The organism is Variovorax sp. efr-133-TYG-130, from assembly GCF_030208835.1.
Taxonomy (GTDB): domain Bacteria; phylum Pseudomonadota; class Gammaproteobacteria; order Burkholderiales; family Burkholderiaceae_C; genus Variovorax.
The window spans coordinates 1-113901 of sequence record NZ_JARVTD010000010.1; the positions used below are offsets into that span (position 1 = coordinate 1).

At 68.5% G+C, this 113901-nt stretch carries 98 protein-coding genes (1 of these 98 only partly in view); 63 read left to right on the forward strand and 35 right to left on the reverse strand.

The window, feature by feature from the left end; translation table 11 throughout:
• Positions 1-75: 75 nt before the first annotated feature.
• A complete protein-coding gene (egtD, locus tag QRN67_RS11445) occupies positions 76-1080 on the reverse strand; it encodes an L-histidine N(alpha)-methyltransferase (RefSeq protein WP_106935094.1) in 1005 nt (334 codons plus the stop codon).
• Positions 1081-1082: 2 nt separating this feature from the next.
• Positions 1083-2339: an ergothioneine biosynthesis protein EgtB gene (egtB, locus tag QRN67_RS11450; protein WP_285411870.1), complete on the reverse strand. Its 1257-nt coding sequence runs from the start codon at positions 2337-2339 to the stop codon at positions 1083-1085.
• A gap of 156 nt (positions 2340-2495) precedes the next feature.
• On the opposite strand from egtB, the gene QRN67_RS11455 reads away from it, so the two are divergent.
• The gene (locus tag QRN67_RS11455; protein ID WP_285411871.1) at positions 2496-3851 is read left to right on the forward strand and encodes an NAD(P)/FAD-dependent oxidoreductase; all 1356 of its coding nucleotides are present in this window, start codon (positions 2496-2498) and stop codon (positions 3849-3851) included.
• 61 nt (positions 3852-3912) lie between these two features.
• Here the strand turns inward: QRN67_RS11455 and QRN67_RS11460 are convergent, their stop codons facing one another.
• Entirely contained in the window at positions 3913-4437 is a 525-nt protein-coding gene (locus QRN67_RS11460) for a thermonuclease family protein (RefSeq protein WP_285411872.1), read from the reverse strand.
• Between the two features lie 118 nt (positions 4438-4555).
• Between QRN67_RS11460 and QRN67_RS11465 the strand changes: the two genes are divergently transcribed.
• Complete coding sequence (locus QRN67_RS11465; protein ID WP_081271492.1) at positions 4556-5038, forward strand: tetratricopeptide repeat protein; 483 nt, start codon at positions 4556-4558, stop codon at positions 5036-5038.
• A gap of 12 nt (positions 5039-5050) precedes the next feature.
• Here QRN67_RS11465 and QRN67_RS11470 read toward each other — a convergent pair whose 3' ends face one another.
• A complete protein-coding gene (locus tag QRN67_RS11470) occupies positions 5051-6748 on the reverse strand; it encodes a long-chain fatty acid--CoA ligase (RefSeq protein WP_285411874.1) in 1698 nt (565 codons plus the stop codon).
• Positions 6749-6976: 228 nt separating this feature from the next.
• Here QRN67_RS11470 and QRN67_RS11475 point away from each other — a divergent pair, with 228 nt between their 5' ends.
• The 19 genes from QRN67_RS11475 to QRN67_RS11565 all read left to right on the forward strand — a co-directional run bounded on the left by QRN67_RS11475 (position 6977) and on the right by QRN67_RS11565 (position 23014).
• The gene (locus QRN67_RS11475) at positions 6977-7417 is read left to right on the forward strand and encodes an OsmC family protein (protein WP_081271490.1); all 441 of its coding nucleotides are present in this window, start codon (positions 6977-6979) and stop codon (positions 7415-7417) included.
• Between the two features lie 41 nt (positions 7418-7458).
• Positions 7459-8424 carry a Bug family tripartite tricarboxylate transporter substrate binding protein gene (locus QRN67_RS11480; RefSeq protein WP_285411875.1) on the forward strand — a complete coding sequence of 322 codons (966 nt, stop codon included), beginning with the start codon at positions 7459-7461 and terminating at the stop codon, positions 8422-8424.
• 96 nt (positions 8425-8520) lie between these two features.
• The gene (locus QRN67_RS11485) at positions 8521-9312 is read left to right on the forward strand and encodes a GntR family transcriptional regulator (protein ID WP_285411876.1); all 792 of its coding nucleotides are present in this window, start codon (positions 8521-8523) and stop codon (positions 9310-9312) included.
• The gene (locus tag QRN67_RS11490; RefSeq protein WP_081271488.1) at positions 9309-10112 is read left to right on the forward strand and encodes a transporter substrate-binding domain-containing protein; all 804 of its coding nucleotides are present in this window, start codon (positions 9309-9311) and stop codon (positions 10110-10112) included. The genes QRN67_RS11485 and QRN67_RS11490 overlap by 4 nt, the downstream gene beginning before the upstream one ends.
• A gap of 116 nt (positions 10113-10228) precedes the next feature.
• On the forward strand, positions 10229-10891 hold the full coding sequence (locus QRN67_RS11495; RefSeq protein WP_081271487.1) for an amino acid ABC transporter permease: 663 nt from the start codon (positions 10229-10231) through the stop codon (positions 10889-10891).
• A gap of 21 nt (positions 10892-10912) precedes the next feature.
• Entirely contained in the window at positions 10913-11566 is a 654-nt protein-coding gene (locus QRN67_RS11500; RefSeq protein ID WP_285411877.1) for an amino acid ABC transporter permease, read from the forward strand.
• Positions 11550-12335 carry an amino acid ABC transporter ATP-binding protein gene (locus QRN67_RS11505; RefSeq protein ID WP_285411878.1) on the forward strand — a complete coding sequence of 262 codons (786 nt, stop codon included), beginning with the start codon at positions 11550-11552 and terminating at the stop codon, positions 12333-12335. Before QRN67_RS11500 ends, QRN67_RS11505 begins: the two co-directional genes overlap by 17 nt.
• Positions 12336-12534: 199 nt before the next feature.
• Positions 12535-13041, forward strand: a complete 507-nt coding sequence (locus tag QRN67_RS11510) for a P-loop nucleotide/nucleoside kinase family protein (protein WP_285411879.1) — start codon at positions 12535-12537, stop codon at positions 13039-13041.
• The gene (locus QRN67_RS11515) at positions 13034-13558 is read left to right on the forward strand and encodes a GNAT family N-acetyltransferase (RefSeq protein ID WP_285411880.1); all 525 of its coding nucleotides are present in this window, start codon (positions 13034-13036) and stop codon (positions 13556-13558) included. The genes QRN67_RS11510 and QRN67_RS11515 overlap by 8 nt, the downstream gene beginning before the upstream one ends.
• Before the next feature lie 161 nt (positions 13559-13719).
• Positions 13720-16320: a PAS domain-containing protein gene (locus tag QRN67_RS11520; RefSeq protein WP_081271482.1), complete on the forward strand. Its 2601-nt coding sequence runs from the start codon at positions 13720-13722 to the stop codon at positions 16318-16320.
• A gap of 67 nt (positions 16321-16387) precedes the next feature.
• Complete coding sequence (locus tag QRN67_RS11525; RefSeq protein WP_285411881.1) at positions 16388-16987, forward strand: DUF1439 domain-containing protein; 600 nt, start codon at positions 16388-16390, stop codon at positions 16985-16987.
• Between the two features lie 2 nt (positions 16988-16989).
• Positions 16990-17985 carry a glycerophosphodiester phosphodiesterase gene (locus QRN67_RS11530; RefSeq protein WP_285411882.1) on the forward strand — a complete coding sequence of 332 codons (996 nt, stop codon included), beginning with the start codon at positions 16990-16992 and terminating at the stop codon, positions 17983-17985.
• Positions 17982-18269, forward strand: a complete 288-nt coding sequence (locus tag QRN67_RS11535) for a hypothetical protein (RefSeq protein ID WP_106935103.1) — start codon at positions 17982-17984, stop codon at positions 18267-18269. The genes QRN67_RS11530 and QRN67_RS11535 overlap by 4 nt, the downstream gene beginning before the upstream one ends.
• Before the next feature lie 24 nt (positions 18270-18293).
• Positions 18294-18716 carry a hypothetical protein gene (locus tag QRN67_RS11540; RefSeq protein WP_106935104.1) on the forward strand — a complete coding sequence of 141 codons (423 nt, stop codon included), beginning with the start codon at positions 18294-18296 and terminating at the stop codon, positions 18714-18716.
• Positions 18717-18793: 77 nt separating this feature from the next.
• Positions 18794-20266 (forward strand): TolC family protein, encoded by a 1473-nt coding sequence (locus QRN67_RS11545; protein WP_503010892.1) that lies wholly within the window; start codon positions 18794-18796, stop codon positions 20264-20266.
• Position 20267: 1 nt separating this feature from the next.
• Positions 20268-21689 carry a multicopper oxidase family protein gene (locus tag QRN67_RS11550; RefSeq protein ID WP_285411884.1) on the forward strand — a complete coding sequence of 474 codons (1422 nt, stop codon included), beginning with the start codon at positions 20268-20270 and terminating at the stop codon, positions 21687-21689.
• 23 nt (positions 21690-21712) lie between these two features.
• Entirely contained in the window at positions 21713-22225 is a 513-nt protein-coding gene (locus tag QRN67_RS11555) for a cupredoxin domain-containing protein (RefSeq protein WP_285411885.1), read from the forward strand.
• Positions 22226-22235: 10 nt separating this feature from the next.
• A complete protein-coding gene (locus QRN67_RS11560) occupies positions 22236-22691 on the forward strand; it encodes a DUF411 domain-containing protein (protein ID WP_285411887.1) in 456 nt (151 codons plus the stop codon).
• A 32-nt stretch (positions 22692-22723) separates the two neighbouring features.
• The gene (locus tag QRN67_RS11565) at positions 22724-23014 is read left to right on the forward strand and encodes a copper-binding protein (protein WP_093078801.1); all 291 of its coding nucleotides are present in this window, start codon (positions 22724-22726) and stop codon (positions 23012-23014) included.
• Positions 23015-23030: 16 nt separating this feature from the next.
• Here QRN67_RS11565 and QRN67_RS11570 read toward each other — a convergent pair whose 3' ends face one another.
• Entirely contained in the window at positions 23031-24332 is a 1302-nt protein-coding gene (locus QRN67_RS11570) for an NAD(P)/FAD-dependent oxidoreductase (protein ID WP_285411890.1), read from the reverse strand.
• 40 nt (positions 24333-24372) lie between these two features.
• Between QRN67_RS11570 and QRN67_RS11575 the strand changes: the two genes are divergently transcribed.
• The 4 genes from QRN67_RS11575 (at position 24373) to QRN67_RS11590 (ending at position 27814) form a co-directional block, all read left to right on the forward strand.
• Positions 24373-25410: a P1 family peptidase gene (locus QRN67_RS11575; RefSeq protein ID WP_285411892.1), complete on the forward strand. Its 1038-nt coding sequence runs from the start codon at positions 24373-24375 to the stop codon at positions 25408-25410.
• Positions 25411-25430: 20 nt separating this feature from the next.
• Positions 25431-26810, forward strand: a complete 1380-nt coding sequence (locus QRN67_RS11580) for a TAXI family TRAP transporter solute-binding subunit (RefSeq protein ID WP_285411893.1) — start codon at positions 25431-25433, stop codon at positions 26808-26810.
• A 127-nt stretch (positions 26811-26937) separates the two neighbouring features.
• Positions 26938-27435 carry a MerR family transcriptional regulator gene (locus QRN67_RS11585; RefSeq protein ID WP_285411894.1) on the forward strand — a complete coding sequence of 166 codons (498 nt, stop codon included), beginning with the start codon at positions 26938-26940 and terminating at the stop codon, positions 27433-27435.
• The gene (locus tag QRN67_RS11590; protein ID WP_285411895.1) at positions 27353-27814 is read left to right on the forward strand and encodes a carboxymuconolactone decarboxylase family protein; all 462 of its coding nucleotides are present in this window, start codon (positions 27353-27355) and stop codon (positions 27812-27814) included. The genes QRN67_RS11585 and QRN67_RS11590 overlap by 83 nt, the downstream gene beginning before the upstream one ends.
• Before the next feature lie 3 nt (positions 27815-27817).
• Here QRN67_RS11590 and ettA read toward each other — a convergent pair whose 3' ends face one another.
• The gene (gene ettA, locus QRN67_RS11595) at positions 27818-29479 is read right to left on the reverse strand and encodes an energy-dependent translational throttle protein EttA (protein ID WP_081271470.1); all 1662 of its coding nucleotides are present in this window, start codon (positions 29477-29479) and stop codon (positions 27818-27820) included.
• A gap of 301 nt (positions 29480-29780) precedes the next feature.
• Between ettA and QRN67_RS11600 the strand changes: the two genes are divergently transcribed.
• Both QRN67_RS11600 and QRN67_RS11605 read left to right on the forward strand, forming a co-directional pair.
• Positions 29781-31580, forward strand: coding sequence for a DEAD/DEAH box helicase (locus QRN67_RS11600; protein WP_285411896.1), 1800 nt, complete (start codon positions 29781-29783; stop codon positions 31578-31580).
• 121 nt (positions 31581-31701) lie between these two features.
• The gene (locus QRN67_RS11605) at positions 31702-32742 is read left to right on the forward strand and encodes an endonuclease/exonuclease/phosphatase family protein (RefSeq protein WP_285411897.1); all 1041 of its coding nucleotides are present in this window, start codon (positions 31702-31704) and stop codon (positions 32740-32742) included.
• A gap of 15 nt (positions 32743-32757) precedes the next feature.
• Here QRN67_RS11605 and QRN67_RS11610 read toward each other — a convergent pair whose 3' ends face one another.
• The 5 genes from QRN67_RS11610 to QRN67_RS11630 all read right to left on the reverse strand — a co-directional run bounded on the left by QRN67_RS11610 (position 32758) and on the right by QRN67_RS11630 (position 37857).
• Positions 32758-33828, reverse strand: a complete 1071-nt coding sequence (locus QRN67_RS11610; RefSeq protein ID WP_081268035.1) for an ABC transporter ATP-binding protein — start codon at positions 33826-33828, stop codon at positions 32758-32760.
• Between the two features lie 23 nt (positions 33829-33851).
• On the reverse strand, positions 33852-34703 hold the full coding sequence (locus QRN67_RS11615) for a carbohydrate ABC transporter permease (RefSeq protein WP_081268034.1): 852 nt from the start codon (positions 34701-34703) through the stop codon (positions 33852-33854).
• Positions 34700-35581 carry a carbohydrate ABC transporter permease gene (locus tag QRN67_RS11620; protein WP_081268033.1) on the reverse strand — a complete coding sequence of 294 codons (882 nt, stop codon included), beginning with the start codon at positions 35579-35581 and terminating at the stop codon, positions 34700-34702. Before QRN67_RS11620 ends, QRN67_RS11615 begins: the two co-directional genes overlap by 4 nt.
• A 43-nt stretch (positions 35582-35624) precedes the next feature.
• Positions 35625-37007, reverse strand: a complete 1383-nt coding sequence (locus QRN67_RS11625; RefSeq protein WP_081268032.1) for an ABC transporter substrate-binding protein — start codon at positions 37005-37007, stop codon at positions 35625-35627.
• A gap of 106 nt (positions 37008-37113) precedes the next feature.
• On the reverse strand, positions 37114-37857 hold the full coding sequence (locus QRN67_RS11630) for a FadR/GntR family transcriptional regulator (RefSeq protein ID WP_081268031.1): 744 nt from the start codon (positions 37855-37857) through the stop codon (positions 37114-37116).
• Positions 37858-38006: 149 nt separating this feature from the next.
• On the opposite strand from QRN67_RS11630, the gene QRN67_RS11635 reads away from it, so the two are divergent.
• The 5 genes from QRN67_RS11635 (at position 38007) to QRN67_RS11655 (ending at position 42762) form a co-directional block, all read left to right on the forward strand.
• Positions 38007-39743: an IlvD/Edd family dehydratase gene (locus tag QRN67_RS11635; RefSeq protein WP_106935113.1), complete on the forward strand. Its 1737-nt coding sequence runs from the start codon at positions 38007-38009 to the stop codon at positions 39741-39743.
• 171 nt (positions 39744-39914) lie between these two features.
• Positions 39915-40826, forward strand: a complete 912-nt coding sequence (locus tag QRN67_RS11640; RefSeq protein WP_106935114.1) for a 2-dehydro-3-deoxygalactonokinase — start codon at positions 39915-39917, stop codon at positions 40824-40826.
• Positions 40823-41464 carry a 2-dehydro-3-deoxy-6-phosphogalactonate aldolase gene (locus QRN67_RS11645; RefSeq protein WP_106935115.1) on the forward strand — a complete coding sequence of 214 codons (642 nt, stop codon included), beginning with the start codon at positions 40823-40825 and terminating at the stop codon, positions 41462-41464. The genes QRN67_RS11640 and QRN67_RS11645 overlap by 4 nt, the downstream gene beginning before the upstream one ends.
• A gap of 39 nt (positions 41465-41503) precedes the next feature.
• Positions 41504-42241 carry an aldolase gene (locus QRN67_RS11650; protein WP_081268027.1) on the forward strand — a complete coding sequence of 246 codons (738 nt, stop codon included), beginning with the start codon at positions 41504-41506 and terminating at the stop codon, positions 42239-42241.
• 203 nt (positions 42242-42444) lie between these two features.
• Positions 42445-42762, forward strand: coding sequence for a hypothetical protein (locus QRN67_RS11655; RefSeq protein ID WP_285411898.1), 318 nt, complete (start codon positions 42445-42447; stop codon positions 42760-42762).
• A gap of 12 nt (positions 42763-42774) precedes the next feature.
• Here the strand turns inward: QRN67_RS11655 and QRN67_RS11660 are convergent, their stop codons facing one another.
• From QRN67_RS11660 to QRN67_RS11675, 4 genes are all read right to left on the reverse strand, one after another.
• On the reverse strand, positions 42775-43485 hold the full coding sequence (locus QRN67_RS11660; protein WP_285411899.1) for an SDR family oxidoreductase: 711 nt from the start codon (positions 43483-43485) through the stop codon (positions 42775-42777).
• A 47-nt stretch (positions 43486-43532) separates the two neighbouring features.
• On the reverse strand, positions 43533-44954 hold the full coding sequence (locus tag QRN67_RS11665) for an MATE family efflux transporter (protein WP_081268024.1): 1422 nt from the start codon (positions 44952-44954) through the stop codon (positions 43533-43535).
• Between the two features lie 23 nt (positions 44955-44977).
• Complete coding sequence (locus QRN67_RS11670; protein WP_285411900.1) at positions 44978-46291, reverse strand: MFS transporter; 1314 nt, start codon at positions 46289-46291, stop codon at positions 44978-44980.
• Between the two features lie 109 nt (positions 46292-46400).
• Positions 46401-46856 carry a MarR family winged helix-turn-helix transcriptional regulator gene (locus QRN67_RS11675; protein WP_081268022.1) on the reverse strand — a complete coding sequence of 152 codons (456 nt, stop codon included), beginning with the start codon at positions 46854-46856 and terminating at the stop codon, positions 46401-46403.
• A gap of 75 nt (positions 46857-46931) precedes the next feature.
• Here QRN67_RS11675 and QRN67_RS11680 point away from each other — a divergent pair, with 75 nt between their 5' ends.
• The 7 genes from QRN67_RS11680 (at position 46932) to QRN67_RS11710 (ending at position 52942) form a co-directional block, all read left to right on the forward strand.
• Positions 46932-47480 carry a PaaI family thioesterase gene (locus QRN67_RS11680; protein ID WP_106935121.1) on the forward strand — a complete coding sequence of 183 codons (549 nt, stop codon included), beginning with the start codon at positions 46932-46934 and terminating at the stop codon, positions 47478-47480.
• Positions 47481-47640: 160 nt separating this feature from the next.
• Positions 47641-48705, forward strand: a complete 1065-nt coding sequence (locus tag QRN67_RS11685) for a Fe(3+) ABC transporter substrate-binding protein (protein WP_285411901.1) — start codon at positions 47641-47643, stop codon at positions 48703-48705.
• Positions 48706-48745: 40 nt separating this feature from the next.
• The gene (locus QRN67_RS11690; RefSeq protein ID WP_285411902.1) at positions 48746-50425 is read left to right on the forward strand and encodes an ABC transporter permease; all 1680 of its coding nucleotides are present in this window, start codon (positions 48746-48748) and stop codon (positions 50423-50425) included.
• Entirely contained in the window at positions 50422-51108 is a 687-nt protein-coding gene (locus QRN67_RS11695) for an ABC transporter ATP-binding protein (protein ID WP_285411903.1), read from the forward strand. Before QRN67_RS11690 ends, QRN67_RS11695 begins: the two co-directional genes overlap by 4 nt.
• Positions 51109-51209: 101 nt before the next feature.
• The gene (locus QRN67_RS11700; RefSeq protein ID WP_285411904.1) at positions 51210-51890 is read left to right on the forward strand and encodes a glutathione S-transferase family protein; all 681 of its coding nucleotides are present in this window, start codon (positions 51210-51212) and stop codon (positions 51888-51890) included.
• 61 nt (positions 51891-51951) lie between these two features.
• Entirely contained in the window at positions 51952-52365 is a 414-nt protein-coding gene (gloA, locus tag QRN67_RS11705; RefSeq protein ID WP_285411905.1) for a lactoylglutathione lyase, read from the forward strand.
• Between the two features lie 19 nt (positions 52366-52384).
• Positions 52385-52942 (forward strand): DUF1697 domain-containing protein, encoded by a 558-nt coding sequence (locus QRN67_RS11710; RefSeq protein ID WP_285411906.1) that lies wholly within the window; start codon positions 52385-52387, stop codon positions 52940-52942.
• Here QRN67_RS11710 and QRN67_RS11715 read toward each other — a convergent pair whose 3' ends face one another.
• The 4 genes from QRN67_RS11715 to QRN67_RS11730 all read right to left on the reverse strand — a co-directional run bounded on the left by QRN67_RS11715 (position 52943) and on the right by QRN67_RS11730 (position 57053).
• Positions 52943-53671, reverse strand: a complete 729-nt coding sequence (locus tag QRN67_RS11715; RefSeq protein ID WP_285411907.1) for a haloacid dehalogenase type II — start codon at positions 53669-53671, stop codon at positions 52943-52945.
• A gap of 2 nt (positions 53672-53673) precedes the next feature.
• Positions 53674-54309 carry a bifunctional 4-hydroxy-2-oxoglutarate aldolase/2-dehydro-3-deoxy-phosphogluconate aldolase gene (gene eda, locus QRN67_RS11720; protein ID WP_285411908.1) on the reverse strand — a complete coding sequence of 212 codons (636 nt, stop codon included), beginning with the start codon at positions 54307-54309 and terminating at the stop codon, positions 53674-53676.
• A 159-nt stretch (positions 54310-54468) separates the two neighbouring features.
• Positions 54469-56298, reverse strand: a complete 1830-nt coding sequence (edd, locus tag QRN67_RS11725; RefSeq protein ID WP_285411909.1) for a phosphogluconate dehydratase — start codon at positions 56296-56298, stop codon at positions 54469-54471.
• Between the two features lie 197 nt (positions 56299-56495).
• Positions 56496-57053, reverse strand: a complete 558-nt coding sequence (locus tag QRN67_RS11730) for an OmpA family protein (RefSeq protein WP_285411910.1) — start codon at positions 57051-57053, stop codon at positions 56496-56498.
• Between the two features lie 135 nt (positions 57054-57188).
• Between QRN67_RS11730 and QRN67_RS11735 the strand changes: the two genes are divergently transcribed.
• Both QRN67_RS11735 and QRN67_RS11740 read left to right on the forward strand, forming a co-directional pair.
• Entirely contained in the window at positions 57189-57884 is a 696-nt protein-coding gene (locus QRN67_RS11735; RefSeq protein ID WP_285411911.1) for a gamma-glutamylcyclotransferase, read from the forward strand.
• Positions 57881-58417, forward strand: coding sequence for a superoxide dismutase family protein (locus QRN67_RS11740; protein ID WP_081268009.1), 537 nt, complete (start codon positions 57881-57883; stop codon positions 58415-58417). The genes QRN67_RS11735 and QRN67_RS11740 overlap by 4 nt, the downstream gene beginning before the upstream one ends.
• Here QRN67_RS11740 and QRN67_RS11745 read toward each other — a convergent pair.
• Entirely contained in the window at positions 58407-58985 is a 579-nt protein-coding gene (locus tag QRN67_RS11745) for a nucleotidyltransferase family protein (protein WP_285411912.1), read from the reverse strand. The two genes, QRN67_RS11740 and QRN67_RS11745, sit on opposite strands and share 11 nt — an antisense overlap.
• 29 nt (positions 58986-59014) lie before the next feature.
• Here QRN67_RS11745 and pdxH point away from each other — a divergent pair, with 29 nt between their 5' ends.
• A complete protein-coding gene (pdxH, locus tag QRN67_RS11750) occupies positions 59015-59668 on the forward strand; it encodes a pyridoxamine 5'-phosphate oxidase (protein WP_285411913.1) in 654 nt (217 codons plus the stop codon).
• 21 nt (positions 59669-59689) lie between these two features.
• Here the strand turns inward: pdxH and QRN67_RS11755 are convergent, their stop codons facing one another.
• The 6 genes from QRN67_RS11755 to msrA all read right to left on the reverse strand — a co-directional run bounded on the left by QRN67_RS11755 (position 59690) and on the right by msrA (position 66585).
• The gene (locus QRN67_RS11755) at positions 59690-60640 is read right to left on the reverse strand and encodes an AEC family transporter (RefSeq protein WP_081268007.1); all 951 of its coding nucleotides are present in this window, start codon (positions 60638-60640) and stop codon (positions 59690-59692) included.
• Between the two features lie 150 nt (positions 60641-60790).
• Positions 60791-62884: a TonB-dependent receptor gene (locus tag QRN67_RS11760; protein ID WP_285411914.1), complete on the reverse strand. Its 2094-nt coding sequence runs from the start codon at positions 62882-62884 to the stop codon at positions 60791-60793.
• 82 nt (positions 62885-62966) lie between these two features.
• Positions 62967-63353 (reverse strand): hypothetical protein, encoded by a 387-nt coding sequence (locus tag QRN67_RS11765; RefSeq protein WP_285411915.1) that lies wholly within the window; start codon positions 63351-63353, stop codon positions 62967-62969.
• Between the two features lie 7 nt (positions 63354-63360).
• Positions 63361-65535 (reverse strand): TonB-dependent receptor, encoded by a 2175-nt coding sequence (locus tag QRN67_RS11770; RefSeq protein ID WP_285411916.1) that lies wholly within the window; start codon positions 65533-65535, stop codon positions 63361-63363.
• Positions 65536-65615: 80 nt separating this feature from the next.
• Positions 65616-66011, reverse strand: a complete 396-nt coding sequence (locus tag QRN67_RS11775) for a hypothetical protein (RefSeq protein WP_081268004.1) — start codon at positions 66009-66011, stop codon at positions 65616-65618.
• A 22-nt stretch (positions 66012-66033) separates the two neighbouring features.
• Positions 66034-66585, reverse strand: a complete 552-nt coding sequence (gene msrA / locus QRN67_RS11780) for a peptide-methionine (S)-S-oxide reductase MsrA (protein WP_081268003.1) — start codon at positions 66583-66585, stop codon at positions 66034-66036.
• Between the two features lie 102 nt (positions 66586-66687).
• On the opposite strand from msrA, the gene QRN67_RS11785 reads away from it, so the two are divergent.
• The 4 genes from QRN67_RS11785 to QRN67_RS11800 all read left to right on the forward strand — a co-directional run bounded on the left by QRN67_RS11785 (position 66688) and on the right by QRN67_RS11800 (position 70047).
• A complete protein-coding gene (locus QRN67_RS11785; RefSeq protein WP_106935136.1) occupies positions 66688-67365 on the forward strand; it encodes a TetR/AcrR family transcriptional regulator in 678 nt (225 codons plus the stop codon).
• An 89-nt stretch (positions 67366-67454) separates the two neighbouring features.
• Positions 67455-68132, forward strand: a complete 678-nt coding sequence (locus QRN67_RS11790) for a protein-L-isoaspartate O-methyltransferase family protein (RefSeq protein ID WP_081268001.1) — start codon at positions 67455-67457, stop codon at positions 68130-68132.
• A 13-nt stretch (positions 68133-68145) separates the two neighbouring features.
• Positions 68146-68481, forward strand: a complete 336-nt coding sequence (locus QRN67_RS11795) for a rhodanese-like domain-containing protein (protein ID WP_081268000.1) — start codon at positions 68146-68148, stop codon at positions 68479-68481.
• Between the two features lie 21 nt (positions 68482-68502).
• Complete coding sequence (locus QRN67_RS11800; RefSeq protein ID WP_285411918.1) at positions 68503-70047, forward strand: TolC family outer membrane protein; 1545 nt, start codon at positions 68503-68505, stop codon at positions 70045-70047.
• Between the two features lie 137 nt (positions 70048-70184).
• Here QRN67_RS11800 and QRN67_RS11805 read toward each other — a convergent pair whose 3' ends face one another.
• Together QRN67_RS11805 and QRN67_RS11810 are read right to left on the reverse strand one after the other, a co-directional pair.
• A complete protein-coding gene (locus tag QRN67_RS11805; RefSeq protein ID WP_285411919.1) occupies positions 70185-71570 on the reverse strand; it encodes a 3-deoxy-D-manno-octulosonic acid transferase in 1386 nt (461 codons plus the stop codon).
• Between the two features lie 4 nt (positions 71571-71574).
• A complete protein-coding gene (locus QRN67_RS11810) occupies positions 71575-72957 on the reverse strand; it encodes a phosphomannomutase/phosphoglucomutase (protein ID WP_285411920.1) in 1383 nt (460 codons plus the stop codon).
• A gap of 111 nt (positions 72958-73068) precedes the next feature.
• Between QRN67_RS11810 and QRN67_RS11815 the strand changes: the two genes are divergently transcribed.
• Genes QRN67_RS11815 through QRN67_RS11825 form a run of 3 tightly spaced genes read left to right on the forward strand, consistent with a single transcriptional unit; the run spans position 73069 to position 76153 of the window.
• Positions 73069-74667, forward strand: a complete 1599-nt coding sequence (locus QRN67_RS11815) for a DNA-3-methyladenine glycosylase 2 family protein (protein ID WP_285411921.1) — start codon at positions 73069-73071, stop codon at positions 74665-74667.
• A gap of 6 nt (positions 74668-74673) precedes the next feature.
• On the forward strand, positions 74674-75171 hold the full coding sequence (locus QRN67_RS11820; protein ID WP_285411922.1) for a methylated-DNA--[protein]-cysteine S-methyltransferase: 498 nt from the start codon (positions 74674-74676) through the stop codon (positions 75169-75171).
• A 31-nt stretch (positions 75172-75202) separates the two neighbouring features.
• The gene (locus QRN67_RS11825; RefSeq protein ID WP_285411923.1) at positions 75203-76153 is read left to right on the forward strand and encodes a DMT family transporter; all 951 of its coding nucleotides are present in this window, start codon (positions 75203-75205) and stop codon (positions 76151-76153) included.
• A gap of 16 nt (positions 76154-76169) precedes the next feature.
• Here QRN67_RS11825 and QRN67_RS11830 read toward each other — a convergent pair whose 3' ends face one another.
• Positions 76170-76829, reverse strand: coding sequence for a DUF1345 domain-containing protein (locus tag QRN67_RS11830; RefSeq protein ID WP_285411924.1), 660 nt, complete (start codon positions 76827-76829; stop codon positions 76170-76172).
• Positions 76830-77033: 204 nt separating this feature from the next.
• Here QRN67_RS11830 and QRN67_RS11835 point away from each other — a divergent pair, with 204 nt between their 5' ends.
• Both QRN67_RS11835 and QRN67_RS11840 read left to right on the forward strand, forming a co-directional pair.
• Entirely contained in the window at positions 77034-77873 is an 840-nt protein-coding gene (locus QRN67_RS11835; RefSeq protein WP_285411925.1) for a hypothetical protein, read from the forward strand.
• Positions 77874-77972: 99 nt separating this feature from the next.
• On the forward strand, positions 77973-79604 hold the full coding sequence (locus tag QRN67_RS11840; RefSeq protein ID WP_285411926.1) for a class I adenylate-forming enzyme family protein: 1632 nt from the start codon (positions 77973-77975) through the stop codon (positions 79602-79604).
• Here the strand turns inward: QRN67_RS11840 and QRN67_RS11845 are convergent.
• From QRN67_RS11845 to QRN67_RS11855, 3 genes are read right to left on the reverse strand one after another with little or no spacing between them, the layout of a single operon-like run.
• Positions 79589-81139 (reverse strand): AMP-binding protein, encoded by a 1551-nt coding sequence (locus QRN67_RS11845; protein ID WP_285411927.1) that lies wholly within the window; start codon positions 81137-81139, stop codon positions 79589-79591. The genes QRN67_RS11840 and QRN67_RS11845 overlap by 16 nt on opposite strands.
• Positions 81140-81143: 4 nt before the next feature.
• The gene (locus QRN67_RS11850) at positions 81144-82280 is read right to left on the reverse strand and encodes a DUF5938 domain-containing protein (RefSeq protein WP_081267990.1); all 1137 of its coding nucleotides are present in this window, start codon (positions 82278-82280) and stop codon (positions 81144-81146) included.
• 25 nt (positions 82281-82305) lie between these two features.
• On the reverse strand, positions 82306-83109 hold the full coding sequence (locus QRN67_RS11855; RefSeq protein WP_285411928.1) for an SDR family NAD(P)-dependent oxidoreductase: 804 nt from the start codon (positions 83107-83109) through the stop codon (positions 82306-82308).
• 204 nt (positions 83110-83313) lie between these two features.
• Here QRN67_RS11855 and QRN67_RS11860 point away from each other — a divergent pair, with 204 nt between their 5' ends.
• The 5 genes from QRN67_RS11860 to QRN67_RS11880 all read left to right on the forward strand — a co-directional run bounded on the left by QRN67_RS11860 (position 83314) and on the right by QRN67_RS11880 (position 87490).
• On the forward strand, positions 83314-84000 hold the full coding sequence (locus tag QRN67_RS11860; protein ID WP_285411930.1) for a TetR/AcrR family transcriptional regulator: 687 nt from the start codon (positions 83314-83316) through the stop codon (positions 83998-84000).
• A 129-nt stretch (positions 84001-84129) separates the two neighbouring features.
• The gene (locus tag QRN67_RS11865; RefSeq protein WP_503010893.1) at positions 84130-85026 is read left to right on the forward strand and encodes a TIGR03571 family LLM class oxidoreductase; all 897 of its coding nucleotides are present in this window, start codon (positions 84130-84132) and stop codon (positions 85024-85026) included.
• A 51-nt stretch (positions 85027-85077) separates the two neighbouring features.
• Positions 85078-85782 carry a glutathione S-transferase N-terminal domain-containing protein gene (locus QRN67_RS11870; RefSeq protein WP_285411933.1) on the forward strand — a complete coding sequence of 235 codons (705 nt, stop codon included), beginning with the start codon at positions 85078-85080 and terminating at the stop codon, positions 85780-85782.
• Positions 85783-85807: 25 nt separating this feature from the next.
• Positions 85808-86617 carry a 4'-phosphopantetheinyl transferase family protein gene (locus QRN67_RS11875; protein ID WP_285411935.1) on the forward strand — a complete coding sequence of 270 codons (810 nt, stop codon included), beginning with the start codon at positions 85808-85810 and terminating at the stop codon, positions 86615-86617.
• 30 nt (positions 86618-86647) lie between these two features.
• Positions 86648-87490: a ParB N-terminal domain-containing protein gene (locus QRN67_RS11880; RefSeq protein WP_285411936.1), complete on the forward strand. Its 843-nt coding sequence runs from the start codon at positions 86648-86650 to the stop codon at positions 87488-87490.
• A 22-nt stretch (positions 87491-87512) separates the two neighbouring features.
• Here the strand turns inward: QRN67_RS11880 and QRN67_RS11885 are convergent, their stop codons facing one another.
• Entirely contained in the window at positions 87513-88097 is a 585-nt protein-coding gene (locus QRN67_RS11885) for a BPSL1445 family SYLF domain-containing lipoprotein (RefSeq protein ID WP_285411937.1), read from the reverse strand.
• Between the two features lie 324 nt (positions 88098-88421).
• On the opposite strand from QRN67_RS11885, the gene QRN67_RS11890 reads away from it, so the two are divergent.
• The 5 genes from QRN67_RS11890 (at position 88422) to QRN67_RS11910 (ending at position 91561) form a co-directional block, all read left to right on the forward strand.
• On the forward strand, positions 88422-89174 hold the full coding sequence (locus QRN67_RS11890; protein ID WP_081267982.1) for a hypothetical protein: 753 nt from the start codon (positions 88422-88424) through the stop codon (positions 89172-89174).
• On the forward strand, positions 89171-89695 hold the full coding sequence (locus QRN67_RS11895; RefSeq protein WP_285411940.1) for a GTP-binding protein: 525 nt from the start codon (positions 89171-89173) through the stop codon (positions 89693-89695). Before QRN67_RS11890 ends, QRN67_RS11895 begins: the two co-directional genes overlap by 4 nt.
• A gap of 26 nt (positions 89696-89721) precedes the next feature.
• A complete protein-coding gene (locus QRN67_RS11900) occupies positions 89722-90105 on the forward strand; it encodes a roadblock/LC7 domain-containing protein (RefSeq protein WP_081267980.1) in 384 nt (127 codons plus the stop codon).
• A gap of 99 nt (positions 90106-90204) precedes the next feature.
• Positions 90205-90564: a hypothetical protein gene (locus tag QRN67_RS11905; protein ID WP_081267979.1), complete on the forward strand. Its 360-nt coding sequence runs from the start codon at positions 90205-90207 to the stop codon at positions 90562-90564.
• A 127-nt stretch (positions 90565-90691) separates the two neighbouring features.
• A complete protein-coding gene (locus QRN67_RS11910; RefSeq protein ID WP_285411941.1) occupies positions 90692-91561 on the forward strand; it encodes a DUF418 domain-containing protein in 870 nt (289 codons plus the stop codon).
• Here the strand turns inward: QRN67_RS11910 and QRN67_RS11915 are convergent.
• Together QRN67_RS11915 and QRN67_RS11920 are read right to left on the reverse strand one after the other, a co-directional pair.
• On the reverse strand, positions 91492-93333 hold the full coding sequence (locus QRN67_RS11915; protein WP_285411943.1) for a bifunctional metallophosphatase/5'-nucleotidase: 1842 nt from the start codon (positions 93331-93333) through the stop codon (positions 91492-91494). The genes QRN67_RS11910 and QRN67_RS11915 overlap by 70 nt on opposite strands.
• A 100-nt stretch (positions 93334-93433) precedes the next feature.
• A complete protein-coding gene (locus tag QRN67_RS11920; RefSeq protein WP_285411945.1) occupies positions 93434-93907 on the reverse strand; it encodes a hypothetical protein in 474 nt (157 codons plus the stop codon).
• 184 nt (positions 93908-94091) lie between these two features.
• Between QRN67_RS11920 and QRN67_RS11925 the strand changes: the two genes are divergently transcribed.
• A complete protein-coding gene (locus QRN67_RS11925) occupies positions 94092-94301 on the forward strand; it encodes a hypothetical protein (protein ID WP_081268037.1) in 210 nt (69 codons plus the stop codon).
• 692 nt (positions 94302-94993) lie between these two features.
• Positions 94994-113901 carry the 5' portion of an Ig-like domain-containing protein gene (locus QRN67_RS11930; RefSeq protein WP_285411947.1) on the forward strand. The gene runs 328 nt beyond the window's last position, so the window shows 18908 of its 19236 coding nt (coding positions 1-18908); its start codon is at positions 94994-94996; the stop codon falls past the right edge of the window.

Below are 113901 nucleotides of genomic sequence, written 5' to 3' on the forward strand. Positions count from 1 at the left end.
TTTGCTTACTTTCTTTTGGCGAAGCAAAAGAAAGTGAGTCGCCCGCCGGGGCGAGTCCCGGCCCCGGGAAAAAACCTAGGCAGCCAACCAATGCACGCTAAAGAGCCTCTCAGGATCCGTCCAGACAGCCCCCGGACGAAACCCCGCCCGAACAGCCAAAGCCCGCAACCCTTCAACGGTGAACTTGTGCGAGTACTCCGTATGAATAGTCTCGCCCTCCTCGAACCCGAACCGTTCACCATTCAAGCAAACGCTCTGGGCCCGCCGGCTCACCAGATGCATCTCGATCCGCCGCCGAGGCGCGTTGTAGAACGCCGCATGCGAGAACCCGTCCAGATCGAAGTCGGCGTTCAGCTCCGAATTGGCACGACGCAGCAGGTTGAGATTGAACTCCCCCGTCACCCCTTGCGCATCGTTGTATGCCGCATGCAGCCGCGCCGGGTCTTTCACCAGGTCGACACCGATCAACAGCCCTCCGCCACGCAGCATGCGCGCAGCCAGCTGCAGGAAGGCCAGCGCCTCGTCGGGCTCGAAATTTCCGATCGTCGACCCCGGGAAGAAGCCGACTCGCCGCCCCGCCCCGGGCATGGGCGCGGGCAGCACCATCGGCATCGTGTAGTCAGCCGCAATGGGCTGCACCACGAGCTCCGGATAGTCCGCCCTCAACCGTGCCGCGGCCGCTTCCAGGTGCTCGCCGGAAATGTCGATGGGCAGATAGCGCTTGGGCGTCTCCAGCGCATCGAGCAGCAGCCGCACTTTCGTGAGCGACCCGGCCCCGAACTCGACGATCTCCGCATTCGGGCCGACCTGCTGCGCGATCTCTCCCGCGCATTCGCCAAGAATGCGCAGTTCGGTGCGCGTCGGGTAGTACTCGGGCAGATCGCAGATCCGGTCGAACAGCTGCGACCCCGCCACGTCGTAGAAGAACTTCGGCGAAATGCTGCGCGGCGAGCGCGCAAGCCCCGCCTGCATCTCGCGCCCGAACTCCGACAGCGGCGCCGCGGATTCGGAAGCAGTGGCAGCGGCGCGCGCCTTGGCGGGCGCGAACGACAGGGAGGAAGAGGAAGTCGGATTTCGCATGATCAGATGTCTTTCGCGAGCCGCAGCCCCGAGAACTGCCAGCGCGCTGCCGGCGGAAAGAAATTGCGGTAGCTGGGCCGCGTGTGCCCGGCCGGCGTGGCCACGCTGCCGCCGCGCAGCACCAGTTGCCCCACCATGAACTTGCCGTTGTATTCCGCCGCGATGCCGGGCATCGGCCGGAAGCCGGGGTATGGGTCGTACGACGAACGCGTCCACTGCCAGACGTGGCCGGTCATCTGGGTGATGCCGGGGGCGTCGTATGCGGCCTCCCATTCAAACTCGGTCGGCAGCCGCGCGCCGGCCCATTCGGCGTACGCGGCGGCTTCATAGAAACTGAGCTGCGACACCGGCGCGTCGGCCTCCAGCGGGCGCACGCCGTGCAGGCCGAACACATGCCAGCCGGCGGAAGGCCCTTGCAGCTGCAGGCCGAAGCCCAGCCGCGGATCGTCGGGCGCGAGCCAGTAGGCCGGGTGGCGCCAGCCGTTCGCCTGCACCGCCGCCCATCCGTCGGACAGCCATAGCTCCGGCCGCTGGTAGCCGCCGTCGGCAATGAACTGGGCGAAGTCGCCGCAGTTCACCAGCCGGTCGGCAATGGCATGCGGCTGCACCAGCGCCTGGTGGCGCGGTGTCTCGTTGTCGAAAGAAAACTCGCTGCCGCCAAAGCCCACCTCGACCAGCCCCCCGCGCTGCTCGATCCAGCGCATGGCGGGCGGCACGGCGGCCAGCCTCAGCGCCGGCCCGCTCGCGGGCTTGTAGGCGGGCAGCATCGGGTTGCACGACAGCGCATGCAGGATGTCGGTGAGCAGCAGCTCCTGGTGCTGCTGCTCGTGGTTGAGCCCCAGCGTGACGATGGGCTCGATGGCCGCCCAGTCGCCGCCGCCAGCTTCGAGCAGCGCGACCACTGCCTCGTCGACATGCCTGCGGTACGCATGCACCTCGTCCACCGACGGCCGGGTGAGCAGCCCGCGCTGCGGGCGCGGATGGCGCGGGCCGAGCGCTTCGTAGTACGAGTTGAAGAGGTAGTGAAAGCGTTTGTCGAAGGGCAGGTAGCCCGTGGCATGCGGCTGCAGCAGCACCGTCTCGAAGAACCACGTGGTGTGCGCCAGGTGCCACTTGGTCGGGCTGGCGTCGGGCATCGACTGGACGCACTGGTCTTCGGCGGAAAGCGGCGCCGCAAGCGCCAGGCTGGTGGCGCGCACATCGCGGAACTTGTCGCGCAGTGCGCTAGCCGCCTGTGTGATCGGCCGGGAAAGCGTCATGGGGTCTCCAGTCGGGTCAGCCGCACTTTGTAGCCCATTCGCGTGAAGAAGGCGCGTAGGACAAAACGCCGCGGGCTCGCAGCCGAAAAATCGGCGGACAGGCACTGTGGCACAAGACGCAAGGGCTTGCATGGCGGGCTGCGTATCATCCATCGGATGCAAACGACCAACCCATCGGGCACATCGGGCAGGCCGCGAATCGTCATCGTCGGCTGCGGTTTCGGCGGACTGGAAGCGGCGCGCAAGCTCCAGCACGCGAACGTCGACGTGACGGTGATCGACAAGACCAACCATCACCTGTTCCAGCCCCTGCTCTACCAGGTGGCGACCGCCGGGCTCGCGGCACCGTCGATCGCAGCGCCGGTGCGCGCGCTCTTTCGCAAGCAGCCGCGCATCACCACGCTGCTGGGCGAGGTCACGGGCATCGACCCCGCCGCGCGCGCGGTGCAACTGGCCAACGGCGACAGCGTGCCCTACGACCACCTGATCGTCGCGGCCGGCGCCACGCACAGCTACTTCGGCAACGACCAGTGGGCGCCGATCGCTCCCGGCCTGAAGACGCTGGCCGATGCCTTCGAGATCCGCCGCCGCGTGCTGCTGTCGTTCGAGACGGCCGAGATCACCACCGACCCCGACCGCCGCCGCGCGCTGCTCACCTTCGTGGTGATCGGCGCCGGGCCGACCGGCGTCGAGATGGCCGGCACGCTGGCCGAGATCGCCAAGCACACGCTGTCGGGTGAGTTCCGCCACATCGACCCGGCCAGCGCGCAGGTGCTGCTGGTCGAGGGCGGCCCGCGCGTGCTGCAGGCCATGCCCGAGTCGTTGAGCCAGAAAGCGCTGGAGCAGCTGGAGAAGCTGGGCGTCGAGGTGCGGCTGAACGCCCGCGTCACCGCCATCGACCCCACCGGCCTCGAAGTGCAGACCGGTGGCGGCGCTGACGGCGCGCCCGCGGCCAGCTACCGAATCGATAGCAGCTGCGTGGTGTGGGCCGCCGGCGTGGCGGCCTCGCCGCTGGGGCGCATGCTCGGCGCCGCCACCGGCGTCGAATGCGACCGCGCGGGCCGCATCAAGGTCGAGCCCGACCTGAGCCTGGCGGGTTATTCATCGATCAGCGTGGTGGGCGACCTCGCCGCCGCCATGAGCCACGCGCCCGGCAAGCCGCCGAAGCCGGTGCCCGGCGTGTCGCCCGGCGCCAAGCAGATGGGGCGCGCGGCGGCCGCCAACATCCTGCGCCGCATTTCAGGCCAGCCGACGGTGCCGTTCCGCTACGCCGACTACGGCAACCTGGCCACCATCGGCCGCAACTCGGCCGTGGTCGACCTCGGCACGCCCTTCGGTCCGTTGCGCTTCAGCGGCCGCCTGGCGTGGCTGTTCTGGCTGTTCGCGCACGCGTACTTCCTGATCGGCTTTCGCAACCGCATCGTCGTGATGATGGACTGGGCCGGTGCCTACTGGAGCTTCCAGCGCAATGCGCGCGTGGTGGCCGACGTGCAGGGCAAGGGCGAGTCCTGAAGATCCGGGCGCCGATATGCAGCCGGCGCAGCGCTGCCAGGGCTGCGGCGCCCGCTCAGGTTCAGAAGAAAAAGAAACCGTGGTGCCGCGAGTCGCGCTCGCTGCGGCGCCACTCCCATGGCGGCGTCGGCCTCGGGTCGGCCCACAGGCCCAGGCGCTTGCCCCGGGCCCTGGCCTCCAGCTTGAAGAGCCCGCCGCCGCGCCGGGTGGCGAGCTTGTTGTAGTCGTAGACCCAGGCCCAGCCGTCGGACACCATGCGGCTGCCGACGTCCTCGCCGTTGCAGCTGACGTCGGCTACCGTGCGGCCGTAGCGGTCGGTGTCGACCTCGGTGATGAGCGCGGTTTCGCTGAAGCACAGGCTGCCCAGCGCCTGCCGGCTGCGCTGGCCGTAGGGCTGCGCCTTCTCGGGGGCGTCGATGGCCGCGATGCGCACCTTCACGCGTTCGTAGGCGCCGATGCGCCCGCAGCGCGCGGTGAGCGTGTCGCCGTCGCTGATGCCCACGACGAGGCAGGAACGCGGGGCGGCTTGGGTCAGGAGGGGAAAGAAGGCAAGAAGGCAGGAAAGCAGCAGCGCGCGCGAATGCATGAAGAAGCGGGAGATAGGCAGAATGCGGGACCGATCGAGGCTAAGTGATCCACTCGCCGGAACCGGCCGGTACACAGACTTTTTCTTTTGAACCACGTTTCGAAGGAGAGCACGCACCATGCAAGAACCCACCCAGGACGACTGGTTCCTCGCGGCCAACGACGCATGGGATGCCGGCGCGCACAAGAAGGCCCTCTCGCTGTTCCTCAAGGCCGCGGCGGCGGGCGAGACCCACGCGCTGAACAGCGTCGGCTATTTCCTCGACCACGGCATCGGCGTGAAGAAGAATCCCGAGGCGGCGCGCGACTGGTATCGCAAAGCGGCCAAGGCAGGCGACGTGGCGGGCTGCGCCAACCTTGCCATCTGCTATCGCGACGAAGGCAACTTCCGCTGGGCGCGCTTCTGGTTCGAGAAGGCCTATGCGCAGGGCGACGGCGACGCGGCGCTGGAACTGGGCCGGCTCTTCCTGTGGGAAGGTCCGAACCAGAACCGGCACAAGGTGGTGGACTACCTGGGCAAGGCGGTGGCCTCGCAGTCCATCACGCCGAACGGACGCACCGAGGCAGGGGCGCTGCTGAAGTCGCTGGGCCTCACGAAGTAAGGCCCGCCCTCCTCAGTTCGCGCGGCTCTCGTCTTCCTGCAGCAGCCGCCACATCACCTTGCCGCTGCCGCTCTTGGGCAGCGCATCCACGAACTGCACCTTGCGCGGGATCTTGTAGACCGCCATGTTCTCGCGGCACCAATCGATGATCTGCTGCTCGGTGGTGTCCTTGTGCGTGGCGCGCAGCACCACCACCGCCTTGACCGATTCTCCGCGGTAGTCGTCCTTGGTCGAGATGACACAGGCCTCCTGGATGGCGGGGTGGCGGAACATCAGCAGCTCGACCTCGGCCGGCCACACCTTGAAGCCGCTGGCGTTGATCATCCGCTTGAGGCGGTCGGTGATGAAGAAGTAGCCGTCCTCGTCCATGCGGCCCATGTCGCCCGAGCGGAAGAAGCGCTTGCCCTCGAACTCGACGAAGGCAGCCGCGGTGGCATCAGGCCGTTTCCAGTAGCCCTGGAACACCTCCGGGCCGTGGATGATGATCTCGCCCGATTCGCCGATGGGCATTTCGGCCAGGGTGTCGGGGTCGACCACCCGCGCGTCGGTGCTCATGAACGGAATGCCCAGGCACTGCTGCTTGGGGTGGTCCGACGGGTTGGTGTGCGAGGGCGCGGCGGTCTCGGTGAGGCCGTAGCCTTCCTGGTACTTCAGCCCGTACTGCTCGAACAGGCGCTGCGCCACGGCCTGCGGCATGGCCGCGCCGCCGCCGCCGATGTAGGTCATGCTCGACAGGTCGTAGCTCGCGAAGTTGGGGCTGGCCATGAGGTCGATGACCATGGTCGGGATGTTGGTCCAGGCCGTGACCTTCCAGCGCGAGATGAGCCGGCCGGCCACGTCGCGGTCCCAGCGCGGCATGATGATCAGCGTGGCCGCCGCCAGGATGGCGGTGTGCATCATGCTGACCACGCCGGTGATGTGGAACATGGGCACCACCGCCAGCACCACCGTCTCGGAGGTCGAACACCCCCATAGCTGCCCGGCCATCGCGTTGTGCATCAGGCTCGAATGGTGGTGCACGCAGCCCTTGGGCAGGCCGGTGGTGCCGCTGGTGTAGGGCAGCAGCGCCATGTCGTCGGCGCCCACCACGTGCGCGGGCGGCGGATGGCCGGCGGCCAGCACGTCGGTCCAGGCCAGCGCCTCGCCGCCGGCCAGCGCGGGCAGCGGATGGCGGGTGGTGAGCCATTCCTTCCAGGCCGGTGCCGGGGCGTCCTCGCCGGAGATGTCGGCGTCGAAGGCGTCGGTGAACTGGGTCACGATCATGTGCGACAGCCGCTGCTCGGGCGGCAGCGCGTTGCTGGCCTTGGCAAGCTCGGGCGCGAGGTCGCCGGTGATGATCGCCACCTTGGCGTCGGGGTCGGTGATGTAGTGCTTGAGCTCCTCGGCCCGGTTCATCGGGTTGACCGGCACCACCACCGCGTTGGCGCGCAGGATGGCGAAATGCGCAATCACCAGCTGCGGGCAGTTCTGCATGTCCAGGATCACGCGGTCGCCGCGCTTCACGCCCAGCGCATGCAGCGCCCCGGCCAGGCGCTCGGCCTGTTCGGCGAATTCGCGATAGCTGAGCACACGGCCGAAGAACACGAGCGCCGGCTTGTCCGGGTAGCGGGCGGCCGAGGTGGCCAGGTTGTGCCAGAGCGAGGTGGCGGGGACGGTGATCGAATGCGGAAGGCGTTTGGGCCAGAACTTGTAATGCGGGCGTTGTTGCATGGTGAGAACAGGCGGGGAAAGCAGAGGGGAGAGACAAAAAAGCGGCTGCACGCAGCCTAAGCCGCCAATGACGCCGCTCCCATCGGGGAAGCCCGTGGAGCGTCGCCTAGGTGACGCCAGTTTTTCTGACACCGCCGAAACACACGCTTGCGCCATGCGACTACAGACAACGGGCCGCCCATCGGCGATACCTGCCCTTCCCCCCACCCACCGCACCAAGGAGTCGACATGGCAGCAGACAAGCACGCAAGCGTTCACTGGGAAGGCGCCGGCAAGACCGGCAAGGGCCTGGTCAGCACCGAGACCGGCGCCCTCAAGGACTACCCCTACGGCTTCGCCAGCCGCTTCGAGGACGACAAGCGCGGCACCAACCCCGAGGAAATCGTCGGCGCGGCCCACGCGGCCTGCCTCACGATGGCCTTTGCCTTCGCGCTCGAGAAGGAAGGCTTCACCGCCACCCGCATCGACACCCGTGCCGCCGTGCGGCTGGCCAAGGACGGCGAGGGCTTCAAGATCGACCGCATCGCGCTCGAACTCGACGCTGCCGTGCCGAAGCTCGACGAAGCGAAGTTCCAGCAGATCGCGGCCGCCGCCAAGGCCGGCTGCCCGCTGTCGAAGGCGCTGGCGAGCGTGCCCGAAATCACGCTGAAGGCCACGCTGGCCGGCTGACCGGGCTGCTTATGATCGTCTCCACAACAAGGAGACGGATCATGAACAAGCCCATCCGGACCGCCCTGGCGGTCCTTTCTTTCAGCCTCGGCACCGCAGCGCTGGCCGCTTACCCCGACAAGCCGATCAAGCTCGTCATCGGCTTTCCGGCCGGCGGCCCGCTCGACCAGCATGCGCGCCTGCTGACCGACAAGCTGCAGGCCGTGCTCGGCCAGCCGATCATCATCGACTACAAGCCCGGCGCCGGCGGCTCCGTGGGCGCAGACGCGGTCGCCAAGAGCCCCGCCGACGGCTACACGCTGATGCTCGCCAACACCGGCGTGGCGGTGATCAACGGCGCGCTCTACAGCAAGCTGCCCTACAACACGCAGCGCGACTTCGTGCCCATCGCCCGCACCGCCATGCAGCCGCTGGCGCTGCTGGTCACGCCCAAGCTGCCGGTGCAGAACCTCAAGCAGTTCGTCGACTACGCCAAGGCGCGGCCGGGCCAGGTCAACTACGGCTCGGCCGGCAACGGCGGCATCAGCCACCTGGTGCCCGAGATGTTCAAGACCGCCACCGGCATCTTCATGGTGCACATCCCCTACCGCGGCAGCGCGCCGGCCTTCACAGACCTGATGGGCGGGCAGGTGCAGTTCATGGCCGAATCGATTCCGCAGGCGGCCAACTATCACAAGCAGGGCAAGGTGCGCGCGCTGGCCGTGACCAGCCGCGAACGCAACCCCGCCCTGCCCGAGGTGCCGACTGTGATCGAGTCGGGCGTCAAGGGCTTCGAGGTGGTGGGCTTCTACGGCTTCCTCGCCCCGAAGGACACGCCGAAAGACGTGGTCGCCAGGCTCGGCGACGCCTTCAGGCAGGTGCTGAACAACCCCGAAGTGCGCGACCGCATGGTGAGCCAGGGCGCCGACCCGGCCTACCTGGGCAGCGAGGACTTCGCTCGCTTCCTGGCAACGGAAACGCCACGCTGGGAGAAGGCGGTGAAGGCGTCCGGCGCGCGGATGGACTGAGGGTTCCGTTCAAGGCCTCCGCACCGGGCCTGCGCTCCATTCAGGTGCACACAGCTTGCATACCAGTTGGCACAGAAGCTGCTGGTATGCAGGCATATGGCCATTTCCGCATCCGAAATCAGTGCACGCATCGTCGAAGCGGTGATGGCGCAGAAGCTCGCGCCGGGTTCGCGCCTGGGCGAGCAGCAGCTGGCGATGCTGTTCGACTGCAGCCGCACCATCGTGCGCGAGGCCCTCACCCGGCTGGCGGCGCGCGGCATCGTCACGGTGAGCGCGCGGCGCGGCTGGTTCGTCATCGAGCCTTCGCAGGACGAGGCGCGCGAAGCCTTCGAGGCGCGGCGCGTCATCGAACTGGGGCTCATTCGGAGCGCAGGCAGCGCGGGCCGCACCGGGAAGATCGAGAAGACCGCCCTGCGCCAGTTGAAGGCGCACCTGCAGCGTGAAAAAGCCGCACTGAAAGAGAGCGACGTCGGCAACCGCAGCTTCCTGCTCGGCGACTTCCACGTTTGCCTGGCCGAATGCCTGGGCAACACGCTGCTGGCCGACACGCTGCGCGACTACACCGCGCGCACCACGCTGATCGCCATGCTTTACCAGTCCACGCACGACGCGGTGCAGTCGTGCGAAGACCATGTGCAGATCGTCGCGGCGCTGGAGCGCGGCGACCATGCCGCCGCCGAGGCGCTGATGGCCGAGCACATCGGCACGGTGCAGTCGGCCCTGCGCGTGCAGGCGCCCACCGACCCGCTCGCGCAGCTGCGCGACGCGCTGGCGCCGCTGCAGAACACCCAGGCCGCCCCAGCTGCGGCACCAAAGGCCAAGCGCCGCAAGCCGGGCGCCACACCCCCCGATTCCGATTCTTCGACTTACCTAGGAGCCTTGCTATGACCTTCTCTTTCCTGTCCAAACGCCAGTTCGCGCTCGCCATGGTGTCCGTGGCCATGCTGGCCGCCACCGGCGCGGCGCAGGCCCAGAACGCGCTCGACAACGTGCTCAAGGCCAAGACCATCAAGATCGCCGTGCCGACCGACTACCCGCCCTACGGCTCGGTCGACAAGAACATGAAGCCGCAGGGCCTCGACGTGGAAATGGCCGAGCTCATCGCCGCCAAGCTGGGCGTGAAGGTCGAGCTGGTGCCCGTGACCAGCGCCAACCGCATTCCCTACCTGCAGACCCGCAAGGCCGACCTGGTGATTTCCACGCTCGGCAAGAACCCGGAGCGCGAGAAGGTGATCGACTTCTCTTCCGCCTACGCGCCCTTCTTCCAGGCCGTGTACGCGGCCAAGAGCATGAAGCTCACCAGCTTCGCCGACATGGCGGGCAAGACCGTGGCCGTGACGCGCGGCGCAATGGAAGACCAGGAACTGAACAAGGTGGCGCCGCCGAACGTCGACTACCGCCGCTTCGAGGACAACAACGCGACCATCGCCGCCTTCGTGGCCGGCCAGACGCAGACCATCGCGACCAGCGCGGCGGTCGCCGGCGACATGCTCGCCAAGAACCCCAAGGTGAGCGCCGAGTTCAAGCTGCTGCTGAAAGACAGCCCCTGCTTCGTCGGCGTCGCCAAGGGCGAGACCGCACTGAAGACCAAGGTGAACGAGATCATTGCCGCAGCCAAGAAGGACGGCACTCTCGACGCCATGTCCAAGAAGTGGCTCGGCAAGGCCGCAGGCGACCTGCCCGTCTGAATAGGCACTCCCCCATGCTTCGCGCACTTCGTGTCGCTGCGCACACCCCCTCGCCGGGGGCAACGCCTGCGGCCCGGCGAAGCCGGTTCCGCGGCGTTCCACGAACAGACTGACCTATGAACATCGAGTTTGATTTCGGTGCGGTGCTCTCCGAGTGGCCGCTGCTGCTTCGCGGCGTGGCGTGGACCATCGGCCTCACGGCCGTGGGCACCGTGCTGGGCATGATCGTCGGCACCTTCTGCGCATGGGCGCGCGCGAACGGGGCGGCATGGCTGCGCATCGTGGTGGGCACGTATGTGGAGCTGATCCGCAACACGCCCTTCATCGTGCAGCTGTTCTTCATCTTCTTCGGGCTGCCGGCGGCGGGCGTCAAGCTCTCGCCGGAGGTGGCTTCGGTGATCGCGATGGTGATGAACCTCGGCGCCTATTCCACCGAGATCATCCGCGCCGGCATCGAGGCCACGCCCAAGGGGCAGATCGAAGCCGCGGTGAGCCTGGCGCTGAGCAAGTCGCAGGTGTTCCTGCGGGTGGTGCTGCCGCCGGCGCTGAAGAAGGTATGGCCCGCGATGGTGAGCCAGATCGTCATCGTGATGCTGGGCTCCGCCGTGTGCGGGCAGATCTCCACCGAGGAGCTGAGCTACGCCGCCAACCTCATCCAGAGCCGCAACTTCCGCGCCTTCGAAGCCTTCATCGTCGCCACGCTCATCTATCTCGCGCTGTCGGTCGCGTTGCGCCGGCTGCTCGACTGGGCGGGGCCGAAGTTCTTCTTCGGCCGCTGACCGAACACGGGCCCTTTCACCATGGTCGATTTTTCTCTCTGGGACATCCTGCGCAACCTGCTGATGGCGTTGCGCTGGACCGTCGTGCTGTCGCTCATCGCCTTCATCGGCGGCGGCATCGTGGGCGCGCTGCTGCTGTTCCTGCGGCTGCGCGGCGGCAGGTTCGCGAACAAGGCCGTGGGCCTGTACGTGCAGCTCTTCCAGGGCACGCCGCTGCTGATGCAGCTGTTCCTGGCGTACTTCGGCATTGCGCTGTTCGGCATCGACGTGTCGGCATGGACGGCCGCCAGCGTGGCGCTCACGCTGTACACCAGCGCCTTCCTCGCCGAGATCTGGCGCGGCTGCGTGGCTTCTATCCCCAAGGGCCAGTGGGAAGCCTCGGGGAGCCTGGCGCTGAGCTTCGGCGAGCAGGTGCGCCACGTCATTCTTCCGCAGGCCGTGAAGATCGCCATCGCGCCAACGGTCGGCTTCCTGGTGCAGGTCATCAAGGGCACGGCGCTGGCCTCGGTGATCGGCTTCGTCGAACTCACCAAGGCCGGCAGCATGATTTCGAACGCCACCTTCAAGCCCTTCGTGGTGTTCAGCTGCGTGGCCCTGCTTTATTTCGTACTGTGCTTCCCCGTGAGCCTGTACGCCAAGACCCTCGAGAGGAAAACCCATGGCCGCCGCGCTTGACGAATCGCAACAACAGCCCGCCACCTCGGTGGGTGCGCCCATCGTGCGCATCACCGCGCTGCGCAAGTCCTACGGCACCAACGAGGTGCTCAAGGGCATCGACCTGGACGTGAAGCGCGGCGAGGTGATCGCCATCATCGGCAAGAGCGGCTCGGGCAAGAGCACGCTGCTGCGCTGCATCAACGGGCTCGAGGTGTTCCAGGAAGGCTCGCTCACCGTCGACGGCAAGCCGCTGCTGCATGAAAGCGCCATGGCCATGCGCGAGCTGCGCCAGCGCGTGGGCATGATCTTCCAGAGCTTCAACCTGTTCCCGCATCTCACGGTCGGCAAGAACGTGATGCTCGCGCCCACGCTGGTGAAGAAGCGCGCCGGGCTCGAAGCCGCCTCGCAGGCGCGCAAGCTGCTCACGCGCGTGGGCCTGGCCGAGAAGTTCGACGCCATGCCCGACCAGCTCTCCGGCGGCCAGCAGCAGCGCGTGGCGATTGCCCGCGCGCTGGCGATGGAGCCGGCGGTGCTGCTGTGCGACGAGATCACGTCGGCGCTCGACCCCGAACTGGTGGGCGAAGTGCTGCGCGTGGTGGAGTCGCTGGCCGACGAGGGCATGACGCTGCTGATGGTCACGCACGAGATGAGCTTCGCGCGCAAGGTCAGCGACCGCGTGATCTTCATGCACCAGGGCCGCGTGCACGAGATGGGACCGCCGGCGGAGCTGTTCGGCAACCCGCAGACGGCCGAGCTGAAGCAGTTCCTGTCGTCGCTGCACGACTGACTGATCGAGGGGCGCCGTGCGCCATGGGCTATCCTCCGCCCATGGCCTGCCTGCACATCGCGTCGATTATTCGCACCATTCGAAAGATGGTGGGTTAGCGCGCGGTTCCTCTACAGACTTCACGCCATGCAACCCGCCCCACGAGGCGGGTTTTTTGTCTCCTGGGGTTTTCTTCAAGACCACGACAGGAGATCGAACGATGCCATCGAACCCCACCCGTCCCGTAGTTCGCCCCGTGCTTCACATGGTCTGCGGCAAGATCGCCGCGGGCAAGTCGACCCTCACCCAGCGCCTCGCGGCCGAGCCTGCCACCGTGCTCATCAGCGAAGACACCTGGCTCGCCACGCTGTACCCGGACGAGATCCGCGAGCTGCCCGACTACGTGCGCGCATCCGGCCGGCTGAAGGCGGCGATGGCCGACCACGTGGCGGCCCTGCTTGCGGCCGGCGTGTCAGTGGTGCTCGACTTTCCCGCGAACACTGTCGCCAACCGGGCCTGGGCGCGCGGCATCTTCGAGAAGGCGGGTGCAGCGCATCGGCTGCATTTTCTGGACGTGCCCGATGAGGTCTGCAAGCAGCGGCTGCGGGCGCGCAACGCGTCGGGCACGCACGCCTTCGAGACTTCGGACGCCCAGTTCGAGTTGATCAGCAGCTACTTCGTGCCGCCCTCGCCGGACGAAGGCTTCGAGGTGGTGCGCCATGCCTGAGCCGCTAAGCTCAGGCTCCATGCAGATCGAGCAAGCCCGCCCCGAGGAAGCCGCCACCGTCGCGGCCGTATTGAATGAAGCCGCGCAGTGGATCGCCGCCGAAGGCCGTCCGCTGTGGACGGCCGGCGACATCGCCCCCGAGCGCATCCGGCGCGACACCCAGGCCGGCGGCTACTTCATCGCACGCAAGAACGGTGACCTGGCCGGCGTCGTCCGGCTCGACCTCGAAGACCCGCACTTCTGGCCCGAGATCGAAAGCGGAAGTTCGGTGTTCGTGCACAAGCTGGCGGTGCGCAGGACGTGGGCCGGGCAAGGCGTGCCGGTCGCACTGCTGGGCTTTGCGCGCGAACATGCGCGCCGACTCGGCCGGCCCTGGCTGCGGCTCGACTGCGTGGCCGACCGCGCGCCGCTGCGTGCGCTGTACGAAGGCTTCGGCTTCTCGCTGCACAGCGTGGTCCACAAGGGCGAGCGCGCGTTCGCCCGCTTCGAGCTGGCCGTGCCGCCGCTCGCCGAATAGCCTTTCGACCGGCGCCGCGCGGCGCCCTGTCTGGCTGCGCGCCGCCGCGCCATGGCGGATTTGTCCGACCGATGCCCCGCCCGACTTCTGCTAGCTTCCCGGGCTGGCGGCAAAACGGGTGACAACGGGCGAACGGCCCCAGGCGGTAGAAAGCAGCGCGCATGCTCAACGGCACATCGACAACGGCATATCCCTTCCTGGCGGGCGGCGGCGAACTCGCCGGCCTGATCGCCGGCTTCGACTGGGCCGCCACCGGGCTCGGCCCGCTGGAGACCTGGCCCGGCCACATGCGCAGCGCGGTGGCCATCATGCTCAGGTCGGACGTGGCCATCGCCACCCTGTGGGGCGAGCACGGCGTGCTGATCTACAACGACGCCTACGCCGCGTTCTCGGGCATCCGGCATCCCCAGGTGCTGGGCATGCGCGTGCGCGAGGCCTGGTCGGAGGCGGCGGCCTTCAACGACCATGTGCTGAAGGTCGGCCTGTCCGGGCGCACCCTGAGCTTCCAGGACCAGGAGCTGGTGCTAAACCGCCGCGGCGTGGCGGAGCAGGTGTGGATGAACCTGAACTATTCGCCGCTGCTGGACGACCACGGCAACCCTGTGGGCGTGTGGGCGCTGGTGATCGACACCACCGCCAAGGTACAGGCCGAGCGCCGGCTGCAGGACGACCGCGCGCGCTTCGCCCAGCTGTTCGAGCAGGCCCCCAGCTTCATGGCCATGCTGGAGGGGCCGCAGCACCGCATCGTGCTGGCCAACCCGGGCTACCTGCGGCTGGTCGGCAACCGGCCGGTGGTCGGCCTGCCGGTGGCCGAGGCGTTGCCCGACGCGGCGGCCCAGGGCTACGTGGCGCTGCTCGACAAGGTGTACCGCGACGGCGAGGCCTTCACCGCGCACGGCTCGCGCTACGACGTGCAGGTGGAGGCGAACGGGCCGGTGCGCGAGTGCTATGTGGACTTCGTGTTCCAGCCGATCCGCGATGCGTCGGGCGCGGTGTCGGGCATTTTCGTGGAGGGCGTGGACGTCACCGCGCGCATGGCCGCGGAGGCCCGGCGCGCGGCGCTCGCCGACTTCACCGACAAGCTGCGAGGCCTGCGCAGCGCAGCCGACGTGGGCCTGGCGGCGGCGGAAATGCTGGCCGCCACGCTCGGCGTGAGCCGCGCGGGCTACGGCAGCGTCGACCACGACACCGGCGAACTGCGGGTGGAACGCGACTGGCACTCGCCCGACTGCGACTCGCTGGTCGGCGTGCTGAACCTGGGCGACTACGGCTCGTTCGTCGACAGCCTGCGCAACGACGAGTTCGTGGCCGTGCCCGACGTGCGGCTGGACCCGCGCACGGCCGCCACCGCCGGCGCGCTGGAAGCACGGCACGCCCGCGCCTTCATGAACGTGCCGGTGGTGGAGCAGGGTCGCCTGGTGGCGCTGCTGTTCGTCAACCACCTGCACGTGCGCGAATGGACGCCCGAGGAAGGCGCCTTCATGCGCGAGATTTCCGCGCGCACGCGCACCGCCGCGGAGCGCGTGCGCAGCGAGGCCGCGCTGCGCGAGGCCAACGAGTCGCTGGAGCTGAAGGTGGCGCAGCGCACGCAGGAGCTGATGGAGGTCGAGGCCCGGTTCCGCCAGGCGCAGAAGATGGAAGCCATCGGCCAGCTCACCGGCGGCATCGCGCACGACTTCAACAACCTGCTGGGGGGCATGAGCACCAGCCTGCAGGTGCTGGAAAAGCGGCTGCAGCTGCAGAAGTTCGACAACGCCGGCCGCTACATCGGCATGGCGCAGGACGCGGTGCGCAGGGCCGCCTCGCTCACGCAGCGGCTGCTGGCCTTCTCGCGCCGCCAGACGCTGGACCCCAAGCCGACCGACGTGAACCGGCTGGTCGCGGGCATCGAGGAGATGGTGCGCCGCACCGTGGGCCCCTCGGTGGTGGTCGAGGTGGTGGGCGCGGGCGGGCTGTGGCTGACGCGGGTCGACGCCTCGCAGCTGGAGAACGCGGTGCTCAACCTGTGCATCAACGCGCGCGACGCCATGTCGCCGCACGGCGGGCGCCTGACCATCGAGACGGCCAACAAGTGGCTGGACGACCGCAGCGCGGCCGAGCGCGAGCTGCCGCCGGGGCAGTACATCTCGGTCTGCGTCAGCGACACCGGCACTGGCATGACCAGCGAGGTGGCGGCGCGCGCCTTCGACCCTTTCTTCACCACCAAGCCCATGGGCCAGGGCACCGGGCTGGGCCTGTCGATGGTGTACGGATTCGTGCGGCAGTCGGGCGGGCAGGTGCGCATCTATTCCGAGCCCGGCGCGGGCACGACCATGTGCCTGTACCTGCCGCGCTTCGTCGGCGAGGCCGAGGCCGACCTGCCGCTGCCGCAGCCGGCGGCCGATCACCGCGGCGAAGGCGAGGTGGTGCTGGTGGTGGAGGACGAGGCCACCATCCGCGCCATCGTGGCCGAGGAGCTTGAAGACGCCGGCTACCGCGTGGTCTCGGTGGCCGACGGCGCCGCCGCGCTGAGGATGCTGCAGTCGGACGAGGGCATCGACCTGCTGCTGACCGACGTGGGCCTGCCCGGCGGGCTGAACGGCCGCCAGGTGGCCGACGCGGGCCGCGTGACCCGCCCCGGGCTGAAGGTGCTGTTCATCACCGGCTACGCGGAGAATGCGGCCGTGGGCAACGGCCTGCTCGAATACGGCATGGAAGTGATCACCAAGCCCTTCGACGTGGCCGCGCTGGTGGCCAAGGTGCAGGAGATGATCGAGCGCTGAACCCTCCCGGCACAGCACCCGGGCCCGCCCAGGCTGTGGCAAGCTCGCAAGCCGCATGACGAACCGTATGACATTCCGCTTCCCACCCTCCCCGTCGTTCCCGCCCCTGCCCGCGCGCCGCCGGATGCTGCGCGCGCTGCTGGGCGCCGCGGCCCTGCAGGCGCCATTCGCGGCGCTGGCCGGCTTCAACTTCTTCACCAGCGAATACACCGCCACGCGCGACGAGCTGCAGGCGCAGATCGCCAGGCGCTTTCCGGTGGCCGAGCGCTACGCGGAGATCTTCATGGTCGGCCTGCGCGATCCGCAACTGGGCCTGGACGCACGCAACAACCGCGCGGCCATCACCGCCACGCTGACCATCGCGAGCCCCCTGCTGGCCGCATCGCCGGTGCAGGGCGTGGTGTCGGTCAGCAGCGCGCTGAAGTACGACGCCGCCACGCGCGCGCTGCGGCTCGACCAGCCGAAGGCCGAGCGGCTCGAGCTGCAGGGCGTCGAGGGACGCGACGCCGAGCGGCTGCAGAAGATCGGCGCGGTGGTCGCGCAGGAACTGCTGCAAGGCCAGGTGCTGCGCAGCTTCACGGCCGACGAGCTGACGGTCGGGCGCAAGACCTACGAGATCGGCGACATCACCGTGTCGGACAACGGCATCAAGGTGCAACTCAAATGAAGATGAAATTCGCCCTCCTCGCCGCCACCGCGCTGCTCGCCGCCGGCTGCGCGGCCATCATGCCCACGGCCAAGCAGCATTTCGACCTCGAGGCCCATCGCGGCGGCCGGGGCCTGGCGCCCGAGAACACGCTGGCCGCGTTCAACAACGCCATCGACCTGGGCGTGACCACGCTCGAACTCGACATCGGGCTCACGGCCGACGGCGTCGTCGTGATCTCGCACGACACCTCGCTCAACCCCGACCACACCCGCGACGCCAGCGGCGCCTGGCTGGCGCCCAGGAGCGGCGCGGCGATCCGCTCGCTCACCCTGGCGCAGCTGCAGACCTACGACGTGGGCCGGCTGAACCCGTCGAGCAACTACGGCAAGCAGTTCGCGCTGCAGCAGCCGCGCGACGGCGAACGCATTCCGACGCTGGCCTCGCTGTTCGAGCGGGTGCAGGCGCGCGGCGCCAATGCGGCCACGGTGCGCTTCAACATCGAGACCAAGATCGATCCGAACAAGCCCGGCGAAACGGCGGCGCCCGAGCCGATGGTGCGCGCGCTGCTGGCCGAGATCGACAAGGCGAAGATGGCCGGCCGGGTGACCGTGCAGAGCTTCGACTGGCGCACGCTGGCGCTGGTCGGCCAGCTCGCGCCGCAGCTGCCGCGCGCCTATCTCACCACGCCGCGCACGCTGCAGGACCCCCGCTGGACCGCCGGCCTGGCACTTTCGAACTTCGCCTCGGTGCCGCAGATGGTCAAGGCCGCGTCGGCCAACGGGACCGGCCCGGTGATCTGGTCGCCGGCCTACGCCGACCTGTCTCCCGCGGTCATCAAGGAGGCGCAGAAGCTCGGCATGACCGTGCTGCCCTGGACCGTGAACCAGCGCGCCGACATGCAGCGCCTGATGGACTGGGGTGCCGACGGCATCATCACCGACTACCCCGACATGCTGCGCGACCTGATGCGCGAACGCGGCCTGGCCCTCCCGCCGCCCGGAAAGGCCTCGCCATGAGCCGCGAAATCGCCACGGCCCAGCTCGACGCCCTGGCCGCGCGCATCGCGGCGCTCAGCGGCAGCGGTGGCGGCCCGGTCACCGCGCTGTCCGACGAGGCACGCGGCAGCGCCGAGCTGCTTGCCGCACTGCCGCCGCGCTACGGCGAGGTGCTGCTGAACCTGCTCGACAGGCTCGAGTCGAGCGCGCTCTTCAGCGAGGAAAGCTGCTCCTTCAGCCAGAAGGACCTGCTCGACAACCTGAAGGTGTGGGCCGACAAGGCCCGTGGCCAGCTGGTGGCATAAGTCGCCGGTTTATCATCCCGCCCCATGCGCACCCTGCTGCTCGCCTTGATGATCGCCCTGCTGCCCATCCGCGGCTGGCTCGGCGACGCCATGGCGGTGGAGATGGTGCGGCACTCGCTGCCGGCGGCCTCGATGGCAACGGCGGCCACCCAAGCCCATTGCCATGAGGCAATGGAGGCGGCGGAAGCCGGCGACGGCATGGACCACATGGCCATGTCCATGGCCGACCACCACGCCGGCTCGCAGCACAACGGCAGCGACAACGACGGCGCCGGCCACCAGGGCTGCGGCACCTGCACCGCCTGCCAGGTCTGCCACACGGTGGCACTCGGCGGCATGCCCTTTGTCGACATCGTGCACAGCGCGCCCCAGGCGCCGCCTGCCGCACACGCGACCCGCTTCGCCAGCGCGGAGCCCGCCCCGGGCCTGAAGCCGCCCATTTCCTGATCTCCCTGCCCGTAGTCCGTCCGCAGTGAGCCTGTCCCGGCTCGCGGCGTCCGTCGTATTGCTCATGGAGATCGAGCGTGAACCCCAATATTGGCCGGCCGCCTGCCGGCCGCGATTCCCCTTCTTCCGTTTCATTCGTCCGCACCACGGCCGCGCTGGCCGCGGCGCTGGTGCTGGCCGGCTGCGCCAGCCTCTCGTCCGACGGCGGCAGCGCCGACGTGCAGGCGCTGACGGCCGGCAATCCGCTCGTGGCCGGCGCCGCGGCCCAGCGTGCGCCCGACGAGGCCTCGCGCAAGCGCATCGGCGAACTGCTCGCACGGCCGCTGGATGCCGAATCGGCCGTGCGCATCGCGCTGGTCAACAGCCCGCGCGTGCAGGACGCCTTCGCCACGCTGCAACTGAGCGACGCCGACCGCGTGCAGGCCGCGAGCCTGCCGAACCCGGTGCTCGCCTTCAGCCGCCTGCGCGAAGGCAGCGAGCGCGAGTTCGAGCGCATGCTGAGCTTCAACGTGGTGGGCCTGCTCACGCTGCCGTGGCAGGCGCGCTGGGCAGGCCAGCGGCATGAGTCGGCCAAGCTGCAGGCCGCGCAGAGCGTGCTGGTGCTGGCCGCCGACACCCGCCGCGCCTGGGTGCGCGCTGTGGCCGCACAGCAGAGCGTGGCCTACCTGCGCGACGCGAAGGAGGCCACCGAAGCCGGCGCCGAACTCGCGCACCGCATGGCCAGGGCCGGCAACTGGAGCGCGCTGCAGCGCACGCGCGAACAGCTGCTGCTGGCCGATGCCTCGGCGCAGCTCGCTCGCGCGGAACAGTCGGCCGTCGCCTCGCGCGAACAGCTCACCCGGCTGCTCGGCCTGAGCGGCGGCGACACCGCCTACACCCTGCCCGACCGCCTGCCGCCGCTGCCCGATGCGGCGCCAGAACTCGGCGACGTGCAGGCGCTGGCGCTGCGCGACCGGCTCGACGTGCGCTCGGCCACGGCGCAGAACGCGGCGGTGGCCGGCTCGCTCGGCCTCACGCACGCCACCAGCGTGATCAACGCGATGGACCTCGGCGTGGTGCGCAACACGAAGTTCGACAACGGCGCGGACCGCTCGCGCAGCAACAAGCGCGGCTTCGAGCTCGACCTGCCGATTCCGGTCTTCGACTGGGGCCAGGCGCGCAACGGCCGCGCCGAGGCGCTGTATCTGCAGTCGGCCGCCCGCGTGCGCGACGTGGGCGTGCTGGCCGCGAGCGAGGCGCGCGAGGCATGGCAGGGCTGGAACATCGCCTACGCCATCGCCCGCCGCTACCGCGACGAGGTGCTGCCGCTGCGCAAGCAGGTCAACGAGGAAATGGTGCTGCGCTACAACGGCATGCTCGCGAGCGTGTGGGAGCTGCTCGGCGAAACCCGCGCCAGCGTGCTCGCGGTGAACGCGGGCATGGAGGCGCAGCGCGACTTCTGGCTGGCGGACACCGACCTGCAACTGGTGCTCACCGGCAGTTCGCCCGGCGGCATGACCGTGCTGCAGACCGCCGCGTCCGGCGAGACGCCAGCGGCGGGAGGCCACTGACATGAACCGTCGCAACTTCTTCGCGGGCGCGGCCACGGCCGTTGCCGCCACCACCGTGAGCCGCGTGGGCATGGCCGCATTGCCCGAGCCGGTGTCGCAAGGCTCGACCTCCACCGCGCCGCCGCTAGAGCCGCCCAACGGCCGGCCCTACAACCCTGTCGTCACGCTCAACGGCTGGACGCTGCCCTGGCGCATGAACGCCGGTGTCAAAGAATTCCACCTGGTCGCCGAACCCGTGGTGCGCGAGATGGCTCCCGGCTTCAAGGTCAACATGTGGGGCTACAACGGCCAGTCGCCCGGCCCGACCATCGAGGTGGTCGAGGGCGACCGCGTGCGCATCTTCGTGACCAACCGGCTGCCCGAGCACACCACCGTGCACTGGCACGGCCAGCGCCTGCCCAACGGCATGGACGGCGTGGGCGGCATCACGCAGCCGCACATTCCGCCGGGCAAGACCTTCGTCTACGAGTTCACCGCGCGCCGGCCCGGCACCTTCATGTACCACCCGCACGCCGACGAGATGGTGCAGATGGCGATGGGAATGATGGGTTTCTGGGTCACGCATCCGCGCGAGGCCCGCAGCCATCCGCTGATCGAGCCGGTGCAGCGCGACTTCTGCTTCCTGCTCGGCAGCTTCGACGTGGAGCCTGGCAGCGCCACGCCGAAGGTCAACACCATGACCGACTTCAACATCTGGAGCTTCAACAGCCGCGTGTTCCCGGCCATCGACACGCTGAACGTGCGCCGCGGCGACCGTGTGCGCATCCGCGTGGGCAACCTCACGATGACCAACCACCCCGTCCACATCCACGGCCACGAGTTCGAGGTGACGGGCACCGACGGCGGCCCGGTGCCGCGCACCGCGCGCTGGCCCGAGGTGTCGGTCGACGTGGCGGTGGGCCAGATGCGGCAGATGGAGTTCATCGCCGACGAGGAAGGCGACTGGGCGCTGCACTGCCACAAGGCGCACCACACCATGGGCCCGATGGGCCACGAGGTGCCGACCATGATCGGCGTCGACCAGAAGGGCGTGGCCGAGAAGATCCGCAAGCTCGTGCCCGACTACATGGTGATGGGCGACAAGGGCATGGCCGACATGGGCGAGATGCAGATGCCCATTCCCGACAACACCGTGCCGATGATGACCGGCACGGGCCCCTTCGGCTCGGCCGAGATGGGCGGCATGTTCACGCTGCTGAAGGTGCGGCGCGACCAGAAGCCCGGCGACTACCGCGACCCTGGCTGGTTCAGGCACCCGGCGGGCACCGTCGCGCGCGAAGTGCCCGGGGCGAACGTGCCGCCGGCCACGCGCAGCGCCCCTGCCGCCAAGGGCGGCAGCAACAAGACCGACGCCAAGGGCGGCGGCGACAAGACCGACGCCAGCGTGCGCAAGCCTTCGGGGCACGGCGCGCACGACCACTGATCTCTTTTCCTGGAACCCACCTCATGAACAAGACACTCGCATCCATCGCCGCCAGCCTGGCCCTTGCGGCAGCCGCCACCGCCGCACAAGCCCACGAGGCCCACGTCGCCAGGCCGCAAGGCGCCGCCACGCCCGCACCCGAACAGAAGCCCTGGGGCATCGCGGGCAAGCCCGGCGCGGTGAAGCGCACCATCGACATCGCGATGGCCGACGACATGACTTTCACGCCCTCCGTCATCGAAGTGCGCGAAGGCGACACCATCCGCCTGCGCCTGAAGAACCGCGGCAAGGACCTGCACGAACTGGTGCTGGGCACCACCGCCGAGATCGAGGCGCACGCGGCCATGATGAAGAAATTCCCGGGCATGGAGCACGACGAGCCGTGGATGGTGCACGTGCCCCCGGGCAAGACCGGCGACATGGTCTGGACCTTCAACCGCGCCGGCGATTTCGACTTCGCCTGCCTGGTGAAGGACCACTACGAGCTCGGCATGGCCGGCCGCGTCCGCGTGCTGCCCGCCGCCGGCAAATCCTGAAGGAGAAATCATGCAAAGAAGAAAGCTGCTGCTGGCATTGGCGTCCACTGCCGTGCCGTTCGCCGCGACGACCGCGATGGCCGCGGCGCCGATGGTCGATATCTGGAAAGACCCGAACTGCGGCTGCTGCCAGGACTGGGTCAAGCACCTCAACAAGAGCGGCTTCGCCACGCGCGTGCACGACGAAGGCAATACCGCCGCACGCACCCGCCTGGGCATGCCCGCCAAGCTGGGCTCGTGCCACACGGGCCTCGTCGGCGGCTACGCCATCGAAGGCCACGTGCCAGCGCGCGAGGTGCAACGGCTGCTCAAGGAAAAGCCCAAGGCCGTCGGCCTCGCCGTGCCCGGCATGCCGGTCGGATCGCCCGGCATGGACGGCCCGGCCTACGGCGACCGGCGCGATTCCTACGACGTGCTGCTGGTGCTGGCCGACGGCAGCACGCGCGTGTATCAAAGCTATCGCTGAACCAACTGCCTAACGAAGAAAGCAAACTCATCATGAAGAAACTGTTCACCGCACTCTCCGCCGCCCTGCTCGCCGCAGCCGCCTTCGCGCAGGCTGCATTGCCTTCCGTCGAGGGCGAAGTCCGCAAGATCGACACCGATGCGAAGAAGATCACGCTGAAGCACGGCGACATTCCCAACCTCGAGATGACGGGCATGACGATGGTCTTCCGCGTGAGCGACCCGGCGCTGCTCACCAAGGTGAAGCCCGGCGACAAGGTGCAGTTCACGGCCGACAAGGTCGACGGCGCGCTCACGGTGCTTTCGATAGCGCCGGCGAACTGAGATCCGCCGGCCGGCTTCAGGACTGGAAGCGCCCCGGATCGAAGGGCGCCAGCGGTATCTCCGCTGCAGCGCCAGCGAGCAGCTGCGCCGTCAGCCGCCCCGTGCGCGCCGAGCCGCACAGGCCCACGTGGCCATGCCCGAAGGCCAGCACGATGTCGGTGCTGGCACCTGACGGGCCGATGCAGGGCAGCCCGTCGGGCAGGCTCGGGCGGTGTCCGAGCCAGTGCTTCACGGAAGGCGCGCCCGGCGCGGGCCGTGCAAGCGAGGGGAACATCGATTGCAGATGCTCATGCAGGATTTCGGCACGGCGCCAGGCGGGCTCCGCTTCCAGGCCCGCGATCTCGACCTGCCCTGCCGCGCGCAGGCCGCCGTCCATCCAGTGCGCGATGAGCTTGCCGTCGGCCACCATGGTCGGCGTGCGCGGGCCGGCCTTGGCGTCTTCGACGACCACGTGGTAGCCGCGCTCCGACTCCAGCGGCACCGCGGAGCCGGCGGCAGCGGCCAGCGCGCCTGAACGGGCACCGGCGCAGATGGCGGCGCCGTCGCAGGCGATTTCGCTGGCCTCGGTGCGCACGGCACGCAGCCGGCCGCCCTCGATGCGAAACCCCGTTGCGCGGGCGGCGACCCGTTCGGCGCCCGCATCGAGCGCATGCTGCGCCAGGGCCGCCACGTAGGCGCCCGGGTTGCGGCAGTGGCCGGCTTCGGGCACGAAGATGCCCAGGGTGTAGCGCGCATCGAGATCGGGTTCGCGGCGGCGCAGTTCGGCCTCCGGCCATTCGTCCCACTGGATGCCGACGCGCCGGCGCACGCGCCAGCCCAGCGCATCGCCGTCGAACTCCGCGCGCGAGCGGTAGGCGTGCAGCAACCCGCGCCGCTCGATGAGCTGCGGCACGCCCGCTTCGGCGGCCAGTTGCGCGTGCAGCGCGGGCGCGTCGGCCAGCAGCGTGCGCAGTGCGTCGGCAGTGCGCTGCACGCGCGCCTCGGTCCAGCCCGAGGCCAAGTAGCGCAGCAGCCATGGCAGGGCCCGAGGCAGGTAGCGCCAGCGCAGGGCGAGCGGCCCGAGCGGGTCGGCCAGCCAGCCGGGCACCTTGCGCCAGGCCCCCGGCAACGCGGGCGGCACCACGGAATGCGACGACAGCCAGCCGGCGTTGCCGTAGCTCGTGGCATGCGGGCCGCCCGGCTCGCCGGGCTCCACCACCGTCACGCGCAAACCCGCGCGCAGCGCCTCGATGGCGGTGGCGCTGCCCACCGCGCCCGCGCCGATCACCACGACATGACGGCTCCCGCCGTCGGGGGAGAAACTTCTTGCAACTGTCATGGTGCTGATCGTAGAGGGTGCGGTCTCATAATCGGCCGCCATGCCAGCCTCCTCTTCCAACTCTTTCGCCTCTTCCCATTCCGCCGGTTCCATCACCGACGTCGCCGGCATCGAAGTCGGCCATTTCTCCGACACCCGCCGCCCCACCGGCTGCACCGTGATCATGGCGCGCGACGGCGCCGTGGGCGGTGTCGACGTGCGCGGCGCGGCCCCCGGCACGCGCGAGACCGACCTGCTCGCGCCCGGCAACCTGGTGCAGCAGGTGCATGCGGTGATGCTCGCGGGCGGCAGCGCCTGGGGGCTGGCCGCGGCAGAAGGCGCCATGCGCTGGATGGAGGAACGCGGCATCGGCATGGACGTGCGCTTTGGCACGCTGCCCATCGTGCCCGCCGCCGTGCTGTTCGACCTGCCGATGGGCGATGCGCGCATCCGCCCCGACGCCGCGGCCGGCTATGCCGCCTGCGAGGCCGCGAGCACGGCGCCGCCCGCCGAAGGCAACGTGGGCGCGGGCTCCGGCGCGCTGGTGGGCAAGCTCTTCGGCGTGCACCGCGCGATGAAGGGCGGCATCGGCACCGCGTCGGTCAAGGTCGGCGGCGTCACGGTGGGCGCGCTGATCGCGGTGAATCCGCTGGGCGACGTGATCGACCACAACACCGGCCAGCCCGTGGCCGGCGCGCGCACTGAAGACGGCAAGTCGCTGCTCGACACCCGCCGCGCCCTGCTGCGCGGCGACAGCCCCAAGCCGCTGCTGGCGGGCACCAACACCACCATCGGCGTGATCGCCACCGACGCGGTGCTGACCAAGGTGCAGGCCAACCGGCTCGCCATGGTCGCGCACGACGGGCTGGCGCGCTCCATCAACCCGGTGCACACCATGAGCGACGGCGACACGCTGTTCGCGCTGGCCACCGGCCGCGTGCCGCTGGAAGGCAACGCCCCGGGCATGACGGTGCTCAGCACCATGGCCGCCGAGGCGGTCGCCATCGCCACGCTGCGCGCGGTGCAGGCGGCGCGCGCGGTGACGGTGGGCGAGCTGCACATTCCCTGCGCGGCGGACATGGCAGCAACGCGCGGCTGACACTTCACGAGAAGACCACCATGGCGTTCCCCCGGACCTTGAAGCTCATCCTGCTGTCGATCCGCGACCTGATCGCCTCGGCGGGGCCGATCGTGTTCATCGTGATCGGCCTGCTGGTCGCCGCCTACTGGTGGCTGCAACCGCAACCGCCCAAGCACGTCACGCTCGCCACCGGCCCCACGGGCAGCGCCTATGCGCAGTTCGGCAAGCACTATGCGGAAGCCCTCAAGCGCGCCGGCATCGAGGTGGAGCTCAAGCCCACCTCGGGCTCGACCGAGAACCTGCAGCTGCTGCGCACCGGCGGCGCCGACGTGGGCTTCGTGCGCGGCGGCAGCGCCGACCCGGTGGCGGACGAGCAGGCCGGCCTGACATCGCTCGGCAGCCTGTTCTACGAGCCGATCTGGCTGTTCTACCGCGCCGATTCGGCACAGAAGATCGACCGCAAGTCCGGCACGCTGACATCGCTCACGCAACTGCGCGGCCTGCGCGTGAACGTCGACCTGCCGGGCAGCGGCCTGCCGGACATCATGGAGCGCATGCTCAAGGCCAACAAGCTCGGACCCGGCGACCTGCTGCTGTCGAACCTCGAGCAGGCAGCCGCCGCCGAGGCGCTGCAGGCGGGGCTGCTCGACGCCATCGTGCTGTCGTCGGCGCCGCAGTCGCCGCAGGTGCAGCACCTGCTGCGCTCCGACGACATCAAGCTCATGGACTTCGGCCAGGCCGACGCCTATTCGCGCCGCTTCCCGTTCCTGTCGGCCGTGACGCTGCCGCGCGGCGTGGTCGACCTGTCGAAGGACCTGCCGCCGCACGACGTGTCGCTGCTGGCCGCCACCACCTCTTTGCTGTCGCGCGACGAAACACACCCCGCCCTGCGGCAGCTGTTCGCGCAGTCCGCGCAGACGCTGCACAGCGGCGCCGGCTGGTTCAACCGGGCGCGCGACTTTCCCAACACGCGCACCAGCGAGCTGCCGGTGAGCCCCGAAGGCGACCGCGCCATCAACGGCACGCCGCCGGCCTGGCAGCGCTACCTGCCGTTCTGGGCCAGCAACCTGATCGAGCGGATGTGGCTGGTGCTCGGCGGCCTGCTGGTGCTGATGCTGCCGCTGAGCCGCGTGGTGCCGCCGCTCTACCAGTTCCGAGTGCGCCGCCGCGTGTTCCGCTGGTATGCGCGGCTGCGCGACATCGAGGCCAAGGTCGATGCGCACAAGGGCGAAAAGAAGGCGCTGCTGGACGACCTCGACCAGCTCGACCGCACCGTCAACAAAGTGGCGGTGCCGCTGTCGTATGCCGACGAGCTCTATGCGCTGCGCAACAACATCTACGCGGTGCGCAAGCGCGTGCTCGCGCGAGGCATGCCGGAAGCCGAACCGGCGGCGGCCGCAACGAACAATGCCGGGTGACGGCAAGGCGGTTGCGGGCCGTCGCGCCTGCTGGTGGCCCTCTCAGATCAACGACACCGCCGCCCTGCGCGCGGGCTTCAACGAAGCGCTTGACTTGGAGCGCACTCTAATTTCGAGAATCAACGCCATGGAAACCAGCCTGACCATTGCGGAAGTCGCGAAGCGAACCGGCCTCACGGCCTACACGTTGCGCTACTACGAGCGCATCGGGCTGATTGCCGCGGTGCCGCGTGCGCCGGGCGGTCAGCGGCGGTATGCGAGCGCCGACATGGACTTGCTGGATTTCCTGTTGCGCCTGCGCGAGACCGGCATGTCCATCCAGGGCATGCAGGCCTTCGTCAGGCTTCGAAGCCAGGGGGACGCCAGCGTCGGCGAGCGGCGCGAGATGCTCGAGCAGCACCTTGCCGAAGTTCAGGCCCGGGTGGCGGCGCTGCAGCAATCCATGCAGGCGCTGTCGCTCAAGATCGGCCACTACCGCAAGGTCGAGAAGGCGAAGAGGCGTCCTCCTCCATCGGGCAAAGCCCGGGAAGGAAAGACGAGCAATGACGAACACACAGAACCAGGGCCACGACGACAACCTGCGCTACACGCGTGGCCTGGCCAAGCTCCAGGAGATCGACGGTGAAGGCGGCGTCAAGGTGGTCGAGAGCCTGGCCGGCATCGCGCCCGACTTCAGCCGCCTGCTGATCGAGTTTCCGTTCGGCGACATCTACTCGCGCCCTGGCCTCGACCTGCGCGCCCGCGAGATCGCCACGGTGGCCGCGCTCACCGCCATGGGCAATGCCGCGCCGCAACTGAAGGTGCACATCCAGGCCGCCCTGAACGTCGGCGTGACGCGCGACGAAGTGGTCGAGATCATCATGCAGATGGCCGTGTATGCGGGCTTTCCGGCGGCATTGAACGGCCTCTTCGCCGCACGCGATGTGTTTGCGGCGGACGATGAAAAAAGCGCGCGGCCCCTTGCGGAACCGCGCGCTCTTGCCGAAGCGGCCGAAGCCGCCTGAGCCTTACTTCAGGGCCTTGTAGCGCATGCGCTTCGGTTTTGCACCTTCTTCGCCAAGGCGCTTCTTCTTGTCGGCTTCGTACTCCTGGTAGTTGCCGTCGAAGAAGGTCCACTGGCTGTCGCCTTCGGCGGCCAGGATGTGGGTGGCGATGCGGTCGAGGAACCAGCGGTCATGGCTGATCACCATGACCGTGCCGGCGAACTCGAGCAGCGCGTCTTCGAGGGCGCGCAGGGTTTCCACGTCCAGGTCGTTCGACGGTTCGTCGAGCAGCAGCACGTTGCCGCCGGCGATCAGCGTCTTGGCCAGGTGCAGGCGGCCGCGTTCACCGCCCGACAGCGTGCCGACCTTCTTCTGCTGGTCGGCGCCGTTGAAGTTGAAGCGGCCCGCATACGCGCGGCTGGCCATCTGGAACTTGCCGACGTTGATGATGTCCAGGCCGTTCGAGATGTCTTCCCACACGGTCTTCTGGTTGGCCAGTTCGTCGCGGTGCTGGTCGACGAAGGCCATCTTCACGGTCTGGCCGATGACGACCTCGCCCGAATCCGGCTTTTCCTTGCCAGCGAGCAGCTTGAACAGCGTCGACTTGCCGGCGCCGTTCGGGCCGATGATGCCGACGATGGCGCCCGGCGGCACGGTGAAGCTCAGGTTGTCGATCAGCATGCGGTCGCCGAAGGACTTGCTCACGTTGTGGAACTCGAACACCTGCTGGCCCAGCCGCTCCGCCACGGGAATGAAGATTTCCTGCGTTTCGTTGCGCTTCTGGTATTCCATGTCGCTCAGCTCTTCGAAGCGGGCGAGGCGTGACTTGCTCTTGGCCTGGCGCGCCTTCGGGTTCTGGCGCGACCACTCCAGTTCCTTCTTCAGCGCCTTGGCGTGGGCTTCTTCGCTCTTCTGCTCCTGCGCCAGGCGTTCGCCCTTCTGCTCGAGCCAGGTGCTGTAGTTGCCCTTCCAGGGAATGCCGCGGCCGCGGTCCATTTCCAGGATCCACTCGGCCGCGTTGTCGAGGAAGTAGCGATCGTGGGTGATGGCCACCACGGTGCCCGTGAAGCGCTGCAGGAACACTTCGAGCCACTCCACCGATTCGGCGTCCAGGTGGTTGGTCGGCTCGTCGAGCAGCAGCATGTCGGGCTTGCTCAGCAGCAGGCGGCACAGCGCCACGCGGCGCTTTTCACCGCCCGACAGCACGCCGATCTTGGCGTCCCAGGCCGGCAGGCGCAGGGCGTCGGCGGCAATTTCGAGCTGGTGTTCGGAATCGGTGCCGGCGGTGGCGATGATGGCTTCGAGCTGGGCCTGCTCGGCCGCCAGCGCGTCGAAGTCGGCGTCTTCGGCGCCATAGGCGATGTACACCTCTTCCAGGCGCGCCTTGGCGGCGAACACCGCGCCCATGGACTCCTCGACCGATTCGCGCACCGTGTGCTCGGGGTCGAGCTTGGGTTCCTGCTCCAGGTAGCCGATCGTCATGCCCGGCATGGGCAGTGCCTCGCCCTCGAATTCCTTGTCCACACCCGCCATGATCTTGAGCAGCGTGGACTTGCCCGAGCCGTTCAGGCCGAGCACGCCGATCTTGGCGCCGGGGAAAAAGGACAGCGAAATGTCTTTCAAGAGCTGCCGCTTGGGCGGCACGGTCTTGCTGACACGGTTCATCGAATAGACGTATTGAGCCATCTGGGAGTAGTTACCTTGGGTACAAAGATTCGGGGGAAAGCGCGGGCGCCAGAAAAGCACGTTCGGGCGCGGCAAACCACCGATTATCGACTCATGCGACAATAGTCACCGTTGCCGGGTCCAGTTGCCCGCAACACCGGCTCTCTGCCGGGGACGAAGAAAGCTCCATCCAACAACCCTTTCGCGAGGGCGGACTTTCCGGCTCCCACCCCTGACCTTCATCTGCCTTGACTGGCTCGGCGTCAACAAGACGCCAAGCGGGCCGATGCCACTGCGCCGTGTATGGCGCTTATTGTTTCCAATGAATTTTGACGAACTGAAGCTGGCCCCCGCCATCTTGAAGGCTGTGCACGAGCACGGCTACGACTCGCCCACCCCCATCCAGGCGCAAGCCATCCCCGCGGTGCTCGAAGGTCATGACCTGCTGGGCGGCGCACAGACCGGCACCGGCAAGACCGCCGCCTTCACGCTGCCGATGCTGCACAAGCTCAGCATGAGCCGCAGCGCCACCAACAAGTTCGGCGGCGTCGGCATCCGCGCCCTCGTGCTGACCCCCACCCGCGAACTCGCGGCCCAGGTCGAAGAGTCGGTGCGCACGTACGGCAAGTACCTGCAGCTCGACTCGACCGTGATCTTCGGCGGCGTCGGCATGAATCCGCAGATCAGCAAGCTCAAGAAGGGCGTCGACATCCTCGTGGCCACCCCCGGCCGCCTGCTCGACCTGCAGCAGCAAGGCATGCTCGACCTGAGCCAGGTCCAGATGCTGATCCTCGACGAAGCCGACCGCATGCTCGACATGGGCTTCATCCACGACGTGAAGAAGATCCTGGCCCTGGTGCCCAAGGAAAAGCAGAGCCTGCTTTTCTCGGCCACCTTCAGCGACGAGATCCGCGACCTGGCCGCCACGCTGCTGAAGAACCCGCAGAGCATCCAGGTCACGCCGCGCAACACCACCGTGCAGCGCATCACCCAGGTGATCCACCCCGTGGGCCGCGGCAAGAAGAAAGCGCTGCTCGCGCACATCATCAACGAGAACAAGTGGAGCCAGGTGCTCGTGTTCACGCGCACCAAGTTCGGCGCCAACAGCGTGGCCGAATTCCTCACCAAGAACGGCATCGAGGCGATGGCGCTGCACGGCAACAAGAGCCAGAGCGCCCGCACGCAGGCGCTGGCCGGCTTCAAGAGCGGCGACATCCGCGCGCTGGTTGCCACCGACATCGCGGCCCGCGGCATCGACATCGACGAGCTGCCGCACGTGGTGAACTACGAGATCCCGAACGTCAGCGAAGACTACGTCCACCGCATCGGCCGCACCGGCCGTGCCGGTTCGAGCGGCGAGGCCGTGAGCTTCGTGTGCCTGGACGAAGAAGGCTTCATGCAGGAAATCGAACGCTTCACCAAGCAGACGATTCCCGTGCAGATCGTCGAGGGCTTCGGCCCTGAGGAAGGCGAGCGCGCCGAGCCCATCGCCATGGGTCGCCAGACGATCTGGGGCGGCGCCGGCCGTCCGCCGAGCCGCGACGTGATGCAGGCAGCCGCCAAGGCCGCCCGCACCGAGATGCTGCAACGCATCCGCGAGAACAAGGCCGGCCAGGGTGGCGGCAACGGCGGTGGCGGCGGCAACGGCGGCGGTCAGCGCCGCGGCGGCGGCCAGGGCCAGGGCGGCGGCCAGGCCCGCAATGCCAACGGCGGCGGACAAGGCCAGGGCCCGCGCGGCCCGGGTGCCCGCGCACCGCAAGGCCGAGGCCCGCAAGGTCCGGCACGCGCACCGCACCATGCACCGCATCAGCATCAGCAAGCCCACCAACCGCACGACGAGCGCCAGCCGCGCCATCACGGCAACAGCCACAGCCCGACGCAAGCCAACCAGGTCGCGCACCTGCGTGCCGAAGCGGTCGCTGGCGGCGCAGGCCAGCCGGATCCGTTGCGCACCAGCGTCGACCACATGGGTGGCGGCCGCGGACGCGGTCGTCCGGGCGGCGGCGGCGGTGGCTACGGCGGCAACCGTTCGGGCGGCGGTGGCCGCTCGGGCGGCGGTGGTGGCTATGGCGGCGGTGGCGGCCGCTCCGGTGGCGGCGGTGGCCGTTCCTTCGGCCGCTGAGGCTGGAGAAAGCACACGCATCCGGGCGGCACGCCTGTCCGGAAACAGAGCAAGGGCACTTCGGTGCCCTTTTTCATTGGTGGCGCGGCACCGCCCTCGCCCGGGCCACAATCGTTACGCCATGCAATACATCCCGCCCAACTACGCCACCCTCTTCGTCGCCACCTGCAACATTCTCAATCTCGCGAACCCGAACCGGACGTACTACGAGAACCAGGACGCCTACAACGAGCGTGAGTACGAGCGAAAGATCGACTGGACCGGCGAGCGCTTCCAGGCGCTCAACGCCGACGTGCTGGCGGTGCAGGAGGTGTGGGACGAGGCGGCACTGAAGGCCGCCATCGCCCGCAGCGGCCTGCGCTACGACTTCGTGTCTGTGCCCGGCGCCGAGAACACGCCGCCGCCCGGCAGCCCCGCCGGCACACCGGCCAGGCCAGGCGCGCAGGGCACGCCGCGCGTGGGCATCGCGACCCGGCTCAAGGTGGACGAGGTCCGCTCCTTCGTCGACTTCCCGCCAGGCTTCGGCGTCGAGGTGCCGGGCCTGGGCGCGCACACGCGCTTCGAACGCCCGCCCCTGCTGGTCACGGTGCGCATGAAGCACGGCCAGCAGGTGCATGTGCTCACGGTGCACCTGAAGTCCAAGCGCCCGAAGTTCCTGCAGGACGCCCAAGGCAACCACCTGGAGGACCGCGACGACCGCAAGGTGGGCGTGATGGCGTCGCTGCGCTCGCTGCTGATGCGCGGCGCGGAGGCCGCGGCCCTTCGCTGCATCGTCATCGACCTGCTGCAGGGCACGGACGTGCCGCTCGTGGTGATGGGCGACTTCAACGACAACCCGCACAGCGTGACCACGCAGCTTGTGGCGGCCACCTCCGAAGTGGCCTACGACAAGGCCGCGCGCGACGTGGGGCTGTTCAACGCCTACGAGATGCAGGGCGAGGCGGCGCTCAAGAAGGACGTGGCGTACTCGCACATCCACCAGGGCTATCCGGAGGTGCTCGACCAGATCCTGGTGAGCGAGGAATTCGTCGCCACCAGCCGCCGCAGCCTGGGCGACGTGCGGCGTGTCGACTACTTCAACGACCACCTGCACGAGGGACGCGACCGCTCGCGCTCCGACCACGGCTTCGTGCGCGCCCTGCTCAGGCTGCGCACGGACTGAACCCGGGCCGCTCGCTCAGCCCATGCGGCGGCCGGTCTGCCGGTCGAACAGGTGCACGCGCGGCGTGTCGATCGCCAGGTTGACGATCTCGTCGGGCCGGGCATCGACGCGGCCATGCACCGCCAGCACCAGGCGGGACTCGCCGACCTGCACCAGCAGTTCGGTCTCCGCGCCCGTGGGTTCGACCACGATCACCTTGGCGGCTACCGACTGCGGGCCGCCGCCGAGCGTGATGTCGCCGGGCCGCACGCCGTAGTGCACCGGCTGGCCATCGGGCGCCGATGTGGTGGCCGGCACCGGCCAGCGCGCGCCCTGCGCCTCGACCCAGCATTCGCCGCCCGCTCGGCGCACCGTGCCCTCGATCACGTTCATCGACGGAGAACCGATGAACTGGGCGACGAACAGGTTGTCGGGCCGGTCGTACAGGTCGAGCGGCGTGCCGATCTGCTCGACGATGCCGTCGTGCATCACCACGATGCGGTCGGCCATGGTCATGGCTTCGATCTGGTCGTGCGTCACGTAGACGGTGGTGGTCTTGAGCCGCTGGTGCAGCGCCTTGATCTCCGCGCGCATGGCCACGCGCAGCTTGGCGTCGAGGTTGGACAGCGGCTCGTCGAACAGGAACACCTTCGGGTCGCGCACGATGGCGCGGCCCATGGCCACGCGCTGGCGCTGGCCGCCGGAGAGCTCGCGCGGATAGCGGCCGAGCAATGCGTCGAGGTTGAGGATCTTCGCGGCGCGCGCCACGCGCTCTTCGGTCACCGACTTCTCGGCGCTGCGCAGGCGCAGGCTGAAGCCCATGTTCTCGCCCACCGTCATGTGGGGATACAGCGCGTAGCTCTGGAACACCATGGCGATGTCGCGGTCCTTCGACTCGAGGTCGTTGACCACCCGGCCGTCGATCATGATCTCGCCGCCGCTGATGTCTTCCAGGCCCGCGAGCATGCGCAGCAAGGTCGACTTGCCGCAGCCCGAGGGGCCGACCAGCACCACGAACTCGCCGTCGGTGATGTCGAAGCCCAGGCCTTTGATGATCTGGACCTTGCCGAAGGATTTCTGGATATTGCGAAAGGAAACGGATGCCATCGTGTTGTCCCTGAGTCGTTCGTTCAGCTCTTGACGGCGCCGGCGGTGAGCCCGCCCACCATGTAGCGCTTGAAGGTGTAGTAGATCGCCGCGGGCGGCAGCGCGTAGATGAGGCCGGTGGCCATGAGCAGTTCCCACGGCGAGTCGTCGGCCGAGAGGAAGTTGCCGAGCGCCACGGCGAGCGTCACGCTCTTGTCGTTGGACAGCAGCAGGAAGGCGTAGAGGTACTCGTTCCACGCCAGCAGCAGCGAATAGGTGCCCACCGCCACCAGCGACGGCACCATCAGCGGCAGGTACACCAGGCGGAACAGCTGCAGCGGCGAAGCGCCGTCCATGCGCGCGGCCTCGTCGAGCTCATAGGGCAGCTTGTCCGACGCCTGCTTGAGCACCCAGATGCAGTAAGGCGAGGCGATGGTCACCATTGCCAGGATGAGCGCCCACTGGCTGTTCAGCAGCCCGTAGTTGCCCATGGTCTTGTACATGGGCACGGCCAGGAAGGCCGCCGGAATGAAGTACGTGAACAGCGCCAGGTTCATCACCGTGCGGCCGCCGCGCACCCGCAGCCTGCTGATGGCGAAGGCGGCGGTGGTGGCCACGAACAGCGTGAGCGCGCCCACCGACAGCGCGATCACCAGCGAGTTCCACAGCTGCAGCCAGAAGTGGTCGAGGTAGAAATGCTTCTGCTGGAACACGATGCGGAAGTTGTCCAGCGTCGGGTTCTTGGGCCACAGGTGGCCCGAGGTCGCGGAGTCCTTCGACGAGATCGCGAACAGCACCATGTGGTAGACCGGTATCAGCGTCCACAGCAGCACCGGAATGCCGATGAGCAGCAGCTTGGCCTCGGTCGCCATGGCCTTGGGGGTCCAGCGTTTCATTTCGAGAGCCTCTTCATCATGAAGTACACGAGCGGCAGCACCAGAGGCAGCGCCACGACGATGGATGCCATCGACAGGTCGACCTGGTCGAGCCGCAGGTAGCGGATGCCCAGGGTTGCGAGCACGTGCGTCAGGTCGGCGGGGCCGCCACCGGTGAGCAGGTACACGCTGTTGAAGTCGCCCAGCGTCCAGATCATCGAGAGAATGAGCGAGGTGATGTAGAGCGTCTTGAGCGCGGGCCAGCTCACGAAGCGGAATTTCTGCCACGACGAGGCGCCGTCGACCGAAGCCGCTTCATATTGCTCGGTGGGAATGGCCAGGCGCCCGGCCACGAGGATGAGCGTCCAGAACGGCAGCGACTTCCAGATGTGCACGATCATCGCGAAGGCCAGCGCCAGCGAGGGATCGTTGAGCCAGTTGGGGCCGTCGGCGCCGGTCAGGCGGAAGATGGTGCTGTTGATCACGCCCCACTCCGGGTTCAGCATGAAGCGGATCGACAGGATGGTGGGAATCGAGGGCATGGCCCACGGCAGAATGAAGATCGCCGCGACGATCTTGATCCACCAGCGCGAAGTGACGAAGAAGCCCGACAGCACGAGTGCCACGACCATCTTCAGGTTGATCGCCACGACCAGGAAGATGGCCGTGTTGATCACCGAGCGGAAGAAGATCGGGTCTTCGACCAGCTTCACGTAGCTTTGCGGATGGCGGGCGAGCCAGAGCCCGTAGCCCACCGGGTACAGCACGAACACCACGAACACCAGCAGGTAGGGCACGACCATGACCGCGCCCCAGAACTGCCAGCGCGCATGCCGCGCTCCGGGATTGACGACAGGCGCCGGTGTGGTCGACGCGGCGGCGGTGGCAGTGGCGCTCATGGTGTGCAGCTGCTGGTGTTGACGGGTGCCGTGCGTGCGCGGCCTACTGACCCGCCACCGTCTTGATGCGGGCGATCATTTCGTCCACGGCCTTGTCCACCGGCACCTTGTCGGTCACGACGCGGCTCATGGCCTTGGCCCAGACGTTCTCGTTGTTCAGCACGGTGAACTTGTAGTTCTTGGTGAATTCGAAGGTCACTGTGCCGGCGGCGTACTGGTTGTAGACCGAGAGGCGATGCGGGTCGGCCTTCCAGAAGTCACGCTGCTGCGCGGCCTTGGTCACGGGGAACCAGCGGCCCAGCGAGCCCTCGACGTACGGCGTGAGGTTGTCCTCCTGCATCAGGAAGGCGACGAACTCCTTGGCGCGCGCCTTGTTCTTCGCGTCCTTGAACACCACGCCGGTCTTCACCGCGGTGCGGTAGACCATCTTGCTGCCGTCGGGCTTGCTGGGGAAGCCGGCGGTGCGGATGCGCTCGGTGTAGTTCTTGCGCGCTTCCTCGCGCTGCTCCGGCGTGAGCGAGGCGTTGGTCGAGTCGTCGAGCCACTTGGCGGCAATGGAGATGGTCGCGTTGTGCGTCATCACGGTCGTCTTGTTGTGGAACGCGACGTTGTTGTCCGGGTCCTTCCAGCTGGTGGAAGAAGGCGGCGTGCAGCCCTTGGTGTAGGGCGCGGTGTAGTCGGTCATGGCGCCGATCAGGCCGGTGCGCACCTTCGGATCGTCGACCAGCAGCTTGCCGTTGTCGTCGACCAGCTTGACGTTGTAGGCGTCCATGAAGGTCAGGAACGAATAGAAGGCGTCGCTCGAATCCACGCCCATGGGCTGGCCGATGCCGAAGGTGCGCTTGCCGCTCTCCTTGCGGCTGGCGGGCTGCACCTTGTCGCACCAGAACGACCAGTACTCCTTCCAGGTGGCCGGGATGTCCGACTCCTTGAAGCCGGCCTCTGCCAGCATGTCGCGCCAGTACTCAATGTGCATCGTCTGCTGCTTGATCGGGAACGCGTAGTACGCCTTGGCCTTGGTCTGGTCGTTGTAGAGGTACGTGGTTTCCAGCGTGTTGGGCGCGAAGCGGTCCTTCATGGGCGTGAGCACGCTGCTGATGTCCTCGAGCTTGCCGTCGTAGGCCCACTTGCCGGTGACCTGGAAGTCGTACACGTCGGCGTAGGCCACGTCGGGTGGGCTGCCCGAGTCGAGCGCGGACACGGTCTTGGGGATCATGTCCTGGATCGGATACTGCGACAGCTCGATCTTGACGTTCTTGTTCTTCTCCTCGAACTTCTTGATGGCGGCGAACAGTGCGTCGTCCTCCGCCTTGTAGAAGCCCTTGACCCACCAGACGGTGAGTTTTTCCTGGGCAGCGGCATTGCCCGCCGCTATGAGGCCCAACGCGACGAGCGTCGGCGCGATCAGCGATTTGACGAGTTTCATGCTTGTTGTCTCCTTCTCTTCTTCGGTGGAATCGGCTCGGGCGCGAGCCAGGGGTGAAAGAACCGGATGCGAACTGCGGGAAAACGCGTGGTCGGCGCCGAAGCTGCTAGCTGGCCTTGAGCCTGGGCGGCGGCCGGCTCAGGCGCGGCAGCCTGCGGCGCGAGCCGAGCACGTCCTCGATGTCCTGCCGCGCGCCGTCGATGAGGCGGATGATGGCCAGCTCGGCCTTCGCGGGGTCGTGCGCGATGACGGCGTCTAGCACCGCGCGGTGCAGGGGCAGCGACAGCGCGGGACCGTCGGGCTTGGTGGTCGATATCTCGAAGCTGGTGCGAAGCAGCGCGTTGAGCACCTTGCTCATCTGCGAGAGCATGCGGTTGCCGGCGGCGGAAAGCAGCCCGTTGTGAAAGCGCAGGTCGAAGGCGACGTACTCGCCGCCGTTCTCCACGGCCTCTTTCATGCCCGCGTAGGCGGCCTCGATCTCCTCGATGTCCTTCGCGCTCGCACGTTCGGCGGCAAGCCGCACGGCCGCGGGCTCGACCACGCGGCGCAGGTCCTGCAGGTCGCGCAGGAACTCGGGCGTGAGGCCGGCGCGCGCCTGCCAGGTGATGACGTCGGGGTCGAACCAGTTCCACTTGTCCTTGGGCAGCACGCGCGTGCCGACCTTCGGGCCGGTGACGATCAAGCCCTTGGCCGCCAGCGACTTGATGGCCTCGCGCACCACGGTGCGGCTCACACCGAGTTCCTCGCCCAGCACGGGCTCCGCGGGGATCGACGCACCGATGGCGTAACGCCCCGACACCACGGCTTCACCGAGCAGCTCGAGCGTTCGACCGTGGATGTTCTTGATCATGAGCGATGTGAATTCCGGTATCCCGCCAATCCAAAAAACAGAGGCTCTGGCAGGCTCTCCGCGCTTATCATATGATGATTGAAACTGCAGCCCGGCAGGACAAACCCTGAGGTTTGTCACCACAAAAACGGTACTCGGAGACAAACCCCATGAGCACGATCCCCAAGAAGAAACCCGGCGAACTTCGCAGCCAGCAATGGTTCGGCCGCAACGACCGCGACGGCTTCATCTACAGAAGCTGGATGAAAGGCAAGGGCGTGCCGCACGACCAGTTCGACGGTCGTCCGGTCATCGGCATCTGCAACACGTTCAGCGAACTCACGCCCTGCAACTCGCACTTCCGCACGCTCGCCGAGCAGGTGAAGATCGGCGTGTACGAAGCAGGCGGCTTCCCGCTCGAATTCCCGGTGATGTCGCTCGGCGAAACGCTGCTGCGCCCCACCGCCATGCTGTATCGCAACCTCGCGAGCATGGACGTGGAAGAAAGCATTCGCGGCAACCCGCTCGACGGCGTGGTGCTGCTCATGGGCTGCGACAAGACCACGCCCGCGCTCATGATGGGCGCCGCCAGCGTCGACCTGCCGACCATCGGCGTGTCGGGCGGCCCGATGCTTTCGGGCAAGTGGCGCGGACAGGAGCTCGGCTCGGGCACCGGCGTGTGGCAGATGAGCGAACAGGTGCGTGCCGGCACGCTCAAGCTGCAGGAGTTCTTCGAGGCCGAAAGCTGCATGCACCGCAGCCATGGCCACTGCATGACGATGGGCACCGCGAGCACCATGGCCAGCATGGTCGAGTCGCTGGGCATCGGCCTGCCGGGCAATGCGGCCTACCCCGCCGTGGACGGCCGCCGCAACGTGCTCGCGCGGCAGGCGGGCCGGCGCATCGTGGGCATGGTGCATGAAGACATGAACATGTCGAAGATCCTCACGCGCGAGGCCATCGAGAACGCGATCAAGGTCAACGCGGCCATCGGCGGCTCCACCAACTTCGTGATCCATCTGCTGGCCATTGCGGGCCGCATGGGTGTCGAGCTCACGCTCGACGACTTCGACCGCCTTGCCGCCGAGCTGCCTTGCCTGGTGAACCTGCAGCCGTCGGGCCAGTACCTGATGGAAGACTTCTGCTACGCGGGCGGCCTGCCGGTGGTGATCAAGGAAATCGCCGACCACCTGCACAAGGATGTTCTCACCGTCACCGGCCAGAGCCTGTGGGAGAACGTGAAGGACGCCGAGAACTTCAACCCGCAGGTCATCCGCACCCAGGCCGAGCCCTTCAAGGACAAGGCCGGCATCTGCGTGCTGCGCGGCAACCTCGCGCCCAACGGCGCGATCATCAAGCCCAGCGCGGCCACGCCGGAGCTGCTGGTGCACAAGGGCCGCGCGGTGGTGTTCGAGAGCGCCGAAGACCTGCACAAGCGCATCGACGACGAGAACCTGGACATCGACGAGCACTGCGTCATGGTGCTGAAGAACTGCGGCCCCAAGGGCTACCCCGGCATGGCCGAGGCAGGCAACATGCCGCTGCCGCCGAAGGTGCTGCGCAAGGGCATCACCGACATGGTCCGCATCAGCGACGCACGCATGAGCGGCACGGCCTACGGCACGGTGGTGCTGCACACGGCGCCCGAGGCCGCGGCCGGCGGACCGCTGGCGTTGGTGCAGGACGGCGACATCGTCGAACTCGACGTGCCAAACCGCAGGCTGCAACTGCATGTGAGCGACGAAGAGCTGGCGAAGCGGCGCGAGAAATGGGTTGCGCCCAAGGCACCGCTGGATTCGGGGTACTGGAAGCTGTATGTCGACACGGTGCTGCAGGCCGACCAAGGGGCCGACCTTGCTTTCCTGCGTGGGCGTCGCGGGTCTTTCGTGCCGCGCGACAATCACTAGCCACTAGGATTCAGGCTGGTTGCTGTTCGGGGCGCGCTCACGCCGACGGGGTGCCTTGCTCCGCGAATGTCCCCCGGGGCTTCGCCCCTCCTCCTTTATTTCGCTGCGGGGAGTACCCGGTGGCCTGTGCGCACGCCCTGAACCAAAACACGACAAGACAGACAAGGACAAATGAAGAGACTGGTAGCCATCGACTGGGGCACGAGCTCCCTGCGCGGCGCCTTGCTGGATACCGACGGCAAGGTGCTGGAAGAACGCAGCGACGCGCGCGGCATCCTCACCGTGCCTGAAGGCGGATTTCCCGAAGTCTTCGAGACGCTGTTCGGCGACTGGATGCGAGCCGAAGGCACCCGCTGCCTCATCTCCGGCATGGCCGGCAGCAAGCAGGGCTGGGTCGAGGCGCCCTACTGCGCCTGCCCCGCGGGCCGCGTCGAAGTGGGCCGCAAGATCATCGACATCCACGCCATTCCCGACAAGCGCATTGCGATCGTTCCCGGCCTGAGCGACGAGCATGACGGCGTGCCCGACGTGATGCGCGGCGAGGAAGTGCAGATCTTCGGCGCCATGTCGATCACCGGACTGGACGACGGCGTCTTCGTGCTGCCCGGCACCCACAACAAGTGGGCCACGGTTAGGAAGGGCCGCGTGGCGGGCTTTCGCACCTACATGACGGGCGAGTTCTATGCATTGCTGAGCCAGCACTCGATCCTCGCCCGCACGCTCGACGCCGCTGCGCCGCTCGACGAAGCCGCTTTCCTCGAAGGCGTGACCCGCTCGGAGAACGGCCACGGTCTGCTGCACAACGCCTTCGGCGCGCGCACGCTGGCGCTGTTCGAGCGCATGCCGAAGCAGGAGCTTGCAAGCTATCTCTCTGGCCTGCTCATAGGCGAAGAGCTGCGCACGCAGTCGTTGCAGGCGGTCGGCGAAGTGGTGCTGATCGGCTCGCCCGCCCTCACCCAGCGCTACACGCTCGCGCTGCGCGCCACCGGCGTCACCACGCGCACGCTGGGCGCAGAAGCCACCTGGGCCGGACTGCACGCGATGTCCGGCTTTCTCGACACCGACAGAACTGCAGCCGCATGACCACTCCCCTCGAAAAATTCAACACCGCGATGCGCGAGCTGCCCCTGGTGGCGATCCTGCGCGGCCTCACGCCAGCGGAAGCGGCGGACGTCGGCGACGCCATCGTCGAGCCCGGCTTCCGGCTGCTCGAAGTGCCGCTCAACTCGCCGCAACCGCTGGAGAGCATCGCGCTGATGCGCAGGCGCTTTCCGCAGGCGCTGGTCGGCGCCGGCACGGTGCTCGGCGCCCAGCAGGTGCGCGACGTGCATGCGGCCGGCGGCGAGTTGATCGTCTCGCCCAACTACAACGCCGATGTCATCGCCGAAGCCGCGCGGCTCGGCATGGTCTGCCTGCCGGGCGTGATGACGCCCACCGAGGCCTTCGGCGCGCTGGCGGCCGGCGCCACCGGGCTCAAGCTGTTCCCGGCCGAGCTGGCCTCGCCCGCCGTGGTGAAGGCGCTGCTGGCGGTGCTGCCGGCCGGCACGCCGGTGATGCCCGTGGGCGGCATCACGCCCATGAACATGGCCGAATGGCGGGCGGGCGGCGCGGCCGGCTTCGGCATCGGCTCCGCGCTCTACAAGCCGGGCAAGCAGGCCGCAGCGGTGCGCGAAGACGCGAAGAAATTCATCGCGGCCTGGACCGGAGTGATCCAGGCCTGACCCCCGGCCAACCCACAAGAACCAGGAGAAACCCCCACGATGTCCGCCGATTCCGACTACGCCAGCCCCGCGGTCCGCAAGCTGCGCGAAGACCTCTCGCTGGCCCTTCGCGCCGCCGCGCACCACGGGCTTTCCGAGGGCGTCTGCAACCACTTCAGCGTGATGCTGCCGGGCGCGCAGGACCGCTACCTCATCAACCCGCGCGGCCTGCACTGGAGCGAGATCGGCCCGGACGACATCGTGCTCATCGACGTGCACGGCGAAGTGCTCGCCGGCCGCCACCGCGTGGAGCCCACCGCCCTGTTCATCCACGGCGCGGTGCACCGGCTCACGGGCCATGCGGTGGTGCTGCATTGCCACATGCCCTACGCGACGGCGCTCACGATCACGGTCGACCGCGCGCTCGACCCGACCTCGAGCCAGAACGCGATGCGCTACATGAACCGCATCGCCATCGACGCCGAATACAACGGCCTGGCGCTCGACGATGCCGAGGGCGAGCGCATCGCCCGCGCAATGTCGGGCAAGGACGTGGCCTTCCTGGCGAACCACGGCGTGATCGTGGCGGGAGGCACCATCGCCCACGCCTATGACGATCTCTACTACCTCGAGCGCGCCTGCCTGCACCAGGTGATCGCGCAATCGACTGGCCGCCCGCTGGCGCCGGTCGATGCGAAGCTGGCCGCGCACGTGGCGGCACAGATCCAGGGCGAACGCGAACAGTCGGACCTGTTCTTCGAGGCGCTGCGCCGCATGCTGCCGGCGCCGCGCGGCTGAGCGTCCGGCCTACGTGCCATGGGGCCGAAGGCCTGCCCGCGGAGGTGATCCGCGGCGCAAATCTGCTTCAAAATTGTGTCCGGCTCGCGCCGCGTCCTACGCGCACGGGCTTACAGCTCTTCATCCGATTTCGCTCCAGCCTTACAAGAACTTCACACTGGGCCGCGAGGATGAGGCTTCGAAAACACAAGTGGGGATCAGAGATGAAAAAGCTTACTTTGGCATTCGGTGCAGCAGCCTTGTTGTCGCTGGCCGCATTCACCGCACCGGCCCAGGCACAGCCCGCCGGCGGCTTCATCCAGGCGCAGGTCTACGTGGTGCCGCCACCGCCGCCGCGCCCGCGCTACTACGCGCCGCCGCCTCCGCCGCGCTACTACCACGCCCCGCGGCACTACCACGGCAATGACCGCTACTACCGCGACCGCCGCTGGGACGACCGCCGCCATGGTCGCCGCGACAACGACGGCGACGGCGTGCCCAACCGGTACGACCGCCGGCCGAACAACCCGTATCGCTACTGAGGCCCCGAGCCCTTATCGGGCAGGCGCCGCCGCATAGGGCGGCGCATGGCTCGACAGGCCCTGCTTGAGCTGCCGGGAGACCGCGTCGGCCAGCACCTCGGCCTTGCCCGCCTCCACGCCCTCCAGGGCCTGCCGCGCGACGTCGTCGGGCGAGGCCTTGGCACCGGGCACGTGCGCGGCCATGTCGGTGTCCATGAAGGCCACGTGCAGGCTCGTGACCTGCGTGCCCTGCCCCGCCAGTTCGTTGCGCAGGCCGTTGCTCAGCGACCATGCGGCCGACTTGGTGGCGCTGTAGGTCGCCACGCTCGGGAAGGTGGTCCAGCTCAGGGCCGACAGCACGTTGACCACGGCACCGCCGCCGTTGGCCGCGAGCACCGGCGCGAAGGCCTGAGTCATCGCCCAGGGACCGAAGAAATTCGTTTCGAATTCCGCGCGCGCCGCAGCCATCGCATCGGGCGAACCCAGCAGGCTGGAGCCGCGCGAAATACCCGCGTTGTTGACCAGCAGCGATACATCGCCGCAGGCGCGCACGGCCGCCTCGATCTGCGCGGGCTGCGTCACGTCGAGCGCCACAGGCGTCACGCCGGGCAGCGTGACGGAGCTGGCGTCGCGCGCAGCGCCGTAGACCTTGCGCGCGCCCGCGGCCAGCGCCGCCTTCGCGAAAGCGAGGCCGAGGCCGCGATTGGCGCCAGTGATGAAGACGACCGAGTCCTTGATCTGCATGATGTGCCTTTGTGTCGAGAATCGTCAGAAGAAATTGCGGCTTCGCTTCAAGCCTGCGCCACGCGGCGCAGCAAGCCGCTGGTGGTGCGCGGCCAGCCCACCCGGCCGAACCACGCACCGCCCGCGATGGCCGACGCGATCACGATGCCGTAGACCACCAGCGCAACGCCTTGCGCCGCGAACACGCCCGTGAGCCCGCCGCCCCAGCGCAGCGCCAGCCACCCGCCCGTGCCTGCCACCGCGAGCCGCGCGATGTTGCCGAGCACCGGCCACAGCAGCCGGCCGGCGCCCTGCGATGCGAAATACAGCACCAGGCCGACGCCGAAGAAGCCGTAGAGCGGCCCCACCACGCGCAGGTAGTGCGCGCCGGTCTCGAGCATTGCAGGGTCATTGCCGAACAGCAGCAGCCACGGGCGCGGGAACAGCGCCGCCGCGAGGCCGATGGTCTCGGTCAACGCAAAGGCCAGCGCCGCGCCGGCCCAGGTGGCGCGCAACGCGCGTTCGCGCTGGCCCGCCCCCATGCAGGTGCCGACCATCGCGACCAGCGGTGCGCCGAGGCCGAACACCAGCGGCACCAGCAGGTACTCGAGCCGCGAGGCCGTGCCGTAGCCGGCCAGCGCGCCCGAGCCGAAATGCCCGGTGAGCGCGGTCGCGATGCCGATGGAAAGATTGGTGGCCACGGTGGACACCGCACCCACCAGCCCGATGCGCAGGATGTCGCGGAACAGCGGCCAGCGCAGCTTGAGCGCGGCCAGCGTGGGCCGCAGCAGGCTGCGCGGCGAACGCAGGTAGACGATGAGCGCGATGGAGCCCAGCAGGTAATAAAGCAGCAGCGCCATCGCGCCGCCGGCGATGCCCATGCCGGGCAGCGGGCCGATGCCGAAGATCAGCAGCGGCGACGCCGGAATCAGGAAGACCACGCCCACCACCGTCACGTTGGCCGGCACCGACATGTTGCCCGTGCCGCGGATGATGGCCGACAGCGAGTTGAACAGCCACACCAGCACCGCGCCCGAGAACACCCAGTGCGAGTAAGTGAGCGCGGCTTCGAGCGCCGGCCCCGTGCCGCCCATGATTCCGTAGAGCCAGCGCCCGCCCAGTATCAGCGCGAGCGTGAAGCACAGGCCGAAGCCCAGCGCGATGACGATGGCGTGCCACACCAGCGCATCGGCATCGGCGCGGCGGCGCGCGCCGAGCGCACGGGCGATGGACGAGGCGATGCCGCCGCCCATCGCGCCGCTGGAGGTCATCTGCATCAGCATGACGATGGGGAACACGAGCGCCATGCCCGCGAGCGCGTCGGTGCCGAGCTTGCCGACGAAGTAGGTTTCGATCAGGCCGACGGAGGCCTGCGCCACCATCACCAGCACGTTGGGCGCGGCCAGGCGCAGCAGCGTGGGAACGATGGGCGCCTCGAGCAGGCGGCGGGTGCGCGGGTCGAGTTCGGCGGTGTTGCCGGGAGCGGTCATGGCGGGGCCTCGATGGGTTCGGGTCAGACGCGTGCCGCAGCGGGCGTCACGGGTGTGCCGGCCTTGGCGGCCGGGCGGCGGATCATCATCACGATCAACGCGGCCACCAGGCAGGCCGCGCCGGCTGCGTACAGCGCGGGCGTGTAGGTCAGCAGCAGCGTGCGTGCGAAGCCGGCGCCGTAGGCGGCCGTGGCGGCGCCCAGCTGGTGCGCGGCAAAGACCCAGCCGAACACCAGCCCCACCTTGGCGGGACCGAAGGCGGCGCCCGCGAGCTTGACGGTCGGCGGCACGGTGGCGATCCAGTCGAGGCCGTAGAACATCGCGAAGATGCCCAGGCCGTAGATGGTGAACTCCGAATGCGGCAGCCAGAACAGCGAGAGCCCGCGCAGGCCGTAGTACCAGAACAGCAGCTTGCGGTTGTCGTAGCGGTCCGACAGCCAGCCCGAGAGGATGGTGCCGACGAAGTCGAAGGCGCCCATCATCGCCAGCACCGACGCGGCGGGCACGGCGCCCATGCCGTTGTCGCCGCACAGCGAGATGAAGTGCGTCTGCACCAGGCCGTTGGTGCTCAGGCCGCAGATGAAGAAGGTGCCCGCCAGGATCCAGAAAGTGCGGTTGGTCGAGACTTCCTTCAGCACGCGGAACGGCGTGGCGAAGTTCATGGCGGGCGCGGCGGCGGCGGGCGCGGCCGGCTGCGTGCCGGGCTTTTCACCGTAGGGCAGCAGGCCGATGTCGGACGGACGGTTGCGCATCAGGCACAGCGCGAGCAGGCCGATGAGGATGCTGCCGATCACGATCGGCACGATGGCCGAGCGCCAGCCCCAGTGCTCGATCATCCAGGCCGCGAAAGGCAGGAACGCCAGCTGCCCCGTGGCCGAGCTGGCCGTGAGCATGCCGATGACGAGGCCGCGCCGCGCCACGAACCAGCGGTTGGCCACCACCGCGCCGAGCACCAGCGCGGTCATGCCGGTGCCCAGGCCCAGCATCAGGCTCCACAGCACGAACAGCTGCCACAGCTGCGAAGCCATGGTGACGAGCGCCATCCCCAGGCCGACCAGCGCGAGGCCGGTGCAGATGACCGCGCGCAGGCCGTAGCGCTCCATGAGCACCGCAGCGAACGGGCCCATCAGGCCGAACAGCGCGAAGCGCAGCGCGAGCGCCGACGAGATCTGCTCGGTGCTCCAGCCGAATTCCTGGCCGAGCGGCTTGAGCATGGCCCCCGGCAGGCCCAGCGCGGCCGACATGGTCAGCATGGTCAGGAAGGTGATGGCGGCGACGATCCAGCCGTAGTGGATGCCGCGGCGCTGCAGCCATGCGGAAACTTGGGTTGCGAACATGGGACCTCGGATGTTGGAATGCGATGTGGAGGACGAAGAAAAAAACGGGGGCAGCGCGCGGCCATGCGCGTGATGTGAATGCGTGGGGAAAAAGCGGTGGGTGGGGGAATCAGTCGTCGACGTCGGGTGCGTCGTCGGCGCCCAGCAGTTCCATCGACTCGTCGATCAGCAGGTGCAGCGCCAGCACGCGCTCCACGCCCAGCAGCGCATTGAGCTTCTGCTGCGCGGTCTTCCAGTGGCCCAGCGCCTCGCGCCGCTTGGCTTCGCCCTCGGGCGTGACCTGCACCAGCCGGCTGCGCGCATCGGCACCGGCGGTCTGCGCCACGAACCCCGCGGCGATCAGCGGCTGCAGGTTGCGGCTGAGCGTGGAGGCGGTCATCTTGAGTTCGGCAGCCAGGTCGACCGGCCGGCAGGGGCCGATGCGGGCCAGGTTCGACAGCAGCGAGTACTGCGTAGTCTTGAGGCCGCTTTGCGAAACCTCGGCGTCGTAGTGCTGCGAGAGGCGGCGCGACAGCTGGCGCACCTTGAAGCTGGTGCAGCCGCGGGGCTTGGTGGGGGTGTCCATGGGATATTATTGTATGTGCAACTATTGCATATGCAATCAACACCGCTCCGCAAAGCCCCCAGAAGGAACACAGGCATGACACAGAACCCCAACCAGCTCGAAGGCTGGATCGCCGAAGAACGCCGCATCACCGAGCGCCTGGACGCCGGCCCCGGCCCCGGCCTCGCCCGCCCCGAGCAGATCGCGGGCAAGACCGGCCTCGAAGTGATGCAGGCCATGCTGGCCGGCGAGATTCCGTACGCGGCCATCGCCAAGACGCTGGACTTCACGATCGTGGAAGTGCGCGCCGGCGTGGCCATCTTCCAGGGCACGCCGCTGCCGCAGCACCTGAATCCGCTGGGCACCATCCACGGCGGCTGGGTCGCGACCATGCTCGACTCGGCCCTGGGCTGCTCGGTGCACACCATGATGCCGCCCGGGCGCGGCTACACGACCGCCGAGCTGGGCGTGAACTACGTGAAGGGCCTGACGCCCAAGGTGCAGCGCGTGCGCGCCGAAGGCAAGGTGATCCATTGCGGCAAGCAGCTGGCGACCGCCGAGGCCCGCCTGTACGGCCCCGACGGCACGCTGTATGCGCACGCCACCACCACCTGCCTGGTGTTCGAGATCCCGCCGGCGCGCTGACCCCGACCTGCCCGGAAGCGGAGTAGGCCTTCGACCTGTAAGTCCAAAGGCGTCGGCCTTCGCACGCCCAGTGATAATTATTCTCATCGCCGCCGCTGCCGAGGCAACAGGCGCCGACGTTTCCAGAATATTTCACAGCCGCTTCCCGGAGGAATTCTTCATGTTCACCGAACGCAAAAGCGTCCGAGGCCGCGCCGCGCGCGCACTGTCCAGCGCCAGCGCCGCCTGGCTGGCCGTTGCCGCCCTGCCCGCGCAAGCCGCGACCGACGAACTCACGCTCTACACGACGCGCGAGCCGGCGCTGATCCAGCCGCTCATCTCGGCCTTCAGTGCGCAGAGCAACATCAAGGTCAACACCGTGTTCGTGAAGGACGGCCTGCTGGAGCGCGTGAAGGCCGAAGGCGCGCGCTCGCCGGCCGACGTGCTGATGACGGTGGACATCGGCAACCTCATGGACCTGGTGGACGGCGGCGTGACGCAGCCTGTGAAGTCGGCCGCGCTCGAATCGGCCATTCCCGCCAACCTGCGCGGCGCGGACGGACAGTGGTTCTCGCTCTCGATGCGCGCGCGCGTGCTGTACGCCGACAAGAGCCTGCCGATCAAGAGCTTCCGCTACGAAGACCTGGCCGACCCGAAGTACAAGGGCAAGGTCTGCATCCGCGCCGGCCAGCACCCGTACAACACCGCGCTGGTCGCCTCGCTGATTGCGCACGACGGCGAAGCCAAGGCCGAGCAGTGGCTGCGCGGCGTCAAGGCCAACCTGGCGCGCAAGGCCACCGGCGGCGACCGCGACGTGGCGCGCGACATCCTGGGCGGCATCTGCGACGTCGGCCTGGCCAACTCCTACTACGTCGGCCAGATGAAGAGCGCCAAGGAAGGCACCGACGCGCGCAAGTGGGGCGACGCCATCAAGGTCATCCGCCCGACCTTCGCCAACGCCAGGAGCGGCGGCACGCACGTCAACATCAGCGGCGCGGCCGTGGCCAAGAATGCGCCGCAGCGCGCCAACGCGGTCAAGCTGCTTGAGTTCCTGGTGTCGGAGCCGGCCCAGGCGCTTTACGCGCAGGCCAACTACGAATACCCGGTGCGCAAGGGCGTGGCGCTCGACCCGATCATCGGCCAGACCATCGGCGAGCTGAAGGTCGATCCGCTGCCGCTGACCGAGATCGCCAGGTACCGCAAGCAGGCCAGCGCGCTGGTCGACAAGGTCGGCTTCGACCAGTGACTTCGACGGAGCCGGGCACACCTTGCCGGCAATTGACTGAATGAGCTTCCTGCGGCGCCGGCCGCCGGGCCTGCACGCCGCGGGCCCGGCCTGGCGCTGCGCGTCTTTCCTGATCGCCATCGGCGTGCTCGCCCCGGTGGTCTCGCTCGCGTGGATCGCGTTCGGCTCGGGCGTCGGGCATTGGGGGCCGTTGCTCGCGCACGTGCTGCCGCAGGCGGCGCTCAACACGGCATTGCTGCTGGCCGGCGTCGGCACGCTGGTGCTGCTGATCGGCACCGGATGCGCATGGCTGGTCACGGCGCACGACTTTCCCGGGCGCGGTGTGCTGCACTGGGCGCTGCTGCTGCCGCTGGCGATGCCGACCTACATCGTCGCCTTCGCCTACCTCGACCTGCTGCATCCCATCGGCCCGGTGCAGGGCGCCATTCGATGGATGCTGGGCTTCGACAGCCCGCGCCAGTTCCGCCTGCCGGACGTGCGCTCGATGCCCGGCGCGATCTTCGTGCTGGGCTTCGTTCTGTACCCCTACGTCTACATGACGGCGCGCGCGATGTTCATGACGCAGCCGGCCCACCTGATGGAAGCCGCGCGCATGCTCGGCGAGAATCGGCGCGGCGCGTTCTTCCGCGTGGCGCTGCCGCTCGCACGGCCGGCGCTGGCCGTGGGCCTGAGCCTGGCACTGCTCGAGACGCTCAACGACATCGGCGCCTCGGAGTTCCTCGGCGTCAACACGCTCACCGTGGCGGTCTACACCACGTGGATCACGCGCTCCGACCTCGCAGGCGCCGCGCAGATCGCATGCGCCATGCTGTTCATGGTGGTGGCGCTGGTCTGGCTCGAACGCAACGGCCGCCGGCGCCAGCGCTTCGGCTCTGCGCAGCGCATGCGCGCCGTGCAGCCACGCCGTCTGCGCGGGGCCGCGGCATGGGCTGCGACCGCCGCCGCCGCGCTGCCGGTGCTGATCGGCTTCGTGGCCCCGGCGCTGTACCTCGTCTGGGAAAGCGCCAAGCGGTTGCGCCAGGGCGGCGGTATCTCGCAGGGGCTGCTCGCGAGCCTGGGCAACACGCTGGCGCTGGCGGCGGGCGTCACCGTGACGGCCGTGGCCGCGGGGCTGGTGGTCGCATGGACCGCGCGCACGCAGGGCTCCGGCATCAACCGTGCGCGCTGGCAGGCGCGCGTCGCCACGCTGGGCTATGCGGTGCCGGGAACGGTGCTCGCCATCGGGCTGCTGACGCCCGCGCTGACGCTCGACGCGGCGCTGGCCACCGCCTTCGGCTGGCAGGGCCTGCCGCTGATGGCCGCTGGCGTGGTGCTGGTGGTGGCCTGCACGATCCGCTTCCTGGCGATGCCGGTGGGCGGCATCGAGGCGGGTCTATCGCGTATTCCTCCGGCCATCGAGCAGGCCTCGCGGCTGCTCGGCGAAACCACCGGTGGCACGCTGCGCCGCGTGCACCTGCCGCTGCTGCGCCCCGCGCTGGCGGCCGGCGCGCTGCTGGTGTTCGTCGATGCGATGAAGGAACTGCCCGCCACGCTGCTGCTGCGGCCAGCCAATTTCGACACCCTCGCCACCTGGCTCTACGCCGAGGCCGCGCGCGGCACCTACGAGGAAGGCGCGATTGCCGCGCTCGGCATCGTGCTGGCCGGCCTTCTGCCGGTGGTGCTGCTGGCGCGCAACCAACTGGGTACGCCCGCTGCCACTTCCAGTCCGGATACCCCATGAGTTCTTCGCTGCACCTCGATTCGCTCAGCCTCGCCTACGACACGCCGCGCGGCCCGCACACGGTGGTCGACGGCTTCTCGCTCGCGCTGGACGCGGGCGAAATCGCCTGCCTGTTCGGCCCCTCGGGCTGCGGCAAGACCACGGTGCTGCGCGCGATTGCGGGCTTCGAGCCGGTGCGCGCCGGCACCATCCGGCTGGGCAGCGTGCTGCTGTCGTCCAGCCAGGTTCACCTGCCGCCGGAGCAGCGCCGCGTGGGCATGATGTTCCAGGAGTACGCGCTGTTCCCGCACCTGTCGGCTGCGAAGAACGTGGCCTTCGGGTTGCGCCGCATGCCTCGCGCCGCGCAACATGAGCGCGTGGCCGAAATGCTGGGGCTGGTCGGCCTGGCAGATGCCGCGGAGCGCTATCCGCACGAGCTTTCCGGCGGCCAGCAGCAACGCATCGCGCTGGCCCGCGCGCTCGCGCCCTCGCCCGCCCTGCTCCTGCTTGACGAACCTTTCTCCAACCTCGACGGCGGCACGCGCGAACGCCTGACGGCACAGGTGCGCGGCATCCTGAAACAGGCGGGCCAGACGGCGATCCTGGTCACGCACAACGAGGCCGAGGCGCAGACCATGGCCGACCGCATCGGCGTGATGCACGGCGGGCGCATCACGCACTGGCAAGGCACCGCGGTGGCTTAGCACAAGGGCGTCTTTTCTCGAATGGGCTTTTCGGGAAAAGGTTGTTCGGCCCCGCAAGAATCGCGGCGAGCCGAAACACCTCTTCGAGAACGGAAAGCCCCATGTCCCCGACACTCACCCTCGTCAGCCACCTGCTGTGCCCGTACGTCCAGCGCGCCGCCATCGCGCTGCATGAAAAAGGCGTGCCCTTCGAGCGCGTCGTGATCGATCTCGCGAACAAGCCCCGGTGGTTTCTCGACATCTCGCCGCTGGGCAAGGTGCCGCTGCTGAAGGTGCGCCGGCCCGACGGCTCCGAGGCCGTGCTGTTCGAGAGCAACGTGATCTGCGAGTACCTCGAAGAAACGCAGCCCGGCGCGCGCCTGCACCCCGAAGACCCGCTTACACGCGCCGAGCATCGCGCGTGGATGGAGTTCGGATCGGCCATCCTCGCCGACCTCTGGGGCTACGAGACCACTCAGGACGCCGCCGTGTTCGAGCAGAAGCGCCTTGCACTCGCAGCGAAGTTCGAACGCTTGGAAGCCACGCTCGGCGACGGCCCCTATTTCGCGGGCAGCAGCTTCAGCCTGGTCGACGCGGTGTTCGCGCCGGTATTCCGCTACTTCGAGGTGTTCGACGCGATCAGCGACTCGCGCGTGTTCGACGGCAAGCCCAGGCTCAACGCATGGCGGCAGGCACTCGCGGCCCGCCCCAGCGTGCGCGATGCGGTGGTGCCCGAGTATCCGCAGCACCTCATGGCCTTCCTGCGCAAGCACCAGGCCCACCTGCTGACCCTGGCGGCTTGATCGCCGCGCGCGGAAGCCGACAATAGCGGCCTCCCCTTTCATAACTACAAGGCACCACGAGATGCGAGTTCTTCACACCATGCTGCGCGTCGGCAACCTCCAGCGCTCCATCGACTTCTACACCAAGGTGCTCGGCATGAACCTGCTGCGCACGTCGGAAAACCCCGAATACAAATACAGCCTCGCCTTCATCGGCTACGGCAAGGGCAACCCCGACCAGGCAGAGATCGAGCTGACCTACAACTGGGGCACCGAGAGCTACGAACTCGGCACCGCCTACGGCCACATCGCGCTCGGCGTGCCCGACGCCTACGCGGCCTGCGAAAAGATCAAGGCGGCGGGCGGCAACGTCACGCGCGAAGCCGGCCCCGTCAAGGGCGGCACCACCGTCATCGCCTTCGTGACGGACCCCGACGGCTACAAGATCGAGCTGATCCAGCGCGACGAAGGCGCAGCCGGCGGCGGCCTGCGCTGAATCCGGGCGGGGCTGCGCCATGCCAGGCACGAAGAAGGCCACAGGCACGATCCGCCATGTCGCGCTGCTGCGCGGCGTGAACGTCAACGGCATCACGATCAAGAGCGCCGAACTGAAGGCGCTGTTCGTCGAACTCGGCTTCGGCGCGGTGCGCACCGTGCTCGCCAGCGGCAATGTGCTGTTCGACACCGACGAAAGCGATGCCGCCGCATTGCGCACCCGCATCGAGCAGGCCCTGCGCAAGCGCTTCGGCTACGACGCATGGATCGTGCTGCTCACGCAGAAGACCATGGCAGCCATGGCCGCGGACTACCCCTTCGTACGCATCGACGACGAGCGGCATCCGTATCTGGTGTTCGGCTCCGACGCCGCCATGCTCGACGAGATCGTCGAGAAGGCCGGCACCGTCGATGCCAAGGTCGAGCGCCTGAAGCGCGGCAAGGGCGTGCTTTATTGGGAATGCCCGCGCGGCGAAAGCACCGACACGCCAGTCGCCAAGCTGCTGGCGAAGACCCGCTACAAGTCGAGCACCACCGCGCGCAACCTGCGCACGGTCGAGAAGCTGCTCACGGACTGATCAGCAGCCCAGCAGGTCGGCCAGCTCGTTGATGTCGCGCGCATGCAGATGGTTGTCCGGTTGCGGCGACACGTCCTTCGGCCTGGCGCGGCCGAATTCATGCGGGCGCTCGATGTACGCCGTCTTCAGGCCGCAGGTGCGCGCGGCGGCCAGGTCGTCGTGGTGCGCCGCGGCCAGCATCACCTGGCCCGGCGTGGCGTCGAACACGCCCGCCACGCCCAGGTAGGTGCGCGGGTCGGGCTTGTAGGCCTTGAACACCTCGGCCGACAGCACGCAGTCCCAGGGCAGGCCGGCGCGCTTGGCCATTTCGGTGAGCAGGCCGATGTTGCCGTTCGACAGGGTGCAGATGGTGAATTTCTTCTTCAGGCGCGTGAGTCCGGCCACCGAGTCGGGCCAGGCCGGCAGCCGGTGCCAGGCGCGGCTCAGTTCGCGCTTGGCGGCGGTGTCGAGGCGGTCGGCCAGGCTGAAGTCGTGCAGCACCTGTTCGAGCATGCTCAGGTGCAGCTCGTCGAGCAGGGTAAAGCCGCCCTCGCCCGCGGCGATGCGCTCCATCACGGCCTTCATCGCGGGCTGGTAGCCAGCGCGCCACGCCAGCGCGAACGCGGCGCCATCGACACCCGGCAGCGCGCTTTCGGCCTCGGCCGCAATGCCGCTGTGCCAGTCGACCACCGTGCCGAAGACGTCGAACGCGATGACCTTGAGGTCGCTCGCGTCGAACCCGGCGCGCATGGTCAGCGCGGCAGCTGGCTCGCGGCGCGTGCCAGCTGCTCGATGCGGGCCCAGTCGCCGTCGCGGATGGCGTCGGTCGGCACGATCCACGAACCGCCCACGCAGGCCACGTTCGACAGCGCGAGGAACTCCGCCGCGTTGCCCGCGTGGATGCCGCCCGTGGGGCAGAAGGTGACGTCGCCGAACGGGCCTTGCCACGCCTTGAGCATCGGCAGGCCGCCCGCCTGCAGCGCAGGGAAGAACTTCAGCTGGGTGTAGCCGTCTTCCTGCGCGGTCATGATCTCGCTGCCGGTGGCCACGCCAGGCAGGAGCGGCAGGCCGAGGTCGTGGCAGGCCTTGCCGACGGAGCGCGTGTAGCCCGGGCTCACGCCGAACTTTGCCCCGGCCAGCGCCGACGCCTGTGCATCGGCCGCGCTGCGGATGGTGCCCGCGCCGGCCACGGCCTCGGGCACTTCCTTGGCGATGGCCTCGATGCACTGCAGCGCCTGCGGCGTGCGCAGCGTGACCTCGAGCATGCGGATGCCGCCGGCCACCAGGGCGCGCGCGAGCGGAATCGCGTCTTTCACGTCGTTCAGCACGATGACCGGAATGACGGGTGCGTCACGCATCACGTCGAGAGGGGTGAGTTTTTCTGTCATCTCATGGCTCCATAGATTTCGTACAGCCCGCAGCCTGGAACTGCGCAGGGCTCGATTCCAGAAACACCGCGGAACCGGCTTTGCCGGGCCGCTGGTGTTGCCCCCGGTAGGGGGAAGGCGAAGCGACACGAAGTGCGCGCAGCCTGGGGGCGAGCCTGATCACAGCCATGAGCAGGCTCCTTCTTCTGCAGTCAATGCGTTTCTGCGCATGCCGGCGAACAGCTCGCGACCTAGGCCGCGTCCGTCGGCGTTGCGCTGTGCTTCGGGCAGCGTCGCGATTTCGCGCGCGGCCCATTCGTCTTCGGGCAGCAACACGGCGAGCGTACCCGCCAGCGAGTCCAGCCGGATCACGTCGCCGTCGCGCACCTTGGCGAGCGGGCCGCCGGCGGCCGCTTCGGGTGACACATGGATGGCGGCCGGAATCTTGCCCGACGCGCCACTCATGCGGCCGTCGGTGACCAGCGCCACGCGGAATCCCTTGCCCTGCAGCACCGACAGCGGCGGCGTGAGCTTGTGCAGCTCGGGCATGCCGTTGGCCTGCGGGCCCTGCCAGCGCACCACGCAGACCACGTCGCGCTCCAGCTCGCCGGCGGTGAAGGCCTTGTGCAGCGCCGCCTGCGAGTCGAACACCCGCGCGGGTGCCTCGATGACATGGCGGTCGTCCGGCACCGACGACACCTTGATGACGCTGCGGCCCAGGTTGCCGCTCAGCAGCTTCAGGCCGCCGGTGGCGCTGAAAGGGCTGCTCACCGGCCGCGCGACGGCGTCGTTCTTCGATGGTGCGGCGGAGGTCCAGCGCAGCTGCTCGCCGTCAAGCTCGGGGACGTTGGCGAATTCGCGGATGCCGCCGGCGCGCACGGTGAGCACGTCGCCGTGCATCAGGCCGGCGTCCACCAGTTCGCCGATCACGAAGCCGGGGCCGCCGGCCGCCTGGAATTCGTTCACGTCGGCGCTGCCGTTGGGGTACACGCGGGTCAGCAGCGGAATGATGTCGGAGAGCCTGGAGAAGTCGTCCCAGTCGATCACGATGCCGGCCGCGCGCGCCACGGCCACCCAGTGGATCAGGTGGTTGGTGGAGCCGCCCGTGGCCAGCAGCGCGACCATGGCATTGACGATGCAACGCTCGTCGACCATCTCGCCGATGGGCGGGCACTGGAAGGCGGCGTCGCCGGCCTTGCCCAGCACCGTGCGCACAGCCTCGCGCGTGAGCGTTTCGCGCATCGCGTCGCCGGGCTGGATGAAGGCCGTGCCGGGCACGTGCAGGCCCATGGCCTCGAGCAGCATCTGGTTGCTGTTGGCGGTGCCGTAGAAGGTGCAGGTGCCCTGCGTGTGATAGGCCGCCATCTCGGCGTCGAGCAGCCCCTGGCGGCCGACGAGCCCCTGTGCCGCCTGCTCACGCACCTTCGACTTGGCGCCGTTCGACAGGCCGGAGGGCATGGGACCGGCGGGCACGAACACGGTCGGCAGGTGGCCGAAGTGCAAGGCGCCGATCAAGAGGCCCGGCACGATCTTGTCGCACACGCCGAGCATCAGCGCGGCGTCGAACATGTCGTGCGTGAGCGCGATGGCGGTGCCCATGGCGATCACGTCGCGGCTGAACAGGCTCAGCTCCATGCCGGGCGTGCCCTGCGTGACGCCGTCGCACATGGCCGGCACGCCGCCGGCCACCTGGGCGGTGGCACCGAGGCGGCGGGCCTCCTGCTTGATGATGTCGGGGTAGCCCTGGTACGGCGCGTGGGCCGAGAGCATGTCGTTGTAGGCGGTGACGATGCCGATGTTGGGTGCGCGTTCGGCCACCACGCGGAATTTGTCGTTGGCCGGGATGCCGGCCACGGCGTGCGCCACGTTGGCGCAGCCCATGCGGTCGGAGCCGCGGTCTCGGTTGCGGATCTCGGCCAGCTGGGCAAGGTAGGCGCTGCGCGGCCCATGGCTGCGCTCGCGGATGCGATCGGTGACGTCGCGGACGGTGGGGTGTGTGCTGCTGCTCATGGGGATAGTGGCTCTTGCTGCGTGTCGCCGGGGCGACTGTGGGCCTGGAGGCCCATGGTACCAAGCCGGGCGCCGCGGGCTGATGAAATCAGGACGCCGGGCGATACGAATTTACTCAGCCATGCCCCACGAGGCGGCGCGCATGAAAAAAGCCCGGCGGACCGGGCTATTTTTGGCTTGCGAGGGTGGCAAGGCGGTCAGTCGACCAGCTTGACCTCGACGCGGCGCGCTTCCGCGTTGTTGCCGGTACCGGCGGTGACTTCGGGCTTGTGCAGGTCGACCTTGGCGGCCGGAACGCCCAGGCCCACGAGCACGTCGCGCACCATTTCGGCCCGCTTCCTGGCGAGCTGTTCGTTGATGGCAGCGTCGCCGGTGGTGTCGTGGAAGCCGGAGATCACCGCCTTGCGGCCGCTTTCCACACCCTTGATGACCGCGGCCAGCGCCTCTGCGGCGCCGGGCGCCAGGTCGGCGCTGCCGGTTGCGAAGTAGAAGTTCACCACACCGTTGACCACGCGGATGCTGGCGCCGTCGGGGATCGTGACCGTCACCGTCTCGGTCACTTCGGCCAGCTTGGGCTCCGCGCCGGGCGCGGGCGCCGAGATCACCACCGCCGGCGGCCTGGCGGCGGCCAGCGCGGCGGCCGGGCTGTGCGACTTGTGCCAGAGCACGATGCCGATCACGAAGAAGATCACGAGAGCGATCAACGCCATAAGGAAGCCGAGGATGAAATTTTGCTGGCTGTCGTCGTCGCTCATTGCGGGTCTTGCTCCGTAGGAAAGGGGACGGTAAATAATGGTGCGGTGAACCATGATCACGAAATTGTAGGCTCCGGCCCCGGCACGCCCGTGTCGGACCCGGCGCCAAATCCCGGTCCGCCGGGACTCGACCCCATGCCCAAGCCCCTGCGCGACCCGCAACCGATGCTCGAACGCGCCATCGCCGACTGGGGCGGGCATGAGGATCTGTGGCTGTTCGGCTACGGCTCGCTGATCTGGCGGCCCGAGTTCGACTTCATCGAGCGGCGCCCGGCCTGGGTGCGCGGCTGGCACCGGGCGCTGAAGATGTGGAGCCGGGTCAACCGCGGCAGCGTGCAGGTGCCTGGCCTCGTGTTCGGCCTGCTCTCGGGCGGCAGCGTGCGGGGCATGGTGTTCCGGGTACCGAAGGCCGAAGGGCTCGAGACCCTGCGACGGCTCTGGCTGCGAGAAATGCCGACCGGCGTGTACGACCCCAAGTGGCTGCGCTGCGGCACGGCCGAAGGCCCGGTGCGGGCGCTGGCGTTCACGCTGTCGCGGCGCAGCCCCAACTTCACGGGCGAACTCAGCGACGACCACTACCGCCACATCTTCGCCAACGCGGTGGGCCGCTACGGCACTTCGCTCGACTACGCCCGGCAGACGCTGGCGGAACTGCGCCGCCACGCCATCCACGACGCGGCGCTGGCCCGGCTTGTGGCGCTGGCCTCGGCGCAAGAGCAGCAAGAGCAGTCCGCCTCCGATTGCGGAGCGCCGCAGCCTCCGGTATACGTTCCGGGGTCTGCAGACAAACCCTCCCACCCCTCTTCCGGACCGTCCAAGGAAAACACATGAACCATCGTCGTCTCTCCGCCATCGCCGCCGCCCTGGCCGCCAGCGCCGTACTCGCAGCCTGCGGCAGCATGGGCGGCAAGCCCAGCACGGTCGTGGAGCTGGTGCCGACCGGCGCGATCACGCCCAACCCGACCCGCGGCACGGTGACCTTCACCGCGCTGGATCACGGCGTGCGCGTGTCGGGCGAGGTGCGCGGCCTGGTGCCGGGCAGTGAGCACGGCTTCCACATCCACGAAAAGGGCGACTGCGGCAACAACGGCGATGCCTCCGGCGGCCACTTCAACCCCACAGGCGCCACGCACGGCAAGTTCGCCGCGCCGGGCAGCCATGCTGGCGAACTGCCGAGCCTGGTGGCCGACGCCGGCGGCGTGGCGCGCTTCAGCGTGGAAGACCACTCGATCTCGCTGACCGACGGCACCCCCAACAACGTGATCGGCCGCGCGCTCGTCGTTCACCGCGACCGCGACGACTTCACGACCCAGCCTTCGGGCAATTCCGGTCCGCGCATCGCCTGCGCGGTGATCACGCGCTGAGCCTGCCCGGCCCGGCGAGCCAGAGCGCCTCGGCGTGCGCCAGGGCCTTTGGCGTGTCGATGTCGGTCACCACGCCGATGTCGTCCACCGGCAGGTCGAGCACCGAATCCGCCGCGCGCATCGCGCGCAGAACGGACGATGCGCCAAGAGGCCCTTCCAGCGCCGCGAGCTGCGCATGGCAGGCGGCCCCGAAGCCGACCGGGTGGCCGCGCTCTCCGCGGTATTGCGGCTGCACCGCCCCCACGCCGTTGCCCAGCGCGGCCGCCACCGCTTGCAGTGTTTCAGCCCGCACCAGCGGCAGGTCGCCAGGCAGGATCAGCCAGCCGGCGGCATCGGGCGTGGCCCGCACCGCCGCCGCAATCGAATCGCCCATGCCGGGGTGCCCGGCATCTTCCAGGTGCCACGGCAGTCCGCTGGCACGCACCGCGTCCAGCGTGTGGGCCAGCACCGGCTTGCCGGCCAGCGGCGCCTGAAGCTTGGAGCCCGTGCCGCCGGCCGCGATGAAGCGTTCGCCACGGCCCGAGGCCAGCACGATCACCACCGGGGAATTCGCCTTCTTGGTCGTCATGGGCGGAGTATGTGCGCAACAATCCCGTCATGACTTCCCCTCTTTCCAATGACGCGCTGGCCGCGCTGCGCAAGAGCTACGAGCGCGCCGAGCTCGGCGAGGCCCACAGCGAAGGCGATCCGCTGAAGCAATTCGAACGCTGGCTCACCGAGGCCATCGACGCGCAGGTGCCCGAGCCCAATGCCATGACGCTGTGCACCGTGGGCAGCGACCTGCGGCCGTCGAGCCGCATCGTGCTCATCAAGGGCTGCGACGCGCGCGGCATCGTCTGGTACACCAACTACGAGAGCCGCAAGGGCCGCGAGCTGTCGGGCAACCCGTATGCGTCGCTGCAGTTCCATTGGGTCGAGCTGGAGCGCGTGGTGCGCATCGAGGGCCGCGTCGAGAAGGCCGGCGCCGACGAGAGCGACGCCTACTTCGCCAGCCGCCCGCTCGATTCGCGCATCGGCGCCTGGGCCAGCCCGCAGAGCGAGGTGATCAGCGGACGCGACGTGCTGGTGAAGAACGCGGCCCTGTTCGCCGCCAGGCACCTGCTCTCTCCGCCGCGCCCGCCGCATTGGGGCGGCTACCGGCTGGTCCCTGATCGCTGGGAGTTCTGGCAGGGCCGCAAGAGCCGGTTGCACGACCGGCTGCGCTACCGGCTCGAAGGCACGGACTGGGTGCGCGAGCGTCTCGCGCCCTGAGCCGCATCGCCAGGCCTTGCTTCAGGGCAGCCACTGCACCCAGACCATCACCAGCGTCAGCGTGCCGAGGGCCAGCACCGTCGACACCGCGACGCTGGCCGTCACCAGGTCTTCGGCGGTGCGATAGCGCTGCGAGAACAGGAACACGTTGGCGCCGATCGGCAGCGCCGCGGCCACCACCATCACCGTGAGCGGAATGCCGCGCACACCCAGCGCCCAGCCGATCGCGGCCACCAGTAGCGGGTGCAGCAGGTTCTTCACCAGCGCCTGCGTCAGCGCGCCGCGCCAGTGCCGCCCGATGGGCGTGAGCGCGAGCGTGATGCCCACCATCACCAGCGCCACCGGTCCGAAGGCCTGCCCCAGCAGTTGGATCGGCTTGTCGATGACCTCGGGCATCACGAGTCCGGTCTGCGCGAACAGCAGCCCGGCCAGGATCGGCAGCGGCACCGGGTGGATGATGGCGTTGCGCAGCGCGCGCAGCACGGTGCGCGCCATCGAATGTTTCTGCGCGCCGCCGTCGGCTGCGTGCTCGCGCGCCACCGCCAGCTCCAGCACCACCGTGGCGCTGGTCAGCAGCACCAGCGAGTGCAGCGAAATGAGGGTGAGCAAAACCACCATGCCGTCCTCGCCGTAGGCCAGGCCGATCAGCGCGATGCCGATCATCACGGTGTTGCTGTAGGTGTTGGCGAGCGCTATCACGGCCGCCGTGCGATTGAAGCCGCGCAGCGCCATCGTGCCCGCGAACAGCAGGCCCGAGGCGATGAAGTACGCCGCCACCGGCTTGAGGCTCAGCTGCTCGACGTGCACCGTGCTCATGGCACGGAACAGCAGCGCGGGTGCGAGCAGCAGGAAGATGAGGTTCGACAGGTCCTTCACCGCATTGCCGCCGATCCAGCGACGCCTTCCGGCAAGGTAGCCCGCGGCGATGAGCAGGACGACGGGAAGAAGCGAGGAGATGACGAACGAATTCACCCGGCGAGGATAGCCGAGGGTTTTTGCTCCTTCCCCTCCCGGGGGGAAGGCTGGGATGGGGGCAGGCGGCGCATCAAAGGCCACTGACATTGGATACGCCGTGAGCCCCCACCCCTGCCCTCCCCCAGAGGGGGAGCGAGCAAGGCAGGGTCAGAACGTCACGCGCAGCCCGACCTTCAGCGTCCGCCCCGGCAGCGGGGCATTCGGGTACACCGTGGTCGTGAGGATCGATGTCGGGCTGTAGGCCAGCTTGTTGGTGATGTTGTCCACGCGCGCATACCAGGTGAGGTTCGCGCGCTGCACCTTCATGCGGTACGTGATGGCCGCATTCCACAGCGTGTACGCATCGGTCTCGCGCGCGCCCACGCTGGGCACCCGGTGCTGCGCGGCGTTGTAGTCGAAGCCCAGTCGCGCGGTCCACGGGCCGTTGCCGTAGGCCAGCGTGGCGCCCAGGCGCAGCGGCGCGATGCGCGGCAGCGGCTCGCCGGTGTCGAGGTTCTTCGCGCGCACGATGTCGCCGCGCCACTCCAGGTCGAGCGTGCCGGCGTCGGCCATGCGCGCGAAGCCGTCGGCGCCCAGCAGTCGCAGGTTGCCGTTGGCCTCGATGCCGGTGAAGCGCGCGCGCACGCCGCCGTACAGGTATTCGGCGAGCGTGTCGGGCGTGCCGGGCTCGGCCACGTTGCCTTCGGAGTCCAGCTCGCGGCCCGAGGCTGTCAGGCCGATGTAGTTGCGAAAGCGCGTGACATAGGCGTTCACGCGGGCCGTGTTGGGGCCGTCTTTCCACTGCGCGCCAAGGTCGAAGCCGGTCGACTTTTCCTTCTTGAGCGTCGGGTCGCCCACTTCCCATGCAGCCGTGGCCACGTGCGGGCCGTTGGCCAGCAGCTCGTAGTCCTTGGGCGCGCGCTCGGTGTAGGCGATGTTCGAGGTCAGCTGCCACTGCGGCGCGAGGTTGACCAGGGCACCGAATGCGGCACTGTGCGGATTGAAGGTGCGCTCGCCGACGGCGAAGCGCGTCACGCTCGGGTCTTCCGGGTAGCCGAGCGAACGCACGCGGACCCGCTCGGTGCGCGCGCCGAAGCTCAGGCGGCCCCACGAGGTGCCGTATTCCTCGTGCAGGAACAGCGCGGTCGAACGCGTGCGGCTGTGCGGCGCGAAGGCTTCCTCGCCGTCGGCTGCGAAGCGGTTGGTCTCGCTGCTGAAGCCAACCAGGCCCTCGAAGTTGCCGATCTTGCGGTGGCGCGCCTCCAGGCGCAGGTCGTTGCTCACGTTGGAGAACGCGGTGCCCGGCTCGCGGCCCTCGAACTCGGTGTGGCGGTAGTTGGTATGGCTCAGCTTGGCGTGGATGCTGCTGATGAAGCCGCCCGGGCGCCACTCGCCTTCCAGCGCCTGTCGGTCGGATTTCATGCCGATGGTCACGTCGTCCTCGGCCACGGTGCCGTAGGTGCTGCGGTAGGTGCTGACCGACGCGCCGACCCAGCCCTGGTCGAAGAACACCGTGCCGCCGAACGCGCCGCCGTGCGCCTGGTTGGCGGAGTTGCAGATCCTGCGCGCCATCCACGGCGAGCCCGGCTTGCTGCACTCCAGGGTGATGGGCACCGACACGTCTTTCGAGTCGCGGTTGAAGGCATCGACGTGCACCGCGATGCGGTCGTTGCCGCCCTCGAGCAGCACGCCGCCGCTCTTTTCCTTGTTGCCGGTGGCATAGCCCAGGTCGGCACGGCCGCCGAAGCCGTTGATGGGCTCGGACGGAATGCGGTTGTCGATCACGTTGACCACGCCGCCGACGGCGCTGCCGCCGTACTGCAGCGCCGAAGGGCCGCGCAGCACCTCGATGCGCTCGGTGACCAGCGCATCGACCGGCACCGCGTGGTCGTAGCTCAGCGCAGAGGCGTCGGGCGCGCCGCCGCCGTTCTGCAGGATGCGGATGCGGTCGCCGTCCTGCCCGCGGATGCTGGGCCGGCTCGCGTTGGGGCCGAAGTAGCTGCTGCTCACGCCCGGCAGGTTGTTCAGCGTTTCGCCGAGGGTCGATTCGGAGCGCAGCAGCAGCTTGTCGCCCGACAGCGAAGTCGTCGGCGCGATGAGGTCGCTGGCGCCGAGCGGATTGCCGGTGACGGTCATTTCGCGAAGGCTCGCGTCATCGGCGGTGGAAGGCGCAGGCGCGGTCTGCGCGTTGGCCGCACCCGCCAGCGCGGCGAGCAAAAGAACGGCAGCGCCGATGGCGTTGCGACGGAAATTGGGGATCATGAAAAACACTCGTTGAAATCAAGGGGCGACCGGCAGCCACCCGCGCAAGGCGGGTGGAGGCAGCGTCGGAACACGTGGGAAATCAGCGAGCGAGTGGTGGACCGCGTGCGTCGAACAGCACGATCCAGCGGGCGATGGCTTCGCCCTGCAGATAGGCGAAGGTGGCCGACGGCAGCACCATCGGCAACACCACCAGCGGCACGCCGGGCATGCTGAAGCCATGCGAGAGACGGTCGTACAGCCGGCACTCGGCATCGGTCTTGTCGCCGAACAGCGCATGGATCCAGCCATGCCGCTGCGCCGGCTCGTGCCTTGCCGAGGGCTCGGCCGCGACGGTCGCAGCCGCCACGGTCCACGCGCGGTCGCCCGGCACGTGCAGCGTGGCATGCACGAGGCCGAGCGTAGCCGTCACCCACACTGCGAAGAGCAGCATGAGTGCGACGGTGCGCGACAGCCTCGGGTTCATCATGCGCGTATCAGAAGTGCGTGGTCATGCTCACGTACAGGCTGCGCCGCGTGCCGTACTGCGGCGCACCCACGCCCACGCCGGTGCCGTCGCGCAGCAGGTAGCTCTTGTCGAACAGGTTCAGGATGGCGATGCGCCCGACGATGTCGCCGCCTGACGGCTCCTTCCAGGTGTGCGAGTAGGCGGCGTTGACCACGGCGTAGTGCGGCAGCGCCGCGCTGTTGGGCGCGCCGCCGTCGGGCGTGCGGCGCAGGCCGCTGCCGAAGATCAGGTCGCCGCTGACCTGGTTGTCGCCGAAGCGGTAGGCCGCGCCGCCCGACAGCGTGTAGGTCTGGTCGTGGTCCAGGTACACGTAGTGGTTGGCGATGTAGCTCAGCTCGTCGGCGCCGAACAGCGACTGGCTCGACACGATGTTCTTGCCCATCGCCTTCTGGTAGGCGAAGTTGGCGTAGGCCGACCAGTGGTCGTCGTTGTAGCGCGCCGACAGCTCCAGCCCGCGCGCAAAGCCCTTGGCGTAGTTGAACGGCGACAGGATCAGCGCCTGGCCGAACTGGCCTTCGTCGAGCAGGTTGGAAATGTTCTTGTAGTACACGTCGGCCGACAGCGACAGGTTGTCGTTCACCTTGTGGTCCAGGCCCAGGTCGAAGTAGTGGGTGCGCTCGGCCTTCACCGGGTCGGAATTGGCGATTTCAGGCTGGTTGGTGGTGCCGGCGTAGAGGTTGATGCTCTGCTGCGAAGCCAGCTCCTGCGGCGGCGGCGTGAAGTAGCGCGCGTAGCCCGCGTGCAGCGCCGTGTCGTCCGAGAGCTTGTAGGCCAGGTTCAGCCGCGGGCTCCACTGGTGCTCCTTGGTGAACGCGTCGACGCTGTCGTAGCGCAGGCCGTAGTTGAAGGTCAGCCGGGGGTCGATGCGCCATTCGTCCTGCACATACAGGCTGGCGAGCTGGCCGACCTTGCCGGAGTTGTCGTTGATGAGCACCGGCGTGTTGCCGGCCTGCGCGCCGCTGTCGTCGACCGGGAACACGTTCACAGCATTGATGCTGCGCGTGCTCTGGCGCGTGTAGGCGCCGCCGAAGCGCAGCGTGTGGGCGTCGTTCAGCTTGTACGACGCATCGGCCTGCAGGCCGGTCGACGAGTTGGAACGCAGGGTGTCCGACGCCACGCCGTTGTAGATCAGGTCGCCCACGGCGTCGGGCAGGTAGTGCAGGTTCGAGTACTGGTGGAAGGCCGAGATCTGGAAATCCAGCGCGCCCACGGTCTTCTGGTAGGACAGCGCGACGAAGCGCGTGGCCTCGGTCTGGCGCTCGCGCACGTCGGAAGACGGCAGGCCGTTGTAGCCCGTGCCCAGGTCGCTGTAGCCGGCCAGCGAGAAGGCCGGCGTCTGGTTCGGGTTGGTCGGGATCTGGAACTTGCCGTTGTAGGTGCCGAACATCAGCCCGAGGCGGGTGTCGGCGTCGAGGTAGTAGCTCAGGTTGCCGAAGGTCTTGCCCTGCCGCGTGCGGTCGTTCTGCGCGTTGAGCGTGGGCTGCGGGTTCTCGATGCCGTTGGTGTTGGACACCAGGCTGCCCGACAGGTAGTAGCTCAGGTTGCCGGTGGTGCCGTAGACGGAGCCGCTTTCCTCCAGCGTGTTGTGGCTGCCGAAGGTGAAGCCGAGCGAGCCGCCGGGCTTGCCGAAGCCCTGCTTCGTCTGGATGTCGACCACGCCGGCGGTGCGCAGGCCGTACTGCGCCGGCAAGGCACCGGTCAGGAAGTTGACCGAGTCGATGTAGCGCGTGTCCAGCGACTGGCCGAAGCCCGAGATGCCCTCGGGCAACTGCACGCCGTTGACGCGGTACTGCACGTTGCCGTGGTCGTCGCGCACGTGCAGCGAGCCGGAGGCCTTGGAGTCCTTGGCCACGCCGGGCAGGGTGAGCAGCACGTCGTCCAGCGGCGTGGCGTCGCCCTTGCCGAGCGCGTCGATGGCCGCGCGGTCGATGCGATAGACGGTCGCGCCGACCTCGGGCGAGAGCTCCATGCGCGCCTTCTTGAGGCGCTCGGACTGGATCTCCACGGTGGACAGCGTGCCCTCGGCGCTGCTGGGCGCAACCGTGGTCGTGGTGGTGGTGCTCGCGTCCTGGGCGAAGGCCGACCAGGACAGCAGGGAAAGAACTGCAATGCCAACGGCACTGCGACGGAAATTGGGAATCATGAATGGGCACTCGTTGAATCGATGAACGATCCGCAGCCGCCCGCTCAAGGCGGACAGCTACGACCGGAACACGGGGGGATTCAGCGAGTGGAAGGCGGACCGCGCGCGTCGAACAGCGCGATCCAGCGGGCGATGGCCTCGCCCTGCAGGTAGGCGAAGGTGGCCGAGGGCAGCAGTATCGGCAGCACCACCAGCGGCACGCTGGGCGCCGTGGAGCCGTGCTCCAGCTGGTCGTACAGCCGGCACTCGGCATCGGTGTGCTCGCCGAACAGGCTGCCCAGCCCATGGGCCGCATGCTTGTGCACGCCGCTCTGCGATGCCTGCTGCACCTGCACCGCCGCCGCGGCCTGCGAGAGGCCCGGCACGTGCAGCGACCGGTGCATGACCCCGAGCGTGCCCGCAATCCACAACGCGAACGCCAGCGCGACGATCAACGCGCGCGACGAACGGGAGGGCGACTGGCGGGCGATGTGCACGGGTCGGGGGCCGATCAGGCGATCAGGCCTTCAGGCGCGAGGCGAAAGTCTTCTGGAACTTCTCGACCTTCGGGCCCACGACGAACGCGCAGTAGCCCTGGTTCGGGTTGTTCAGGAAGTAGTCCTGGTGGTAGGCCTCGGCCGTCGAGTAGTTGTCGAGCTTCGCCACTTCGGTGACGACCGGCGAACGGTAGGTCTTGCTGGCCTCGATTTCGCGGATGACCTCTTCGGCCACCTGCTTCTGCGCGTCGTCGGTGTAGTAGATGCCGCTGCGGTACTGGGTGCCGACGTCGTTGCCCTGGCGGTTGAGCGTGGTCGGGTCATGCACCACGAAGAAGATCTCGAGGATCTCGCGCAGGCTGATCCGGGCGGGGTCGAATTCGAGCTTCACCACCTCGGCATGGCCGGTGCGCCCGGTGCAGACCTGCTCGTAGGTCGGCTTGACGACCTGGCCGTTGCAATAGCCCGACTCCACGTCGAGCACGCCCTGCACCCGGTCGAACACCGCCTCGGTGCACCAGAAGCAGCCGCCACCGAGCACGATGGTTTCTGTGGGCGACGATGAAGAGGTCATTGCACTGCTCCGGAAGGTTGGAAAAAGACGAACCCGATATTGTCGCGGCTTGACGTGACAGATGCCGCTCACTACATTACTAACCCGCGAGTCATTAAAATCATGCCCACGCCCCGATCCTTTGTCGACAAGATCTGTCCGGTACGCGCCAAGCGCGAGCGCCGGAAGGAAGCGCGCCCCGGCGAATTGCTGGCAGCCGCGCTCGACCTGTTCGTGGAAAAGGGCTTCGCCGCCACCCGCTCAGAAGAAGTGGCGGCAAGGGCCGGTGTTTCCAAGGGCACCCTCTTCCTGTACTTCCCGAGCAAGGAAGAACTGTTCAAGGCCGTGGTCATGGAAAGCCTGGGCGGCCGGTTCAATGAGTGGAACGCCGAATTCGAGGCGTTCGAGGGCACCTCGGCCGAAATGCTGCGCTACTGCATGAACGTGTGGTGGGAACGCGTCGGCATGACCAAGGCCTCGGGCCTGACCAAGCTGATGATGTGCGAGGGCTCCAACTTCCCCGAACTCGCGGAGTTCTACCGCCGCGAGGTGGTGCGCCCCGGCCACGACCTGCTGCGGCGCATCCTGCAGCGCGGCATCGACCGCGGCGAGTTCGCCAAGGTCGACATCGACCACGCGATCTACTCGGTGGTCGCACCCATGGTCTTCCTCATGCTCTGGAAGCATTCGGCCATGGTCTGCGTCGACGGCGCCGCGACGCTCGACCCCGAGAAATACCTCGCGACGCAGGCCGAAACCGTGCTTTACGGCCTCTGTGCGCGCGCCGGAGACAAGGCATGAAGCATCTCGCAAGGCCGACCGGGCCGCGGGTGTCATCGGCGCCACCTAAAATTGAAGGTTTGTCCTGAGCCCACTAGGAAAGCCACGCCATGAACCCCACCCCCACCCTCGAGCGCTTGCGCTTCAACATGATCGAACAGCAGATCCGCCCCTGGGATGTGCTGGAGACCGACATCCTCGAACTGCTGGCTGAAATCCACCGCGAGGACTACGTGCCCGACGAGCACCGCACCCTGTCGTTCTTCGACATGGAACTGCCGCTGCTGGACGGCTCCGTGCCCGGCGAGATCATGCTGTCGCCCAAGGTCGAGGCCCGCACGCTGCAGGACCTGCACATCCAGAAGCACGAATCGGTGCTCGAGATCGGCACCGGCTCCGGCTTCATGGCCGCCCTGCTCGGCGCCCGCGCCGCCCAGGTGCTGTCGCTCGAAATCAACCCCGTGCTGGCCGCCCGCGCCGCCGAGACGCTGCGCCGCAACGGCGTGACCAACGTCGAGGTGCGCCACGCCGACGGCTCCGTTCCCCTGGCCAGCGGCCCGAGCTTCGACGTGATCGTGCTCAGCGGCTCGGTCGCGCGCATTCCGCAGAACCTGCTGGGTTCGCTGAAGGTCGGCGGCCGCCTCTCGGCCATCGTGGGCGACGAACCCATGATGCGCGCCCACTTCGTCACGCGCACCAGCGAAAGCAAGTGGGACACCATCCAGCCCTGGGACACCGTGGCCCCGCGCCTGCTGAACTTCCCTGAGCCCTCGCGCTTCTCGTTCTGAGCGGACGGCAGCCATGATCGACCAAGTCCGCCCCGCCGACCTCGCCGCCTGGTTCGCCCAGGATGCCGACGCCGCCCCGGTTCTGCTCGACGTGCGCGAGCCCTGGGAGCTGCAGACGGCGAGCGTCGCGCCCCAGGGCTTCACCCTGGTCGCGATTCCGATGAACGAGATCCCCGGGCGCCTGGCCGAGCTGGGCGAAGGCAAGCGCATCGCCTGCCTCTGCCACCACGGCGCGCGCAGCCAGCGCGTGGCCGCCTTCCTGAGCCAGAACGGCTTTGCCGACCTGGCCAACGTGGCCGGGGGCATCGACGCCTGGTCCTCGCACGACCCCACGGTCCCGCGCTACTGATTCTTTCTCCAAGGACGTTCAATGCCTTCCAGGCCCCGGCTCTCGCCACTTTCCGCAGCGCTCGCAAGCACCTTCGCAGCACTGCTCGCATTGCCGGCCCAGGGCCAGACACTGAACGAACTCTATGACGCCGCCCGCAGCTACGACGCCACCTACCAGGGCGCGCGGGCCCAGTACGACGCCAACGTGGCGCGCGCCGCGCAGGCCAAGGCCGGCATCCTGCCGGCCATGGGCCTCACGGCCGGCGTGACGCGCAGCGACATCGAGATCGACACTCTCACGGGCGCCGGGCGCGGTACCACCACCCCGCGCGACTTCAATACCCAGAACGTCGGCATCAACGCCACGCAGCCGCTGTACCGCCCGGCCAACTGGGCCACCTACGAGCAGGGCAAGCGCCAGGCCGACATCGCGCAGGCGGTGTTCACCATTGCGGAGCAGGACCTGATCGTGCGCGTGAGCCAGGCCTACTTCGACGTGCTCGCCAGCCAGGACAGCCTGGCGCTCGTGCGCGCCCAGAAGGTGGCCGTGGCCGAGCAGCTGGCATCGGCCAAGCGCAACTTCGAGGTCGGCACCTCGACCATCACCGACTCGCGCGAAGCGCAGGCCCGCTACGACCTGGTGATCGCGCAGGAAATCGCCGCCGAGAACGACCTGCAGGTCAAGAAGGTGGTGCTCGACCAGCTGGTCGGCCGCCCCGGCAGCGTGCCGGTGCCGCTGGCGGTGCCGGTGGTGCTGCCCACGGCCATGCCCGCGGACATCAACGCCTGGGTCGCGCAGGCCGACGAAGTGCACCCCGCGATCAAGCAGGCGCGCCTGGGCGTCGACGTGGCCGGGCTCGAAGTGGAGAAGGCCAAGGCCGGCCACAAGCCCACGCTGGACGCCAACCTCGGCTACAACGTCACGCGCAATCCGACCGGCACCACCACCAGCACGGTGGGCACGCGCGCCAACGCGGCCACGGTCGGCGTCACCTTCAACCTGCCGCTGTTCGCCGGCTTCGCGACCGAGAACCGCATCAAGGAAACACTGGCGCTCGAAGACCAGTCGCGCAGCGTGCTCGAAGGCACGCGCCGCAACGTGGCGCAGGCCACGCGCGCGGCGTACCTCGGGCTGGTCTCGGGTGCGGGGCAGGTGAAGGCGCTGGAGGCCGCCGAATCTTCCAGCCAGAGCGCGCTCGATGCGAACCGGCTGGGCTACCAGGTGGGCGTGCGCATCAACATCGACGTGCTGAATTCGCAGAGCCAGCTGTTCCAGACCAAGCGCGACCTCGCGCAGGCGCGCTACAACGTGCTGCTGGGCAACCTGAAGCTGCGCCAGGCCAACGGCACGCTGACCACCGACGACATGAATGCGATCAACGCCACGCTGGCCAGCAACGCCGGCGTGCCGGCGGTGCCCTCGGCCACCGCGCCCGACCGCGCGCAGCAGCAGCAGCAGCAACCGGTGGTGCCGCCGAGCATTCCCGTGATTCCGCCGGTGCCGGTGCAGCCGTTCAATCCGCCCGCACCGACGATGCCGACGCCGCCCGTGCCGCCGGTGATCCTGAATCCGCCGGTTCGCTGAGGCATTCGTCTTTCTCCCTCCCCTTTCGGGGGAGGGCCGGGGTGGGGGCACGACGGCCTTCACCCATTCGCAATGCTCATTCGGCGCGAGCCCCCATCCCAGCCTTCCCCCAGAGGGAAGGAGCAATGCGGGCTCGGTCAGTCCAGCGTAGGTTCCGCGCGCGGCGGCTGGTCTTCTTCCAGCGGCGCGTTCACGGTGTCCACGGGATCGGCAGCCTGCGCGATCGCCAGCACCGCCGCCGCCGTGCGCTCGGCCGCTCCGCGGTTCGACGACGCAAAAGCCTGCGCGGCCTGGGCCATCGCCGCGCGGCGCTCGGGGTTCTCGACCAGTTTCAGCGCCGCCGTCACCGCCTGCTCCATGCCCTCGACGCGCAGCGATGCGCCCGCGGCCAGAGACAACTGCGCCGCCTCCGCGAAGTTGAAGGTCGACGGCCCCATGACCACCGGGCAGCCACAGGCCGCCGGCTCGATGAGGTTCTGCCCGCCCAGCGGCTCGAAGCTGCCGCCGAGCAGCGCCACGTCGGCCAGGCCGTAGTAGAGCGCCATCTCGCCCAGCGAATCGCCGAGCCAGATTTCCGATTCGGCCGGCTGACCCGCAGCGCTGCGCCGTGCCACTGCAAAGCCTTCGGCCTCGATCAGCGCCGCCACTTCGTCGAAGCGCTGCGGATGGCGCGGCACGATCATCCATTGCACCTCGTGCACACGCTTGGCGATGGAGCGCACCGCGCCCTGCTCCGGCGGCACCGGCGAGGTCGCGCCGAAACGCTTGAGCACTTCGAGCAGCAGCCGCTCCTCGCCGTCGCGCGAACTGGCGAGCACGACCATCGGCCGCGGCAGGTGCTCGCGCAGCGACATGGCCGTGGCGAGCTGCCGCGCGTCGGGCGTGGCGTCGAACTTGAGGTTGCCGTACACACCGGCCACCTTGGCGCCGAGCGACACGAGCCGGTGCGAATCGGCCTCGGTCTGCGCCCACACGGCGGCAAGGGCCGAGTAGGCGGGCCGCGAGAGCCAGGCAAGGCGCTCGGCGGCCGCCAGCGATTTTTCGTTCAGGCGCGCATTGGCCAGCACCAGCGGAATGCGCCGCTCGGCGCAGGCGGCGGCCATCTCGGGCCAGACCTCGGTTTCCATCAGCACGCCGATGCGCGGCTGGAACTTGTCGAGAAAGCGCGCCACGGCGCCCGGCGTGTCCCACGGCTGCCAGACCTGGGTGTCGCCCGGCTCGAGCAGCTTGGCACCCTCCTCGCGGCCGGTGGCGGTGCCGTGCGTGAGCAGGATCGGCACGCCGGGATACTGCCGCCGCAATTCGGCAATCAGGATGGCGGCCGCGCGCGTCTCGCCGAGCGAGACCGCATGCACCCAGCACTGGGCATGGCCGGTGATGGACTCGTCGTAGCGGCCGAAGCGCTCCTCGACGGCCACGCCATAGCCGGGCTCGGCCACGGCACGGCGCCGCAGCTTCCGGCGGACCAGCGGTTGCACAGCGGTGGTGAAGACGCCGTAGAGGCGCAGCAGTAGCGAACGCACAGGCTCAGTGGGCGGCTGCCGCCAATTGGGCGTCGGGCTTGGCGGTACGCAGCAGCGCCAGCATCTCGGCCTCGATGCGCTTGAGCGCGGCATCGGTCTGGCCTTCGAAGCGCAGCACCAGCACGGGGGTGGTGTTCGACGCGCGGATCAGGCCGAAGCCGTCTGGCCAGTCGACGCGCAGGCCGTCGATGGTCGACACCTTGGCCGGCGCCGCAAAATCGGCGCTCTTCACGAGCTTGTCGACCACCGCGTGGGGCTCGCCCTCAGCGCAGGCCACGTTGAGCTCGGGCGTCGAGAAGCTGGTGGGCAAGGCATTGAGCACCGCGCTCGCGTCGGGGCTCTTGCTCAAAATTTCCAGCAGCCGGCAGCCCGCATAGGTGCCGTCGTCGAAGCCGAACCAGCGCTCCTTGAAGAAGATGTGGCCGCTCATCTCTCCGCCCAGCGGCGAATCGACTTCCTTCATCTTCGCCTTGATGAGCGAGTGCCCCGTCTTGTAGATCATGGCCTTGCCGCCAGCCGCCTCGATGGCCGGGGCCAGGCGCTGCGAGCACTTCACGTCGAAGATGATGGTGCCGCCCGGCACGCGCGACAGCACGTCCTGCGCGAACAGTTGCATCTGGCGGTCGGGGAAGATGTTCTGCCCGTCCTTGGTGACGATGCCCAGGCGGTCGCCGTCGCCGTCGAAGGCCAGGCCCAGTTCCGCGTCGCCCGAGGCCAGCGCGGCCATCAGGTCCTTGAGGTTCTCGGGCTTGCTCGGATCGGGGTGGTGGTTGGGGAAGTCGCCGTCGACCTCGCTGAACAGCTCGGTCACTTCGCAGCCGATGGCGCGGAAGATGGCTGGCGCGGTGGCACCCGCGATGCCGTTGCCGGAGTCGACCACGATCTTCATGGGCCGGGCCAGCTTGATGTCGCCGGCGATGCGCTTCACGTAGGCCTCGGTCACGTCGACCTTGCGAACGCTGCCGCCGGGGGCGAGCTGCGCGGTGCCGGCTTCCATGGTCTTGCGCAGGCCCTGGATCTCTTCGCCGTAGATGGCGCGGCCGGCCAGCACCATCTTGAAGCCGTTGTAGTCCTTGGGGTTGTGGCTGCCCGTGACCTGGATGCCGCTGGAGGCCAGCGTGTGGGCCGCGAAGTACAGCATGGGCGTGGTGACGGCGCCCACGTCGATCACCTCGATGCCGGTTTCCACCAGGCCCTTGATCAGCGCTTCGACCAGCATCGGGCCCGACAGACGGCCGTCGCGTCCAACGGCCACCGACTTTTCACCGGCGGCGCGGACGGCGCTGCCGAAGGCCCGCCCGAGTGCTTGCGCCACTTCGGCGTCGAGAGTGACCGGCACGACGCCGCGAATGTCATAGGCCTTGAAGATCGACGCGCTGAGCTGCATGGAATGCGGTTTCCTGCTGGGTTTGTAAACGGGCCATTGTAGGCAACGCCCCGGGGTGCCACATGTCCGAAAACGGCCAGTTGAAACGAGTCGAAACCGTATCATTTCCCCATGCCTTCCACCCACGCCCCCACCGAAGCGCTCGAGAGCGACGCCTGCTACCTGGCGATGAAGACGCACGACGCGCGCTTCGACGGGTCGTTCTTCACCGCCGTGACCTCCACCGGCATCTATTGCCGGCCGGTCTGCCGCGTCAAGCTGCCGCGGCGCGAGAACTGCCGGTTCTTCCGCCACGCGGCGCAGGCGGAGGCCGCGGGCTTCCGTCCCTGCCTGCGATGCCGGCCGGAGCTGGCGCCGCGCGCGGCCAGCTGGTCGACCGAGGACGCCTCCCGCATCCTCGCGCTGCAGGCCGCGCGGCTGATCGACGAGCCCGATGCATGGTCAGAGGACGGCCCCGGCGCGGCGCAGATCGCGGCCCGCCTGGGCGTAAGCGACCGCCATCTGCGCCGCATCTTCGAGGCGCAGTTCGGGGTGTCGCCGCTGCAGTACCTGCAGACGCGCCGCCTGCTGGCCGCCAAGCAATTGATCGCCGACACCCGCCTGCCCATGACGCAGGTCGCGCTGGCCAGCGGCTTTGCGAGCGTGCGGCGCTTCAATGCCGCTTTCGTGGAGCACTACGGCCTCAACCCGAGCGCACTGCGCCGTGCCGGCGGCGCGGCCGTGGAGAACGGCGCGGGCCGGGCCATCGAGGTGCGGCTGGGTTTCAGGCCGCCTTACGACGACAACGCCATGCTCGGCTTCTTCGCGCGCCGTGCGCTGCGCGGCATCGAAGTGGTGGCCACGGCCGACGGCAAGGAGCCGGCCAAGGGCAGCACGCCCGCCTATGTGAAGCTGGCGCGCACCCTGCGCATCCAGCAGGGTGGGCAGGCGCATGCCGGCTGGCTGCAACTGCGCTTCGACCTCGAGCGCGAACAGGCGCTGCTGTCGGTCAGCGACTCGCTGGCCGCCGTGCTGCCTATCGTCATCAGCCGCGCCCGCGCGCTGTTCGACCTCGACGCAGAGCCGATGGCCATCAACGCCGCGCTGCATGCGGCCTTCCCGCACGGCGACGGCCTGCGCGTGCCCGGCGCGGTCGACGGCTTCGAGCTGGCGGTGCGCGCGGTGCTGGGCCAGCAGATCACGGTGGCCGCGGCGCGCACGCTGGGCTCGCGGCTGGTAGCGGCATTCGGCGAAACCATCGCGACGCCCATCGAAGGACTCGACCGGCTGTTTCCCACGCCGGCCGCAATCGCCCAGGCGAGCGGCGACGCGCTGGGCCAGCTGGGCATCGTGCGACAGCGGCAGGCCGCCCTGCAGGCCATCGCCCGCGAGGTCGCGGACGGCAGGCTGGCGCTGCATGCGGGAGCCGACGTACCTTCGACCATCGCGGCGCTGCAGGAACTGCCCGGCATCGGCGCCTGGACCGCGCAGTACATCGCGATGCGCGCACTGCGCTGGCCCGACGCCTTCCCGGCCGGCGACGTCGCGCTGCAGAAGGCGCTGGGCGTGACCACCGCGCGCGCCGCCAGCGAGGCCTCACAAGCCTGGCGCCCCTGGCGCAGCTACGCGGTGCTGCGCGCATGGCACGCGCCTTCGGCGCCCTCCACCGCTACCGCTATCGCGGCCGCGGCTGCGTCTCCCCTCATCACCACGGCAGGCCTCACCGCCTGAAATGCCATGAAGTTCAAGAGCAAGCTCATCTACACGTCGCACATCGACACGCCGCTGGGCGGCATCACGATGGCGGCCACCGACCAGGGCCTGGCTGGCGTCTGGTTCGACCAGCAGCGCCACTGGCCCGACACCACGGGCTGGATCGCCAAGGACGACCACCCCGCGCTGGTGGAAGCGGCCGCGCAGCTGCACGACTACTTCGCCGGCAAGCGCGACCACTTCGACATGAAACTCGACCTCTCGCACGGCACCGCGTTCCAGCAGAGCGTGTGGCAGCAGCTGCTGACCATTCCGGCCGGCGCCACGCTCACCTACGGCACGCTGAGCGCCAAGCTCGGCAACCCTACCGCGGTGCGCGCCGTGGGCGCGGCCGTGGGGCGCAACCCGATCAGCGTGATCGTGCCCTGCCACCGGGTGCTGGGCGCCGACGGTTCGCTGACCGGTTACGCTGGCGGGCTCGAACGCAAGACGGCCCTCCTCGAACTGGAAGGCGCGCTGTAAGGCAACCACCAGGAAGAACGAAAAAAGCCGCATGAGCACAACGAACAACAACAACATTCCCGCCAAGGCCGTCGCGCCCGCCAACTCCGCAGCATGGCTCGTCGACCTGGTGCTGCTGGGGGCACTCTGGGGCGCATCCTTTCTCTTCATGCGCATTGGGGCGGCGGAGTTCGGCGCCTTGCCGACGGCGGCCGTGCGGGTGGCCATCGCGGCGCTGTTCCTGCTGCCCATTGCGCTGCTGCGCGGACAGGGCCCGGCCATCGCAAAGCACTGGAAGGCCAGCTTCGCGGTCGGCGTCTTCAATTCGGGCATGCCGTTCGCGCTGTTCTGCTTCGCGCTGCTGACCATCAACACCGGCCTGGCCGCGGTGCTCAACGCCACCACGCCGATGTTCGGCGCACTGGTGGCCTGGGCCTGGTTCCGCGAACGGCCCGCGGGCTCGCGCATCGTGGGCCTGGTGATCGGCTTTGCCGGCGTCGCGATGCTCGCGAGCCGCAGCGCCGGCCTGCATGCGGGCGCCAGCGGCCATGCGGCACTTTGGGCCGTGCTCGCCTGCCTGGGTGCGTGTCTCTGCTACGGCATCTCGGCCAGCGCCACGCGCCGCCACCTGGGCGGCGTGCCGGCCCTGACCACGGCCACCGGCAGCCAGATCGGCGCCACGCTGTTCCTGGCCATCCCCGCCTTCTGGCTGTGGCCTCCCCAGATGCCGAGCCTGCGCGCATGGCTCGCGCTGCTGGCGCTGGGCATCGCCTGCACGGGCATCGCCTACATCCTGTTCTTCAGGCTGATCGAGCGCGCCGGCCCCGCACGTGCACTGACTGTGACGTTCCTGGTGCCGGTGTTCGCGCTCTTCTACGGCGCGGTGTTCCTCGACGAGCGCATCACGCAGTGGATGCTGATCTGCGCGGCCGTCATCGTTTGCGGCGTTGCGCTGTCGACCGGCATCGTCAAGCTCGGCCGGCCGCGCAAGGCCGCGGCCTGAGCATCCCGCCGCACGCTCAGGAAAAGGCGCTGGCCACCACGTTGACCGACAGGGCCAGCACCAGCATGTTGAAGGTGAACGACAGCACGCTGTGGATCAGCGTGATGCGGCGCATCTCCTTCGACGTGGCCTGCACGTCGGAGACCTGCGAGGTCATGCCGATCACGTAGGAGTAGTAGAGAAAGTCGAAGTAGTCGGGGGCGTCGTCCTTGCCCGGAAAGTCGAGGCCGCCGTCGGGCCTGCCGCTCTTCTGGTCGATGTAGTAGCGGTGCGCGTAATGGAACGCGTAGATCGAATGCATCATCAGCCACGACCCCGCGAGCGCCACCAGCCCGAGCGCGACGTGCGCGGCACGCTCCCACCCGTCGAGCTGCTTGACCTCCTGCAGCAGCATGGCGATGGCCACCACGCTCACGCCCACCGCCACCAGCATCGACACCAGGATCACCACGTTGGGCTGGTCCAGCGACTGCGCGCGCTCGCGCGTGCGGCGCGCGTCGAAGGTTTCGGCCAGCCACCAGGTGAGCACCTGGTAGACCAGCACGCCGGCACACCATCCGGCCAGTCCGCGCGCCATGCCGCTCATGGGCCATGGCACCAACGCGACCGCGGCGCCCGCGAGACTGCCGTAGAGGAGACGCTGCGGCCCGGTGGTGGTGGAGAGGTGTTCGCGCATGCGGCGACTGTAGCGCCGCACACGTGCCCGTGACGGCAAAAAACTCGCGCAGTCGGCGACCATCAAGAAAGTCCTACACACGCAGCCGCCGAGCGCGCATGTAATTGATCACGCGCTTCCACTACCTTGCCGGCCGCTCTCAGGGAGCTGCTCCGGAATGCGCATGCGCGAGGCTTTTCTTTTCCATCTGAAGGATCCATTTTCATGTTGCAGCTTCATTCCCGTCCTTTCGACTGGACCGTCCGCTTCGGCGCCATCGGCGCGCTCGTCGGCACAGGCTTCCTGTTCGCCGCCGCGCCCGCACTCGCCGATCCGTCGCCGGCGCTCGACCGTTTCAGCTTCTCCGTGGGCGGCTACAACGCCGACCCCAAGTTCAACGCTTCCGTCAACTCGCCCTACGGCTCGCTGCAGTCGGGCGACATCAAGCCCGGCCGCGTGACCATGCCGCGCGTCAGCGCCGACGTGCTGCTCGGCGACAGCCAGGGCATTTCCTTCGACTACTACCAATACAAGCGCGACTACTCGGGCGGCATCGCGAGCAACAACAGCTTCGGCAGCTTCGGCTCGCTCAACACCTTCGGCAACGCCAACATCAGCACCAAGCTGGACTTCGCCAAGCTGTCGTACAAGTGGTGGATCGGCAGTGGCAACACGGTGCTGGGCCTGGGTGCCGGCGCGGCCTATTACCGCGCAACGCTGGGAGCGAGCGCCAGCGCCGTGGTCAACGGACAGGTCGGCACGTACAGCCAGAGTTCGAGCGACAACGCGATCGCGCCGCTGCTGGAAATCGGCGTGCGCCATGCCATCACGCCGGACCTCCGGCTGTTCGCAGACGCCTCGGGCGTGTGGAAGAACGGCGGCCGCTTCCACGGCAACATCTACAACGCCTCCGCGGGCGTCGAGTGGTTCCCGGTGAAGAACGTCGGCTTGGTGCTCGCCTACAACGTGACCAACATCGACCTCACCCGCGACGCCGACTTTGCAGACACGCGCCTGAAGGTGCGGCTGCAAGGCCCCTCGGCTTTCCTGAAGGCCCGCTTCTAGGCAACGCCGCAGCGGCTGCGCGCAGCCAGTCTTCGCAAGACGCGACGCGGGGGCCAGCCTTAGGCTGCGCCCCAACGAACGAAGAACGGAGACACAAGCATGCCTGCAGCCACCACCACGGCCGTCACCGGCCTCGCGCCCTCGTCGGCCCCGCGCCTTCACGCGCGCATTTCACGCGTAACCCTGGGCGACGTGATCCATCGCTCCGCGCGCCGCTTCGGCGAGCGCACGGCGCTGATAGAGGGCGAGCATCGCCTCTCCTACCGCGCGCTCGACGCGGCTTCGAACCGCTTCGCGCACCACCTGCTGGGCCTCGGCCTCGCCAAGGGAGCGCGCGTGGGCATGCTGTGCAACAACTCGACCCAGATGGTGATCGCCATGCTGGGCATCCAGAAGGCCGGGCTGGTGTGGGTGCCGATCAACACCGCGCTGGCGGTGGACGCCATCGGCTACATCCTTGCGCACGCCGAAGTGCGGCACGTGGTGATCGACACCGCGCTGCATGCGAAGCCGGAGCTGCGTGAACTGCTGCAGGCCACGGGCGTGTCTCCCCAGCTGTGCGTGCTCGACGGCGACACGCCGCCGCCGGGCATCCCGACCGTGCAACAGGCCGTCGCGCAAGGGCCCGGGACGCTGCCCGACGTGGACATCGACAGCACCGACCTCGCGCTCATCATGTACACCAGCGGCACCACCGGACGCCAGAAGGGCGTGATGCATTCGCACGCTTCGGTGCATTCGGTGCTGCTCAGCAACATGGTCGAATGGGGCAGCAGCCCCGAGCGCGCCGATGTGTGGAGCAGCGTGCTGCCGCTGTTCCATTGCGGGCAGCACACGGTGCTGATGTCGGCGCTGTCGGTGGGTGGCGCGGTGGTCGTGCTGCGCGGCTTCGACCCCGGCGCCATGCTGGCCGCCATCGAGCGCCACAGGATCACCGTGGCCGTGGGCCTGCCGATGATGTACGGCGCGCTGCTGGCCCATCCGCAGCGCGCCACACGCGACTTGTCGAGCCTGCGGCTGTGCGTGTATGCGATGGCGCCCATGTCACGCACGCTGCTACTGCGCCTGCTCGACGAGTTCTGCCCCAGCTTCGCGATGGTGTCGGGCCAGACCGAGATGTATCCGGGCGCCACCATCTTCGAGGCGAGCGAGCAGCGCAAGCGCTTCGGCTCCTACTGGGGCGTGGGCACGCTGGTGAACGAGGTCGCGGTGATGGGCGACGGCGGCGAACTGCTGGCCCCCGGGCAGGTCGGGGAGATCGTCTTTCGCGGGCCCAACGTGATGCTGGGCTACTACAAGGACCCGGAGGCCACCGCCAATGCGCAGCGCTTCGGCTGGCACCACTCCGGCGACCTCGGCAGGATGGACGACGACGGCCAGCTCATCTTCCTCGACCGCCTGAAGGACATGGTGAAGTCGGGCGGCGAGAACGTGCCCTCCATCAAGGTCGAGGAAGTGCTGCTGCGCCACCCGGGCGTGATGAACGCCGCCGTGGTGGGCCTGCCGCACGAGCACTGGGGCGAGGCCATCACCGCCTTCGTGACGCGCCGCCCCGATGCGCCCGCGGACTTCGACGAAGCCGCGCTCACGGCGCACTGCAAGGAGCACCTCGGCGGCTTCGAGGTGCCCAAGCAGATCATCTTCCTGGCGGCATTGCCGATGACGTCCACCGGCAAGATCCAGAAGTTCGAGCTGCGCAAGGCGCACCAGGACAACTACACGCGCGGCTGACCGGCGGCCTGCAGCAGCGTCGCGCGCACGTCTTTCTTCAGCACCTTGCCCACCTTGGAGCGCGGCAGGTCGAGCCACACCTCGATCTGCTTGGGCGCCTTCACGCTGCCGATGCGCGACTTGGCGAAGGCCTTGATCTCTTCCACGTCGACCTGCCGCCCGGCATGCAGTTGCAGAACGGCCACCACGCGCTCGCCCCACTTCTCGTCGGGCAGGCCGACCACCGCGCTGTCCTGCACGTCCGGGTGCTGCATCAGCGCCTGCTCCACCTCGGCGGAGTAGACGTTGAAGCCGCCGGAGATGATCATGTCCTTGGCACGGTCGACGATGTACAGGTAGCCGTCGGTATCGAGGTAGCCGATGTCGCCCGTGTGATGCCAGCCGAAGCGGCTCGCTTCCTCGGTGGCGCGCGGGTCCTTGTAGTAGCCCTGCATCACGAGCGAGCCGCGCACCACGATCTCTCCGCTCTCGCCGGCGGGGAGCAACGCGCCGTCGCCATTCATCACGCCCACCTGCACCAGCGGGCCGGGCCGGCCGGCCGATGAAAGCCGATGGCCCGCAACCGTGCCGTCTGCGTTGAAGTGCTCGCGCGGCGACATCATCGAGATCATCATCGGCGCCTCGGTCTGGCCGAAGAGCTGCGCCATGACGGGGCCGATCTTGTGCAGCGCCTCCTTGAGCCGCGCGGCCGACATGGGCGCAGCGCCATACCAGAAGCATTGCAGCGAATCGAGCTGCGCCGAGGCGAGCTGCGGATGCTGCAGCAGCATGTAGATGAGCGTGGGCGGCAGGAAGGTGTGGGTGATCTGGTGCGACTCGATGAGCCCGAGGAACTCGCCCAGGTCGGGCCTGGGCATGATCACCACCCGCCCGCCGAGCGCCATCACCGGCAGGCACAGCACGCCGGCCGCATGCGTGAGCGGCGCAAGCGCCAGATAGGCGGGCCGGCCTTCGAAGGGATAGCCCATGAGCGTCAGCGCCGACATCGCCTCGAGGTTGCGGCCCGACAGCATCACGCCCTTGGGCTGACCGGTGGTGCCGCCGGTGCCGGCGATCATGGCCACGTCGTCGGGCGGCGCGATGTCGATGGGCGAGTCGTCCAGCCCTTCGAGCCAGTCTTCCAGCGAGGGCGCGAAGGGCTGCCGCCCGTCGAGGCAGACCAGCGCCCGCAGCTTGGGCAACTGCGGGCGCATCTGGCCGACCATGTCGGCGTAGTTGCCGTGGAAGAGCAGGCACGTGCAGTCGAACGCGTCGAGCACGAAGGCGTTCTCGCTCGCCTCGTTGCGCGGGTTGACCGGGCACCACACGCAGCCCGCGCGCGAGATGCCGAAGACCGTGGCGAAAGCCGTCGCGTCGTTGCTCGACAGCACGGCCACCTTGTCCCCCGGTCGCACGCCGGCGCGCTGCAGGCCGCGTGCCACGCGCCAGCTGATGCGCTGCACCTGGGCATAGCTCAGGTCCGTGGCGCCCAGGGTCAGGCACGGCGCATGGGCACCCAGCTGGGCGCCCTTGTCGAGGTAGTCGACGAGGCGCATGGCGTCAGCCCAGCCGCGTGAGCGCCGGCTCCTGCACCAGCCCGAAGCTGCGCAGCGCACCCAGCAACTCGCGATGCCCGAAGGCCTGGCAACCCGAGGCGAAGCCGGCCCGCCTTGGCGGCTGCTGAAGCAGCGAGGCGGCGGCATAGGCCTGCAGCAAGCCGGTCTGCTTGTAGTTGCAGTTGCCGAAGATCACGCAGTGCACACGGCCCAGCGGACCGGAGGCATGCACAGAATCGACGGACTTGTTGATGCGCGGGTTCTCGCGCGGGGGCATTGTGTTCATCACGCCCGCCGCCGTCTTGGCCAGCGCGGCATAGCGGTCTTCGTCGTTCATGCCCTCGGTGGCCTTGAGCGCGGCGGCGACGATCTGCGGCACGCCCTGCATCAGCGCCTTGTTGAAGACGCCGCCGAGCACCTTCACGTTGGCCACGCGCGGATCGCGCTTGAACCACACCGGGTGCGACGTGCCGCCCCACGGCAATGCCAGCGCCGCCTCGTGCTGGCCCGGAATCGACAGGTGGTACAGGCCGGCGTCGGGTTGCCATTCGACGTACTCGTTCTGCTCCAGGTAGTAGGCCTTGGACGTGGCCGCATTGACCAGGATGGTCTGGGTCGACGCGATGGTCGGGCTGCCGCCCCAGAACACGGCGATGTCCAGCGTGTCGAGCCCCGGCGTCTCCAGGCACAGCTGCGCCGCGATCTCGCCGGTGGTGTACATCTGCGCCAGGCCCGGCGAGAGCAGCAGGCCGGCCTTGGCGAACCTGTCGCCCCATTCGCGCTCGAGCGTGATGAGCCAGTCCTGCTCGCCGGTGGTGTCGGTGTAGTGGCATCCGGCGGCCAGGCAGGCTTCGACGACCTCGGGGCCGAACTTGGCGAAAGGCCCCACCGTGTTGAGCACCACCGATGCGCCGGTGAAGAGCTCGGTGAGCGCGCCCACCGAATGCGCCACCTCCACCACCTCGTAGTTCGCGGTCTCGATGCCGGGCACGTTGGACTTCATCGCCGCTTCCACCTTCTGCGCGCTGCGGCCCGCTGCAACGAAGGGAATGTTGTACTCGCGCAGGTACTCGCAGATCAGGCGTCCGGTGTAGCCGGAGGCGCCGTAGACGACGACGGGTTTCTTCTTGCTGCTGCTCATGTTGTGTCTCCTTGATGTCGTGTGCTCACATGCCCATGCCGCCGTCCACCGCGAGGCCGGCGCCGGTGATGAACCGGGCTGCGTCGCTGCAGAGGAAGACCACCACGTCGGCCATGTCGCCGACCTCGCCCAGGCGCCCGAGCGGCGTCTGGCCGACCACGTCGCCCACGGCCGCTTCCACGCTGGGCGCGAGCCCCGCGGCCACGATGTCGCTGGCGAGCTTCATGCCCATGTCGGTGGGCACCAGCCCGGGGTAGATGCAGTTCACGCGCACGCCGTAGCCCAGCTTGCCGGACTCCATGGCGGCCACGCGCGTGGCGCGGTCGACCGCCGACTTGCTGGCCGAGTAGCCGGCGATGGCCGGGAAGGCGATGGTGGCCGCGACCGACGCGATGTTGACCACCGCCCCGCCACCGCCCGCGCTGCCGCCGGGGCGCATCGCGCGGAAGGCGTGCTTCATGCCGAGCAGCGTGCCGGCCACGTTGACGTCGAGCATGCGGCGCAGGTCGTCGCCGTCGACGTCGATCACCAGAGAGGTGATCTCGATGCCCGCGTTGTTGACGAGGATGTCGAAGCCGCCGAGCTCCTTCACCGTGGTCTCGGTGGCCGAGGCCCAGTCGCCGTCCTTCGTGACGTCGAGCGGAACGAAGCCCACCTTCGCGCCTGAAGAAGAAAGCCGGGTGGCGGTCTCCCGCCCGAGGTCGGCGAGCACGTCGCCGATCATCACGGACGCACCGGCCGCCGCCAGCGCTTCGGCAATGCTCGCGCCAATGCCGCGCGCGCCGCCCGTCACGAGCGCACGGCGCCCTTTCAAGTCGAACTTGGCCATCACTTGTCTCCTGTGGATATGTTTGTGAGATGGAGCGGCCATGCTAGAAATCGACTTGACACGTGTCAAGGATTTATTTGACGAGTGTCAAGAATCCATAGAATGGCATGCGTGACATGCCGGATGCGGGTTCTCCCGCTTGCGTGCTATGGTTTGCAATCAACACGGATACAGGGGGCCGGCATGCAAGCGGTCCGTTTTGAAATGACGACAGAACAACGCTCAACAAAGAAGCAAGCGGAGCGCGTGCCCAAGGCAAGGATCGACAAGTTCTCGGAGCGGCGTGCGGAACTGGGCGAGGCCGCGCTCACCACATTGGCCGCGCTGGGCTATGCGCGCACCAGCCTGCGGGAGATCGCGCAGAACTCCGAGTTCTCGCACGGCGTGCTGCATTACTACTTCAGCGACAAGATCGACCTGATCATCTGCAGCGTCAAGCAGTACAAGGCGCGCTGCGTCACCCGCTACGACCATGCGGTCGACAGCGCGAACACCTGCGACGAGCTGATGGAAGGCTTCCTGCAGAGCCTGGCCGACACGCTGCGCGACGAAGGCCATGTGCACCGCCTCTGGTACGACCTGCGTTCGCAGGCCCTGTTCGAGGAAGCGTTCCGCTCCGACGTCGTGCAGATCGACAAGAGCCTGGAAGACATGATCTGGCGCATCATGAGCCGCTTTGCCGAGCTGTCCGGCGAAGACCCCGGCTTGACGCCCTCGGCCACCTACGCGCTGTTCGACGGGCTGTTCCAGCAGGCGCTGCTCAAGCATCTTTCGGGCGACGCCGACGCGGTGGCAGCGATGCAGGCCGACGTGCGGCAGTCCATCGTGCGGCTGTTCTCGCTGCAGGCCAAGCCCGCGCCGGCAGCACGCAAGCGCGCTCGACGCGTGTAAGGCGATGCGATCGCACGTGCGATCATCATTTTCAGGACCTCACGTGCGCCTTCGCGTCTTCCGTACATGCCTCCCTTCAACACCGCCTACAGGCGGACCTTGCTCGCCGGCCGACTCACACTGGGTTTGATGACGCCCGTGGCCCGCGCCAACGGCGCCATGGCCGACCCCGAGGCGGAGCGCGAAGTTGCCGCCCTCGCCGACCGGCTCGGCTTTGCCGCGCTGTGGACGCGCGACGTGCCGGTGATGGTGCCGCAGGGCGAAGAAATATCGGTGCTCGATGAACCCTTCGTGTGGCTCGCGATGCTGGCGGGCGCCACGCGGCGCATTGCGCTCGGCACGGCCGCGGCGGTGCTGCCGCTGCGCCATCCGCTGCATGTGGCCAAGGCGGCGCTGTCGCTGAACCGGCTGTCCTGCGAGCGCTTCATCCTCGGCCTGGGCTCCGGCGACCGCGAGGCCGAGTTCGCCATCTTCAGGCAAGACATCGCGCTGCGCGGCGACGCTTTCCGCGAGCGCTGGAACCTGGTGCGCTCGGCGCTCTCGCCCGATGAAGCCGGCCGCACCGCGCTGCGCGAAGCCACCGGCGGGCACGACCTGATGGCGCCACCCGACGAACGCATCGGCATGCTGGTGGTGGGCTCGGCGCGCCAGTCGCTGCAATGGACCGCCGCCAATGCCGACGGCTGGGCCACCTACCACCGCGACGAGGCACGCCAGCAGGGCCGCATCGGCCTGTGGCAGACCGCGCTGCGCGAGCGCGCGGACGGCGAGGCCAAGCCTTTCATCCAGTCGCTGCAGATCGACCTGCTCGAAGACCCCGCCGCGCCGGCCGAGGCCATCGAGCTCGGCCTGCGCACCGGGCGCGATGCACTGGTGGCCTATCTCGACCGCATGGAAGACGCCGGCGTGGCGCATGTGCTGATGAACGTGGTGCGCGGCCCTCGGCCCGCCACGGAGGTGGTCGAGGAACTGGGGCGCGAGGTGTTGCCGCGGCTGCAAGGCCACGCACGCACGCCGGCGGCCTGACCCGTGCAGAATCCGGCGCTTGCAGTTTCCGTGAACCCAAGGACACCACCCATGACCGATCTCTCGAGCTTCCCCATCACGAAGAAATGGCCCGCGCAGCATCCTGAACGGCTGCAGCTGTATTCGCTGCCCACGCCCAACGGCGTGAAGGTGTCGATCATGCTGGAGGAAACCGGCCTGCCCTACGAGCCGCACCTCGTGAGCTTCGAGACCAACGACCAGATGTCGCCGGAGTTCCTCTCGCTCAACCCGAACAACAAGATTCCCGCCATCCTCGACCCCGAAGGCCCGGGCGGCAAGCCGCTGGCGCTGTTCGAGTCGGGCGCGATCCTGCTGTATCTGGCCGAGAAGACCGGCAAGTTCATTCCGCAGGACGCCGCCGGCCGCTACCAGACCCTGCAGTGGGTGATGTTCCAGATGGGCGGCATCGGCCCGATGTTCGGCCAGCTCGGCTTCTTCAACAAGTTCGCCGGCAAGGACTATGAGGACAAGCGCCCGCGCGACCGCTACGTGGGCGAATCGAAGCGCCTGCTCGGCGTGCTCGACAGGCACCTCGCGAACCGCGAATGGATCATGGGCGACAGCTACACCATTGCCGACATCGCCACCTTCCCCTGGATCCGCAACCTCGTCGGCTTCTACGAGGCCGGCGAGCTGGTGGGCTTCAACGATTTCGCGAACGTCGCCCGCGTGCTCGAAGCCTTCGTGGCGCGGCCCGCCGTCGTCAAGGGACTGGGCATTCCCAAGCGCGGCTGAACGGGCCGCGCTCATCGGCGCACTCATGTCCCCAGCCGACGCCACCCTTCCCCTTCCTCCGGGCGAAATCCATCTCTGGTTCTGCCGCCACGGCGAATCGGGCGAGCCGGCGCTGGAGGCGGCCTGTCGTGCGTTGCTGGAGCCTCATGAACTTGCGCGGACCGCGCGCTTCCACTTCCAGCGCGACCGGCATCGCCACCTGCTGACGCGGGTGCTGGTGCGCACGGTCCTGTCGCGCTATGCGCCGGTGAAGCCGCAGGACTGGCGCTTTGCCGAAGGCAGCTTCGGCCGCCCTCGCATCGCAGAGCCGATGACGCAGGCCGTCGACGGGCTGGATTTCAACCTGAGCCATACGGACGGGCTGATCGTGCTGGCGCTCGCGCGAAACCTCGAGATGGGTGTCGATGCCGAGAGCCTCGCCCGCACGGCCTCTCTGGAGCTCGCCGACCACTTCTTCTCGCCGGCCGAGGCGAAGGCGCTGGCCGCGTTGCCGCCCACGCGGCGTGCGCATCGCTTCTTCGAGTTGTGGACCTTGAAGGAGAGCTACATCAAGGCGCGCGGAATGGGCCTGCAGATCCCGCTCGACAGCTTCGGCTTCGCGCTGGACGATGCCGACGACCGCATCGGATTCGCGCTGTGGGGTGACGCGCGCGGCGACAACGCACCGCATCGGCATTTCTGGCAACTGAGGCCCACGCCCGGGCACCTGGTTGCCGTCTGCGCCGCCACCGACGGCAGCGGCATGCGGCTGGTTTGCCGCGACATCGCGCCTCTGCAATGGGAGAGGCCCCTCGACATACGGGCGGTGCGCAGCGGGGGATCGGCGGGCATCTAGAATTCCGCCCCTCTCCCCGATCCCGCACCCATGAACATCGTCGTCAACGAAGAACTCAAAGCCTACATCGACCCACTGACGCCGGAGGAGTACGAAGCGCTGGAACGCAGCATCCTGGCCGAAGGCTGCCGCGACGCGCTGGTGCTGTGGGGGGACGTGCTGGTCGACGGCCACAACCGCTACGGCATCTGCCAGAAGCACGGCCTGCCGTTCCAGACGGTGCAGAACACGCGCTTCAAGAGCATCGACGACGTGCATCTGTGGATGATCGACCAGCACCTGGGCCGGCGCAGCATTTCCGATTTCCTGCGCGGCGTGCTCGCCTTGCGCAAGAAGGACATCGTGGATCAGCAGCGCGCCCGCATGGCCTCCGCCGCCCCGGCGCCGGCGGGCGATGCGCCGTTCGACGTCGATCCGCCGGCCGACACCGGCGCCGAGGAAGGCGCCGTGCCCCTGCCGCCGCCCGCGCCGCTGAATAGCCGCGAGGCCATTGCCAGGGCCGCGCGGCTGAGCAGCAGCCAGGTCGTGATGATCGAGAAAATCCAGAAGCAGGCCGCGCCTGAACTGGTGGCGGCCGTGAAGTCGGGCGTGATTTCCATCAACACCGCCGCGGCAGTGGCCACCTTGCCGGCCGAAGAACAGGTGTCCGCGGCGAATGCCGGCAAGGACGAACTCAAGCAGGCGGCCAAGCGCGTGCGCGAGTCGAAGAAAAAACCTCGTGAGGAGCCCGCTGAAACCGCGGCCGGCGACGATGAATCGTCCTCCGACGCGGACACGGTGCAGTTGCTGAAGGAGCGCGTCCTGCAGCTGACTGCGGAGAACGACGCCCTGCGCAAGCAAGTGGCCGAGCTGCAGGCGCGGCTCGGCCACTAAGTGCTTTTAGCGAGCGGTCAGCTTACAGCTGGATTTCGGTGATCTTCGCGCCCGACAGCGAGACGCCGGCTTCCAGGCCAACGTTGGTCATCACGAAGCCCACGACCGGTTGGCGCAGGGTATTGGTGTCGATACTGCCGTTGGCACCGATGGTTGCAACGGCCACGGTGGCGTCGGCGCCGGCCGTCCAGCCCTTGCTGTTGCGGAACTTGTCCAGCGCAGCCTGCGTGGTGAACACGTAGACCACGGCCTTCGACTGCGCACCGGCCTGGAAGCCCAGCGAGCCCGAGGTGGTGCTGTAGTACGACTGGGTGCGCCCGTTCACGCGCAGTGCGCCGCGGCCGTATTCGGCGCCCACGCCCATGCTGGCACCCACCACGGCGGGGAACACCAGCACGCCGCTCGAACGCGCGACCAGCTCGCGGGAGCCCTTCACGGAGTCATACAGCTTGGACAGCGAGGCATCGACCTGCGCGTCGATCGAAGTGCGCGACGACGTGCTGCTGGCCTGATCCTGCGGCTTCGTGGTGGTGCAACCGACAAACGCGATGCTGGCCAGGGCGACAGCAGACGAAACGGCAAGCGTGCGGAGATTCAGGGTGTTCATAGCGTCTTCCTTTGGAAAAACATGGTTCGGCGAAGAAATCTCTGCCTCCCTCGGCAGATGAGCCATGCTAAATCCGCAAAACCGGGGCAAATGGGGCTTGAGGAATCCGCCTACGCGAAGACACGGTGTCGGTGAACGAATCCGGTGCTCGGCGCAACAACTTCGTCCGTAATCTTGTGTTTTTATTTGCAACAGGTGTTATATTTTTATCGTCACACATATTGATACAACCCTTTCCTGCGAGCCTGAGTTGCATCCAAACCGGCATATCCGCCCCATGCTGACGCCCTCCGTCGAGGCGCATCGCAGTCACGCATACCTGCCATGACGAGCGCCGCCACTCCCGCGATCAAGGGCCAGCGCGCCTTGCTGAGCTTCAGCGTCGAGGGGTTGCCGCCCCGCGAAGAGCTGCTTCTCAAGTCCCTGGTCCGCCTGCTGGACCACCGCACCCACCAGCACTGGGCCTGGAAGGCCGGCCAGGCCGACCTCCGGGTGGTGGGCGGGCAAGCCAGCGCAGAAGCCGACGATCCGGCGCCGGCCGTGCCGGTACTGGCCATCGGCCAGCCCGATCCGCAGCGCGGCGGCCATTTCCTGTCGCTGCCGCTGCATGCCGACGAGTTGGAGAACACGCTCAACCGGCTCGGCGCGATGGTCGTCCACGCACGCGGCCTCGGGATCGCGGCGCCCGACTCCCACATTGCCGACGACGAGGAATTCCGCCTGCTGCGCTGGCCGCCCGCCGCCCTGCTAGAGACGCCCGCGCGCGTTCGCCTGGCCACCCTCATGACCGGCCGGCCGACTTCCCTGCTGCTGCTGCGGCAGCGCTCGGGCCTCGCGCCGCAGGACTGCCTCGATTTCCTCGCCGACCTGCGGCGCGCCGAGTTGCTCGAAAGCGCCCGCCAGCCCGCGCCCGCCGCCGTCGCCGTGCCACCGGTCGCGCTTTCCACGCCGTCGGCGCCCGATTCGGTTCTGCCGATCGACAGCCGTCCGCAGGCCCTGGCGCGCGACCCCGTGCAACCCGGCCTGCTGGCGCGCATCCGCAGCCGCCTCGGCCTGCTGACGACCGGGCACAAATGACTGTCGAACACAAGATCCTCTTCACCGGCACCATGGGCGCCGGCAAGACCACCGCCATCGGTGCCGTGAGCGAGATACCCCCGGTCAGCACCGACGTGCTCAACAGCGACACCTCGGTGGCCAAGGCCACCACCACGGTCGGCCTGGACTACGGCGAACTCACGCTCGACAACGGCGAGAAGCTGCGCCTGTACGGCACGCCCGGCCAGATGCGCTTCGACTTCATGTGGCGCATCCTGGCGCGCGGCGCGCTCGGCTTGGTGATCCTGGTGGACAACAGCCGCCCCGACCCGCTGGCCGACCTGGACATCTACCTCGACGGCTTTGCCGAACTCATCGCCAGGACCGCCTGCGTGGTCGCCGTGGGCCGCATGGATGCCCACCCCCAGCCCGACATCGACGCCTATGCGCAGCGTATGGAATCCCGGGGCGTGCTCTGCCCCGTGCTGCCGGCCAACGTCACCGACGCACGGCAGGTGGTCGAGCTGCTGGAGTTGCTGCTGCTGCAGCTTGAAACCTGAGCCCCGTCCTTCACCCTCGAGTCCTCATGCAAATAACGCCAAGAATCAAGCTCGCCGCCGAAGCCGCCATCGACACGCTGATGCGCGAGATCAAGGGCGTGAAAGCGGTCGTGATCTCGACCGAGGACGGCCTGGAACTGGCCGCGCGCGTGGAGAACACCGCGCAGGTGGCCCGCCTCTCGGCCATTGCCAGCTCTCTTGCGGCGCTGGGCGCGGTCGCGGGCGAGGAAAGCAACCTCGGCGCCTGCGACAACGTGACCATCGAAGCGACCCACGGCCACATCCTGATGCTGCAGGCGCGCCACCCGGAGATCACCCTCATCGTGAGCGTCGTCACGGGCAAGGACGCGATCATCGGCCAGGTCCTCTACTTCGCGAAGCAGGCAACGCTGTCGCTGCAGCAGGCCTGAGGGCCCGCCCCGGCCGCACCGGTTCGACTCCGGCAGCCGCCCACCTCTTCGCCCGGGTGGCTGCCGACTTTCAGGGGCGAGGTACTAGGAAAGATTCCGATGGCAAATATCAAGCAATCCATGGACGACCTGATGACCTGCGACGGCGCGCTGTGCGCGGCACTGGTCGACTCCAGCAGCGGCATGATCCTGGGCCAGATCGGCTCGGGCGTCGACCTGGAAGTGGCGGCGGCGGGCAACACCGAAGTGGTCCGCGCCAAGCTGCGCACCATGCGCGACCTGGGCCTGAACGACGTCATCGAGGACATCCTCATCACCCTGGGCAGGCAGTACCACATCATCCGGCCGATGCAGAAGAAGGAAGGCCTGTTCGTCTACCTCGTGCTCGACAAAGCCAAGTCGAACCTCGCGCTGGCCCGCCGCAAGACGCTGGACGTGGAGCAGAACCTGGCCGTCTGAGCGCGGGGCGCATGCGCCGAACAGCGCAATGTTCGCGCAATGCTGATTCATAGCATCGCAGGTCTGGCACGGGCGGCTCGCTGCAGCCGCCCGACATCCGGCATCCGACCCGACCCTGCGAACTCCGATGACATCCGATCCCGCAAGGCCGCCGCGCTATTCAGCCGCGGGCGGCTCCCCGAGCCATTCGAACACCGGCGCGCCGCGCGCGCGATCCCCGGCAGTGCCCGGGTCCGCGCAAGCCACGCGGCGCCTTGAACTGCTCGACGCGCTGCGCGGCTTCGCGCTGCTCGGGGTGCCGCTGCTCGACGCGAGGTCGATCACCCTCTTCGCGCTGCTCTTCGGCGCCGGCTTCGCATTGCAGTCCGGCGGCACGCGTCCCTGCAAACTGCGCATGCCGGTGCTGCAGCAGTCGGTGGCGCACCGGCGCTTCTGGGTCCGACTGTTGCGCGCGAGCTTCGGCGTCGGCGTGGTCGCGGGCACGCTGCTGCTGATGCTGCAGCACGGCGGCAACCGCGTCGCTGCCTGGCCGCATGGCGGCGCGGGCCTCGTCCTTGCGCGCCTGCTGCGCGAGATCGCGCCGCTGGCACTGTGCCTTTTCTGCATGGCGGGCTTCGTGCTGCTGTTCCAGCAATCCGCGTGGCGCCGATGGTTGTGCAAGCTGGCGCCGATGGGCCGCATGGCGCTGACCAACTTCCTCGCACAGACGCTGGTCGGCCTTGGCTTGTTCCACGGCATCGGGCTGGGCCCGGGGCCGCGGGTCGGCCCCCTGGGGGTTGCGCTCGCCGGTCTCGCGATCTTCGGGCTGCAGGCGCTTTTCAGTTGCTGGTGGCTGGGCCGCTTCCGCTTCGGCCCGGCAGAGTGGGTGTGGCACAGCTTGGTCTACGGCAAGCCACAACCGATGCGCCTGCGCGCGCCGCCGGCCGCTCAGGGCGGCGTGGCGTTGGTGATGCGGTCCGTTGCCGGCGGGGCCAACGGGCTGCCGGCCTTGATGTAGGCCTCGAGCGCGTCCACGTCCTGGTCGCCGCCGAGCGTGTTCGTGCCCTGGTTGAACACAGTGAAGTTGTCGCCGCCCGTGGCCAGGAAGCTGTTCATCGTGACGCGATAGCTGGTGGCGTCGGCCATCGCGGTGCCGTTGAGCGCCATGTTGGTGATGCGCGAGCCGGCGGGCTGCGCAAGGTTGTAGGTGTAGGTGAAGCCGGCCGACGGCAGCAGCACCCTCGGCGCCGCGGTCGTGTTGGCGCCGCTGTTGAACTGCTGCTCCAGCACCGCCCGGATCTGCGCGCCGGTCATGGTCTTGACCACGAGGCTGTTGCCGAAGGGCTGGACCGCGAAGATCTGCCCGTAGGTCACGCTGCCGTCGGAAGCGGGCGCGAGGTCGGCGCGCACGCCGCCCGGGTTCATGAAGGCGATCTGCGCGGCGCCCTTGTCGGCCGGCTTGGTCGCGGCCAGTTGCGCGTCGGCGATCAGGTTGCCCATCACGCTTTCCCGCGACGACGTCTGCGTGCGTGTGGCAGTGGCGGTGAGCTGGCCCACCACGCGCTGCACCAGCGGCCCCGCAATGGTGAGGTACTGGCTGATCAGCGCAGCCACTTGCTGGTTCTTGCCGAACACGGGGTACTGGTCGGTCACCGCATAGGTGGTGGCGCCGCTGGTGTAGCCCTCGCCCTGCACGATCACGTTGTCCGCCGCCTTGGCCGTGACCTTGCGCGTGCGGGTGTCGATCGTCAGGTTGATGTCGGTGAGCAGCGTGCCGTACTGGCCGGCACTGGTCAGCAGGAAGGGCTTGGCCGGGTTGGTCTTGCCGTAGTCGCACACATAGGAACGGTGCGTGTGGCCCGAAATGACCACGTCGACGGCGGCATCGAGCTTGTTGAGGATGGGCAAGATGTCGCCGCTCAGGCCAGTGCAGCTCTTGTCGTTGTAGCCCACGGTGGTGGTGCCGCCTTCGTGGATCACCACCACCACGGCGTCGGCGCCCTGGGCCTTCAGCTGCGGGATGAGCGCATTGGCGGTGTCGGCCTCGTCCTTGAAGCTCAGGCCGGCGACGCCGGCGGGCGTGACGATGTTGGGCGTGCCCTTCAGCGTCATGCCGATGAACGCCACCTTGACCGTGGCGCCGTCCTTGGTGAAGCTCTTCATGCCGGTGGCGGGGAACAGCGTGTTGCCGTCGGTCTTCACCGTGTTGGCCGACAGGAAGCCGAAGTTCGCACCCGGGAAGTTCTTGTTGACGCGGCACGGCTCGAGCGCGGTGTTCTTCGCGCAGCCGCCGTTCTTCATGCGCAGCAGTTCAGTCTGGCCCTTGTCGAACTCATGGTTGCCGACCGCGTTGAAGTCGATCTTCATGGCATTCACCGCCTCGATGGTCGACTCGTCCAGGAACAGCGCGGACACCAGCGGCGACGCACCGATCATGTCGCCGGCCGACACCACCGCGTTGTTCGGGTTCTTCTCCTTGAGCGCTGCGATGGCCGAAGCCATGTAGGCCGCGCCGCCGGCCGGCACCGCCACCGTGCCGCCACCCTTGGCCGGCGCGGAGATCGTCAGCTTCGGGGGCTCGAGGTTGCCGTGCAGGTCGTTGAAGGCAATGAGCTTGACATCCACTGTGCCTGGCACCGCGGGCGCTGGCGCTGGCGCTGGCGCCGCCGGATTGGAAGCGGTGGGCGCCGGCAGCGGCGGGAGGCTGTTCGAATTGTTGCTGCCGCCGCAGGCGGTCAGCGTGGCGAGTACGACGCCTGCCAGGGCGAGCTGTTTCAATGATGGTTGCATGGCACCTCTCCTCTGTTTGAGTGCAGCCGATGCTGGTGAAGACGCATGACGGCGCCGTGAATCCCTTCGGCCCTTGGAGGTTTCGGAGCTTTCTCGAATTTCAGGGCAGCTGGACCAGGCGGGCCGAGACACCTGGGCCAAAGGCGCTTTGCAACAACGACCGGGCCTGTGCGCTGCGCGTGTCGGCGAGCGACTGCACCGCGAGCCGCGCCTCGGCAGGCCGGCGCTGCAGGTGCCAGCCCTCCTGCCCGAGACGGATGAGCCGCGCGAGCGCTGCCGGGTCGGCCACGACGAGCCCGGTGGGTTTGATGTCGAGCCAGTCGGTCACCTGGTCGGTCTCCCCGCCCAGACGCTCGGCCGCGGCTTGCGCCAACGCATGCTGCGTGGCCGAGTCGCGCACCGCGCCCTGCAGCACGATGCCGCCGCCATGCCAGCGGATCTCGAGCAGCGGAACCGATGCGGCGTCGCTCACGCCGGCGGCTTTTTCAGTCGCGGGGCTCCATGCCGCGAGCACGACCACCACGACAGCCAGCAGGCAGGCAGCCAACGCAACGACTCCATGCAGTGGCTTCATCGCACTTTCTCGACTTCAATCCCTAGGGAAGACGAGCGCGAGCGTGCCACGCGGCCCATGACGCCGATATGACGACCGCGAACGGCGGTCAGGCCTACACGATTCGTCGCGGTGCGACGCCCCCTCCTGCGCACAGGCGCGGTAAGCTGATGGCTCCGCCACCCCAGCCCAAGGAATGCACCCCATGCCAGCGAACGCGAAAGTCACCGGAGATGTCGAGTACAGGGCCGGCGATGGCCCCCTCATCCTGATTCCCCAGGGCCCGATCGAGGTCCAGTTGGCACCCGACAGCGCAGTGCTGAGTTGGGGTGACGGCGGAAGCGCACAGACGACGGCGATTCCCATCGCCGAATACCAGCGCTATCTCGACGAAGGCGTGATCCAGCCGGACTGAGCCGAGCCTGGGCACAGGCGGCAGTGCCCCAGAGCGTTGCCTTCAAGATCTTCAAGAGCCTTTTCGTCGACAGCCGCCGTCGACGAAATCTCCGTCACCTTCACGCCGACGCGCTCCCCAACGCGCGTTGCGCCATCCATCGCCTGATCCCCCGAGTCAGGCCTGCACGCAGCCTGAAACCTTAGCAACGGTAAGCAATTGCCGTTCGCGCGGACTGCTCGCGTTTGCACCAGAGACCAAGCGCGCCCTCTCTTCGGCAAAACGCGCCGGATAGTTAGCGGCGCCCGTCGGCTCGACGTGAAATTTTTCGCGCCTGTCCTTGAAATTGAGCGCGCCAATCTTTCACGGCGCTCTTTGATTGTTTCAAAAATTGCAATGGACATGCAATAAATAATTCAGGAAACGCTCAGCATCAGCTTTGTTTCGTGCTCTTTTTCACGATTGCCTTGAATCGTATCCCCACAAGAATAATTCAGGCGGTCCCGATTGTCATCTAACTTCAATCATTGAAATATTCAAAACGCAATGTAACCCACTACATTGCGCTGTTCGAACAATCTGAAAAGGTGTGCCGATCTCGCTCGGAATGCCAGCCCGAGGGCAACCCCTGGTTGGCGGCAGCGCATATCACACCCCTTCAATTGCGTTCAAAGAAGTAATTGATCTCGGATTTAAATAGCAGGGAATAGAAGATGTTTTCGTTGGAAGTAATTGCCAAGCGCGGTGGGGAAGTCAGTCAGGTCCTGGTGAACGAGGTCTCCTTGAAAGCGGCCTCTGTCGTTCGAATTGGCCTGTCGAGTGACAGGATCAAGAGCATGCGTCGTGTCGGCAATGATCTGGTCGTGACCGCTGTATCGGGCGAGGTCATCACCATTCATGACTTCTTCACCGCTTTCGACGGAAACAGGAGCGACCTGGTACTGAACGACGATCAAGAGGGCCTGTGGCTCGCCGAAATCAGCGAGAACCAAGGCGACCTGGCGGTGGAGTATTCGGATATTGATTCCATCCAGCCATTGCTGCTGCACCAGGACTTCGAGCTCGGCCTCGTGCCTCTTCTGGTTGGCGGCGCTCTGGCGGGAGGAGTTGCCTTCGCCAGCAGGGGCGACGACTTTCAGGCGTTCGTCTTCCCCTCTGCGATGCCGGCACCAGGCGACACCATTCCGCCCGCGGCTCCCACTATCAATCCGACCAACGGCAAGCTGATCACAGGCTTGGCCGAAGCCGGCTCCGTGATCACCATCAAGGACGACTCGGGCAACATCATCGGCAGCACCACCGCCGCGTCTGACGGCACTTACACCATCGCCCCGGCGAACCCGCCGAAGGACGGCACGGCGCTGCACGCCGTCGCCACCGATGCAGCCGGCAACGCCAGCCCCGAAGCCACGGCCGCGGTCGACGGCAAGCCGCCGGTCATCGGCATCGCCATCCTCAATGACGCCAACAAGGATGGCTTCATCAACGCCAGCGAGAAAGGCGCCGATGTGACGGTGCAGGTCACGCTGGTGTCCGGCGCGGCCGCGGGCGACGTCATCACACTTGCCGCCGGCACGGCCTCGTCCAGCATCACCCTGACCGCGGCGGACGTCGCCAACGGCTTTGTCAACGCCTCCTTCGCCAATCCGGTGGAAGGCGACGTGATCAGCGTGAGCGCAACCAGCCGAGACATGGCCGGCAACGTTTCCCCGCCGGTGACGACAGGAAACGTCCGCCTCGACACCAGCGCTCCCGACGCGCCTGCCATCGGTGCTGCCTCGGACGACACGGGCCCGGTGCAGGGGCCGCTCGCCAGTGGCGGCATCACCGACGACACCACGCCCACCCTGACCGGCAGCGGCGCAACGCCGGGCGACGTCATCAAGGTCTACGACAACGGAAGCGCCATCGGCAGCACGACGGTCAGGGCCGACGGCGGCTGGAGCTTCACGCCGCCCAAGCCTCTGCCGGAGGGGACGCATCGGCTCGCCACCACCGCCTTCGACCCCGCCGGCAACGAGAGCAGGCCTTCGGCCGCCTTCACGGTCGAGGTGGACACCACGCCGCCTGCGGCGCTGGAAGCTTCCGTCATCCAGGTGCTGGACGACATAGGCGCCGTGCGCGGCCCCATTGCGGCGGGTGCGCAGACCGACGACAGCAAGCCGGAATACGTGGGCAAGGCCGACCCGGCGCAAGTTTCGAGCGTCAGGGTGTACGACAACGGCACGCTGATCGGCAGCACGGCGGTGAACGCCGACGGCACCTGGCGCTTCACGCCCGCACTGCCCCTGTCGACCGGTGCGCACAGCTTCACCGCGCAAGCGGTCGATGTGGCAGGCAACGCCAGCCCTCTCACACCGGCGTCCACCTTCACCCTGCTGGGTGATGCCCCTGCCGCGCCGGCCATCGTCGGCGTGAGCGACAACAAGGGCAGCATCAACGGGAACATCGCCAAAGATGCCAGCACCGACGACAACACCCCAACGTTGAGCGGCACCGGCACCGTCGGCACGGTCGTCACCGTGTACGCCGACGGCGTGGCCGTCGGTTCGGCCAGCGTGGCCGCCAACGGCACCTGGAGCGTCACGACCGATCCCTTGACCGGCGACGGCGTCAAGAACCTGAGCGCCATCGCCGTAGACGGCGCGGGCCAGGCCAGCCCCGCAACAGGCGACTACCCGATCGTGCTCGACACCACGGCGCCGGCAACACCGGCCACCCTCGTGGCCACGGACGACCAGGGCGCAGTCACCGGCGCCATCCCCGCCGGCGGCTCCACCGACGACGCATCGCCCACCTTCAGCGGCACCGGCGCCAGGGCCGGGGACATCGCCAAGCTGTATGACGGCGCCACCCCCATCGGCAGCACCGCGGTCAAGGCCGACGGTAGCTGGAGCCTCACGCCTGACAAACCCCTGGGCCAGGGCGCGCACAGCATCACGCACACGCTCACCGATGCCGCGGGCAACACCAGCGCCGCCAGCGCACCTCTTGCTTTCACGGTCGACTCATCGAATGTTGTCGTCAGCGTCGGCCACGCGGTGGACGACCAGGGCAGCAAACAAGGCAACCTCGCTCCAGGAGCTCTCACCGACGACACCACGCCCACGCTCGTGGGCACGGCAACGGCAACGGCCGTCGTGACCGTCACGGAAAACGCGACTGTCATCGGCTCCACCACGGCGGATGGCAACGGCAACTGGCGTCTCACGCTGCCGGCGCAGGCCGAAGGCACGCACAAGTACACGGCCACCGCGGTGAACGCGGCAGGCACCAAGGGCGAAGCCTCGCTCTCGCTCATCATCGACACGACGCCACCGACCGCGCCCTCCATCGCCAAGGCCACCGACGACGTCGGTTCGGTGCAGGGTCCGTTGACGAGCGGCAGTTCCACCGACGACACCACGCCCACGCTGACCGGCAGCGGCGCTACGCCAGGCGACGTCATCAGGGTCTACGACAACGCCAGCCCCATCGGCAGCGCGACGGTGCTGGCCGATGGCAGCTGGAGCTTCACGCCGACCACGCCGCTGGCCGAAGGCACGCATCGCCTCAGCACGTCGGCCATCGATGCCGCCGGCAACGAAAGCCCGCGTTCGGGCGACTTCACGGTCGACGTGGACACCACGCCGCCCTCGAGGCCGGACGCCTCGCTCATCCAGGTGCTGGACGACGTGGGCGCCGTGCAGGGCCCCATCGCCTCCGGCGCACAGACCGACGACAGCCGGCCGACCTACACCGGCAAGGCAGACCCCGCGCAGGTGTCGAGCATCAACGTCTACGACAACGGCTCGCTGATCGGCAGCACTGCCGTGAACGCAGACGGTACCTGGCGCTTCGAGCCCGCGCTTCCGCTGTCCACGGGCGCGCACAGCCTCACCGCGCAGGCCGTGGATGCGGCGGGCAATGCCAGCGCCCTCACGCCCGCTTCGACCTTCACGCTGCTGGGCACCGCGCCCGCGGCACCGGCCATCACCGGCGTGAGCGACAACAGGGGCGGCGTGACCGGCAACATCGCCAAGGACACCAGCACCGACGACAACACCCCCACGCTCAGCGGCACCGGCTCCGTCGGCACGGTCGTGACCGTGTACGCCGACGGCGTTGCCGTGGGCTCGGCCAGCGTGGCCGCCAATGGCACCTGGAGCGTGACCACCGACCCGCTGGGTGCCGACGGCGTCAAGAACCTGAGCGCCATCGCGGTCGACGGCGCGGGCCAAGCCAGTCCTGCCACGGGCATCTATCCGATCGTGCTCGACACCGCGCCTCCCGCCACCCCGGGCGTGGTCGTGGCAACGGACAAGGTTGGCGCGGTGCAAGGCACGGTCGCGTCCGGCGGCACCACGGACGACGTCTCGCCCACTTTCAGCGGCAGCGGCGTCAAGGCCGGAGACACCGTCAGGGTGTACGACGGCGCCACCCTCATCGGCAGCGCCACGGTCGCGACCGATGGCGGCTGGAGCGTCACGCCCGCCGCGTCCTTGGGCGCGGGCCTGCACAGCATCACGCAAACGGTCACCGATGCCGCGGGCAACACCAGCGCCGCCAGCGCGCCGCTGGCTTTCACGGTCGACACCTCCGACGTCATCGTCAGCGTCAAGCAGGCCCAGGAGCGCACGTCGGGGCGCGGAGCAAGGCAGATTGCCGGGCTCACCAACGACACCACACCGACGCTCGCGGGCAAGGCCACGGCCGGCGCGGTCGTCACGGTCACCGAAGGCGCTGCAGTTCTCGGCTCCGCCACGGCGGACGCCAGCGGCAACTGGAGCCTCACGCTGCCGGAACAGGCCGAGGGTGCGCACGAATACAAGGCCACCGCGGTGAACGCCGCCGGCACCAACGGGCAGGCCGTCCTCGGCCTGACCATCGACACCACGCCGCCGAAGATTCCTGCCATCGGCCAGGCCACGGACGACGTGGGCACGTTGCAGGGCCCGCTCGCGAACGGAGGCGCCAGCGACGACACCACGCCCACGCTCACCGGCAGCGGCGCAACCGCCGGCGATGTCATCACGGTCTACGACAACGGCAGCGCCGTCGGCAGCACCACGGTCAAGGCCGACGGCAGCTGGAGCTTCACGCCCACCACGCCGCTGGCCGAGGGAGCGCACCGGCTCACGACCACGGCCACCGATCCCGTGGGCAACGAGAGCAAGCCGTCGAGCGACTTCGTGATCACCGTGGACACCGTCGCTCCGGCCACGCCGGTCGCGGCAACCGGCTATGCCGACAACGTCGGCGCCATCCAGAGCCCGGCCAGCACCGCCAGGATCACCGACGACACCACGCCGGGCATCAACATCGGGACGCTGCTCAACGGCTTCACGCCGTCGCTGTATGTCGACGGCACCAAGGTCGCCTCGACCTATGACCCGGTCGCAGGCACGCTGACGCCCAATGTCCCGCTCGGCGATGGCGCGCACCAGCTCGGCTACACGCTGACCGACGCCGCCGGCAACGAGAGCATGCAGGCGCCCGCGCTCGCCGTCACCGTCAGCACGAACGCTCCGGCCGCTCCTGTTGCGGCAAGCGGCTATGCCGACAACGTGGGCGTCGTCCAGAGCCCGAACAGCACCGCGCCGACCACCGACGACACCACGCCGGGGCTCAACATCGCACCGGTGCCATCCGGCTCCACGCCTTCGCTGTACGTCGACGGCACCAAGGTCGCCGCGACCTATGACCCGGCCCTCGGCACGCTGACGCCGGATGCCCCGCTCGCAGAAGGCGCGCACCGCCTCAGCTACACGCTGACCAATACGGCCGGCAACGAGAGCGCACAGGCGCCGGCGCTTGCCGTCGTCGTCGACAAGACCGCCCCGGTCGCGCCGGTCATGCCGACGAGCTATGCCGACGACATCGGCACCGTACGGAACCCGGCCAGCACCGCGCCGAGCACCGACGACACCATGCCCGGGCTCAACATCGGCACGGTACCCGCCGACACGACGCCTTCGCTGTATATCGATGGCATCAAGGTCGCGGCGACCTATGACCCGGCCGCAGGCACGCTGACACCGAACGCGCCGCTGGCCGAGGGCTCGCACCGCCTCAGCTACACGCTGACCGATGCGGCCGGCAACGAGAGCGCGCCTTCGGGCGCTCTCGTGGTCAACATGGACATCACGCCGCCCCCGGCGCTCGACGCTTCGGTGCTGCAGGTGCTCGACGACGTGGGTTCGACGCAGGGCCCCATCGCTTCCGGGGCACAGACCGACGACAGCAAGCCCACCTACGCGGGCAGGGCGGACACTGCACAAGTGGCCAGCGTGAATGTCTACGACAACGGCAAGCTCATCGGCAGCACGGCGGTCAACGCCGACGGCACTTGGCGCTTCACGCCGGCGCTGCCCCTGGCAACCGGCCCGCACAGCTTCACCGCGCAAGCCGTGGATGCGGCAGGCAACGTCAGCGCCGCCACGCCCGCCTCCACCTTCACCCTGCTGGGCGACGCGCCCGCGGCTCCCGCCATCACCGGCGTGAGCGACGACAAGGGCAGCGTCAGCGGCAGCATCGCGCAGAACGCGAGCACCGACGACAACACGCCCACGCTCAGCGGCACCGGCACCGTCGGCACGGTCGTCACCGTCTATGCAGACGGCGTGGCCGTGGGCTCCACCAGCGTGGCGGCCAACGGCACCTGGAGCGTGACCACCAGCCCGCTGAGCGGCGACGGCGTCAAGAACCTCAAGGCCATCGCCGTGGACGGCGCCGGCCAGGCCAGCCCGGCCACGGGCGACTACCCGATCGTGCTCGACACCACGGCGCCGGCCACTCCGGCCACCGTCACGGCCACGGACGACCAGGGCGCAGTCACCGGCGCCATCCCCTCCGGCGGCTCCACCGACGACGCATCGCCCACCTTCAGCGGCAGCGGCGCCAGGGCAGGCGATACCGTCAAGCTGTATGACGGCGCGGCCCTCATCGGCAGCACCGCCGTCAAGGCCGACGGCACCTGGAGCCTCACGCCCGAGAAGCCACTTGCCAAAGGCGCGCACAGCATCACGCACACGCTCACCGATGCCGCGGGCAACACCAGTGCTGCCAGCGCACCGCTGAGCTTCACGGTCGATACCTCCGGCGTCGTCGTCAGCATCACCCATGCGGTGGACGACCAGGGCAGCAAGCAGGGCAACCTCGCTCCGGGCGCCGTCACGGACGACACCACGCCCACGCTGGTGGGCACGGCAACGGCCGGCTCCATCGTGACGATCAGGGAAGACTCGACCGCCCTGGGCTCCACCACGGCGGACACCAACGGCAACTGGAGCCTCGCGCTGCCGGTGCAGGCCGAAGGTGCGCACAAGTACACCGCCACCGCCGTGAACGCCGCCGGCACCAAGGGCGAAGCCACGCTGGCTTTGACCATCGACACCACCGCTCCCAACGTGCCCACCATCGCCAAGGCCACGGACGACGTCGGCTCGGTGCAAGGCCCGCTCGCGACCGGCGGTGCCAGCGACGACACCACGCCCACGCTCTCCGGCGCAGGAGCGACGCCCGGGGACGTCATCAAGGTCTACGACAACGGCAGCCCCATCGGCAGCACCACGGTGCAGGCCGACGGAAGCTGGAGCTTCACCCCCACCACGCCGCTGGCAGAAGGCTCGCACCAGCTCACCACCACTTCCATCGACCCCGTGGGCAATGAAAGCAAGCCTTCGGGATCGTTCGTCGTCAACGTCGACACCACCGCGCCAGGCACGCCGGTCGCGGCGACCGGCTATGCCGACAACGTGGGCGCCGTCCAGAACCCGGCCAGCACCGCCAGGATCACCGACGACACCACGCCGGGCATCAACATCGGCACGGTCGACGCAGACCTCAAACCCTCGCTGTATGTCGACGGCATCAAGGTCGCCTCGACCTATGACCCGGTCGCAGGCACGCTGACACCGAACGTCCCTCTCGGCGATGGCGCGCACCAGATCGGCTACACGCTGACCGACGCCGCCGGCAACGAGAGCAAGCCGGCGCCCGCACTCGCCGTTACCGTCAGCACGAACGCTCCGGCCGCTCCGGTTGCGGCAAGCGGCTATGCCGACAACGTCGGCGCCGTCCAGAGCCCGAACAGCACCGCGCCGACGACCGACGACACCACGCCCGGCATCAACATCGGCACCGTGACCAAAGACTTCACGCCCTCGCTGTATGTCGACGGCACCAAGGTCGCGTCGACCTACGACCCGGTCACCGGCACCCTCACGCCGACCACCGCACTGCCCGAAGGTGCGCACCAGATCAGCTATACGCTGACCGATACCGCCGGCAACGAGAGCAAGCCGGCACCGGCGCTGTCCCTGGCAGTCGACAAGAGCGCTCCGGCCATTCCGGCCATTGGCGCCGCGTCCGACAACATGGGCTCCGTGCAGGGCCCGCTCGCCAACGGAAGTTCCACCGACGACACCACGCCCACGCTCTCCGGCAACGGCGCAACGCCGGGCGACGTCATCAAGGTCTATGACAACGCCACCCCCATCGGCAGCACGACGGTGCAGCCGGACGGTAGCTGGAGCTTCACGCCGGCCACCCCGCTGACCGAAGGCACGCATCGACTCACCACCACGGCCGTCGACCCGGCCGGCAACGAGAGCGCGCCATCGGGTGCCTTCACGGTCAGCGTGGACACCACCGCGCCCGCGACGCTGGACGCCTCGAAGATCCAGGTGCTGGACGACGTGGGCGCCGTGCAGGGCCCCATCGCCTCGGGCGCTCAAACCGACGACAGCAAGCCTGAATACGTCGGCAAGGCAGATCCGGCCCAGGTCGCCAGCGTCAACGTCTACGACAACGGCAAGCTCATCGGCAGCACGGCGGTCAACGCCGATGGCACTTGGCGCTTCACGCCGGCGCTGCCCCTGACGACCGGCCCGCACAGCCTCACCGCGCAGGCCGTGGATGCGGCGGGCAACGTCAGCGCCGCTACGCCCGCCTCTACCTTCACCCTGCTGGGCGATGCGCCCGCGGCGCCCGCCATCACCGGCGTGAGCGACGACAAGGGCAGCGTCAGCGGCAGCATCGCGCAGAACGCGAGCACCGACGACAACACGCCCACGCTCAGCGGCACCGGTACCGTCGGCACGGTCGTCACCGTCTATGCAGACGGCGTGGCCGTGGGCTCCACCAGCGTGGCCGCCAACGGCACCTGGAGCGTGACCACCAGCCCGCTGAGCGGCGACGGCGTCAAGAACCTCAAGGCCATCGCCGTGGACGGCGCCGGCCAGGCCAGCCCGGCCACGGGCGACTACCCGATCGTGCTCGACACCACGCCGCCAGCCACGCCCGTCTCGGTCGTGGCCACGGACGACCAGGGCGCGGTCACCGGCGCCATCCCCGCCGGCGGCTCCACCGACGACGCCTCGCCCACCTTCAGCGGCAGCGGCGCCAAGGCCGGCGACGTCGTCAAGGTGTACGACGGCGCCACGCTCATCGGCAGCGCCGCTGTGGCGAGCGATGGAAAGTGGAGCCTCGCGCTCAGCACCCCGCTGGGCGATGGCGCGCACAGCATCACCCACACCCTCACCGACGCCGCGGGCAATACCAGCGCAGCCAGCGCCCCTCTGGTTTTCGCGGTCGACACCGCGAATGTCGTCGTCAGCGTCGGCCACGCGGTGGACGACCAGGGGAGCAAGCAGGGCAACCTCGCTCCAGGGGCTCTCACCGACGACACCACGCCCACGCTCGTGGGCAAGGCGACGCGCGGTGCCATCGTGACTGTCCATGAAGAATCGGTCGTGCTCGGCTCCACCACGGCGGACGCCAGCGGCAACTGGAGCCTCACGCTGCCGGCGCAGGTCGAAGGTACGCACAAGTACACGGCCACCGCGGTGAACGCGGCGGGCACCAAGGGCGAAGCCTCGCTCTCGCTGACCATCGACACCACCGCTCCCAACGTGCCCGCCATCGGCAAGGCCACAGACGACGTCGGCTCCGTGCAGGGCCGGCTCATGACCGGCGGCTACAGCGACGACACCACGCCCACCCTCTCCGGCGAAGGGGCGACGCCCGGCGACGTCATCAAGGTCTACGACAACGGCAGCGCCATCGGCAGCACCACGGTCAAGGCCGACGGGAGCTGGAGCTTCACGCCGACCACGCCGCTGGCAGAAGGCACGCACCAGCTCACCGCCACGGCCATCGACCCGGTCGGCAACGAGAGTCCGCGTTCGGGCGCCTTCGTCGTGAATGTCGACACCACCGCGCCAGGCACGCCGGTCGCGGCAACCGGCTATGCCGACAACGTCGGCGCGATCCAGAATCCGGCCAGCAATGCCGCGACCACCGACGACACCACGCCCGGACTCAACATCGGCCCGGTATCCGCGGACCTCACACCCTCGCTGTATGTCGATGGCGTCAAGGTCGCCTCGACCTATGACCCGGTCGCAGGCACGCTGACGCCCAATGTCCCGCTCGGCGATGGCGCGCACCAGATCGGCTACACGCTGACCGACGCCGCCGGCAACGAGAGCGGGCAGGCCCCTGCGCTGTCCGTCGCCGTCCGCACTGGCGCGCCAGGCGCGCCGTCCACTCCGGCAGGCTACGCCGACAACGTCGGCGCCATCCAGAACCCGGCCAGCACCGCGCCGACCACCGACGACGCCACGCCCGGCCTCAACATCGGTCCGGTGTCAAACGGCTTGACGCCGTCTCTGTACGTGGACGACGCCAAGGTCACTGCGACCTATGACCCCGTGACCGGCACGCTGACGCCGAACACCGCCCTGGCCGAAGGCGAGCACCGGATCAGCTACACGCTGACCGACACGGCCGGCAACGAGAGCAGGCAGGCCCCGGCACTCGTGGTCACGGTCGACAGGACCGCGCCGACGGCACCGAAGGTTCCGGCGAGCTATGCCGACAACGTCGGCACCATCCAGAGCCCGGCAAGCACCGCCGCGACCACCGACGACGCGATGCCCGGCATCAACATCGGCACGGTAGCGTCCGGCTCGACACCGTCGCTGTATGTGGACGGAGCCAGGGTCGCCGCAATCCACGACCCCGCGAGCGGCACGCTGACACCGAGCGCGCCCCTGACCGAAGGCTCGCACCGCCTCAGCTACACGCTGACCGATGCGGCCGGCAACGAGAGCCCCCAGTCGGGCGCCCTCGTGATCGACGTGGACACCACGGTGCCCGCGACGCTGGACGCCTCGAAGATCCAGGTGCTGGACGACGTGGGCGCCGTGCAAGGCCCCATCGCCTCGGGCGCGCAGACCGACGACAGCAAGCCTGAATACATCGGCAAGGCAGACCCGGCCCAGGTCGCCAGCATCAACGTCTACGACAACGGCAAGCTCATCGGCAGCACGCCGGTCAACGCCGATGGCACTTGGCGCTTCACGCCCGCGCTGCCCCTGGCAACCGGCCCGCACAGCTTCACCGCGCAAGCCGTGGATGCAGCGGGCAACGTCAGCGCCGCCACGCCTGCATCGACCTTCACCCTGCTGGGCGACGCGCCCGCGGCTCCCGCCATCACCGGCGTGAGCGACGACAAGGGCAGCGTCAGCGGCAGCATCGCGCAGAACGCGAGCACCGACGACAACACCCCAACGTTGAGCGGCACCGGCACCGTCGGCACGGTCGTCACCGTCTATGCAGACGGCGTGGCTGTGGGCTCCACCAGCGTGGCCGCCAACGGCACCTGGAGCGTGACCACCAGCCCGCTGAGCGGCGACGGCGTCAAGAACCTCAAGGCTATCGCCGTCGACGGCGCCGGCCAGGCCAGCCCGGCCACGGGCGACTACCCCATCGTGCTCGACACCACGGCGCCAGCCACTCCGGCCACCGTCGTGGCCACGGACGACCAGGGCGCTGTCACCGGCGCCATCCCCGCCGGCGGCTCCACCGACGACGCCTCGCCCACCTTCAGCGGCAGCGGCGCCAGGGCCGGCGATACCGTCAAGCTGTATGACGGCGCCGCCCTCATCGGCAGCACCGCCGTCAAGGCCGACGGCACCTGGAGCCTCACGCCCGAGAAGCCACTTGCCAAGGGCGCGCACAGCATCACGCACACGCTCACCGATGCCGCGGGCAACACCAGTGCTGCCAGCGCACCGCTGAGCTTCACGGTCGACACCTCCGGCGTCGTCGTCAGCATCACCCATGCGGTGGACGACCAGGGCAGCAAGCAGGGCAACCTCGCCCCGGGCGCTGTCACGGACGACACCACGCCCACCCTGGTGGGCACGGCAACGGCCGGCTCCATCATCACGATCAGGGAAGACTCGAGCGCCCTGGGCTCCACCACGGCGGACACCAACGGCAACTGGAGCCTCGCGCTGCCGGTGCAGGCCGAAGGTGCGCACAGGTACACCGCCACCGCCGTGAACGCCGCCGGCACCAAGGGCGAAGCCACGCTGGCCCTGACCATCGACACCACCGCTCCAAACGTGCCCACCATCGCCAAGGCCACGGACGACGTCGGCTCGGTGCAAGGCCCGCTCGCGACCGGCGGTGCCAGCGACGACACCACGCCCACGCTCTCCGGCGCAGGAGCGACGCCCGGCGACGTCATCAAGGTCTACGACAACGGCAGCCCCATCGGCAGCACCACGGTGCAGGCCGACGGAAGCTGGAGCTTCACGCCCACCACGCCGCTGGCAGAAGGCACGCACCAGCTCACCACCACTTCCATCGACCCCGTGGGCAATGAAAGCAAGCCCTCGGGATCGTTCGTCGTCAACGTAGACACCACGCCACCCACCGCCAAGGCCACGCTCAGCGCGATCGGCACCGACACCGGCACGAGCAGCAGCGACTTCGTCACCAGCGATCGCACGCTCGTAGCCACGGTCACAGTCGACAAGGCCATGGAGCCCGGCGCCACGGTGCAGATATCCGTGGACAACGGAAGGACCTGGAACAAGGCCTCGCTGGTCGGCGGCGATACCTACCAGTTCGACAACACGGCCACGGCCCTGGCCGATGGCAGCCACACGTTCCTGGCACGCGTGGTGGACGCCGCAGGCAATGCGGGCTCGCCCACCTCGCAAGTCGTCGTCATCGACACCAGCGCACCGACTGCCGACAACGCCGTCGCCATCACCGCCTACATCGACGACGTCGCGCCCAACACCGGCGAGTACGGCACCGGCACCAGCACGAACGACACGACGCCGACGCTCAAGGGCACCGTCTCTGGCCTGAAGACCGGCGACGTCGTCCAGATCTACGAAGGCACCACGCTGCTGGGCACGGCCACCGTGTCCGGTTCCGCCTGGACCTTCGCCACGCCGGCTCTGGCCGACGGCAGCACCCACAGCTACACGGCGGCAATCGCCGATGCCGCGGGCAACAGGGGTACGACCTCGGGAGCCTTCTCGCTGACGGTGGACGCCACCGCGCCGACGCAGGCCGCCACCATCGTTTCCTACACCGACGACATCGGCACCAACCGGGGCGACTTCGCCAGCGGCACTAGCACCGACGACACCGCACCGGTGCTCAACGGCAAGCTGAGCGAGGCCATCGGCGCCACCGACGTGGTTCGGATCTACGAAGGTACGACCCTGCTGGGCACCGCCACCGTTACCGGCACGAGCTGGACCTTCGCCGTTCCGGCCCTGGCCAGCGGCAGCACCCACAGCTACACCGCGGCAATCGCCGACGCGGCGGGCAACGTCGGCGCAGCCTCCCCGGCCTTCACGCTGACCGTGGACACCACGCCCCCAGCGCAGAGCGTGACCATCACCGCCTACACCGACGACGTCGGCACCAACCGGGGCGACTTTGGCAGCGGCACCACCACCGACGACATGACCCCGCTGCTGCGCGGCACGCTGAGCGAAGCCATCGGCGCGACCGACGTGGTGCGGATCTACGAAGGCACGGCGCTGCTCGGCACCGCCACGGTCACGGGCACCAGCTGGACCTTCGCCACGCCCGCGCTGGCCAACGGCAGCACCCATACATATACGGCGGTGGTAGCCGATGCGGCGGGCAACCAGAGCGCGGCTTCGAGCGCCTTCACACTGACCGTGAGCACGTCCGCGCCCGCGCAGACCACGACCATCACCGCCTACACCGACAACGTCGGGCTCATCCAGGGAGACTTCGCCAGCGGCACGAGCACGGACGACACCACGCCCGTGCTTCGCGGAGAACTGGGCACGGCCATCGGCGCCACCGATACAGTGCGCGTCTACGAAGGCACCACGCTGCTGGGCACCGCCACCGTGACCGGCACCCGCTGGAGCTTTGCCACGTCCACGCTGGCCGAAGGCAGCACGCACAGCTACATGGCGGTCGTCACGGATGCCGCCGGCAATGAAGGCGCGCCCTCCTCGCGCTTCACGCTGACGGTCGACACGACCGCGCCAACGCAGGCGGTGGCCATCACGAGCTATCTCGACAACCAGGACCCGCAGCAAGGCACATTCGCATCCGGCAGCAAGACCAACGACACCGCGCCGCAGCTCAACGGCACGCTCGCAGGCACGCTGGGCGCAGGTGAAGTGGTGGCGCTGTACCGCGACGGCGTGCGCCTCGGCGCCGCCACCATGACGGGCGCCGCGACCTGGACCTTCCAGGACACCGGCCTCGTCGACGGCACCAGCTACAGCTACACCGCGCGCGTCGAGGATGCGGCGGGCAACCGCGGCGGCGCCTCGGCAGTGTTCACGCTCGTCGTCGACCAGAGCGCTCCCTCGGCGGCACCGTCCATCGACAGCATCACGGACGACGTGACGCCGGTCACCGGGCCGATCACGTCCGGCAGCACGACCAACGACGCCCGCCCCGAGCTCAAGGGTTCCGGCGCAGAGCCGAACGGCACCGTCAGGATCTACGACAGCGGCAGGCTGATCGGCACCGCCACGGCCGACGGCACGGGCACATGGAGCTTCACCCCCGCGGCGGGATCGGAACTCTCCAACGGCGCGCACAGCCTGACGGTGAGCAACGTCGATACGGCTGGCAACGAAGGGCCGAAGTCGGTCCCCGTGACCTTCACGGTCGACACGGTGGCGCCAGCCACGCCTCCCTCCATCGACAGCGCCACGGACGACGTCGCACCGGTCGTCGGCCCGATCACCGCGGGCAGCACGACCAACGACGCACGCCCCGAGCTCAAGGGCACGGGTGCCGAGCCGAATGGCACCGTCAGGGTCTACGACAACGGCGCGCTGATCGGTTCTGCCACGGCAGACGGCACCGGCCAATGGAGCTTCACGCCCGAGATGGGCAAGGAACTCGCCAATGGCGCGCACAGCCTGGCGGTGAGCAACGTCGACGCCGCCGGCAACGAAGGGCCGAAGTCGGCGCCGATGGCCTTCACGGTCGACACGGTCGCTCCAACGGCGGCGCCCTCGATCGACGCCCTCATCGACGACACGGAGCCGGTCACCGGCCCGGTCACCCCGGGCGGCACAACCAACGACACCCGCCCCGAGCTCAAGGGTTCCGGGGCGGAGCCGAACGGCACCGTCAGGGTCTACGACAACGGTTCGTTGATCGGCAGCGCCACCGCGGACGCGGCGGGCAAGTGGAGCTTCACGCCCGAGGCTGGCAAGGAACTGGCCAACGGCGCGCACAGCCTGGCGGCGAGCAACGTCGACGCCGCAGGCAACGAAGGGCCGAAGTCGGCACCGACGGCTTTCACGGTCGTCACGGTTGCGCCCACGGGTGCGCCGTCGATCGACAGCGTCACCGACGATGTCGCACCGGTCACCGGCCCGATCGTCTCGGGCAGCACGACCAACGACACCCGTCCCGAGCTGAAGGGCTCGGGAGCGCAGCCGAACGGCACAGTCAGGATCTACGACAACGGCGCGCTGATCGGCTCCGCCACGGCGGACGCCTCGGGCAAGTGGAGTTTCACGCCCGAAGCCGGCAAGGAACTGGCCAACGGCGCGCACAGCCTGGCGGTGAGCAACGTCGACGCGGCCGGCAACGAGGGGCCGAAGTCCACGCCGCTGGCCTTCACGGTCGACACGGTCGTTCCCTCCACGACGCCGTCCATCGACAGCGTCACGGATGACGTCGCGCCGGTCACCGGCCCGATCACCTCGGGCAGCACGACGAACGACGCCCGCCCCGAGCTGAAAGGCTCGGGCGCGGAGCCGAACGGCACCGTCAGGGTCTACGACAACGGTACGCTGATCGGCACCGCCGCGGCAGACGCCTCGGGCAAGTGGAGCTTCACGCCTGAAGCCGGCAAGGAACTGGCCAACGGCGCGCACAGCCTGGCGGTGAGCAACGTCGACGCCGCAGGCAACGAAGGACCGAAGTCGGCGCCCCTGGCCTTCACGGTCGACACCGTCGCGCCCTCCACGGCGCCGTCCATCGACAGCGTCACGGATGACGTCGCGCCGGTCACCGGCCCGATCATCGCGGGAGGCACGACCAATGATGCCCGCCCCGAGCTGAAGGGCTCGGGCGCGGAGCCCAATGGCACCGTCAGGATCTACGACAACGGCGCGCTCATCGGCACCGCCACGGCAGACGCGTCGGGCAAGTGGAGCTTCACGCCCGAAGCCGGCAAGGAGCTGGCCAACGGCGCGCACAGCCTGACCACGAGCAATGTCGATGCTGCGGGCAACGAGGGGCCGAAGTCGGCACCGCTGGCCTTCGCGGTCGACACGGTGGCTCCCTCCTCGGCACCTTCCATCGACAGCTTGATGGACGGCGTCGCGCCGGTCACCGGCCCGATCGCCTCGGGTAGCACGACCAACGAAACCCGGCCTGTCTTGAAGGGCGCGGGGGCCGAGCCCAACGGCACGGTCAGGATCTACGACAACGGCACGCTGATCGGCTCCGCCAGCGCCGACGGCGCGGGCAACTGGAGTTTCACGCCCGAAGCCGGCAAGGAGCTGGCCAACGGCGCGCACAGCCTCGCGGTGAGCAACGTCGACGCGGCCGGCAACGAAGGGCCGAAGTCGGCACCGCTGGCATTCACCGTCGACACCATGCCACCGCCCGTGGCCACCCTGGGCCTGGACAACTACTCGGACAGCTTCGCCGCTGCAGGCACGCTGGCCGCCAATCAATCTTCCGACCGCTACAGCAACGACAACACCTTCGATCTCGTGCTGACCGGCGCCGACACCTCGGCCGCGAGCTATGAGGTGTCCACCAACGGCGGCACGGTCTGGAAGGCAACCACGGCTGCGCAAAGCAACCTGTCCGACGGAAAGTACCTGTTCCGCGCAACCCTCACCGATGCAGCCGGCAACACCACGCCCGCAGCCAGCATCGTCGCCGTGACCGTGGACCGGACCGCCCCCGGGCTCGATCTGCAGCGCGTCGGCGGCAGACTGGTAGCGGGCAAGACCGAAGCCGGCGCGCTGGTCGCGATCGACGTGGGCAACAACGGGTCTGTCGAGGCGAGCGTCACCGCCGATGCCGACGGCAACTGGACCTGGACGCCATCGACGTCGATCGCCGCCAACACGGTCGTCTCCGCCGTGGCCTACGACCTTGCCGGCAATGCGTCGAGCAAGGGCTCGCAAGCCGCCGACACGACCCCACCCGAGGTCACCATCCAGAAGAGCGACGGCACCCGCTTTTCGGGAACGACCTCGGACGCCGACACGCCAACGGTTTCGCCCACCTCGACGAGGCCGATCACGGTGACGCTCAGTGTCGACAAGAACGCCGACGGCGTGATCGACTACCTGCTCCCCTTCACGGCCACGGTCACCGCCGACGGCGCATGGAGCATCGACGCGTCGTCCGCGCCGGTGAATATCGGCGCGATCGTCACGGCCGTGGCACGCGACTACAACGGCAACGCCTCCGCGCCGGCAGTGGTGACAGTGGGCGGCGGCACCAGCCGGATTTCCGGCACCACCAGATCCGACAACTTCGGCTACGACGTGCAGGCCATCGGCGACTTCAACGGCGACGGCTACAACGACTTCGCGGTCGTGGCGCCCCATGGATCGTCGGCCGAGCGCAGTGCGAACAGGTGGAGCGTCAACATCCTCTACGGCAGCAAGCAAGGGCTGCCGGACCTGAGCAGTGTTTCGAACCTGCCTGGAACCGACGGACTGAAGATATTCACTTCGGGCGATATCTCCGACTCCAACATCCTGACCGCCGTCCAGGGCTACGGCGACGTGAACGGCGACGGCTATTCGGACGTGATCCTCTACGACGACAACCTGAACAGCGCCTGGGTCATCTTCGGGAGGTCTTCCGAGGGTGCAGGCTCCGCTCCGGTGAACGTGGATGTGCGCACCATCATCTCGTCCGGCGGCGACAGCAACGGTGTTGCGATCGTGCAGCGCGAGGGCGGGTCGACCTGGTTCGGCGCGGCCGGCGCGCTCGTGGACGTGAACGGCGACGGGTATGCGGACATCATCATGCAGGACTGGCAGCGAGGCACCGGCTCGTCGGGCACGGCCATCCTCTATGGCCACGCCGGCGCCGCAGGCTCGGCAGCCTGGTCCAACTACTACGTCGGCTTCACCGGTTCGAGTCCGGCGAGGTATGTCTCGGACAACCGAAACTCATCGGCGGAAAGCACCCGACCGCACACGATCATCTACAACGACAACACGAACGGCTACCCCACCAACGTGATGAACATCGGGGACATCAACGGCGATGGCTACGCGGACTTCGCCTACGGCATGTACAACGCCAGGAATCCAGCTGGCAACATCGACAACGCCGGCGCCATCCAGGTGATCTACGGCACGTCGAAAGGCTTCCCGCAGGATTACAGCCTGCAGACCGACTACACGAACATCAGCAATGGCTTCCGCGTCTACGGCGAACAGGCGAACCAGTACCTGGGCACCTACATCGACCCGGAACCCTACGGCTACCTGTCGAACACGGGCATGCCCATCTCCTCGGGCGACGTCAACGGGGACGGCATCGCGGACATGATCATCGGATCGCCGCAATTCGGGCCGGACGCTGGAGAGCAACGAGGGCCGGGCCGCGTCTACGTGGTCTACGGCAAGGCCGGCGGAGCGGCCTCGAACGTCAACCTCGCCAACCTCTCGTCCGCCGATGGCTTCGTCATCACGGCGTCGGACAGCACGGCGGATGCGATGTTCGGCAACGGGACTTCGGTGGGTGACTTCAACGGCGACGGCATCGACGACATCGCCATCGGCGCGCCACTGGCCGACGTGGGCGGCATCAACAACGGTGCCGTCTACATCCTGTATGGCCAGCAAGGCGGCTACTCCGGGTTCCAGAGTGTCACGGCGGCCTACAGGGGTACCCAATCGGCAACGGTATTCGACGCCAACTATCGCCAGAACGGCGACGCGAACTCCGGGTCGATGCTGGGCGTGAACGTGGCGCTGTCCGACCTGAACGGCGACGGGCAGGCCGACCTGGCCCTCGGTTCCCCATACCACGACATGCCGTGGTCGGCGGCGACGGGCTACCTGGAGGTGGTCTATGCGGACGCATTCAACTTCACCAACCTGCTGACGGTCGGCGACGACGTCATCAAGGCCACCGATGGCCGGGACAGGCTTTCCGGCGGCGCCGGCAACGACGTCATCACGGGCGTGCGCTCAGGCGACAGCGCCTACGGCGGCGCGGGCAACGACAGGATCCACATCGAAGAAATCAATGGCGTTGTTCGGGTGGACGGTGGCCTGGGCATAGACACCCTGGTGGTCGATGCCTCCAACATCACGCTGGACCTGGC

Excerpts from the sequence above, each read along its gene's own strand:
- egtD (WP_106935094.1), bottom strand. The coding sequence starts at position 1,080 with ATGCGAAATCCGACTTCCTCTTCCTCCCTGTCGTTCGCGCCCGCCAAG.
- egtB (WP_285411870.1), bottom strand. The coding sequence starts at position 2,339 with ATGACGCTTTCCCGGCCGATCACACAGGCGGCTAGCGCACTGCGCGAC.
- QRN67_RS11455 (WP_285411871.1), top strand. The coding sequence starts at position 2,496 with ATGCAAACGACCAACCCATCGGGCACATCGGGCAGGCCGCGAATCGTC.
- QRN67_RS11460 (WP_285411872.1), bottom strand. The coding sequence starts at position 4,437 with ATGCATTCGCGCGCGCTGCTGCTTTCCTGCCTTCTTGCCTTCTTTCCC.
- QRN67_RS11465 (WP_081271492.1), top strand. The coding sequence starts at position 4,556 with ATGCAAGAACCCACCCAGGACGACTGGTTCCTCGCGGCCAACGACGCA.
- QRN67_RS11470 (WP_285411874.1), bottom strand. The coding sequence starts at position 6,748 with ATGCAACAACGCCCGCATTACAAGTTCTGGCCCAAACGCCTTCCGCAT.
- QRN67_RS11475 (WP_081271490.1), top strand. The coding sequence starts at position 6,977 with ATGGCAGCAGACAAGCACGCAAGCGTTCACTGGGAAGGCGCCGGCAAG.
- QRN67_RS11480 (WP_285411875.1), top strand. The coding sequence starts at position 7,459 with ATGAACAAGCCCATCCGGACCGCCCTGGCGGTCCTTTCTTTCAGCCTC.
- QRN67_RS11485 (WP_285411876.1), top strand. The coding sequence starts at position 8,521 with ATGGCCATTTCCGCATCCGAAATCAGTGCACGCATCGTCGAAGCGGTG.
- QRN67_RS11490 (WP_081271488.1), top strand. The coding sequence starts at position 9,309 with ATGACCTTCTCTTTCCTGTCCAAACGCCAGTTCGCGCTCGCCATGGTG.
- QRN67_RS11495 (WP_081271487.1), top strand. The coding sequence starts at position 10,229 with ATGAACATCGAGTTTGATTTCGGTGCGGTGCTCTCCGAGTGGCCGCTG.
- QRN67_RS11500 (WP_285411877.1), top strand. The coding sequence starts at position 10,913 with ATGGTCGATTTTTCTCTCTGGGACATCCTGCGCAACCTGCTGATGGCG.
- QRN67_RS11505 (WP_285411878.1), top strand. The coding sequence starts at position 11,550 with ATGGCCGCCGCGCTTGACGAATCGCAACAACAGCCCGCCACCTCGGTG.
- QRN67_RS11510 (WP_285411879.1), top strand. The coding sequence starts at position 12,535 with ATGCCATCGAACCCCACCCGTCCCGTAGTTCGCCCCGTGCTTCACATG.
- QRN67_RS11515 (WP_285411880.1), top strand. The coding sequence starts at position 13,034 with ATGCCTGAGCCGCTAAGCTCAGGCTCCATGCAGATCGAGCAAGCCCGC.
- QRN67_RS11520 (WP_081271482.1), top strand. The coding sequence starts at position 13,720 with ATGCTCAACGGCACATCGACAACGGCATATCCCTTCCTGGCGGGCGGC.
- QRN67_RS11525 (WP_285411881.1), top strand. The coding sequence starts at position 16,388 with ATGACATTCCGCTTCCCACCCTCCCCGTCGTTCCCGCCCCTGCCCGCG.
- QRN67_RS11530 (WP_285411882.1), top strand. The coding sequence starts at position 16,990 with ATGAAATTCGCCCTCCTCGCCGCCACCGCGCTGCTCGCCGCCGGCTGC.
- QRN67_RS11535 (WP_106935103.1), top strand. The coding sequence starts at position 17,982 with ATGAGCCGCGAAATCGCCACGGCCCAGCTCGACGCCCTGGCCGCGCGC.
- QRN67_RS11540 (WP_106935104.1), top strand. The coding sequence starts at position 18,294 with ATGCGCACCCTGCTGCTCGCCTTGATGATCGCCCTGCTGCCCATCCGC.
- QRN67_RS11550 (WP_285411884.1), top strand. The coding sequence starts at position 20,268 with ATGAACCGTCGCAACTTCTTCGCGGGCGCGGCCACGGCCGTTGCCGCC.
- QRN67_RS11555 (WP_285411885.1), top strand. The coding sequence starts at position 21,713 with ATGAACAAGACACTCGCATCCATCGCCGCCAGCCTGGCCCTTGCGGCA.
- QRN67_RS11560 (WP_285411887.1), top strand. The coding sequence starts at position 22,236 with ATGCAAAGAAGAAAGCTGCTGCTGGCATTGGCGTCCACTGCCGTGCCG.
- QRN67_RS11565 (WP_093078801.1), top strand. The coding sequence starts at position 22,724 with ATGAAGAAACTGTTCACCGCACTCTCCGCCGCCCTGCTCGCCGCAGCC.
- QRN67_RS11570 (WP_285411890.1), bottom strand. The coding sequence starts at position 24,332 with ATGACAGTTGCAAGAAGTTTCTCCCCCGACGGCGGGAGCCGTCATGTC.
- QRN67_RS11575 (WP_285411892.1), top strand. The coding sequence starts at position 24,373 with ATGCCAGCCTCCTCTTCCAACTCTTTCGCCTCTTCCCATTCCGCCGGT.
- QRN67_RS11580 (WP_285411893.1), top strand. The coding sequence starts at position 25,431 with ATGGCGTTCCCCCGGACCTTGAAGCTCATCCTGCTGTCGATCCGCGAC.
- QRN67_RS11585 (WP_285411894.1), top strand. The coding sequence starts at position 26,938 with ATGGAAACCAGCCTGACCATTGCGGAAGTCGCGAAGCGAACCGGCCTC.
- QRN67_RS11590 (WP_285411895.1), top strand. The coding sequence starts at position 27,353 with ATGACGAACACACAGAACCAGGGCCACGACGACAACCTGCGCTACACG.
- ettA (WP_081271470.1), bottom strand. The coding sequence starts at position 29,479 with ATGGCTCAATACGTCTATTCGATGAACCGTGTCAGCAAGACCGTGCCG.
- QRN67_RS11600 (WP_285411896.1), top strand. The coding sequence starts at position 29,781 with ATGAATTTTGACGAACTGAAGCTGGCCCCCGCCATCTTGAAGGCTGTG.
- QRN67_RS11605 (WP_285411897.1), top strand. The coding sequence starts at position 31,702 with ATGCAATACATCCCGCCCAACTACGCCACCCTCTTCGTCGCCACCTGC.
- QRN67_RS11610 (WP_081268035.1), bottom strand. The coding sequence starts at position 33,828 with ATGGCATCCGTTTCCTTTCGCAATATCCAGAAATCCTTCGGCAAGGTC.
- QRN67_RS11615 (WP_081268034.1), bottom strand. The coding sequence starts at position 34,703 with ATGAAACGCTGGACCCCCAAGGCCATGGCGACCGAGGCCAAGCTGCTG.
- QRN67_RS11620 (WP_081268033.1), bottom strand. The coding sequence starts at position 35,581 with ATGAGCGCCACTGCCACCGCCGCCGCGTCGACCACACCGGCGCCTGTC.
- QRN67_RS11625 (WP_081268032.1), bottom strand. The coding sequence starts at position 37,007 with ATGAAACTCGTCAAATCGCTGATCGCGCCGACGCTCGTCGCGTTGGGC.
- QRN67_RS11630 (WP_081268031.1), bottom strand. The coding sequence starts at position 37,857 with ATGATCAAGAACATCCACGGTCGAACGCTCGAGCTGCTCGGTGAAGCC.
- QRN67_RS11635 (WP_106935113.1), top strand. The coding sequence starts at position 38,007 with ATGAGCACGATCCCCAAGAAGAAACCCGGCGAACTTCGCAGCCAGCAA.
- QRN67_RS11640 (WP_106935114.1), top strand. The coding sequence starts at position 39,915 with ATGAAGAGACTGGTAGCCATCGACTGGGGCACGAGCTCCCTGCGCGGC.
- QRN67_RS11645 (WP_106935115.1), top strand. The coding sequence starts at position 40,823 with ATGACCACTCCCCTCGAAAAATTCAACACCGCGATGCGCGAGCTGCCC.
- QRN67_RS11650 (WP_081268027.1), top strand. The coding sequence starts at position 41,504 with ATGTCCGCCGATTCCGACTACGCCAGCCCCGCGGTCCGCAAGCTGCGC.
- QRN67_RS11655 (WP_285411898.1), top strand. The coding sequence starts at position 42,445 with ATGAAAAAGCTTACTTTGGCATTCGGTGCAGCAGCCTTGTTGTCGCTG.
- QRN67_RS11660 (WP_285411899.1), bottom strand. The coding sequence starts at position 43,485 with ATGCAGATCAAGGACTCGGTCGTCTTCATCACTGGCGCCAATCGCGGC.
- QRN67_RS11665 (WP_081268024.1), bottom strand. The coding sequence starts at position 44,954 with ATGACCGCTCCCGGCAACACCGCCGAACTCGACCCGCGCACCCGCCGC.
- QRN67_RS11670 (WP_285411900.1), bottom strand. The coding sequence starts at position 46,291 with ATGTTCGCAACCCAAGTTTCCGCATGGCTGCAGCGCCGCGGCATCCAC.
- QRN67_RS11675 (WP_081268022.1), bottom strand. The coding sequence starts at position 46,856 with ATGGACACCCCCACCAAGCCCCGCGGCTGCACCAGCTTCAAGGTGCGC.
- QRN67_RS11680 (WP_106935121.1), top strand. The coding sequence starts at position 46,932 with ATGACACAGAACCCCAACCAGCTCGAAGGCTGGATCGCCGAAGAACGC.
- QRN67_RS11685 (WP_285411901.1), top strand. The coding sequence starts at position 47,641 with ATGTTCACCGAACGCAAAAGCGTCCGAGGCCGCGCCGCGCGCGCACTG.
- QRN67_RS11690 (WP_285411902.1), top strand. The coding sequence starts at position 48,746 with ATGAGCTTCCTGCGGCGCCGGCCGCCGGGCCTGCACGCCGCGGGCCCG.
- QRN67_RS11695 (WP_285411903.1), top strand. The coding sequence starts at position 50,422 with ATGAGTTCTTCGCTGCACCTCGATTCGCTCAGCCTCGCCTACGACACG.
- QRN67_RS11700 (WP_285411904.1), top strand. The coding sequence starts at position 51,210 with ATGTCCCCGACACTCACCCTCGTCAGCCACCTGCTGTGCCCGTACGTC.
- gloA (WP_285411905.1), top strand. The coding sequence starts at position 51,952 with ATGCGAGTTCTTCACACCATGCTGCGCGTCGGCAACCTCCAGCGCTCC.
- QRN67_RS11710 (WP_285411906.1), top strand. The coding sequence starts at position 52,385 with ATGCCAGGCACGAAGAAGGCCACAGGCACGATCCGCCATGTCGCGCTG.
- QRN67_RS11715 (WP_285411907.1), bottom strand. The coding sequence starts at position 53,671 with ATGCGCGCCGGGTTCGACGCGAGCGACCTCAAGGTCATCGCGTTCGAC.
- eda (WP_285411908.1), bottom strand. The coding sequence starts at position 54,309 with ATGACAGAAAAACTCACCCCTCTCGACGTGATGCGTGACGCACCCGTC.
- edd (WP_285411909.1), bottom strand. The coding sequence starts at position 56,298 with ATGAGCAGCAGCACACACCCCACCGTCCGCGACGTCACCGATCGCATC.
- QRN67_RS11730 (WP_285411910.1), bottom strand. The coding sequence starts at position 57,053 with ATGAGCGACGACGACAGCCAGCAAAATTTCATCCTCGGCTTCCTTATG.
- QRN67_RS11735 (WP_285411911.1), top strand. The coding sequence starts at position 57,189 with ATGCCCAAGCCCCTGCGCGACCCGCAACCGATGCTCGAACGCGCCATC.
- QRN67_RS11740 (WP_081268009.1), top strand. The coding sequence starts at position 57,881 with ATGAACCATCGTCGTCTCTCCGCCATCGCCGCCGCCCTGGCCGCCAGC.
- QRN67_RS11745 (WP_285411912.1), bottom strand. The coding sequence starts at position 58,985 with ATGACGACCAAGAAGGCGAATTCCCCGGTGGTGATCGTGCTGGCCTCG.
- pdxH (WP_285411913.1), top strand. The coding sequence starts at position 59,015 with ATGACTTCCCCTCTTTCCAATGACGCGCTGGCCGCGCTGCGCAAGAGC.
- QRN67_RS11760 (WP_285411914.1), bottom strand. The coding sequence starts at position 62,884 with ATGATCCCCAATTTCCGTCGCAACGCCATCGGCGCTGCCGTTCTTTTG.
- QRN67_RS11765 (WP_285411915.1), bottom strand. The coding sequence starts at position 63,353 with ATGATGAACCCGAGGCTGTCGCGCACCGTCGCACTCATGCTGCTCTTC.
- QRN67_RS11770 (WP_285411916.1), bottom strand. The coding sequence starts at position 65,535 with ATGATTCCCAATTTCCGTCGCAGTGCCGTTGGCATTGCAGTTCTTTCC.
- msrA (WP_081268003.1), bottom strand. The coding sequence starts at position 66,585 with ATGACCTCTTCATCGTCGCCCACAGAAACCATCGTGCTCGGTGGCGGC.
- QRN67_RS11785 (WP_106935136.1), top strand. The coding sequence starts at position 66,688 with ATGCCCACGCCCCGATCCTTTGTCGACAAGATCTGTCCGGTACGCGCC.
- QRN67_RS11790 (WP_081268001.1), top strand. The coding sequence starts at position 67,455 with ATGAACCCCACCCCCACCCTCGAGCGCTTGCGCTTCAACATGATCGAA.
- QRN67_RS11795 (WP_081268000.1), top strand. The coding sequence starts at position 68,146 with ATGATCGACCAAGTCCGCCCCGCCGACCTCGCCGCCTGGTTCGCCCAG.
- QRN67_RS11800 (WP_285411918.1), top strand. The coding sequence starts at position 68,503 with ATGCCTTCCAGGCCCCGGCTCTCGCCACTTTCCGCAGCGCTCGCAAGC.
- QRN67_RS11810 (WP_285411920.1), bottom strand. The coding sequence starts at position 72,957 with ATGCAGCTCAGCGCGTCGATCTTCAAGGCCTATGACATTCGCGGCGTC.
- QRN67_RS11815 (WP_285411921.1), top strand. The coding sequence starts at position 73,069 with ATGCCTTCCACCCACGCCCCCACCGAAGCGCTCGAGAGCGACGCCTGC.
- QRN67_RS11820 (WP_285411922.1), top strand. The coding sequence starts at position 74,674 with ATGAAGTTCAAGAGCAAGCTCATCTACACGTCGCACATCGACACGCCG.
- QRN67_RS11825 (WP_285411923.1), top strand. The coding sequence starts at position 75,203 with ATGAGCACAACGAACAACAACAACATTCCCGCCAAGGCCGTCGCGCCC.
- QRN67_RS11830 (WP_285411924.1), bottom strand. The coding sequence starts at position 76,829 with ATGCGCGAACACCTCTCCACCACCACCGGGCCGCAGCGTCTCCTCTAC.
- QRN67_RS11835 (WP_285411925.1), top strand. The coding sequence starts at position 77,034 with ATGTTGCAGCTTCATTCCCGTCCTTTCGACTGGACCGTCCGCTTCGGC.
- QRN67_RS11840 (WP_285411926.1), top strand. The coding sequence starts at position 77,973 with ATGCCTGCAGCCACCACCACGGCCGTCACCGGCCTCGCGCCCTCGTCG.
- QRN67_RS11845 (WP_285411927.1), bottom strand. The coding sequence starts at position 81,139 with ATGCGCCTCGTCGACTACCTCGACAAGGGCGCCCAGCTGGGTGCCCAT.
- QRN67_RS11850 (WP_081267990.1), bottom strand. The coding sequence starts at position 82,280 with ATGAGCAGCAGCAAGAAGAAACCCGTCGTCGTCTACGGCGCCTCCGGC.
- QRN67_RS11855 (WP_285411928.1), bottom strand. The coding sequence starts at position 83,109 with ATGGCCAAGTTCGACTTGAAAGGGCGCCGTGCGCTCGTGACGGGCGGC.
- QRN67_RS11860 (WP_285411930.1), top strand. The coding sequence starts at position 83,314 with ATGACGACAGAACAACGCTCAACAAAGAAGCAAGCGGAGCGCGTGCCC.
- QRN67_RS11865 (WP_503010893.1), top strand. The coding sequence starts at position 84,130 with ATGACGCCCGTGGCCCGCGCCAACGGCGCCATGGCCGACCCCGAGGCG.
- QRN67_RS11870 (WP_285411933.1), top strand. The coding sequence starts at position 85,078 with ATGACCGATCTCTCGAGCTTCCCCATCACGAAGAAATGGCCCGCGCAG.
- QRN67_RS11875 (WP_285411935.1), top strand. The coding sequence starts at position 85,808 with ATGTCCCCAGCCGACGCCACCCTTCCCCTTCCTCCGGGCGAAATCCAT.
- QRN67_RS11880 (WP_285411936.1), top strand. The coding sequence starts at position 86,648 with ATGAACATCGTCGTCAACGAAGAACTCAAAGCCTACATCGACCCACTG.
- QRN67_RS11885 (WP_285411937.1), bottom strand. The coding sequence starts at position 88,097 with ATGAACACCCTGAATCTCCGCACGCTTGCCGTTTCGTCTGCTGTCGCC.
- QRN67_RS11890 (WP_081267982.1), top strand. The coding sequence starts at position 88,422 with ATGACGAGCGCCGCCACTCCCGCGATCAAGGGCCAGCGCGCCTTGCTG.
- QRN67_RS11895 (WP_285411940.1), top strand. The coding sequence starts at position 89,171 with ATGACTGTCGAACACAAGATCCTCTTCACCGGCACCATGGGCGCCGGC.
- QRN67_RS11900 (WP_081267980.1), top strand. The coding sequence starts at position 89,722 with ATGCAAATAACGCCAAGAATCAAGCTCGCCGCCGAAGCCGCCATCGAC.
- QRN67_RS11905 (WP_081267979.1), top strand. The coding sequence starts at position 90,205 with ATGGCAAATATCAAGCAATCCATGGACGACCTGATGACCTGCGACGGC.
- QRN67_RS11910 (WP_285411941.1), top strand. The coding sequence starts at position 90,692 with ATGACATCCGATCCCGCAAGGCCGCCGCGCTATTCAGCCGCGGGCGGC.
- QRN67_RS11915 (WP_285411943.1), bottom strand. The coding sequence starts at position 93,333 with ATGCAACCATCATTGAAACAGCTCGCCCTGGCAGGCGTCGTACTCGCC.
- QRN67_RS11920 (WP_285411945.1), bottom strand. The coding sequence starts at position 93,907 with ATGAAGCCACTGCATGGAGTCGTTGCGTTGGCTGCCTGCCTGCTGGCT.
- QRN67_RS11925 (WP_081268037.1), top strand. The coding sequence starts at position 94,092 with ATGCCAGCGAACGCGAAAGTCACCGGAGATGTCGAGTACAGGGCCGGC.